Origin of the sequence: Leifsonia sp. LS1 (genome assembly GCF_020521355.1) — a bacterium.
GTDB lineage: Bacteria > Actinomycetota > Actinomycetes > Actinomycetales > Microbacteriaceae > Leifsonia.
Genome location: NZ_BPER01000009.1, coordinates 1 through 111770 on the forward strand (window position 1 = coordinate 1; position 111770 = coordinate 111770).

Here is a 111770-nt window from a genome sequence, read left to right on the forward strand (position 1 = left end):
GCGCCGCATCCCGCCCGAGGGATGCGGCGCCCCGCTGTCACACGGCCGCTGTCACACGGCCGTCGGCCTCACTCCGCGGTCCGGCGACGGCGCGAGACGAGCACCAGGCCGCCTCCCGCGAGCAGGACCGTCAGCCCGGCGAGCAGCCAGAGGCCGATCGCCGATCCCGTCTCGGCCAGCGCATCGGAGCCGGACGCCGCGGCGTCGGTCCCCGAGCCGGATCCGGAGCCCGAGCCGCCGGTCGAAGCCGCCGGGGCGACCGTCACCGTGATCGGATCGGACGTCGAGGCGCTCGCCGTGGCGGTGCGGGCGAAGGAGGCGGTGATCACGTGCTCGCCGGCGGTGAGGCCCGCGGGCAGGGTCAGCGTCGCGACGCCGTCCACGATCTCCACCTCGCCGAGCACGGTGGGGGTGTCGGCGGCCGCAGCCGACAGGGCCCTTCCGGCGGTCGCGGGCGCCACCGGCTCGCCGCCGTCGAGGAACGCGACCGTGCCCGCGGTGTCGCGGCCGGTGACCGTGGCGGTGAAGGTGGTCTTCTCGCCGGCCGTCGGCTTCTCGGGGAGGACGGTGAGGGCGGTCTCGGTCGGCGCGAGCACCGACACCGTCACCGTGGCCGTGCGCGCCGAGCCGGAGCCCGTCGCGGTCGCGTCGGCGGGGCCGAGATCGGCGTCCTCCGCGACAGGCACGACCATCGAGGCGGTGCCGTCGGCCGCGGCGACCTGCGTGCCGAGCACGCCGCCGCCGTAGCGGAACGTCACGGTCTCACCGGCGCGGAAACCCGTGGCGCTGAGGGTGAAGGAGCCGCCGGGCGCCACCTCCTCCGCCGAGGTCCCCAGCGGCACCGGGGTGGTCGCCGCCGCGAGCTCGGCGCACACGTCGCCCTGCGCGCCGACGGGTGCGAGCGCGGTGGCGGTGCCCGTCACCCCGTCGTCCTCGCGGACGGTGAGGCTGGCGAAGGCGCGGGCGCCCATCACGGCGTTCGTGCTGTTGGTCGCACTCACCTTGAAGGCGGAGCTCGCCGCCGTCGAGGTCGCGGTGTTGCCGAGGGTCGGCACGGTCACGGCCTTACAGGTCTCACCGGGGGCGAAGGAGACCTTCTCCATGCCGACCCCGACGATGCCCGTCGCCGAACCGAGGACGCTCACGTAGGCGGTGACCGTGGCCTTCTCGGCGCGGTTGAGGTAGACCGCGACGTCGGCGGTGCCGGGCCCGTTCCCCTCTTCCACGATGGTCGGGGCCACGTTCACCGAGGTGCGGGTCTGCACCACGGCGGTCCCGACCGACGGGGTGTCGAACGCGAGGTCGGAGAGGTAGACGCCGCCCGTGCCCGTGCCGTCGGCGCCGACCTTGGCCGCGAAGCGCACCTCGCGCACGTCGGTCAGGTCGATGCCGGTGATGGTGGAGGTCGGGATGGTCAGCTGCTGCAGCACGACCTTGTTGAGCGTCGTGTTGGTGCCGCCCGGCATCCGGTTGATCGCCAGCGGGTTGACGGCGGACGCGGCGACCGCGAACGTCTTGCCCGCGCCGTCCACGACGGTGATCGTGAAGTCGGTGCCGTTCTGCACAGCCTCGTCCGGCGCCGTCTTCAGCGTGAGCTGCGCCTGACGGGAGACGTCGCGGTACTTCGCGGGGACGGTGACGCGCAGCTCGCCCGTGCTGGGCACGGCCGGGTCGGTCGTCGAGGCGCCGGTCCAGAGGAAGCGCGTCACGGGGAACTCGGGGACGTTCGGTGCGAACGATCCGGGCGTCCAGTGCGGCACCTGGGCCGATGCCTTGGTCGTCGCGCAGAACGGGAGCGACTGCGGCACGGTACGGCCGGTCAGGTTGGTGCAGACCGCGGCGGTCGCGCCTCCCGAGACCCGCACGAGCGAGCTGGTCTCGGTGAAGTCGTTGACCAGGGCGGTCTTGGAGGCGGGCTGCGAGGCCATCGTGCGCACATCGGCATAGGAGGTCGCGGTGGTGGACGGCTTGACCGACCCGTCGAACAGCGACTGGAACTGCGTCTCCCCGCCCATGGTCAGACGGAAGAACCCGGTCATGTAGCTGACGCCGACCTGGTACTGCTGGGCGGCCGTCATGCGCGTCGGGTCGCTCGTCGCGCAGGTCGACGTGGTGTCGCTCGTGCGCCAGTCGTCGCCGGTCGCCGCCGGGTAGAGGCCGGGCGTCCACACCGTGTTGAAGAAGTTGTGGTTGGCGCCCATCACCCAGACGGCCGAGCGGAGCACGTTGTCGTCGAACGCGTGACGCGAGTCGTCGATGAAGTGCTGGCCCTGCTGGTTGGAGACGTCGCCGTCACAGTAGGGGAGGAACACTGCGGTCGGCACGTCGGGCAGCGTCATCCGGCCGAAGTCGACCGGGGCGAGCGGGAGGACCGACTCGATGCCGTAGGGCTTCGCGAGCGCCTGGTTGAGGGTCGCCGCCGAGACCACGCCCTCGCCGCCGCGCGAGTGTCCCATGATGCCGACGTGTCCGAGGTCGAAGCGGCCCTTCAATGCGGAGGCCGTGACGCCCGACGCCGCCGCCGGCTGGTCGGTGCGGGTGGTCGCGCGCACCAGCGCCTCGTCGAGGGTGCGGGTCGTCGTCGTGCTCGGGACGGTGTCCGTCGCCGTGGTGATGTCGTCGTAGGCGACCGTCTCTCCGGCGTTCGCCTTCGCGAGCATCCCGAGGGTGTCGAGGATGAGCTGACCGCGCGCCTGCGCGCCGTAGTCGAGGGCGAGCTGGTTGTCGTTCGAGTTGACCGAGTTGGCGGCGATCGACAGAACGTTGTAGCCGTGGGAGGCGAGCGCGCGCGCCGTGCCCTCGTAGCCGAGGTACGAGCGGATGTTCATCTGCGTCGGGCCGCACGGCCAGCGCAGCGGGTTGGCGCCGCTTCCGGAGCAGGAGGTGTGGCGACCGTGCAGCAGGACGATGGTCGGGCGGGCGCCGGTGGCGCTCGACAGGTACATCTTGCCGGTGAGCTCGCCGCGGATTCCGCCGATGGCCGCGAGCGGGACGGCCTGGTCGCCGAAGTCGTACTCGGCCTCCGTCACGCTGTACGAGCCGAGGTCGGACGGGTCCTCGACGGCGGCGGCGGCCGCGAGCGACTTCATCTGCTTGGTGAGGGTGGTGTTCTCGCGCACGGCCGGGGTCTGCGCGGCCTCCGGCGTCTCGGCGGCCTTGTCCTCCTCGCCGCTCGACCACCCCTTGGTGACCGAGGAGGCGTGGGCGACGGCCGGGTCCGTTGTGATGAGGCCGAGCGAGAGGCCGTCGGTGGCCTCGGTGGCGAGGCCCAGGGGCTCGCCGTCCACGATCAGCGTGGGGGCGTCGTCGACGATCGGCAACGGCTCGTCGAGCGTCAGCGTGACGAGGTATCCGCCGGGGGTGGTGGTGACGGCCCAGTCGGGGCCGGACGCGACGACGGGATCGGGTGCGGGGGCCGCGAGTGCGGCGGGCGCGGTCGTCAGGGCGACGACCGGGATGAGTGCTGCGGCGACGGTGAGGGCGATCCGCCGGCGCACGGACATGCGTGCAGGCAAGGTTCTCCTAGCTCGAGAGCGGGTGGGGGAGTCGCCCGCGCGGGGTGCAGGAATCGGCGCGGGCGGCGAGGGGGAGCGCGAGGGACAGAGCTGAACGGTCTCTCAGAAAGGAGGCTAGGGGTGCCGACCGGGGTCGCAGGGGCGCGGAAACGGACTGGTAACACAACGTTTACGGCGGGCAAATAAACCAGCCGGCAGTGATCAGAATCGACCTGTGCGTGTCAAGAGCGCCTCCTCCCCAGTCCGGGGGTGTGACGTGCGGAGGACTGGACACGACGTTCTACGCACCCGACGGTGAGCAGTACTGAATGTCGCCCCGTGCCATGCGTAAGTGTCGCCGACGGTCGACGGCGGGCGCGGACCTCCTCCTAGATTCGCGTGTGGGCGACTCCGCCCGATCCCACCTCACCAGTCAGGGAGTTCCATGCTTTCCACCACCAAGGTGCGCGCCGCGTCCGTTCTCGGTGCCGTCGCCGTCGCCGGTGCTCTGTCTCTCGCGGCCGTCCCCGCCAACGCGGCCGGCGCCGAGATCCAGGTCGCCTCGACCACGTTCACGTTCGAGGACTGGGGCTCCGGCCTCGCGGTCACGGGCTCCGGCTTCGATGCCGACGCCGACGTGACCGTCTCTCTCGTGGACGTCGAGCCGAGCGGCACCACCGCGCTCGACAGCACCATCGTCTCGAGCGACGACACCGGCGCCATCGCGACCGACTGGACGCCCGGTGTGCGCGCGTGGCTTCCGGACGGTGCGGATCTCGACAACGGCTACCTCGCCGTCGTCGCCACCGACGGCTCCGGCAACACGGCAGCCGAGGTGCCGCTGACGCTCCTCGCGCCGACCGGCATCTGGACCGACGCGCCCACCATCACGACCGCCGACTTCGCGGACGAGAACGCCGGTGTGGTGCTCTGGGCGGGGGGCTACACGCCGGGCGAGGTCGTCGACGTGACCGTCGTCTACAACGGCCACACGTTCACCGCCACCGACACGGCCGATCGGTTCGGGTCCGTGGCCGCGAGCTGGTACATGGTCGCGGGCACCGTCGACGCGGGCACCGTCGACTTCACGCTCGTCGGCGCGACGTCGGGACTCTCGCAGTCGATCAGCGTCACCGTGACCGGCGACACCATCGACCTGGGCGGGGACATCGAGGGCGAGACGGCTCCTGCCGTCGTCACGCCTGCCGGTGTCTCGGTCACCAGCCCGCGCGTCGCCGGCTGATCTGCCGCACCTCCGGCCGGCGGCGCCCTCGGGTGCCGCCGGCTGTTCTTCGTTCCGCCCACCGCCTCCCTGGAGCGCCCATGTCGACATTCCCCAGCACGGCCCGCGTCATCCGTCGCACCATCCGCGCCACCCTTGCCGTCGCTGCCGCCGCGACGGTGCTCTGCATGACGGCCTGCGCGCAGCCTGAGCCCGCAGCCTCCACGAGTCCGCCCGCGATGCCCACACCCGCCCCGTCGACCCCGGCGTCCGCGCCGCCCGTCCCCGCGCTGACCCGTTCCGACATCGCCGCGCTTCCCGCGGCGGTCTACGACGCCGTCATTCCCGGCCTGCAGCCCGCTCCCGCCGGCCCGCTCACCGCGTCGACAGCGCACTCGGTCATGTTCGACACCCCGCTGTTCGCCGCCGACCGGGTCACGCCCGTCGCCCGCATCCCCGCCACCGACTTCCGTGGACAGCGCACCGTCGTCGTTCCCATCCGGACGGACGGGCCGTGGGCGCTCGTCCTCACCCCGGCGCGCCAGGTGCTGCCGTCGCAGGTCGCCCCCGGAGACGCGGCGGCCCCGGCGCAGACAGTCGCGTGGATGCCCGCTGCGAACCTGGCCGGCTCGACCGCGCTCGGGAAGACCGTGCGCATCTCGGTCGTCGCCCAGAAGCTCAGCATCCTCGACACGTCGGGCGGCGTGACGGCCTCCTGGAGCGTGGGCGTCGGCACCGAGGAGACGCCGACCCCGACCGGGGTGACCGGCTATCTGCAGGCTCGCTACACCGACCCGGAGCAGGGTCAGAGCGTCCACCCCATCCAGCTCACCACGCTGCACGCGACCGCCGCCGACGAGCCCTTCGGAGGCGCCGACGGCGGCCTGATCGGCATCCACTTCTTCGAGCAGAACACCGGCGCCGTCTCCCACGGCTGCGTGCGCGTCTCGGCCGAGGCGATCGACGCGCTGAACGCGCTGCCCCTGGGCACACTGGTCACCGTCGAGAACTGAGAGCATCGAGACGGCGAATAGTTCGCCGTCTCGATGCTTTTCACGCGATTTCTAGCCGTTTCGATGACGCCTGCTCGGGCGTGGCGACCAGCGCCCGGCGGGAGGCGGCGAACAGGGTCGCTCCGAGCGCGAGCACCAGCAGCTCGGTGACGGTCATGGCCCAGATGACGCCGGTCATCCCGAACACGGCGTTGCCGACGAGGACCACCGGGATGAAGAGGATGCCCTGCGCGACCGACATGATCGTCGCGTTGCGCATCTGCTCGGTGGCCTGGAAGACGGCGATGATGAGGCCGGTGAAGCCGTTGAACAGGGTCGAGACGAGCATGGCGGTGAGGATGAGCATCCCGTCGTCGATCACCGACGGGTCGGCGCTGAAGAGCGTGAACACCTGGTCGCGGAACACGAACACGAGCGTCGAGAAGACCAGCACGATCCCGGCGATGGCGACCGCGCTGCCGATGATCGCCGCGCGGAGGCGGGCCGTGTTGCGGGCGCCGAACGCGTATGCGAAGAGCGGGATGGCGCCCATGAAGACGCCCATCCCGATCATCTCGGGCAGCTGCACGATGCGCAGGGCCACGCCCATCGCGGCGAGCAGGGAGGCGCCGTAGCCGATCGCGATCCAGTTCATCACGAGCGTGGTCACGATGAGGAACGACGACATCAGCAGCTCCGAGGCGCCGACGCCGAAGACGGTGGTGAGCATCTCGCGGTCGGCGCGGAAGAAGCGCGGTGCGAGCGAGAGGGATTCGCTGCGGCGCGCGATCCACCACACGTAGTAGCCGACGGTGACGATGTTCGACAGCCCCAGCGCGATGCCTGCACCGAGCACGCCCCAGCCGAAGCCGAGGATGAAGACGACGTCGAAGAGGAGGTTCGCGACGGTGGAGGCGATCAGCCCGGTCATCGACGCGACCGCGGCACCCTCGGCGCGTACCAACTGCTCGAGGGCGAATGCGGCGACGTAGATCGGCGTGAAGGCGAACATCGCGCCGATGTACAGTGCGGTGGGCTCGAGGGACGCGCCGGATGCGCCGACCGCTGCGGCGAGCGGCGTGGCGAACACGAGTCCGAGCGCGCCGATGACGACGCCCCCGGCGAGTGCGCCCCAGAAGGTGAAGGACGAGACCTGCCTGATGCGAGCTCCTGCGGCCTTCACGTCGGCGCCGGGCTCCTCCTGCGATCCGAGGAGGCGCGAGATGAAGGTGCCGCCGCCGACGCCGAACACCCCGCCCACCGCCATGATGACGGCGAACACCGGGAGGGAAAAGGTCAGGGCCGCGAGCAGCGGGGTGGAGTGGAGCGAGCCCACGAAGCCCGCGTTGATGATGTTGTAGACGGCGCCGATGGAGAAGCCGGCGATCATGGGCACGCAGAGGTGCACGAGCGCTCGCCAGATGGGCGCGGTCGAGAGGGTCGAGCGGTTGGATGAGGACATGACGATGTCTCCGTTCCGGTGAACGGCTGGGAAGCCTGGTGATCGGGGATGCGGCGCCGTGCGGAGAGACGGCGCGGGTGGTCGCGCTAGCGGCGGCGCCGGTTCAGCTCGCTGGCCGACGGCGGTGGCGCGTCGCCCGACGCGACGAGCGCGTCGGCCAGCGGCTGCAGCAGGGCGATGAGCGCGTCCTGGTCGTCGTCCGACAGCACCGAGAAGATGCGGGTCTGGGCGGCGGTCATGGCGTCGTCGAAGCCGGTGACGACCTGGGTGCCCTCCGGGGTGATGCGGATGAGCTTCACGCGCGAGTCCGTCGGCGACGACTCGCGGGTGATGTAGCCGCGCTCCTCCAGCCCCTGCAGGAGGCTGGTGACGCTGGCCGGCGTTGTTCCGGACATCTCGGCCAGTTCGCGGGCGATCACGCCGCGGTCCCGGTTCTCGTCGAGGTAGGCGAGGGTGAACGACTGGGAGCGGCTGAGCCCGCTCTCGCGGATCCACTCCTCTCCGGCGGCCCGCTGCGCGAACAGGATGGTGCGCAGCTGGTCGGCGAGTTGCTCGGTCCTCGATGTCATAGTTAGAACTCTAATCATTAGAACTCTAACTGTCAATGGGGGAAGGTTTCGTCGAGGCGGCCCATTCTTCGCCGCCTCGACGCATTCGGCGCGACTTTGAGCCGTCTCGGCGGGGCGGAGGGCGGGGTGGAGGGCGGGGCGGCTCAGGCGCGCAGGACGACCGCCATGCCCTGACCGACGCCGATGCAGATCGCAGCCAGCCCCACGCCGCCGCCCCGCGCGGCCAGCGCGTGCGCCAGGTGCCCCACGATGCGCGCACCCGATGCGCCCAGGGGATGCCCGATCGCGATGGCCCCGCCGTGCACGTTGACCTTCGCCGGGTCGAGCTCGGGCCACAGGCGCAGGCAGGCGAGAGACTGCGCCGCGAACGCCTCGTTGAGCTCGACGAGGTCGACGTCGTCCCAGCTCAGTCCGGCGCGCTCCAGCGCTCGCGTCGCCGCGGCGACCGGCGCGATCCCGAACGCGTCCGGCTCGTTGCCGACGACCGCACGGGAGACGATGCGGGCGAGCGGCGCGGAGTCGACCGCGCCCTCCGCTCCCAGCAGCAGCATCCCCGCGCCGTCGTTGAGCGGTGACGAGTTGCCGGCCGTCACCGTGCCGCCCGACGGGCGGAAAGCGGGCGCGAGCGCTGCCAGGACCTCCGGCGTCGTGTCGCTGCGGATGCTCTCGTCCCGCTCGAGCGCGACCCCCGGCACCGCCACGGTCTCCGCGGCATATGCTCCCGACTCCCACGCGGCGGCCGCCCGGCGGTGCGAGCCGAGGGCGAACGCGTCCTGCTCCTCGCGCGGGATGCCGAAGCGCTCGGCGAGCAGCTCGGCCGTCTCGCCGAGGGAGACGGTCCACGCCGGCGCCATCGCGGGGTTCACCAGCCGCCAGCCCAGCGTGGTCGACACGAGCGTGGCATCGGTGGCGGGATACGGCCGGTCGGCCTTCGGGAGCACCCAGGGCGCCCGCGACATCGATTCGACGCCGCCAGCGACGACGAGGGAGGCGTCTCCGGTCTCGACCGCGCGGCTCGCCTGCACCACGGCCTCCACCCCGGACCCGCAGAGCCGGTTCACGGTGGCGCCCGGCACGGTCACCGGCAGACCCGCGAGGAGCACGGCCATCCGCGCGACGTTGCGGTTGTCCTCGCCCGCCTGGTTGGCGTCGCCGAGCAGCACGTCGTCGATCGCTGCGGGGTCGAGCGCGGGATGCCGGTCCACCAGCGCCCGCAACGTCGAGGCCGCGAGGTCGTCGGGACGCACGGCGGCCAGCGCCTTGCCGTAGCGCCCGAACGGCGTGCGGACGGCGTCGTAGACGAACGCGGCGGTCATGCTGCCTCCTCCGGCCGCGCGCGTCGTCGCGCCCGACCCGACGCCAGCCTAGGCGCAGTTCGCGCCGCAGGGGACGGCGGAGCTGCGGCTACCCGCGCTCCATCGTGAGCACGCAGGCTCCCGCCTCGCCGGTCGGGGTGATCCCCGTCACGGCCAGCGGTCCCTCCACCCGGGCGAGGACGCTGCAGACGACACGGCGGTCGACCGTGCAGAGGGACTCGGAGAGTTCGGAGCGCATCCCCTCGAACGGGCAGGAGAGCCGGATCTCGAGGGCGTCGCGGTCGACCCGCGGGTCGAACCCGCAGCGGTCGAGGTAGTCCTCGAGCACGTCGAGCTGTGCGTCGGCGGCGCTCTCGGCGGCGGGGCCGACCTCGCCCGGTCCCGCGCTCTCGCGGGGTCCCTGTGGAAAGCTCCGCCGGTATGCGCGCCCCAGCTCGATCGCCCGGCCCGTCTGGGCGCGTGCGCTGGCGCTGGCGCCATCCAGGCCGCGCGCGGCCGAGTAGAGCACCTGGGGTCGGCCGCGCACCGTGCGGTGCTCGGTCGTGCGGACGACGAGCCCGTCGTCGACGAGCCGATCGAGGTGCTCGCGCACGGTGTTGTGGTGGAGGCCGACGCTCGCCGCGAGCCGCGGAGCCGTCTGCGGGCTCTCCGCCTGCAGCCGTTCCAGCAGGCGCAGACGCGGGGCCGACACCAGAGTGCGCCGCAGGTGCGACACCTCGTGACGACTCATGCGGACCTCCCGTCGCTCTGCCTCCGCGCGCAGCCGTCCGGATCGTCGACGCCTGTTCTACGCATTGTAGAAGCGATGGCGGCGGCTTCTCAACCACGGGATTATTTCCGGGATTCCGGCCGACACGGCCGAGCGCCGGCCCGCGAGGATCGAGCGGTGACCGCCACCCTCAGTCCCCAGCAGCAGCGCGCCGTCCCCCGGCAGACCCGCAAGGGCAACATCGTGGTCAGCTGGATCACCTCCACCGACCACAAGACCATCGGCTACATGTACATGGTCGCGTCGGGCGTCTTCTTCGCGATCGGCGGGATCATGGCGCTCCTGATCCGCGCGCAGTTGATGGAGCCGGGCCTACACATCCTGTCGGGCGAGCAGTACAACCAGATGTTCACGATGCACGGCACGATCATGCTGCTGCTGTACGCGATGCCGTTCTTCACCGGCGCGGCCAACGTCATCATCCCGTTGCAGCTCGGCGCCCCGGATGTGGCGTTCCCCCGGTTGAACGCGTTCTCGTTCTGGTGCTTCCTGTTCGGCGGCCTGATCGCCGCAGGCGGCCTCCTCACGCCGCAGGGCGCCGCGGACTTCGGCTGGTTCGCCTACCAGCCGCTCGCCGCGGAGACGTTCTCGCCGGGGCTCGGCAACACCCTGTGGTTCGCCGGGGCGATCCTCCTCGGCTTCGCCACGATCTTCTCGTCGGTCAACTTCGTCACCACGATCATGACCATGCGTGCACCCGGCATGACCATGTTCCGGATGTCGATCTTCTCCTGGAACACGCTCATCACGTCGATCCTCGCCCTGATGGCGTTCCCCGTCCTGGCTGCGGCGCTCGTCGCGGCGATGGCGGACCGCGTCTTCGGTGCGCACATCTTCGATGCCGCGAACGGGGGAGCGCTGCTCTGGCAGCACCTGTTCTGGTTCTGGGGCCATCCCGAGGTGTACGTGATCGTGCTGCCGTTCTTCGGCATCGTCTCGGAGGTCTTCCCGGTCTTCAGCCGCAAGCCCATCTTCGGCTACAAGACCCTCGTCTACGCCACGGTCGCGATCGCCGCCCTGTCGATCACGGTGTGGGCGCACCACATGTACGTCACGGGCAGCGTGCTGCTGCCCTGGTTCTCGCTCATGACGATGTTGATCGCGGTGCCGACCGGGGTGAAGATCTTCAACTGGGTCGGGACGATGTGGCGGGGGTCGCTGACCTTCGAGTCCCCGATGCTCTTCGCGATCGGCTTCCTGATCAACTTCACCTTCGGCGGCCTGACCGGCGTCATCCTCGCCTCTCCGCCGCTCGACTTCCACGTCTCCGACACCTACTTCGTCGTCGCCCACTTCCACTACGTGCTCATCGGGGCCGTGATCTTCGCGACCTTCTCCGGCATCTACTACTGGTGGCCCAAGTGGACCGGGCGGATGCTCAACGAGACGCTCGCGAAGTGGAACTTCTGGCTGCTGTTCATCGGGTTCCACATGACCTTCCTCATCCAGCACTGGCTCGGGGTGATCGGGATGCCGCGCCGCTACGCGACGTACCTGCCCGAAGACGGCTTCACCTGGATGAACCAGCTCTCGACGGTCGGCTCGGCCGTGATGGCGGCGTCGATGATCCCCTTCGTCATCAACGTCTATCTCACCTGGCGACGCGCGCCGAAGGTCACCTCGAACGACCCGTGGGGCACGGGACGCTCGCTGGAGTGGGCGACGAGCTGCCCGCCGCCGCGCCACAACTTCACGTCCATCCCGCGCATCAGGTCGGAGTCGCCCGCGTTCGACCTGCACCACGGTCCGGCGGCGACGCTGCCCCGGCTGTCGAGCGCGACCGCGTCCGTCGGCGCCGGCGCCGCTGCGGACGCGACCGCCGAGGTGACGCAATGAGTAGGGCGATCCCCATGACCGCCGAGGAGGCCGCCCTCATCCGCCAGCAGGCACGGCGCGGCGTGCTCGACCTCGACCTCCCGGGAACCGAGCGGATCCTGCGCGACGCCGAGCGCACCTGCGCCCGCGCCGACCTCTGGGGTCGCACGCCGGCCGCGCGCCGCCAGTCGGCCGGGGTCGCCCTGGCCATCACGGCGGCGTCGGTCTTCGTGGTCGGCATCTGCATGCTGCCGCTGCCGGTGTAGCGATGGCCGATTCCGTCCTCGCCGCGCGCAGCACCCGCCGCCCGCGCCTGCTCGCCGCCTGGCTCATCGTCGCGGGGGCGATCGGCCTCGCCGCCGCGTTCCTGCTCACGCTCGACAAGCTCCAGATGCTGCGCGACCCGAACGCGCATCTCACCTGCAGCTTCAACGTCCTGATCGGATGCGCGACGAACCTCGCGTCGTGGCAGGGCTCCCTGCTCGGGTTCCCGAACCCGCTGCTCGGGCTTGTCGGCTGGACGGCGACCATCGCGATGGGCGTGGCGATCCTCGCGAGCCGCGACGGGTTCGCCCGCTGGTTCTGGCTGGCGTTCAACGCGGGCGTGGTGCTCGCGATGGCGCTGGTCGTGTTCCTGATCACCGCATCGCTGACCGTCCTGAACGTGCTGTGCCCGTGGTGCATGGTCACCTGGTCCGTCACCATCCCGACCTTCTGGGCGGTGACGCTCTACAACCTGAAGACCGGGGTCATCCCGGTGCCGGAGCGGGTGCGGCGGGTGTGCTCGGTGCTCTACGGGTGGGTGCCGCTGATCACGGTGGGCTGCTACGCCGTCGTCGCGGTTCTGGCGCAGATCCAGCTGGACTGGATCCACCGCGCCTTCGTCTGAGACGCGGGCGACTACTCGAGCTCGAGCTCGCGCCGCCAGTGGGCGAGGAACTCCGCGCCCGCTTCGTCGTGGATCCGGTCGCCGATGGTGATGACGTCGTACGGCCGGTCCAGGATGCCGTCCGCCGGCCGCACATCCACGTGCGCCACCTCGAAGCCGGCGTCGTGCACGTAATCGGCCATCTTGTAGTCGCTGCGGGAGTCGCCCACCGAGCGCCAGCGCCGGGGGAGCGGCCCGCGCGCGGCGAAGTACTCGAACGCGCGCTGGGCGCCGCGGTCCTTGTCGAGGAGCACCGACTCGATGTCGGTCGAGATGATCGTCGGGTCGACGCGGAAGGGCACAGCGCCCGACGCGTCCGGCGTCGACCGCTCGCCGTACCGGAGGCCGACGCCGAGTCCGGTGAGGAGGTCGAAGGCGGCGCTCTCGAACCGCGGTTGTGCTTCCTTGTACGTCTCCGCGTCGACGTCGGTGCGCTGCTCGACGGAGATCATCGCGCGCTTTGTCTCGTCGAAGAACATCGTGTCCGCGAAGCGCTCGCGCACGAGCGCGCGAACGGCGTCCACGGCCTCCGGCGAGAATGCGACGGACTCGTCCACCGTGACCTCGCCCATCCCCGCGCCGGTGATCGCGGCCCACGCGCCGCCCTTCTCGAACACGCCGAACATCCGCGCGCCCTGCTTCTCCAGGGCCTCCCCGAGCCCGGCGTCGCAGAGCGGTTCCACCACCTGGTTGCGGATGAAGTCGCCCGAACGCCCCGTGATGAAGGCGATCGGGACGCCCGCCGCAGCCATCGCCACGAGGTCGGTGACGATGCTGCGCACGTTGATCGTGCGGGTCACGGGGCTGGCGATGGGGCCGTCGACGTCGAAGAGGAGTCCGAGATTGTGCACACCCCATTCTCGCGGATGGCGAGCGGGCACATTCGTCACGAATGTCGCGCAGGCGGCGCTCGCAGTCGACATTCGTGACGAATGTGCAGAGGGCTAGCGAGCCGGGGCCGCCTCGGCGGGGGTGCCGTCGAGGTGGTGCTTCCGCTCGAGGCGGGCGCCCTCCACATCGACGTTCGGGAGGATCCGGTCGAGCCAGCGCGGCAGCCACCAGGCCCCGCGGCCGACGAGGTGCATGAGCGCGGGCATGAGCAGCATGCGCACCACGAAGGCGTCGAGCAGCACGCCGAACGCGAGACCGAAGCCGAGCGAGCGGACGATCGTCGAGTCGGAGAAGATGAACCCGCCGAACACCGACACCATGATGATGCCCGCCGCGATCACCACAGAGCGGCCGGCGCGGAATCCCTGCATCACCGCGAGGCGGGCCGGGGAGCCGTGCACGTACGCCTCCCGCATCCCGGTCGAGAGGAACAGCTGGTAGTCCATCGCGAGCCCGAACAGGATCCCGACCAGGATCACGGGCAGGAAGCTCAGGATGGGCCCGGTCGTGTGGATGCCGAACAGCGCGCCGAACCAGCCCCACTGGAACACTGCGACGATCGCACCGTAGGTCGCGAACAGCGAGAGCACGAACCCTCCCGTCGCGATCAGCGGCACCACGAACGAGCGGAACACGACGATCATGATGAGCAGCGACAGTCCGACGACCACCACGAGGTAGAGCGGCAGGATGCCGACGATCTTCTCGGAGATGTCGATGTTGCTCGCGGCCTGGCCGGCGACGCCGAGAGTGATGCCGTCGCCGATGGCGGGGAGCGCGCGCAGGTCGCGCACCAGCTGCTCCGTCGAGGCGCTGCTGGGGCCGTCCTTCGGCACGACCTGGAAGGCGGTCAGGCGGTGGTCGTCCGACACCGCGATGGGTGCGACGGCGGCGACGTCGGCCTGGTCGGCGAGCTTCTTCGCGATGGTGAGCTGGGTCGCCGTGACCTGGTCGTCGTCGAGGCCCGCGGGCAGCGTGGCTGAGACGAGCAGGGTGCCGTTGGCGCCGGCGCCGAAGGAGTCCTCGACCACCTGGTAGGCGCGCTGGGTGGTCGACCCGGCAGGCTCCTGGGCGCCGTCGGGCAGCCCGACGCGCATCGTCAGCACGGGCGCGGCGATCACGAGCAGCGCGGCGATGGCGCCGACGGTGGTGATGACGGCCCGCCAGGTGCTCATGTTCTTCACCGGCTTCTGCGTCGTGTGCTCGCGCCTCTCGGCCCGAGCCCGGGCCCGGCGGGTCAGGATGCGCATCCCGACGAGCCCGAGCAGTGCGGGCGTCAGGGTGATGGAGATCAGCACGGCGATCGCCACCGCGATGGCGCCGGCGGTGCCCATGAGGCCGAGGAAGGGGATGCCCGTGACGTTGAGCGCGAGCAGAGCGATGACCACCGTCATGCCGGCGAACACGACCGCATTGCCCGCGGTGCCGTTCGCGAGCCCGATCGATTCCCGCACTTCGGCACCCTGGAGCAGCTGCTTGCGGTGACGGTTGATGATGAACAGCGCGTAGTCGATCCCGACCGCGAGCCCCAGCATCACGCCGAGCACCGGCGTCACCGACGCCATCTGCACGACACCGGAGAAGGCGAGGGTGCCGACGGCGGCGATCCCCACGCCGAGGATGGCGGTGACGAGCGGGAGTGCGGCGGCGATGACCGAGCCGAGCATCACGAGCAGCACGATCGCCGCGATGATGACGCCGACGAGTTCGCCGACGCCGAGCACCTCCGGGACGCCCTGGGCGAGCTCGGTCGAGAAGTCGGCCGTGACGCCGTCGACCGGGTCTTTCTCGAAGTGGTCGATCACGGCCTGCTTCGAGTCCTCCGGTAGCTCCAGGCGCGGCTTGTCGAAGGAGACGCTGACGAGGGCCGTGGAGCCGTCGGACGAGACGAGCCGGATGTCCTTCGCGAGGGAGAGCAGCTCGGCGCCCTGGTCGAGCTTCGCGGTCTGCGTCGCAAGCTCGGTGCGACCGTCGGCGATCTTCTTCCGCTGCTCGGCGAGCTGCGCTGTGCCGGCGTCGAGCTGCGCCTGCTGGGCGTCGAGCGCGGTGGTCGGCCGGCCGGCGGCGACCAGCTGCGCCTTCGCGGCGTCGAGCTGCTGCTGCGAGGCCTGCAGCTGGGTGGTCGCCGCATCCAGCTGGGCCTGCCCGGCGTCGAGCTGCTGCCGTGCCGTGGCGATCTGCGCGCGACCGTCGGTGATCTGCTGCTCCTGATCGGCGCGCTGCTTCTCGGTCGCGAACGGGTCGGTGACTCCCGAGACGTCCGGGAGGTCCTTCGCGCTCTCGACCCGGTCGGCGATCGCGGTCTTCTGCGCGTCGGTGAACGCCGAGCCGTCCGTCGTGGTGAGCACGACCATTCCCGAGGCGCCGCTGAACTTCGGCAGCTTCTTCGCGAGCTCGTCGGTGACCGCGCCGGAGGCCGTGCCCGGGATGTCGAAGCTCGAGCTGAGGCCCTTGTAGCCGATGAGGAATCCGGCGCCCGCGATCGCGAGCACCACGATCCACGCGCCGACGACGAGCCAGGCGCGCTTGGCGGACCCCTTACCCAGGCGGTACAGCAGCTCGGCCATCTCTTTCCTCTCCGTGGCGTCCACGCGCCGACCTGGTCGATGATACGCACCGTCTCGTATCGAAAGATGAACGTAGGATGTGAGGATGTCGGGTCGCAGCGGACGTTCTCGCAGCGAGGAGGCGCGCGTCGCCATCCTCGAGGCCACCGCGCGGCTCTTCGCGGCCCGCGGCTACGACCACCTCACCATCGAGGGAGTGGCCGCCGAGGCGGGAGTGGGCAAGCAGACCATCTACCGCTGGTGGGGCTCCAAGAGCGAGCTGGTCGTCGACTGCCTGGTCGAGGGGGTACTCATCCCCGAGCCGCTCATCCCGCCGGACACGGGCGACCTCCGGGCCGATCTCGAGTCGTGGCTGGGCGACGTGTTCGGCGTGCTGCTGCGCACCGAGGGGGAGAACCTCATCCGCTCGTTCGCGGCGGCCGCAGCGGAGAACGCCGAGGTCACGCGTCGCATCCGCGACAAGCTCGGTGCGGGTTCGGCGCTCTCTGCACGCTTGGAATCGGCGGTGGCGGCGGGCCAGCTCGCTCCCACCGTCCCGATGTCCGAGTTCGGGGAGGTTCTCGTCGGGGCGATCATCCTGCGCGCCCTCGCCCGGGTCGAGACGGACGACGCGTCGGCCAAGCGCCTGATCGCGGTCGTGCTCGACGGCCCCGCGCTGCGCTGACGGTGGTGCGCCGCGGCGGTACCGAGTAGGTAATCCATGTCTACCGTCCATCGAACGCTGGACCCGGAATTCCTCGCCGAAGGCACTGAGCTTCGATACGGCATGTAGGCCTGATGCATGAACTCCGGATAGCGTGCGGAGAGCCCGATCCGGGCGTCAGTGATGCGGTGAGTGGAGTTTCGATATGCGCGCACGTGCGCACCTTCTCGGTCGGTCGCGATGGTGGCGGGCGCTCGCGTTCGTCATGGTCGTCTTCGTCGGATCCGTCGGCCTTTCGGGGGCCTCGGCCGCCGCCGAGTCGGAGACGGAGCGCGTCGCGGGAGCCGGAGGCATCTCGTCCATCGAGATCAGCGTGCTCTACGACGGCCAGTCCTTCGGATCGCTCGATGACGGTCCATCCAACGGGCTGGTCGCGACGAACGATGTCGTGGCATTCTCCTGGACGGTGACGGCCACCGATCTCGCCGAAGGTGTCCTCGAGCAGACCCTCCCCGAAGGGTGGTCGTGGGACCGCGACAGCCTCGTCCCTGTGAACAGCTCCACGGAGCTCCTCCGCGCGACCGGCGCCATCAGCCCGGACGGAAGGACACTCACCGTCGTCGTGGACACGCTCCTCCCCGGCAATCCGGCCCGCTTCGAGCTCGGCGCCCTGCGAGCGGTCCCCTCCTCTGCCGTGCCGAGCGGATCCGTCTACACCGCGCAGCTCGCGGCCCAGAACGCCGGTGCGGGACTCACCGCGCAGGCGCGGCCCGTCACCGTGGTGAGCGAACCTCGGGCGGAACTGTGGAAGTCGTATGTCGCGACCGCAGCGACGTCGCGGCCGCACGATTTCGGCGATGGCGCGGGGCCCGTCGACTCCCGCTACATCGACTATCGCCTCAGCATCAAGGATCCGGAAGGAGCGTTCGCGATCGGGTCCTCCCTCGCCGTGCTCCCGCAGCCACTGGCGATGCGCGACACCTTCCGCGTCACGGGCGTCAGCGCCGCGACTGAATTCGACGCGGAGGTGACCGGCACCTCCGTCGACTCGGGATCCGCCTCCATCGACCAGGACGGCCGCGCGTTCACCGTCACACTCGACGGCTTCGGCGCGGTGTCGTCGGCCTGGGTCGAGGTGCGCCTGTGGGTGCGGTATGCGGATCTGCCGGCCAACGGGGGCGCCGTGACCGTGACGAACACCATCGCGCCTGAGGATACCTGGACGACGGCCGAGGGTGCGCCGATCGTGCTCGACACGACGAACACCACCGTGGCGCGGACCATCTCCCGTCCGGCGGAGACATCACCGGGTTCTGCCACCAAGGGGATCTACCTCTTCACGGATCAGGACGCCGCCGGCGCGGTCACCGGAGACCCGGCCCAGCTCTCCTCGGCCTTCACGGCGCTGACGAGCGGAACCGCGCTCGACCGCGAGGTCGCTCCCGGCTCGCTCGTCGCCGCCAGACTGCGGGTGAGGGCGGACACGGTGAACGAACTGTCGACCGGCCTCTCGAATCTCGTGGCGTACGACTTCTGGAACCCGGCAGAGCAACAGATCGTCGACGGCCAGCGCATCTTCGTCGGGCAGAACCTGGCCACGACGGGCATCTCCTCCAACCGGTATGTCGTGAAGTACACCGCGGGCGATGACGCCGCGGACCCGGAGTCGAACACCTGGTTCGACTCGATCGAGGCCGCCGGAGGAGTGCGCAACGTGTCCGGCATCCGCGTCGCCTACACCGCCGGGGTGTGGAAGCAGGGCGCCGATCCGCTGTACGCATGGTTCACGGTCGGCGTTCCGTTCCGCCTCGTGGGGCCGGTCGGAACCGTCGTCGCCGACACCTCGGTCTATCGGTTCGACGAGAAGCCCGAGGGCAGGACCGCCTCATCGGAGATCGTCGTCGGCAGCTATCGGCTCTCGACCGCGATCGTCTCGTCGGCGGGTTCGATCATGTCCGGCAGCCCGCTCGACTACTCCGTCACGCCGGTGGCGACCGCTCCGCCCGGAGCGGAGTACACCGCGACGCTGCAGGGTTTCGGCATGGACGTGACCCTGCCCGCGGGCCTTCGATCGGTGGAGGTCGGCGCCGTACCCGACGGCTGGACCGTCACCGTAGGCGGAGACGCCGAGACCGGCGCCACCCTGCACTACGCGTATGCGGGGGAGTGGGACACCTCCCGAGAGCTGCCGACCTTCACCTACAGCGTCGCCACGGACATGCTCGCGCCGCAGACGGGAGCGCTCGTCACCACCGCCGTCGTCCACGCCACCGGGAACACCCAGGCGAACGACACCCGCACGGCCGTCAACACCGTCTCGGTCCAGCAGCTCGCAGCGGTGAGCGAACAGAAGCTCGTGGTCGGCGACAGCACCGTGCAGCCGGGTGATACCGCTCGGTGGGAGGCACGCTGGTACAACACCACCAGCTCGAGCGCGGGAGCAGCGTCGTTCATCGATGTGCTGCCTTACGACGGCGACGCGCGCGGCAGCAGGTTCAGCGGCTCTCTCGTCGTGACCGCCGCGGAGCTCTCGGGCGCCGGCTCGGCCCCGATGCGTCTGCTGTACACGACCTCTGATCCATCCGTGATTCTCTCGGACGCGGATGCAGCCCAGTGGCTGGATGCGGATGGCATCGATCTCGCCGATGTCGCGGGAGTCACCGCCCTTCGCGTCGAGATCGACGATTTCGGTACGACCGGAGCGGGATTCATCGCGCTCCGCGTCGCGGCGCGCGTCGATGGAGCGAGGAATGGCGATCGTTTCGCGAACACGGTCGACACGTGGCTCCAGAAGGGAGGGCATCTCGGTGAGTCGAACCGTGCCGTCGTCGACGTGGTCGCGGGCTCGATCGACGGCACGGTCTGGGTGCAGGCGAACGATCCGCAACTCCTCAGGGACACGCGTCCCGTCGCCGGAGCGTCGGTGCGGCTGCTCGCCGAGTCGGGCGATCTCGTCGCCGTCGCCGTGACGGACGGTGACGGCGGGTATAAATTCGACGGCCTCCGCGCGGGTGGATATCGCACCGTCGTCGACGTGGATTCGCTGGGCGCGGCGCCGGACGAACACATCGTCAACGTGTACGACAGGGATGGAGACACCGATAGCGACTCCGGGTCGATCGTGCTCGACGTGGGCGACGCGGTGCACGATGTCGACTTCGGCTACCGTTTCGACTCCGTCGCGATCGGGCTGGTCAAGGAGGGCGCGATCCACGACGATCCAAAGCTGGGCGATCTCGTGCAGTGGACTTTCACGATCAGCAACACCGGGGCGTCGGATCTCGCCGCAGTCGACCTGACGGAGCACCTCGACGGAGTCCAGGATCTGTCGATCCAGTGGGGCGCGTACCCTGCTGGCGAGCTGCCCGCCGGTGCTACGGTGACCGCCACTGCGTCATCGTCTCTCTCGGCTGAGGATCTCGTGGCACGCGCGGTCACCAACACGGCCACCGTGGATGCGCTGGGCCCCGGCGGCCTCGTCGTCTCCGCCGACGCCGAGGCGACCGTCACCTGGGCGGTCACCGACCCCGAGGTCATTCCGGGCGGTGACGGGTCGACGGGGCCCGGAGGCACGGGAGCGCCGACCAGCCCGGAACCACCGCACACGGGGTCGACTTCGGGTGGCCTGGCGGCGACGGGAAGCCGCTTCGGCGTGAGTGCGCTCGCACTGGCCGTCAGCGCTCTCGGCGCCCTGATGGTCGGCGGCATCCTCGCCCGGCCGGCAGGTCGACGGCGGCGGGCGTGACGCTCCGCGCGGGTGGCGGCGTACGCTGGCGGCCATGACCCGCTACGCGATCGACGCCGTGGTCGCCCTTCAGCTCGTGGAAGCGGGAGCCCGGGCCCCCGGCGGCGGGGGACAACCTGGTCGGGCCGGCCGTGTTGCGCTCCGACGCCCTTCGGCTGTTCTACGCCGAGGTGGGCTCCGGCGCGCGGAGCGAGCGGGAGGGTCGCGCCCGTCTCGAGGGCGTCGCCTCCCTTCGCGTCCGGCTGCCGGGCGACCGCGTCTCGCGGGCGACGACGTGGCGGCTCACCGCCGAATGTGACTGGAGGGACCCGGACCGGCCGAGTATCTGGCGGTCGCGGTGCTGCAGGCGGACGCGCTTGTCACGCTGGACGCGCGGCTGGCGGCGGCCGCCGAGGGACGCATCCCGGTAGCGCCTCTCAGCGCCGTCCTGACGCGGCCCGAATAGATCCGGAGCGGAAGCGCGACACGCCGCGCGAGACGCCGTTCGCACGGTGGATGGGCGCCGGCACGGGGAGATCTCCGGAATTGATCGGCGGCGGTGGGGCACGGGTGTGGGATTACAGCAGGGTGGTCAGCGACCGGACCACGGTGACGGCGCGCGCCGCCACCTCCTCCGCGCTGCTGGTCGCCCCGGCGTCGGCCCACTCGCGCACCGCGATCCGCACCGCGCCGATGCAGGCGACGACCAGCAGTTCGGCACGGGAGTCGAGGCTCACGACATCGGCGGGGGCGTCGTCCCGCTCGTCGTCCGCGCAGGTGCGCGCCATGAGCCCGGCGACCGCCCCGACCAGCCCGTCGCGCAGGTCGCCGAGGCGCCGCATCCTGCCCTGCACGATGCCCGGATTGCGGGAGGCGAGGATCATGCGCGACTCGTGGAGCGCGGGGTCGCTGGTCTCGGCGGGGAGGCCGTGGAACAGCGTGTCCACCACGGCAGCGACGAGGTCGCCGTCGTACGCCTCGGCGAGCCGGGAGACGACGAGCTCGGGGTCGCCCCACGCGCGGCGGATGCCGAAGAGGGCGTCCTCCTTGCTGTCGAAGTAGTTGAAGAAGGTGCGGTGCGACACGGGCACGCGTGCGCAGATGTCGTCGACGGTGACCTCGTCGGGGCTGCGGTCCAGAGCGAGCTCGACGGCGGCCCGTTCGAGTTCGGCGCGGGTCTGGGCCTTCTTGCGCTCGCGGAGTCCGGCGGCCGGCGGCGCTGCCGGAGGAAGTTTCAGAAAATCATGCATGGATGGAAATTTTGCAGGAATGCAGTTTGTTAGTTGATTTAGGTCACCTAAGTATATATGGTTGCTCTCAGTCAACCAATTGTGTGAAGGAAACACATGTCAACAGCACTCTCCAGGGACGGATCACCGGTCGCCATGTCGCACCGACAGGTGCTCGAGTCCCTGTCCGGGCTCCTGCTCGGAATGTTCGTCTCGATCCTCGCGGGCACGGTCGTGTCGACCTCGATGCCGCGGATCATCTCCGAGCTCGGCGGCGACCAGACGGCCTACACGTGGGTCGTCACGAGCACCCTGCTCGCGACCACCGTCTCCACGCCCATCTGGGGCAAGCTGGCCGATCTCTTCAACCGCAAGCTGCTCATCCAGCTGGCGCTGGTGGTCTTCGTGCTCGGCTCGGCCCTCGCCGGGTTCTCGCAGGACACGAGCATGCTGATCGGCTTCCGCGTCGTCCAAGGGCTCGGCGCCGGTGGACTCACCGCGCTCAGCCAGATCATCCTGGCCGACATCATCAGCCCGCGTGAGCGTGGCCGCTACATGGGCCTCTTCGGCGGCGTCATGGCGGTCGGCACGGTCGGCGGCCCGCTGATCGGCGGCCTGCTCACCGACTCGATCGGCTGGCGCTGGAACTTCTTCGTGGGCGTCCCGGTCGCGATCGTGGCGATCATCCTGCTGCAGGTCACGCTGCGACTCCCGAAGCGCCCCGTGCGCACCGTGCGCATCGACTACCTCGGCGCGATCTTCCTCGCCGCCGGCATCTCGCTCCTCCTCATCTGGGTCTCGCTGGCCGGCAACGACTTCGAGTGGTGGAGCCCGGAGACCTTCTGGATGGTCGGCGGATCGATCGCGCTGCTCGTCGCGGCCGTCATCACCGAACTGGTCGTGAAGGAGCCGATCATCCCGCTGGCGATGTTCACGAATCGCACCTTCACCCTCGCGGTGATCGCGTCGATCTCGGTCGGCGTCGCGATGTTCGGCACCTCGGTGTTCCTCGGCCAGTACATGCAGGTCGCCCGCGGGGCCACACCGACCCAGTCGGGTCTGCTGACGCTGCCGATGATCCTGGGCCTGTTGCTGTCATCGACCATCGTCGGCAACCTGATCAGCCGGTTCGGCAAATGGAAGAGCTTCATGGTCGTCGGGTCGATCCTGCTGACCGTCGGGCTCTATCTGATGAGCACCATCGAATACGACACCGACTATGTGCTCGTCTCCCTCTACATGCTCATCCTCGGTGCGGGCGTCGGCATGGTCATGCAGAACCTCGTCCTGATCGTGCAGAACACGGTCCGGCCCGAGCAGCTGGGAGCGGCGAGCTCCAACGTCGCCTTCTTCCGCAGCCTCGGCGGCACCATCGGTGTCTCGGTGATGGGCAGCATCCTCGGCACCACGGTCGCCGACGGGATGGCCGCGCACGGCACGCAGTTGCAGGGCATCCTCGCCACGCTGGGCGCGCAGGGCCGGGAGATCGCGCAGCTGCTGCAGAGCGGCACGCTCCCCGAGGTCAACACCCTGCCGCCCGCCGTCCGCGCGATCGTCGAGTCGGTCTACGGTCAGGGCGTGGCGGACGTCTTCCTGGTCGCCGTCCCGCTCGCGATCGTGACCGTCGTCGCCATCGCCTTCCTGCCGAACGTGAAACTCGGCACCAAGACGGCGGTCGAGCTGATGGAGGAGAAGACCCCCGAGACGGCCGTCGAAGCAGCCGAGGAGAACCTCGTGGAGGTCGCCGAGGCGATGATCGCCGCACCCGTCACCGGCTCGGTGGGAGCGGTGCGGGGCGCCCCGTCGGACGGCGAGCGGAACGCTCAGGAAGACCGCTGACCGGACCCGTTATGATCGCGGCCATGGACAACACGGACCGGGCGGCTGCGCACGACGCCGCCGCCCGCCCCGCCGCCACCGGAGGAGATGTCGACCAGGCGATCGCCGCGGTCGAGGAGCAGTTCACCATCCTCTTCAGTCAGGTGAGCGCCGGGATGCGCGATCGCGCTGCGAAGGTCCACCCCGACCTGCAGCCGGTCGGGTTCCGTCTCCTCAGCACCCTGGTCCGCACGGGTCCGCTGCACGCGGGAGCGCTCGCCGGGATGCTCGCGACAGACAAGAGCGTGGTCAGCCGCCAGGTGCGCATCCTCGAAGACCTCGGACTGATCGAACGCGAGGTCGACCCCTCCGACCGCCGCGCCAGCTTCCTCGTCGCGACGCCTCCGGCGATCGAGAAAGTCAACGAGGCCCGCGCCGCCGACCAGGCCAAGCTCTACCTCGGCCTGCGGCAGTGGGGTGCAGAGGATGTCGGGCGGCTCGCCGACCTGCTGGCGCGGCTCAACGAGACGACCAGGCACTAGGCGCAGGCGCTCCACGTCGCCGCGCCCCTGCGCTCACGTGTTGTCGAGCACCCAACCGAGCACGTGGGGGAACGCGAGCATCGCCGCCACCGCGGCGGCGATGGCCACCGCGACCCAGACCCCGGAGCGCCGCCGGAGCCGTCGCCCGGCCGCTGCGACCTGCGTGCGCGGCTCGCGGGCCCGCGGGTCCGTGTACGTGGACGCCTGGTGGCCGAGCTCCGTGCCGATCAGCTCGGCGAACCGCAGGAGCGCCGGGATCTCGGTGCGGTCCGAGCAGCGGCGGGAGCGGGTGGAGGCGACGAAGACCCGATCATCCACCACCTCCACGTCCCACCGGCGACCGTGGTCGAGGAGGCAGACCAGCACGTCCGGCGTGAGCAGCTGGAGCGCGTCGCGCTCGTAACCGGCCGGGACGTAGACGGCGAAGTGACGGTCGACGTCCCCCTCCAGCGAGAGGCGCTGCGTTCCCGGCAGGACGGCCCGGAGGCGCCCGTTGCGCAGCGAGTCGATCATCAGGTGCGGCAGCGGGCGCGGCATCCGGGTCGCCAGATACCGGAACGCGCCCCGCGGCCCTTTCGGGTCGTTCTTGCCGCCCGTGTAGGTGGCCACCGCGAGCTGGAGGCCCGGGTCGCCGAACGTCCCGCCGTCCGTCAGGGCGAACTCGGCGCGGAACCGGGAGGTGACCGTGGGCTGCAGCCGGCCCGTCCGCGTCCCACCGCGTCTCGCGGATGGTGTGGCGACCGGGCCCTCGGCGAACAGGATGCCTGTCGGGGGCGGTGCGGCGCCGAGGCGTTGGAATGCGAGGCCGTGACGGTCCCCGAAGCGCCGGATCGCGATCGCCCGCCGTGTGTCGGCGGGGAGCGACAACAACGCCACTGCGAAGATCCACAGCAGGAGGGCGGTGAACAGCAGGGCGACGACGAGCAGGCCGCGCAGCCCGTCGATCCAGCCCGGCAGCGTCACGGCGAGGGGGATCTCGACGGTCAGGCTCGTCCAGGCGACGGTGGCGAGGATCGCGAGCGGAAGCAGCAGCGCGCCGCGGGCAGCGGAACGGAACGCCTCCGGGTCCTGATCCCGCACCTCGGTCCATCGGATCCGGGCCGGGAAGTCGGCGCGGAGCTGCGCGAGCCGGCCGTCGACAGTGCCCGTGTCCGCCCAGTGCTCCACGGGTTCACGATAGCGCGGGCTCAGCCGGCGGGAGCCTCCGCAGCGACCTCGTCCGTCGCACGTCCGCGCCGTCGGGCGATGCTCCTCCAGGTGTGCAGGATGTCGCCGGGAGCGCCCGGGCCGTACCGGAACAGCCGCACGGCGACGAAGAGCCCGACCGACGCGACCAGCCACACCGCCAGCACGATGTACGGCTCGAGATGGAGGTCGTCGGGGAAGTAGGTGAGGTCGCGCACCGCCCGCACGGTCGCGCCCGTCGGCAGCCAGCGGCCCATGAACTGGTAGAACGGCGGCAGCAGCTCGGGCGCGACCGCGCCGCCGGACGACGGGTTGCTGATGAGCACGAACACGATCCAGGTCGGCAGCATCGCCCACCGTCCGCCGATCAGGACGCGCCAGAAACTGTACGTCGCTCCCGCGATCAGCATCGTCAGCGCGAGCACACCCCAGACGGCGAAGAACGGGATGGGCAGCACGCCCAGCAGCGGACCGACCGTGAACGAGATGGCGAAGCCGCCCAGCACCGACCGCACCACATCCCAGAACAGCTCGCCCGCCAGGGTCAGCCGCGCGGCGTTGACACGGGTCTGGATCGCGCCGACGAAGCCGATGACGACGGCCGCGAGGGCGACGTAGAAGAGCACGAGCCCGTTGGGGTCCTTCTCGGCGAGGGGATGCGCGTCGACCACGGTGACGGGCTGGCCGATCGACTGCTCCAGGCGCGGCGCATCCCCCTCCAGCAGGCGGGCGACCGAGGCTCCGGAGGCGCTGGAGACGTAGAGCCGCACCGAGCCGTTCAGCTGTTCGACCAGGGCACCATAGACGACCTGCTCACGAATGGCCGCCTCGGCGTCGGTCTCGGTCGCGTACGGGCGGACGACGAAGGTGGTTCCGGTGCGCGCCTCCAGCTCGGTCGCCAGCTCGCCGGGTGAGTGTGTCGTCGAGACGAGACCGATCGGGACGTCGTGCGGCTGCGGGTCACCCATCGCCCACGCGTAGGTGCCGGCGAACAGTCCGGCGATCACCGTCACGATCAGGGTGACGACGAGCGCGGGCAGGTGCGGACCCTCCCGGAACCGCGTCGCCGTGGGCGTCTCACCGGGTTCCGCCGTGGTGTCGCTCGAAGTCATGGTGCACCCCTCTCCCGGTTCCATTCCAGCACGGCTTTGGTACTCTCGGTCGGGTATGCAGCCCGCGTCCGCAACCCCCCGCGCTCACGGCCGCCGCTCGGCGGGCCGTGCTGCCGACGCGCCCGCGCCCGCACTGCGGCCGGTGCGCCGGATGCCGCTGCACCACCGGCTGGGTGTCACACTCGCGCTCGTCGCCCTGGTGGCCGGGTTCTCGATCGTCCCTACCGATGCGGCCCTCGCGGCCACCGTGCTGGCCGCGCCGGTATCGACGGTCGCGCCGGGCCAGACGCCCGTGGACGGCGGCACAGCCGGTCCCGAGCAGCACCTCGCCGTCGACGCGACGATCGCCGCGCCGGTCATCGACCGCGACAGCCTGAGCGCCACCGACGGCCTCCAGACCCTCGCGCGCGTCGGCACCAACGAGGCCTGGGCGAAGCTGGTCCTGCTGTTCGGCGGCTGGCCGCAGACGGACGCCAACGTGACCGTCATGCTGCGCTGGATGCGCCAGGAGAACGGCCCGCCCGACTGGTGGAACCGGAACAATCCCCTCAACAACGGCTATGGCTCGGGAGGCGGCGCCGGCCTGGGCAGCTATCCCGACCTGGTGAGCGCCGCCGAGTACTGCGCCAAGAACCTCCAGCGCGGCTACCCCGGCATCGTCGCGGGCCTCCAGGCCGGCACGAGTGCGGACGCGACCGCCGCCGCGATCTGGGCGTCCCCGTGGGCGACCAGCCACTACGCCAACGGCGCCCACTGGAGCACCCGGCCGGTGGAGATCGTGCAGGCGCCGGCGTCGGCATGGGGGTTGTAGACCCCCTCCGTGCCCTCCCGAAGTTCAGGTCGTTGCGGTCATTTCGGAGGTGAAAGGGCAACGACGTGAACTTCGCGCACGCTATCCCTTCGCCAGCCACTCCCGCAGCCGGTCCAGCGGCCATGTGGTGACGATCCGCTCCGCCGGGACGCCGTTCGCGGCCGCCCGCGCCGCGCCGTAGGAGAGGAAGTCCAGCTGCCCCGGCGCGTGCGCATCGGTGTCGATCGAGAAGACGCAGCCGGCATCGAGGGCGAGGCGGATGAGGTCGTCCGGCGGGTCCTGACGTTCGGGGCGGGAGTTGATCTCGACCGCGACGTCGTTCTGCGCGCACGCCGCGAAGACCGCCTCCGCGTCGAACTCCGAGGGCGGTCGGGTGCCGCGCGAACCCTGGACCAGCCGGCCCGTGCAGTGGCCGAGCACGTTCGTGCGAGGGTCCCGGACGCCGCCGAGCATCCGCGCGGTCATCGTGCGACGGTCGGAGCGGAGCTTGGAGTGCACGCTCGCGACCACCACGTCCAGTCGGTCGAGCAGCGCCGGCTCCTGGTCGAGCGTGCCGTCCTCGAGGATGTCGACCTCGATCCCGGTGAGGAGGGTGACGGGTCCGGTGTCGAGACCGGCGATCGCCTCCAGCTGCTCGGCCAGTCGCTCGGGGCTGAGGCCGTTCGCGACGGTGAGGTTGGGCGAGTGATCGGTGATCGCCTGGTACTCGCGGCCGAGGGTCGCGGCGGCGGCGGCCATGACCGCGATGGGCGTCGTGCCGTCGGACCAGTCGGTGTGGGCGTGCAGATCGCCGCGCAGCTGCGCGAGGAGGTCGGCGCCGCCGGGGTCGAGCGGCTCGGAGTTCTTCGCGCGCAGATCGGCGAGGTAGTCCGGCACCGCGCCGACGACCGCCTGCGAGATCACCTGGAAGGTGCGGTCCCCGATCCCCTTCGTGCGCGTGAGTCGGCCGTCGGCGACCCGGTCGGCCAGCTCGTCGCGCGTCAGCGGGGCGATGATCGCCGCCGCCGTGCGGAAGGCCTTCACCTTGAACGTCGGCGCGAGCTCCCGCTCGAGCCAGAAGGCGATCTCGTCCAGCGCGTCGACGGCATCCATGCGCTCATGCTCCCACCCCGCGGTGTCGGACGTCACCGGTAGCGTGCGGCGCATGGGAAAGATCGTCTTCGACACGGCCACGACCCTCAACGGCTGGATCGCCGACGAGCAGAACTCGCTGGCCTGGCTGTTCGCGGTCCCGGGAGGCGACGAACCGGCGGAGGGCCTGCTCCCCGCGGAGGCGTCGGTCATGGTCGAAGGGTCGACGACGTACGAGTGGGTGCTCGCCGAGAGCGACATCCTCGCCCATCCCGAGCGGTGGCAGGAGTTCCACGGCGAGCGGCCGACCTTCGTGTTCACCCACCGCGCGCTGCCGGTTCCGGAGGGCGCCGACATCCGCTTCGTCTCCGGTGCGGTGGCGGATGCCCTGCCCGCGATCCGTGAGGCGGCGGGCGACGGCGACATCTGGGTGGTCGGCGGCGGCGAACTCGCCGGGCAGTTCCTCGACATCGGCGCTCTGGATGAGCTGGCGATCTCGATCGCGCCCGTCGCACTGACGGGAGGCGCCCCACTGCTGCCGCGCCGCGTGGAGTCCGACCGGCTGACGCTGGAGTCGGCGGAGGCCGTGGGGCAGTTCGCGCGGCTGCGGTACCGGGTGCGGAGCTCATAAGGCGCTCGTCACGGATTATGAGCTCCGGGTCGAGCTCATAATCCCGCCTCACTCCCGATTACGCCCCGTTTCGCCTCCGCCGACCCGTGCCCCGCCCCTCCGCTACCGTCGAATCGTGACCGCCCCCATCGAGAACCTCGGCCGTGAGAGTCGGCTCTACGAGCCGTCTCCGGAGTTCGCCGGGCAGGCGAACGTCGACGCGAGCGTCTTTCTCGACGCGGCGGATCCGGTGGCGTTCTGGGAGCGGCAGGCCGCGCGGCTGGACTGGGCGGAGCCGTGGCGCACGGCGCACACCTGGGAGCCCGCGACCCGGGGCGCGGACGGCGAGCTGAGCATCCCGCGCGCCGAGTGGTTCGCCGGCGGCCGGCTCAACGCCGCGGTGAACTGCGTCGACCGGCACGTGGAGGCGGGCAACGGCGATCGGGTCGCCCTGCATTTCGAGGGCGAGCCCGGCGACACCGAGACGATCACGTACGTCGAGCTGCAGCGCCGCGTGGCGCAGGCGGCGAACGCGCTCACCGCGCTCGGGATCGGGAAGGGCGACCGGGTGGTCGTCTACCTGCCGGTGATCCCGGAGACCGTGGTCATCACCCTCGCCATCGCGCGCGTGGGCGCCATCCACTCGCTCGTGTTCGGCGGGTTCTCGGCGGAGGCGCTGCGGTTCCGGGTGGAGGACACGGGCGCGAAGCTGCTGGTCACCTCGGACGGGCAGTTCCGCCGCGGGGCCGCGGTGCCGGTGAAGGCGAACGCCGACGCCGCCGTCGCGGGGGAGAACGCGATCGAGCACGTGCTCGTCGTGCGGCGAACCGGCGACCTGACGCCCGGCATCCCCTGGACCGACGGCCGCGACCTGTGGTGGCACGACGTGGTCGAGACCGCCGCAGACGTGCACGAGCCCGAGTTCTTCGACGCGGAGACACCCCTCTTCATCATCTACACGTCGGGCACGACCGGGCGGCCGAAGGGCGTCGTCCACTCCACGGGTGGCTACCTGACCCAGGCGTCCTGGAGCCACTGGGCGCTGTTCGACGCGAAGGAGTCGGACGTCTATTGGTGCACCGCCGACCTCGCCTGGGTCACGGCGCACACCTATGTGCTCTACGGCCCGCTCTCCAACGGCACGACCTCCGTCATCTACGAGGGCACGCCGAACACGCCGACCACAGCCCGCCACTTCGAGATCATCGAGCGCTACGGAGTCACCACCTACTACACGGCGCCCACCCTCATCCGCACCTTCATGACCTGGTTCCCGGACGGGCTCGGCGACCGCTGGGACCTCTCCAGCATCCGCCTGCTCGGAACCGTCGGCGAGGCGATCAACCCGGAGGCGTGGGTCTGGTTCCGCGAGCAGATCGGCGGCGGCCACGCGCCCATCGTCGACACGTGGTGGCAGTCGGAGTCGGGCGCGGCGATCGTCGCGCCGCTCCCGGGTGTCACGGCGCTCAAGCCCGGCTCGGCGACGGTCGCAGTGCCCGGCGTGACCGTGCGCGTCGTCGACGAGCGCGGCGACGACGTGCCGCGCGGCTCCGGGGGCTCGATCGTGATCGACGGCACCTGGCCCGCGATGTCGCGCACCGTCTGGGGAGACCCCGAACGGTACCGCGACTCGTACTGGGCGCCGTTCGCGGACCGCGGCTACTTCCTCGCCGGGGACGGGGCGGCCGTGGACGCGGACGGTTACGTGTGGCTGCTCGGCCGCCTCGATGACGTCATCAACGTGTCCGGGCACCGCCTGTCGACCATCGAGATCGAGTCGGCGCTCGTCGCGCATCCCGGAGTGTCGGAGGCCGCGGTCGTCGGCGTCGACGACGGCACGACCGGTCAGGCAGTCGCCGCGTTCGTGGTGCCGTCCGGTTCCGCGCCCGGCGACGGCGAGCTGCGTGACCAGGTGACGCGCGAGATCGGGGCGATCGCGAAGCCGCGGCACATCGTCATCGTCGACGACCTCCCCAAGACCCGCTCGGGGAAGATCATGCGCCGCCTGCTCGTCGACATCTTCGACGGGCGCCCGCTCGGCGACACGACCTCCCTCCAAGACGAGACGGTGCCCGCCCGCATCGTCGCCGCCGTGCGCCCCGCCGCTCTGCGTACGCAGCAGTAATTCCGGAGATCTCCGCTCCAACGCCCCGAATCACCGTCCGGACGGCGAGTTGAGCGGCGCGTCGCGGTGGAGTTCCGGAGTTCCGGATCCGGAGGCGCGGTGCCGGTCGGTGTCTCGCCGCTTGTGTGGGCGCAATTCCGGAGATCGTCCGCGCCAACGCCCCGAATCACCGTTCGGACGGCGAGTTGAGCGGCGCGTCGCGGTGGAGTTCCGGAGTTCCGGACCCCCGCGCTCCCCGACCCGGCGTCCCTCACACGCGGGAGCGGGAGGCTGCGATCACCGCCTCGCGCAGGGCGGGGGTCAGCTGCTCGGCGGTCGGACGAGCGGCGGGGTCACGGGCGGTCATGGCGCGCAGCAGCTCCGGCCAGCCGTCCGGGAGGCCGTCCGGGATCGGCGGGTCGTGCTCCAGGCGGCCGAGGGCGGAGGAGACCGGGTCGCCCGGGAAGGCCACGTTGCGCGTGAAGCACTCGAGCAGCACCAGCCCCAACGAGTAGATGTCGCTCGCCGGGGTCGCGGGCTCGCGCGACGCCTGCTCGGGGCTGAGGTAGGCGGCGGTGCCGGTGGTGCGGCCCTCCTCCTCGTGGGCGGGAGCCCCGGCGATGCCGCTCGCGATGCCGAAGTCGGTGAGGCGGGCACGGGCGCGGAACGTGGTGGTGCCGTAGGTGACGAGCATGACGTTCGACGGCTTGATGTCCCGGTGGACGACGCCGTTGGCATGCACGTACTCCAGGGCCTCCGAGATGTCGTAGCCGATCTCGGCGATCTCCTCCACGGTCAGCTCCCGCTTCGCCAGGGTGGAGGCGAGGTCACTGCCCGAGACGAGCTCCATCACCAGGAACGGGCGCGGGTCCTCGGGCGCCGAATAGTCGATGCCCGCGTCGATCAGGGACACGATGCCGTGGTGCGACAGCCGGGCCAGTGCGGACTGCTCGGTGCGGTACTGCGTCATCTCCTCCTCGCCGCCGGAGCGGTAGAGCTTGATCGCGACCTCCCGGCCGAGGATCTCGTCGGTCGCGCGGAAGACACTCGCCTCCCCGCCGCGGCCGATCACCGTCTGCGGGCGGTAGCGGCCGAGCAGGGCCGGGATCTCGGGGGCGCTCATGCGTGTTCCTCGGGGTGGCCCGCGGTGTCGCCGGTCGTGCGTCGTGAGCGCAGGAGGGCGAAGGAGCTCTCGCCGACGATCACGTTCGCCACGTCGGGGGCGACGACGAGCTCGGGGTCGCTGGAGAGCTCCAGTTCCCACGCGCCGCCCGCGGCCTCCGGAAGAGTGAAGTCGACACCGTTGCCGGCCGCGTTGAGCATCAGCAGGAAGGTGTCCGCCCCTTCGTGGCGCAGCTCGAACGCGATCGATCGCGCCTCCGGGTCCGCCCAGTCGTCGTCGGCGAACGGCCGGCCGTCGGCGCGGAGGATGCAGACGACGTCCGGTCCGCCGACCTCCGGCGCGTGCCGGTACCACTCGGGCCGCAGGGCCGGTTCTGTGCGGCGCAGGTGGATGAGCTTCGACGTGAAGGCGTGCAGGTCCCAGTCGGCGTTCGCCCAGTCGAACCACGAGATCTCGTTGTCCTGGCAGTAGGCGTTGTTGTTGCCCTGCTGCGTGCGGCCGATCTCGTCACCGCCGAGGATCATCGGGACGCCCGCGGAGAGCAGCACTGTGGCGAGGAAGTTCTTGCGCTGCCGCACGCGGAACGCGTTCACGCCCTCGTCGTCCGTCGGACCCTCCACACCGTAGTTGCTGGAGCGGTTGTCGGATTCCCCGTCGCGGTTGTCCTCGCCGTTGGCCTCGTTGTGCTTCTCGTTGTAGCTGGTGAGGTCGGCGAGCGTGAAGCCGTCGTGCGCGGTGACGAAATTGACGCTCGAGAGCGGCGCGCGGCGCGACTCCTCGTAGATGTCGGGGCTGCCCAGCACGCGCTGCGAGAGCGTGGCGAGAACGCCGGGTTCGCCGCGCCAGTAGTCGCGCACGTCGTCGCGGAACTTGCCGTTCCACTCAGACCAGTCGGCCGGGAACCCGCCCAGCTGGTAGCCGGCGACGTCCCACGGCTCCGCGATCAGCTTCACCTCGGCGAGCGTCGGGTCCTGCTGGATCAGGGTGAGGAATGCGCTGTGCAGGCTCGCGTCGCCGCCCTGCCGCGTGAGCGTCGTCGCGAGGTCGAAGCGGAACCCGTCGATGTGCATGTCCTCGACCCAGTAGCGGAGGGAGTCCATGATCAGCTGCAGGGCGGCCGGGTGGCTCACGTTGACGCTGTTGCCGGTGCCGGTCGTGTCGAAGTAGTGGGCGGCGTCCCCCTCGACCAGCCGGTAGTAGGACGGGTTGTCGATGCCCTTGAAGCTGTAGGTCGGCCCGAGGTCGTTGCCCTCCGCGGTGTGGTTGTAGACCACGTCGAGGATCACCTCGATGCCGGCCGCGTGGAGGGCCTTCACCATGCCCTTGAACTCGTCGACCTGGTGGCCGGTGTCGCCGGTGGCCGCGTACTCGTTGTGCGGGGCGAAGAAGCCGATGGAGTTGTAGCCCCAGTAGTTGCGCAAGCCCTTCTCGAGCAGGTGCGCATCCTGGACGAACTGGTGGACGGGCAGCAGCTCGACCGCGGTGACCCCGAGGTTCTTGAGGTACTCGACGGCGGCGGGATGCGCCAGGCCCGCGTAGGTGCCGCGGAACTCCTCGGGCACCCACTCCATCAGCTTCGTGAAGCCCTTCACGTGCAGCTCGTAGATGACCGTCTCGCTCAGCGGTGTGTGCGGCCGCTGGTGGTCGCCCCAGTCGAACTCGCGCTGGTCGACGGCGACCCCGAGCGCCACGTGCCGGGCGCCGTTGGTGTCGCTGCGCCGCTTGGGGCGTCCGAGCTGGTGACCGAACACGGCCTGCGTGTTGTCCCACGACCCGGTGACCGCGCGGGCGCGCGGCGGCAGCAGCACCTTGGCGGGGGAGAACCGGAGGCCGTTCGCCGGATCCCACGGGCCGTTGACCCGGAGTCCGTAGCGCGTCCCCGCGACGAGGCCGGGCACGAATCCGTGGAAGACGTGGCCGGTGCGCTCGGGCAGCGTCGTCCGGGTCTCGCGTCCCCGCGCGTCGAACAGGGACACGATCACCGAGTCGGCGTTCTCGCTGTAGACGGCGACATTCGCGCCGCCCTCCTCGAGCGTGATGCCGAGCGGGTAGGGGCGGGAGCGGTCGCCGCTCACGCGGTGGCCCCTGCGGAGTGCGTCGTCGCTCGGGCTACGGCTGGTGCGGATGGTGCTGCTGGTGCGTCGTCGCGGGGGTGGGACGGGCTGGGCTCGATCACGGCGCCTCCGATTCATGGAACCGCCACAGTACCGGCGCTCGGCCCCGCATCGCCAGCGGTTGACAGGGCGCTGCGCGGCCGTTAGCGCACGGCGTGCGTCGGCGAAGTTCACGTCGTTGTCGTCATTCCGCCGGAATGAGCGCAACGACGTGAACCTCGCGAGGGCGTTAGTCGCCCAGCCGGGTGACGCGCACCGCGTCCGTGAACGTGGCGACCACCCCGCCGGGCACCGCGCCGTGCGCCGCCATCCCGCTCCCGCTCAGCGCCGCCTCCACGCGGAGGCCGCCGCGGGTGAACGCGAACACCCCGTCGAGCACGCCCACGTCGGTCGCGCGCGCCGTCGCCGGAACGTCCCGGCGCAGCGCGGTCAGCGTGCGGTACCACTCCAGGAGGCGCGCGTTCTCGGGTCGCGCGGGCTCCGACCAGTCCAGCTTCGAGCGGAGGAAGGTCTGCGGGTCCTGCGGGTCGGGAACGGCGGCCGGGTCCCAGCCCATGCGGGCGAACTCGGCGATGCGGCCGCGGGCGGTGGCCTCGCCGAGCTCCTTCTCGGGGTGGGAGGTGAAGAACTGCCACGGGGTGGTGGCGCCCCACTCCTCGCCCATGAAGAGCATCGGCGTGAACGGGCCGAGGAGGGTGAGGGCGGCGGCGACGGCGAGCGACCCGGGCGAGAGCGTCGCCGTGAGACGGTCCCCGGCGGCACGGTTGCCGATCTGATCGTGATCCTGGCTGAAGGCGACGAGGCGCGTGAACGGGAGGTCGGCGTCGAGCGGGCGGCCGTGGTGGCGCTCGCGGAAGCTGGACCAGCTGCCGTCGTGGAAGAAGCCGCGTTCGAACACCTTCACCAGCGCGGCCGGGTCGCCGAAATCGGCGTAGTAGCCCGTGACCTCCCCGGTCAGGTTGGCGTGGAGGGCGTGATGCACATCGTCGTCCCACTGGGCGTCGAGGCCGTAGCCGTGGCGCGCACGGGAGCGGATCAGCTTCGGGTCGTTGAGGTCGCTCTCGGCGATGAGGGTCGCGGGGCGGCCGGTCTGCTCGGAGACCGCGGCGGCCTCCCGCGCCATCGCCTCCAGGATGTGCTCGGCGCGGGAGTCGTGCAGCGCGTGCACCGCGTCGAGCCGCAGCCCGTCGACGTGCATGTCGTCCAGCCAGTAGCGCACGTTGTCGAGGATGTAGCGGCGCACCTCGTCCGAGTCGGGCCCGTCGAGGTTGAGGGAGGCGCCCCACGTGCTCTGCGCGTCGCCGAGATACGGGCCGAACACGGGCAGGTAGTTGCCGCTCGGCCCGAGGTGGTTGTAGACGACGTCCTGGATGACGGCGACCCCGCGTGCGTGGCAGGCGTCGACGAACCGCTGGTACGCCTCCGGACCGCCGTACGGCTCGTGGACCGCGTACCAGAGCACGCCGTCGTACCCCCAGTTGTGCGTCCCGTTGAACGCGTTGACGGGCAGCAGCTCCACGGCCTCCACGCCGAGCCCGACGAGATGGTCGAGGCGCCCGGCCGCCGCGTCGAGCGTCCCCTCGGGGGTGAACGTCCCCAGGTGGAGCTCGTAGACGACGGCGCCGGTGAGGTCGCGCCCGCGCCATGCCGTGTCCGCCCAGTCGTGCAGCGACGGGTCGAACTCGCGGCCGGGCGCGTGCACGCCGGCGGGCTGGCGGCGGGAACGCGGGTCGGGATGCGGTTCGCCGCCGTCCACCGCGAACGCGTAATCGAGCGGGTCGGGGGAGGCGTCGAGCGGCTCAGGGAGGCTCCACCATCCGCGCTCGCCGCGGGTCAGCGCCAGGGGCGCCCGGCCGGTGACCACGAGGTCGACGGCGTCGGCGTGCGGCGCCCAGACGGGGAACGTGCGGTCGAGGCTCATCGGTCCTCCTCGGTCTCGGATGCGCGGGCGGTTCCGACCGGCACCAGCAGGGCCACCGGATACTGCGCGAACACGTCGGCGAGGCGTGCGTGCCCCTCGTGCTCGCGGCCGCTGAGCGCGTCGCGCAGCATGCCGCCGCTGCCGCCGAGGTCGACGGTCGTGTCACCCCAGCCTCCCGCCGCCGCGAGACCGTAGGGCAGGCGCGTCGCGAGGGTGACCGCTCCGCCGCGGTCGAAGGCGACGAGATGCCCGGCGGCGGGGCCGTCGGCGGTGAGCCCGCGATACGAGACGAAGAGGTCCGGCCGGTCGCGGCGCAGCCGCAGCGCGCGGGAGACGACCAGCACCTTGGCGGCCCCGGAGGAGTCGATCGGCGGCAGCCAGCCTTCGTCGACGTGGGCGAGGAGAGCCTCTGCCGCATCGAACTCGACGGGCCGGCGGTTGTCGGGATCGACCAGAGAACGGTCCCAGCGCTCCGTGCCCTGGTACACGTCCGGGACGCCCGGGACGGTGAGCTGGATCAGCTTGGCGGCGAGCCCGTTGCTCGCGCCGGGCCCCTCGACGATCGCGGCGATCGCCTCCACCTCGCTGCGGACGCGGTCGTCGTCGAAGGCGGCGTCGACCAGGGCGGCCATCCGTTCCTCGAACGCACTGTCGGGGTCGGTCCAGGAGGTGGAGTCGCCGGCTTCCCGCGCCGCCTTGAGCGCGTACGCCTGCAGGCGCTCGCGGGAGGCGGGCCACGCGCCGATGATGGACTGCCAGAGCAGGTCCTCGAGGGGGCCGTCGCCGAGCACCACGCTCTCGCGCACCGCGCCGAGGAACGCCGCCCAGCGCTCAGGCAGCTCGGCCAGCACGGCGACGCGCGCGCGTGTGTCCTCGCTGCGCTTCGTGTCGTGTGTGGTCAGTGCCGTCAGGGAGTGGGGCAGGGAGGCGAGCCGGGCCCCCTGCCGCCGGTGGAATGCGTCGACCGGCACGGCGAACACATCCGGCTCGCCGCCCACCTCGGTCAGCGAGACCAGGCGCGGGTACCGGTAGAAGGCGTTGTCCTCGACGCCCTTCGCCATGATCGCGCCGGTCGTCTGCTCGAAGCGGCGGGTGGGGGAGGAGGCGCCGGGCGCGCTCACCGACGCGGCGACCGTCGTGAGCGCGTCGGCCAGGTCGGGCCGGGAGGCGGTGGCCGCATCGAGCGCCTCACGGAGGTGTTCGGCGCCGAACGGGAGGTAGCTGCGGTAGACGGGGAAGGCGGCGGCGAGCTCGGCCACCGCGTCGGCGAGGCGTCCGGCATCGACGCTCTCGCCCGCCTCCGTCCCGGCGGTCAGCTCGCGCACGACACGCAGCACCTCCGACCGCAGGATGCCGTCGGCGACGGCCCGCTTGCGCTCCCGCACGAGCGCCGTCCACTCGGGGGCGTCCGCCAGCGCGGTCAGCTCACGCTCTCCGGCGGGGTCGGTGAGCACGCGGTCGACGAGGCCGAGGGCGTCGTATCCGGTCGTCCCGTCGATGGGCCAATCGGGTGTGCGCTCGTCGCCCTCCAGGATCTTCTCGACCCACACCGGGGCCCCGTCGGCGAGCCGGGCGAGGCGTTCGAGGTACTCGCCGGGTTCGCGCAGGCCGTCGGGGTGATCGACCCGCAGTCCGTCGACGAGACCCTCCCGCAGCCAGCGGCCGATCTCGGCGTGCGTCGCGTCGAACACCCGCTCGTCCTCGACGCGCAGGCCCGCGAGCGTGTTGACGGCGAAGAAGCGGCGGTAGTTCAGCTCGTCGTCGGCCCGTCGCCACGACATCAGCTCGTAGTGCTGGCGGTCGTGCACCTCGCGGGCGCTGCCGCCCGCCGTGCCGGGGGCGATCGGGAAGCGGTGGTCGTAGTAGCGCAGCTCGCCGTCCTCGACGCGCAGCGCGTCCAGCTCGGCCGGGTCGTCGCCGAGGATCGGGAGGCGGAGCCGGCCGCCGCCGAACGCCCAGTCGATGTCGAAGAACGGCGCGTGCTCGGCCTCCGCACCGTGGGTGAGCACGTCCCACCACCACGCGTTGTCCTGCGGGGTCGCGACGCCCATGTGGTTCGGGACGATGTCCACCAGCACCCGCAGCCCGCGTTCGTGCGCCGCCGCCGAGAAGTCGCGCAGCGCCTCCGGCCCGCCGCGCTCGGCGTCGACGCGGCTGTGGTCGATCACGTCGTACCCGTGCATCGACCCGTGCTCGGCCTGCAGCAGCGGGGAGAGGTACACCCAGTCCGCACCGAGACGGTGCACGTGGTCGAGCACCTGGGCGGCGTCGCGCAGGGTGAAGGCGGGCGAGATCTGGAGGCGGTAGGTGCTGGAGGGGGGCGGCGTGCTCACAGGCATTCATTCTGTCCGTCGCGGCGGGACAGGTGAAGAGGCGCGCGCCGAGCCCGGAGGGGGTTGATTTCCCAGGAGAGCCGTGCGGCTGGACGTGGCGGCGACCCGGTGGCAGAGTCCGTGCTGACCCGAACACCGACGAAAGGGGACGGCAATGGGACTCGACGACAAGATCGAGAACGCAGGGGAGAAGCTGGGCGGTCAGGCCAAGGAGGCCACCGGCAAGGCGACCGGCGACGAGCGCCTCGAAGCCGAAGGCAAGGGCGACCAGATCAAGGCCGACATCAAGCAGGCCGCCGAGAAGGTCAAGGACGCGTTCAAGCACTGACCCTCGCCCACGACGACGCCCCCGGGACCGCGCCAGCGACCGGGGGCGTTCTGCGCGCGGGGGCACCGCGGGTTCACTGCGCGTTCATCTGGTCTTCACCGGGTGCGAGGGGTAGCTTTCGGCGCATGGGAGACCGTGCGGAGCGCGCCAGGGCGTGGCGCAGGGTGAGCGTCGGAGCCGCGCTCGCCCTCGTGACGCTCGTCGCCACGGCGGCGCTCGCCGTGGCGATCCCGACGCAGGGAGAGAACCCGCGCGCCTGGGGCGTCATCGTGTGCGGAGTCGTGACCGCGGGGGTGTGCGCGTCGATCGCCCGGCGCAACTGGCTGCTGCTGCGGCACTTCCGCGGCGACGACCTGCCGAGGGCCGCCGCCGCGCGGGTGCGGCACCGCTGAGGGCCTGCGGCCGGATCAGTACCGGTAGAAGCCCTCGCCGGTCGCGATGCCCAGCTTGCCCTTGTCGATGTAGTTCTCCTTGAGGTACGCGGCGAACTCGCGCTGCTTCGGACCGGCGACGGACGAGATGTTGTACGCGGTCGTCAGCCCGACGATGTCGAAGATCTCGAACGGGCCCTTGGGTGCCCCGGTGCCGATGCGCCACGTCTTGTCGATCGTCTCGGGGTCGGCGATCCCGTCGACCAGCAGCTCGGCCGCCGCATCGAGCAGCGGCACGAGCAGGGAGTTGAGCACGTAGCCGGCCTTCTCCTTCTTCAGCTCGATCGGCACCATCCCGATCGCCGACGCGAAGTCGACGACCTGCTGGTACACCTCGGGATCGGTCTGCTTCGTGCCCATGACCTCGGCGGTGTTGTTGACCCACACGTGGTTCGCGAAGTGGAGGGCGAGGAAGCGCTTCGGGCGCCCGGTGTAGCCGACGAGGTCGCTCGGGAGCAGGGTGGAGGAGTTGGTGGCGAAAATCGTCTCCGCCGGCGCCAGTTCGCCCAGCTTGGTGTAGATGTCGCGCTTGAGTTCGAGGTTCTCGGGAACCGCCTCGATCACGAGGTCGGCCTCCTTGACGGCCTGCGCGAGGTCGTCGGCGTAGCGGATGCCCGCGAGAGCCTTCTGCGCTGCGCCGTCACCGGCTCCCGCGACCTCCTTCTCGTAGAGCGCGGCGAGGCCCTCGAAGCGCTTCTTCGCCGCGTCGAGTGCGTCGGTGCTGATGTCGTACGCGGTGACGGCGAAGCCGTGGAACGCCGTCTGGAACGCGATCTGCGATCCGAGTACGCCGGTTCCGAGAACCGTGACATTGGTGATGCCGGTCATTTCTCTCCCTGTTCTGTGTGGCCTGAATCTTCTGAGGTGGTCGGGTGGGTCTCGTAACCGCGGACGATCACCTCGAAGTCCGCGGCGAGGTCGGTGAGCAGCTCGGCGGTCGGGCGGCCGTGCGCTGCGGCGTCAGCGATGGTGAAGTGCAGCGCGGCCGAGAGGGCGCGGGAGGCTGCGGCCGGGTCGGACGCGGCAGCTTCGGGTGCGGCCGCGACGGCCCGGCGCTCCCAGGTGTCGACGAGCACGGCACCCATCCGTTCCCGCAGCTCGCCGAACAGCGCGAGTCCCTCCTCGCGGTAGCGCTCGCCCGCATCGCCGAAGAGGAGCTCGCGCTGATAGGCCAGCGTGTTCTCGTCGTTGTCGCGACCGGCGAGCACGAGCGGAGTGACCAGGGCGAGCAGCCGGGACGCCGCGGGCGACTCCGGGTCGTCCGCCGCGGCGCCGGCCCGGATGCGGTCTCGGCTGCGCTCATTGCTCACCATCAGCAGCAGCTCGGCCTTCGTGGCGGCGTAGCGGAACACGGTGCCGGCCGCGACGTCCGCCTCGTCGGCGATGCGCTGGGTCGTGACGCCCGCGAAGCCCAGTTCGTCGAAGAGGCGCTCGGCGGCATCGAAGATGCGCGCCTGCTTCTCCTCCTTGTTGCGCTCCCGCCGTCCTGTCGGCATCCTCATCGCCTCCTCGTGTGCGCGGGTCTCTTAGTGAGTTCGCTCATTTATGAGTGTACTCACTGTTTGATTCCAGCGCTAGGAGTGAACGACATCGGAGTGGCCAACCCGATGCGGTTGCGCACAGGTGTCCGACGGCCAATGCCCCCGTTCCGACAGCGTGGCGAGGAGCCTTCGGCCGTTCCACCCGTCGCCATTGTTGTGCTCGGCCGCGGGCGCCCTCCTCGACAAGGGAGGTGAACGTGGCGTGGAGAGGTATTCCTCGGTGAGGCTGATGGACGCGCCCTCGAGAAGGGGGCTGCCGATCTCGAGGGGTTCAGATGATCAGGTCGAAGCCGCGCTGAACGCGCTCGCGATCACCGTCGTCGGACGGTTCGAGGCGATCGTCCACACAGGAGAACCGCCGGACCCCGCACGCTATCCGCCGGGCAGACCTGGCCGGCCCCCGGTGGTCGGATCATCGACGTGCGTGGTCCGCGCGTCCTCCGGTCCCGTGTTGGTAGGAGTCAGTGCTCGTCGTAGTGGTCGTCGTGAGCTGCGTGCTTGTGGCCGTCATGTACGTAGTCCACGTGGTCGTCGTGCTCGATTGCCTGGTGTCCGCAGTCGGCGCCGTGCTCATGCACCTCGGGCGTGTGTTCGGCGACGCTCTCATGCTCGTCGTAGTGTCCTTCGTGCAGGGCATGGTGGTGGGTTCCGTGCACGTAGTCAGTGTGGCCGTCGTGCTGGATTGCCTGGTGTCCGCAGTCGGCGCCGTGCTCGTGCTCGGCCACGGAGTGCTCGGCGTGGGTCTCGGTGCTGCTCATGATGATGTGTCGTCCTTCGTGGTCTGGGCTGTTGGGTTGCTTAGGCGTGCTAAGACCATCACATTCATAAGCGTATTGCAATACGTGCAGCTAGTTGGAAACGCTTCTCAGTGGGGCTCGAGCGCGTGCTTGATGGCGTCGTCGACGATATGTGTCACGTGCGGGTCGGCTACGCCGTAGTGCGCCTCTCGTCCCGCGCGGGAGACTGTGACGAGGCCTGCTGAGCGCAGAGTGCGCAGATGCTGCGATACGAGAGGCTGAGACAGTCCGGTCCGCCGAGCGAGCTCATTCACGGTGGAAGTCGCCGCTCCCAGGGCGCGGAGCAAGCTCAGTCGCGAACTCGAGGACAGTGCCTTGAATAGCTCGGCTGCGGCTTCGAGATCTTCATCCATCTAGACATATAAGCACGTGCGAATGCTTTGGGTCAGGCCGACCGGATCGGTGGATTCCAAATTCGGCTTGCCGTTCCGGCATGAAGATTTTCGCTGCGAGCCCTGTGCGCGTAGGGTCTCTTCCCTATTGAGAATCGTTTTCACATTGGAGGAGTGCACCCGTTGATTACCGTGCCAGCCCGGTCCACGCTCGGCTCGCCACGTGATCCTGGGCGTCGACCCTGGTTGTGGGGCTGCGCGGCGCTCGCTCTCGTCGTCGTCGCCCTGGTCGGTGTGCTCGTGGGCCCGGTGTTCATCGCCCCTGGTGCCGTCGGTCGGATCGTCGCCTCGCACCTGTTCGGTGTCCCCGCAGCGGCGACCGGAGTTCCGGAGCGGATCGTGTGGGATGTGCGCGTTCCGCGGGTACTGGCAGGGATCGTCGTCGGCTCGGCGCTCGCGGTCACGGGCGTCGTGATCCAGGCGGTGGTGCGCAACGCGCTCGGCGATCCTTACGTGATCGGCGTGACGCCGGGCGCGAGCCTAGGCGCGGTCATGGCGATCGTGCTGGGCACCGGGATCGGCTCCCTCGGCATCGCCGCCGCCGCGTTCGCCGGCGCGCTGCTCGCCTTCGCGGGGATCGTCGCGCTCGCCCGCCGGGGCCGCGGGTGGGCACCGGGCCGGGTGATCCTCTCCGGCGTCGCGATCGGCTACCTGCTGTCGGCGGCGACGTACTTCTTCCAGATCGTGGCGACCCCCGCTCAACTGCAGCGTGCGCTGTTCTGGACTCTCGGGTCGATCGCCGGGGTGGGCTGGACGGCGCTGCCGATGCTCACGATCGTCGTGACACTCGGCTGCGGGTGGCTGCTGCTGCGCGCCCGGTGGCTCGACGCTCTCGCCGCCGGTCCCGAGCTCGCCCGTTCCCAGGGCGTCCCGGTAGGTCGGTTCCAGGCCGAGCTCATGGTGATCGCCGCGCTCGTCACGGCGTGCGTGGTCGCGGTCGTGGGCGGGATCGGGTTCGTGGGGCTGGTCATCCCGCACGTCGCCCGCATCCTTGTCGGTGCGGCGCACCGCCGCGTGCTGCTGGCGAGTCTGTTGCTCGGGGCGACGTTCCTGCCCGCCGCCGACATCCTCGCCCGTACGGTCCTGGCCCCGGCGGAGCTGCCGATCGGGATCATCACAGCCGCTGTCGGTGCGCCGTTGTTCATCGCCCAGCTCGCCCGCACCGACCGGAGGGCGCCGGCATGAGCCTCGAGGTGAACCGCCTCACGGTGCGCCTGGGCGGGCAGGCCGTCCTCGACGAGGTCGTGCTGACAGTCCGGGACGGGGCGATGGTGGGGCTGCTCGGCCCGAACGGGTCCGGCAAGTCGACGCTGCTGCGTGCCCTCTGGCGCGCCCTGGTCCCTGAGTGCGGTGCGGTGCTGGTCGACGGCGCCGACGTCGCCGGCCTGCCGACGCGGGAGGTCGCGCGGCGGATCGGTGTGCTGATGCAGGACGACGGCACCGACCCCCGGTACACGGTCCGGGAGGTCGTGGAGACCGGCCGGCTCCCGCACCGGCGAATGCTGGGCGCCGACGACACCCCCGGCGACCCGATCGGCGACGCGCTGCACAAGGCCGGGGTGGAGGAATTCGCGGATCGGCGCATCGACACGCTCTCGGGTGGGCAGCGGCAGCGCGTCCTGGCCGCCCGCACGCTGGCCCAAGCGACGCCGGTCGTGCTGCTGGACGAGCCGACCAACCACCTCGACCTCGCCGCGCAGCATGAGCTGCTGGCTCTGTTCCGCCGCCTCGGCGTCACCGTCGTGACGGCGCTGCACGATTTGAACCTCGCCGCGGCGTACTGCGACGAGCTGCACCTGCTGGATGCAGGCCGGCTCGTCGCGTCCGGGACGCCCGACGAGGTGCTGACGCCCGAGCGGATCGGCGCCGTGTTCGGCGTGGCCGCCGCGATTACCACCAACCCCCTCACCGGAACCCGTGCGGTCCACCTCGGGCCGCGCCCTGTCACAGAAAGCACACCATGACCGCACTCCGAAACCGCCTCGCAGCCTCCGCCGCGCTCGTGGCCGCCGGCCTCGCGCTGGCCGGCTGCTCCACGACCGCCCCCGCCGAGAGCTCTTCGACCTCCGGGGAGGCCGCGACCGCTGGCTACCCGGTGACCGTCGCTTCCTGCGGGCGCGACTTCACGTACGAGAACGAGCCCTCACGGGTCGTGCTCGGCAACTACCGCACCCTGGAGACCCTTGACGCGCTCGGCGTGGGTAAAACGGTCACTGGGGTCGTCCTCGGCCCCGACGACAAGGGCCGGACGCCGGCCGATCTTCCGGCCGGCGTCGACGTCGTCTCCCCGGACACCATCCCCGCCCGTGAGCCGGTGATCGCAGCCACGCCTGACCTGTTCCTCTCTTTCAACGAGGCGCAGCTGGTCGGGCAAGGCACGCTCTCCTACGACGACCTCGCGGGGATCGGCGCCAACGCCTACGTCATGGGCGGCTACTGCGCCCAGCCTTCCGGCAATCAGGGCATCGAGACCGTCTACACCGATGTCACCAACCTCGGCGCGATCTTCGACGTGCCCGAGAAGGCCGCACGGCTGAACGACAAGCTGCGGGGCCGCGTCGCTGCCGCCAAGGATTCGCTGAATGGCAGCACCGCGACTGTCGCGTTCCTGAAGGTCGTCGGCGGGAAGGTCTACGCGATCGGCGGCTACCCCGCTTCCGCGTTCATCGAGGCCCTCGGGCTCACCAACGAGTTCGCCGACCTGCCCACCCCGTTCGCCGAGCTCAACACCGAGCAGGCGCTCGCGATGTCGCCGGACGTCGTGTTCGTGAACTACGTCGGCGACGAGCAGGCAGCCATCGGCGACCTCGCCGCCGCACTACCCGACCTGACCGCCGTCAAGGAGGACCGCGTCTACGGCGCGAACGAGGATCTCGCCCAGGGCGGCGGTGTCGGCATCATCGACGCCCTCGAGCAGATCTCCGCGTCCGTGAAGACCGCGACCGGGAACTGAACCATGAACGACGAGGCGACCGAGGAGAACAGCGGCAGACAGTCCGTGCAGGGCTTTTGGGACGAAGTGCGAGCGAACCCGAACCGGACCGCGCAGCAGTTCTGGGACGACTTCTACGTCGAACACACCCGAGGCGAGCACGGACCCGTGAGCCGCTGGCTCAGCGCCGAGACCGAGGACCTGGAACCCGGTACGGCCCTCGACCTCGGCTGCGGCGAAGGCGCGGACGCCCTCTGGCTCGCCGGCCGTGGATGGGCGGTGCTGGGCGTGGACGTGTCGGCCACGGCCCTGGAGCGGGCGCGCGAGCACGCCCTCCGCCTCGCGCTCGCCGACCGCGCCCGCTTCGAGCAGTACGACCTCGCGAGCAGCTTCCCCGAGGGTACCTTCGACCTGGTGTCGGCGCAGTTCCTGCACTCCCCTGTCGCGGCCGCCGGAGAGCGTGAGCGTGTCCTGACCCGCGCGGCGCAGGCCGTTGCTCCCGGCGGACGTGTGCTCGTCGTCTCGCATCAGGGGATGCCGTCGTGGATGGGTGAGCAGCCGGCCGAGCTCACCCTGCCGACCCCGGACGACACCCTCGCCGCGCTGCAGCTGGCTCCAGGGGAGTGGGCGACGGTGAGATCGGAGACCATGCTGACGGATGTCCCTGGACCTGCCGGGCAGCCCGGCACCCGCGCGGATCACGTCCTGCACCTGCGCCGAATCCCCGCCGCATGACCGGCGCCGACGACGCGAGGTGGTAGCAAAGCAAGATGCCGGATCAGCAACAAGCCCCGCCCGATCTCACGCGGGCCGTCCTGCGTGAGATCGGGCCGCGCCTGCGCGCGGCACGGCTCAAGCGGAGCCTGACGCTTGAGGCACTGGCGGAGATCACAGGGATCTCGGCCTCCACGCTCTCCCGGATGGAAGCAGGAAGGCGGGCGCCGAACCTCGAACTGCTCATCCCCGTCACGAGAGGGTTGCGGATCAGCCTGGACGATCTGCTCCTGTGGAAAGCGCCCGACCCACGCGTGCAAGCACCAACCCGCCGATTCGCGAACCTCACGGTCGACTACCTCTCGCCCGAGACCGCACCGGTGCAGACCTTCAAGATGACGTTCACTCCATCGCCCGGTCCGATCCAAACCCGCAGCCACGACGGTTACGAATGGATCTACGTTCTGCGCGGCAGAGCGCGCGTCATCCTCGGCGACCGCGACCTCGTCGTCGAGATCGGGGAGGCGGCGGAGTTCGACACCCGCATCCCGCACGGCGTCGCCGCACTCGGCAACGAGCCGCTGGAAGTCCTGTCGATCTTCAACCGCAGCGGCGAACGCATCCACCTGCCAGGCATCAGCGACCGATACGAGCTGCCCGACTAGGTCCGGTCATGCCTCACGCGCGCTGGTGGCGGGCCGGGGTGACGATGCCGAGCGCCGTCAGGCCGGCGAGGCGGACTCGCACGGGCTTTCCCGCACCAGGATGCAGCCGCGGGCGCCGCTCCCGCATTCCCGTGTGACGGCTGGAGGCGACGCGGGATCGTCGTCGCGAGTCAGCCCGCCGCGACCGGCTGGGCCTCCCGCTGCGCGAATGCCGCCCGGTAGCGGGTCGGCGGCACTCCGACCTCCTGGTCGAAGTGGTGCCGCAGGAGCGTCGCGCTGCCGAAGCCGCACTGTCGGGCGACCTCGTCGATCGGGAGCGCGGTGGTCTCGAGCAGGAGGCGCGCGTGCAGGACGCGCTGGGTCGTGAGCCACTGCATCGGCGAGACCCCCGTCTCGGCGACGAACTTGCGCGAGAAGCTGCGGGTGGACATGTGGGTGCGGGCGGCGAGGGCGCCGACCGTGTGGTTCTCGTCGAGGCGGTCCGTGAGGTAGTCGATCAGCTCGCTGAAGGTGTCGTCCGCGCAGTCGGAGACCGGCTTGTCGATGTACTGGCGCTGTCCGCCGTCGCGCTGCGGCGGGACGACCATGTTGCGCGCGATCGTGTTGGCGGTGGCGCTGCCGAGCTCGCGGCGCACGAGGTGCAGGCAGGCATCGATGCCGGCGGAGGTGCCGGCGCTCGTGATCACGTCGCCGTCGTCGATGAAGAGCACGTCCGGGTCGACCTCGGCGAGCGGGAAGCGGCTCTGCAGCGCGTCGGCGTAGCGCCAGTGGGTCGTGCACTCGCGCCCGTCGAGCAGGCCGGCCTCGCCGAGCACGAACGCGCCGGAGCAGACGCTGAGCAGTGTGGCGCCGCGCGCGGAAGCGCGACGCAGCGCCTCCAGGAGCTCCTCCGGGTAGCTGTCGCGGATGGTGGCGGCGGGCACGGCGATGAGGTCCGCGTCCTCCATCGCGCTCAGGTCGTACGGGGCGAGCAGGCGGACCCCGGTCGGGCCGTCGAGGGGATTCTGCGGCTCGATGGCGCAGACGCGGAAGTCGAACGGCTCCAGCCCGGCGTAACTGCGGTCGAGGCCGAAAACCTCGCACACGACCCCGAACTCGAACATCGCGAAGTCGTCGAGCAGCGGAACCGCGACGGATCTCAACATTCCCCCATGATACTGGCCGAATCTTTGCGAAGATAGACCCGAGGCCATCTCGTGGCCGATTCTTTACGCTCGTAACGTCTGTGACATGGCAAACACGACATGGACCCAGGGAATGGAACACGGCTGGATCGCGCATCCGACCCGCACCGTGGATGGAGGACAGCCTCCGCGCCGCCGCCGCTTCGTGCTGAGCGACTGGCTCCCCTCCGCCATCGCCGCCCGCGGCGGCACCCCGTCCCGCGAGACCGACAGGGCGCTCTCGGACCTCCGCGCCGCCCAGGACGCGCAGCGGCGGTGAACGTCGCCCTAGGGTGAGGGGGTGGATGTGACGGCGCGCGGATTCCTGTTCGACATGGATGGCACCCTCGTGGACTCGACCCCGGTGGTCGAGCACGTGTGGGGCGAGCTCAGCGCCCGCCACGGGCTGGACCCGGCGGAGGTGCTGGAGTTCGCGCACGGGCGCCCCGCTCCGGACACGGTGGGCCACTTCCTCCCCGGCCTGACGGACGCGGAACGCCAGAGCATCCTGGAGCACCTCGTGCGCGAGGAGGTCACGCGGACTGACGGCATCGTCGAGATCCCGGGAGCCCTCGCGCTGGTCGAGGGCCTGGTCGGTGCTGGCGCACGGGTCGCGCTGGTGACGAGCGCGCCGCGCGAGCTCGCGGAGGCGCGCATGGCGGCGGCGGGCATCCCCCTGCCCGACGTCGTGGTGACCCCCGCCGACGTCGACAACGGCAAGCCCGCCCCCGACCCGTACCTGCTGGGTGCCCGACTGCTGGGCGTGCCCATCGCGGACTGCGTCGTTTTCGAGGACGTCGAGGCGGGCCTGCGCGCCGGCATTGCCGCGGGCGCGGAGACGATCGTGGTCGGGCCCTACGCGTCGGCGACGACGGAGGGGCTGACCCGGGTGCCCGACCATCGCGACGTGAGCATCACCGCCGTCGGCGATGGCGCCTTCCGCCTCCGCAGCGCGTAACCCCCGCCTCCACCCCCACCCCTCCTGCCTCGCGATTTGGACCGAATGTCGCGTTTCGCCGCCGCATTCCCGCGATTTGGTCCAAATGTCGCGGGCACGGGGACGCGGTGGGGCCGGTCCCGTGGCGTTGGTAGGTTGAGGGCGTGACTCATCTCGCCGACCCGAACCGCTACGACCGCATCCCGTACCGCCGAGCCGGCCGCAGCGGCCTCGTGCTGCCCGAGCTCTCCCTCGGCCTCTGGCAGAACTTCGGCCACGCCCGCGCCTACGAGGTGCAGCGCGCCATCGTGCTGCGCGCCTTCGACCTCGGCATCACGCACTTCGATCTCGCCAACAATTACGGACCGCCGCCCGGAGCGGCGGAGGAGGTCTTCGGCCGCATCCTCGCCACCGACCTCAAGGCCTACCGGGACGAGATCGTCGTCTCCACCAAAGCCGGTTACGAGATGTGGCCCGGGCCGTACGGCGACGGAGGCTCGCGCAAGTACCTCCTGTCGTCGCTCGACCAGTCGCTGAAGCGTCTCGGCCTCGACTACGTCGACGTCTTCTACCACCACCGCCCCGACCAGGAGACGCCGCTCGAGGAGAGCATGGGCGCCCTCGTCACGGCGGTCACGTCAGGCAAGGCGCTGTACCCCGCGATCTCGAACTACGACGCCGTGCGCACGGAGGAGGCGGCGACGCTCCTCGCCGCCGCCGGAGCCCCACTGCTGCTGCACCAGCCGCGCTACTCCCTGTTCGACCGCACCGTCGAGGGCGGTATCCTCGACGCCGTCGACCGGGTCGGCGCGGCAGCGATCGTCTTCTCACCGCTCGCCCAGGGGATGCTGACCGACCGCTACCTGAACGGCGTGCCCGAAGGCTCCCGCGCCGTGACCAGCGTCTTCCTCCACGCATCCGACATCACGGACACGTATCTCGAGCGCGCCCGCGCGCTCAACGAGATCGCCGCCGGCCGCGGGCAGAGCCTCGCGCAGCTCGCGCTGCAGTGGGTGCTCCGCCGCCGCACGGTCGCCTCGGCGATCATCGGCGCGAGCAGCGTCGCTCAACTGGAGCAGAACATCGGCGCCCTCGCCGGTGCCCCGCTCACCGACGCCGAGCTCGCCGCGATCGACGAGTACGCCGTGCACGGCACACTCGGATAGCCCGCCCGCACTGCACCGAGACGGCGAAAAATCGCACGAATCGCGCCGAGGCGGCCGATAATCCGCCGCCTCGGCGCGCTCGTTGTGCTCGGCCTGCTCGGGATGGTCAGAAGGCGAAGAGCTGCCCCAGCACCACGAGCAGGATCAGCAGGATCACCACCACCGCGCCGATCACGGTGATCGTGCGGGCCGAGAGCTTCGCGATCCCGTACCCGACGATGAACGGCAGGGCGAGGCAGGCGAGGGCCATCACCCACCAGAACGCCTGGAAGCCGAATTGCGACGCCGACTCCAGCCGCCCGCCGAACAGGCGCTGCGTCGCGGGATGCGTCGCGAAGGCGATGCTCGCCGACAGCGGGTAGGCGATCAGCACCCCCGTGATCAGCCCGGCCAGCGCTCCCCACAGTCGGCGGTGGTCGCGGACGTCGAGCGTGGTCTCCGGATGCGGCCCCTGGCGGCTCTTGGTGCTCATGCGGCACAGCATATCCAGGAGGGCCGCGCGGACGGGAGGGGGACATCCGGAGTTGACTGCACCGTCTACTCCACCGTTACGCTGGAGGGGTCAGCCGTTCCGTGCAGTGCGCGCTAGGGGGCGTCTCGAACGGACCGGTGGCTTACCCGAATGCCCGTATGGGAGTGGAGTCCCGCTCCCATACGGTCGAGGGTGGCCCAGCGCTCAGATCGCGAGCACGACCTTCCGCCCCGGCGCCACGTGCTCGGCCGCGCGGTTCGCCTCCCACACGTCGTCGAAGGCGTGCACCTCGGGCGTCGGCGGCTGCAGCCGCCCGGAGTCGACTGCGGAGAGAAGGCCGCGCAGCAGTGCGCGATAGTGCGGGCGGCGGGTGAGCACGAAGTACGGGATGCTGCAGACGCGTTCGCGCGGGTGGCCGTGGCGCCGCAGGGTAGCCTCCGCAGCGCCCTGCAGGGAGTCCGAGCGTTCGTGGCCCTCCCGGCCGGCGAAGGCGGTGCGGACGAGGGTCCCTCCCGGCGCGAGCGCGTCGCGCACCCGCGGGCCGCCGGTGTGGTCGATGGCGCCGTCGAAGGGGCCGCCGGCCGCGCGGCGGGCGGCGCCTGTCCAGTCGGCGGTGTGGTAGTCCACGACGGGGATGCCGAGAGACTCCGCGAAGGCGCGCGTGCGGGCGGAGGCGGTGCCCACGACGGTACGGCCCTCGTGGGTTGCGAGCTGCACGGCGAACGCGCCGACCGCTCCGGAGGCGCCCTGGACCAGGAGCCGGCGGTCCGGGCCGGTGCCGGGCCCGGTCAGACGCAGGGCGACGGCGGCGGTCACCGCGTCCAGGGGGAGCGTCGCCGCGACAGCGGAGTCGAGCGCGTCGGGGACCGCGACCAGGAACGTCGGCGACAGGGTCACCCGGGTGGCGTGCGCGCCCATCCGGGGCAGCACGCCCGCGACGCGCGCGCCGGTGCGCAGGCCGAGCGCCACGGAGACCGCCGACTCGGTCTCCAGCACGCCCACGAAATCGTAGCCGGGCGTGAAACCGGGGAGCGGCTGGAACACGTAGCCGCCGCGCCGCGCCAGCAGGTCGGTCGCTCCGACCGACGCGTGGGTGACCCGCACGACGACATCGTTGCCGAGCGGGCGGCGCAGCGCTTCGTCCGCGATCCCGAGCGCCGACGCGTCGCCGAACCGCGAGACGCGTACCGCCCGTCTGTCCGCCATCGCGCTCAGCCCGCGTCGCGCTGCTGCAGCAGACCGGCGCGCTCGGGGTGGGCGTCGAACCATTCGGCGACATACCAGCACATCGGGACGATCCGCAGGTCGCCTGCGCGCTCGATCTCGTCGACGGCGTACTCCACCAACTGGGCCGCGTAGCCCTTGCCGCGCTGCGCCGGCACCGTGAACGCCCGGGTGAGGGAGATCGAGCTGCCCAGGATGCGGTAGTCGAGCACGCCGACCAGCTCCCCGTCCCGGTGCATCGCGTACCGGCTCGCGTCCGTCTCGTTGCTGAACTCGGTGGCCATGCGCCCATGGTACGACCGTCCGCCGCGCGCAGGAGGGGCGTCGCGTCGCCGAGGCCGGCGAGGTAGGGTGTCGCTGTGGGACCCGACCCGCACCGGGGTCCTCGCGCAATCCGCGACCAGTCACAGCAGGCCAGGCCGCCGGCGACGTCCGTCGCCCGCGACGATGCGACCTCAGGAGAACACCCCGTGACGCTCGCCCGCCCGTCGACCGCCCATCCCACCCTGCTCTCGCCCGCGCACGAGGCGCTGTTGGCGCACGTGCCGGTCGGCGAGCACTCCGTCATCGAGACGGAGACGGTGGCGTACGACCACGAGGGTCTGCCGCTGGAGGGGTACCTCGCCTGGGATGCGCAGGCCGACGAGCGCAGGCCCGCCGTGCTGGTCCTGCACGACTGGCACGGCGTCGGCGACACGGTCCGGATGCGCGCCCAGATGCTCGCCCGTCGCGGCTACGTCGCATTCGCGGCCGACCTCTACGGCGCGGATGTGCGGCCGGAGGGCGACGAGGCGCAGAAGGTCGCCGGAGCCTTCTACCGCGACCTCGGCCTGATGCGCGCCCGCGTCGCCGCCGGGTTCAGCTGGCTGCGGCAGCATCCCGCGGTCGATCCCGCCCGGCTCGCCGTCATCGGCTACTGCTTCGGCGGGACCGCGGCGCTCGAGTTCGCCCGCACCGGCGCGCCCGCCCGCGGGGTCGTCTCGTTCCACGGCGGGCTCATCGCGCACGACCCGCCGGACGCCGCCGCGATCGCCGCCTCCCTCCTCGTGCTCACGGGCGGGGACGACCCGGTCGTGCCCGACTCCGCCATCGCCGCCTTCCAGGACGAGCTGCGCGGCGCTCCGCACGTCGACTGGCAGGTGACCACCTACTCCGGCGCACCGCACGCCTTCACCATCCCCGGCCGCGACAGCTACCGGCCGGTCGCCGACGCCCGTAGCTGGCGCGCACTGGTCTGCTTCCTCGACGAGATCTTCGCCTGATGGAGCACCCCCGCCTGTTCGACGCCGACGACGAGCTCGTCGCCCGCGTGCGCGCCCGCAGCCTGCGCCTCCCGGAGGCCGTGGAGATCCTGACCCATGGCCGCCCGGCGTTCAAGACCGGCGAGAAGGGCAAGATCTTCGCCCTCGTCGGCGCCATGATGGACCGCACCGACTCCGTCGTCTTCAAACCCGACCCCGCAGAGGACCCGGCCCTCCGGCAGGACCCGCGCATCTTCGTCCCGAAGTACTGGGGTGCGAGCGGCTGGCTCGGCATCGACGTCGACCGCGCCTGGCCGGACGACGCGGACGCCTGGACGGAGATCGGCGAACTCATCGAGACGTCTTACCGCCAGGTCGCCCTCCGCCGCCAATTGGCGGTCTTGGATGCGGTCATGTAAGCTCTAATCCGGCCCGCGCGAGAGCGGATGGGTCATGCGCCACTAGCTCAACGGATAGAGCATCTGACTACGGATCAGAAGGTTGGGGGTTCGAATCCCTCGTGGCGCACGGTGTTTGCACGAAGGTGCTCGCACAACGAACTGGTTGAGACAGTAGACGAAGGCCCCGGAGCGATCCGGGGCCTTCGTCGTCTCCGGGGCCGTGTCCCCTCGCTAGGCTCGTCCCCATGAGCGATCTCGACCATCTCCGCCGCGCCATCGCCCTCGCCGATGCGGCGCGTGCCCACGGCAATCACCCGTTCGGTGCGGTGCTCGTCGGGCCGGAGGGGTCCATCGTGCTGGAGGCCGAGAACACGGTGAACACGGAGCGGGACATCACCGGCCACGCGGAGACGAACCTCGTGCGTCTTGCCGGCCGCGATCTCCCCACCGGGGAGCTGCCCGCGTACACGCTGTACACCTCGTGCGAGCCGTGCGCGATGTGCTCGGGCGCGATCTACTGGGCCGGGATCGGGCGTGTCGTCTACGCGCTGCCCGAGGACGCGCTGTACGCGATGACCGGCGACCACGCGGACAACCCGACGCTGGCGCTGCCCGCACGCACGGTGCTCGCCGCGGGCAGCCGCTCGATCGAGGTCTCGGGACCGCACCTGGAGGAGGAGGCCGCGGCCTCCCACCTCGGCTTCTGGGCCTGACCGCCCGGCACTCAGGCGAGTGGAGCGGCGGGCGGCTTCAGGCCGTAGGCCGCCTCGCGGTCGACGCGGCCGCGCACGAAGACCAACGGCACCAGAGCGAAGATCATGATCACGACGTTCGCCAGCCCCGCGACGCCGGCGAGCGGTCCCGGGTGCATCGCGCTGCTCGTGGCGTCCACCCCGCCCGTCAGCAGGAAGAGGCTCGGGTCGGTCGAGGCGTGCAGCAGGATGGGCCAGATCAGGTTGCCTGTCACCCGCAGGGCCGCGTACATCACCAGGCCGAAGGCGAACGTGTAGACGACGGTGAACCCGACCGCGATCAGGTTCTGGCCGGACAGCGCATTGCCCGCGTGCAGGGCGGCGAAGAGGAGCGACGACAGCAGCATCACGCTGCGCTCGCCGTAGCCGGCGCGGCGCAGCAGGTTCACCGCGAATCCGCGCGTCAGCACCTCTTCCGCGAAGCCGATCACGAGCCCCGTCACCAGCACGGCGACCACCGCGCCGGCATCCCAGGCGGCGTAGTCGGCGCTCGCGAACCGCAGGATGTTGAACACGACGACGATCCCGACACCGATCCACATCCACCACGATCCGCCGATCGGCTGGCGCCCGAAGAGCTGCTTCAGCCACCCCAGCGACAGGGCGAAGATCACGAGCAGGATGCCGCCGACGACGATGGCGGCGCCGATCCCGAAGAAGACGCTCGCCGCGTTCGCGAACACGTCGTGCTTATCGATCAGGCCGCCGAACGCGAGGAAGACGAGCACTCCGGCGAGCTGGTAGAGACCCCAGTAGACCGCAGCCACCAGCAGGGCCTTCCACCATCCGCCGCGGTTCCAGAACCGCCGCCAGGCCGATTCCGCCGCGGCTCCGTGCTCTCGCTGCTCCGAATTCACGGGGCTCCCTTCCGCCTCGTCTTCCGAGCCGGGCGGCTCCGCACGCACTGTACACGGCCGCCCGCCCGTGCAATATCTCGACTTCTCTTCGGACGAACCCGGGCGTAATCCGGCGGATTCGCGTATCGTTGTTCACGCGCTTTCCGTAAGCAGCTCCGGAACGGTTCCGGCGGCGTCGGTCATCGCAGATTGAAAGAAGAAAAAACGATGGCAACTGGCACCGTCAAGTGGTTCAACTCCGAGAAGGGCTTCGGCTTCATCGCTCCGGACGACGGTTCGGCCGACGTGTTCGCTCACTACAGCGAGATCACGGGTAACGGCTACCGCAACCTGGAAGAGAACCAGAAGGTCGAGTTCGAGGTGACGCAGGGCAACAAGGGCCCGCAGGCCTCCAACATCCGCGCTCTCTGAGACGCTCTCGAAGCGCCCCGTCCGACGTCGGACGGGGCGCTTCGTGCGTTCGGCGGTGGTGTCGCCGGCACGGTGGATACTGATCCCATGTCCGACACCACTTGTCACATGTCGATCTCGCTCGACGGCTTCGTCGCCGGGCCCAACCAGAGTCTCCAGAACGGGCTGGGGGAGCGCGGCCAGGAGCTGCACCGCTGGCACATGGGCGACCCGCGCGCGAACGCCGCCGACGCGACGGCCGCCGGGTGGCTGATGCGGCCGCGCGGCGCCTACGTGATGGGCCGCAACATGTTCGGCCCCATCCGCGGCGAGTGGGATGGCGCCTGGGAGGGCTGGTGGGGTGCGGAACCGCCGTACCACGCGCCGGTCTTCGTGCTCACCCACTACGCGCACGACCCGATCGAGATGGAGGGCGGAACCACCTTCCACTTCGTCACCGACGGCTTCGACGCCGCCTACGCGCGCGCCGTCGAGGCGGCCGCCGGCGCCGGCGTCGACATCGCCGGCGGTGCGTCGACGGTCCGCCAGGCGCTCAACGCCGGGGTGATCGACGAGCTCACCCTCGACATCGCGCCCGTCCTGCTCGGCAGCGGCGAGCGGATCTTCGACGATGTCACCGCCTTCGACTTCGAGCCCGTCGAGGTGCTCCACTCTCCGCTGTCGACGCACATCCGCTACCGTCGCGTCAGCGCGGGCTGACCGCCGACACACAGAGGTCGCGCAACGCCGCTCCGGAGGTTCCGGAGCGGCGTTTCTCGACCCCGGTGTCGCGGGGTGGTCGGGAGGTCAGGCTCGGGGATCGCCCGGTCCGGCGTCCTCCGCGCCCACGGTCGCAGGCGCGCGTCCCGCGCGTTGCTCGGCTTCCAGACGCTCCGCCTCCTCGCCGCTGATGGCCTCGCCACGGGCGACGAGCCCGGCCTGATCCGAGAGCGGGATCTGCTTGAGGAACAGGGCCAGGATGAGCGCGATCGCGATGAACGGGATGAGGTACCAGAACACCGGGGCGAGCGCGTCGGCGTAGGCGTTCACGACGCCGGTGTGCACGGCCTCCGGGAGCGCGTTGAGCGCCTCCGGGCTGAGCGTCGCCGTCGCCCCGGCCGCGTCAGACGCGGAGGCGCCCGCCTTGGTGAAGACGTCGGTGAGGTTCTCGGTCAGGCGCGTCGTGAACAGCGTGCCGAAGACGGCCGTGCCGAGCGCGGCTCCGACCTCGCGGAAGTAGTTGTTCGTGGAGGTCGCGGTGCCGATCTGCGCGGCCGGGACCGCGTTCTGCACGACGAGCACGACCACCTGCATGATCAGGCCGAGGCCGGCGCCGAATACGAACAGGTACACGCAGATCAGCCAGATCGGGGTCGACGCGGCCAGCGTGGTCATGCAGACCATGGCGATGCCGGTGATGATCGCGCCGAGGATCGGATAGAGCTTGTATTTACCCGTCTTGGTGATCGCCATGCCCGACGCGATCGACGTGCCGATCAGGCCGACCATCATGGGGATCATGAGCAGCCCGGAGGCCGCGGCCGAGGTGCCGGACGACATCTGCAGGAAGGTGGGCACGAAGCCGATCGCGGCGAACATCCCGATGCCGAGCGCCAGGCCGATCGCGGTGGCGTTGACGAAGATCGGGTTCCTGAACAGCGCCAGCGGGATGATCGGGTCCGAGGCCCGCGCCTCGGCGATCACGAAGGCGATCGCCGCGGCGAGCATCCCGATGCCCCACGCCCAGGTCGCGAAGGAGCTCCAGCCGTAGTCCTTGTCGCCGCCGAAGTCGGTGAAGAAGATCAGGCAGGTCGTCGCGATCGAGAGGAAGAGGATGCCCAGGATGTCGATCGGGCGGGTGGCGCGCTTGCTCGGCAGGGTGAGCGCGACGATCGCGATGACGAGGGCGGCGATGCCGACCGGGATGTTGATGTAGAACGCCCACTGCCAGGTCAGGTGGTCGACGAAGAAGCCGCCGAGGAGCGGGCCGGCGACGGCCGAGAGGCCGAAGATGGCCCCGAGCGGGCCGAGGTACTTGCCGCGCTCGTTGGCGGGGACGATGTCGGCGATGATCGCCTGCGAGAGGATCATGAGCCCGCCGCCGCCGAGGCCCTGGATGGCGCGGAACACGACGAACGTCCAGAAGTCGCCCGCGAACGCGCAGCCGATGGACGCCGCGGTGAAGACCGCGATGGCGATGATGAAAAGCCACCGCCGGCCCAGCACGTCGCCGAGCTTGCCGTAGACGGGCATCACGATGGTGGTGGCGAGGATGTAGGCGGTGGTGATCCACACCTGGTGCTCGACGCCGCCGAGGTCGCCGACGATCGTCGGCATGGCGGTGGAGACGATCGTCTGGTCGAGGCTGCTCAGCAGCATCCCGGCGATCAGGGCGCTGAAGATGATCCAGATGCGCCGCTTGGTCAGCAGCAGCGGCGCAGGCGCGGTGGCGGTCATGGGGTCCGTTCGTTCTCGGGTGGTGCGTTCGTTCTCGGGTGGTGCGGTGGGATGCGGGGGCGCCGGGTCGGCCGGCCTCAGGCGAAGAGTTCGCGGACCGCGGCGATGCGTCGCCGGATGATGTCCGGGAGGTCGTCGGAGGTCTCGGGGCGGAAGAACTCCTCGGCGCTCGCGCGCAGCAGTCCGCCGGCGAGCTGCACGGCCGCAGCGGCTCGCAGGTCGCCGCGGGGCAGCCCTTCGCGGCGTTCGACGAGCAGGATGTCCTCCCGCTCGCCTTCGCCCGCCATCTTCAGCATGTGGGCGGCGAGCCGCGGCTCGCGGTCGACGGCGCGGAGCAGTTCGTGGATGTCGGTGGCGGTGAGTCCGCCGTAGTCCCAGCGCGCGAGGTGCAGCGCGATGAGGTCGTCCAGCAGGTGCACGATCCCACGCGGCCCCTCGGCCAGGAACCGTTCGGCGGCGCCGGATTCGTCGAGGTCGACCGGGATGCCGATGACCGCGTTCTCCTTGGAGGCGTAATAGTTGAAGAGGGTGCGGCGGGAGACGCCGACCTCCTCGCACAGCTCCTCGACGGTGAAGCCGGAGAGCCCGCGTTCGATGGTCAGCCTTCGCGCGGCCTCGCGGAGTCCGCGGGCCGTCTCGGCCTTGCGCCGCTCTCGCGCAGAGATTGCACTCTCGTTCACGAAGTGAAAGTTTGCACCTTCAAGCTGAAAGTGCAATGTGAGTCATCGGCGGCCCGAGACCGGCCACGACCGGCACGTTCAGTGCGCGAAAGCGGTCTTCGGGATGCGGGTCGGGTCGCCCGTCCGCAGCTCGGCGCACACCGCGCGCACATCGGCCACCAGGGCGTCGGCGAGCTCGGCGCTGAAGCCGTCGCGCACGACGATCCGGAGCACGGCGACATCCTCCGCGTTCGCCGGCATCGTGTACGCGGGCACCTGCCAGCCGCGGGCGCGCAGCTCGTGCGAGACCTGGAACACCGTGAAGCCCGATCCCGGAGCGACGTCGAAAGCGATGACGGGGATCGCCGTGCCGTCGGTCAGCACCCGCAGGTCGGGCTCGGCGGCGAGGCCGGCGGAGATGGTGACGGCGGTGTCCCGCAGCGCCGTCATGATCTCCGTGTACCCGGCCCGCCCGAGTCGGACGAAGTTGTAGTACTGCCCGATGACCTGGTTGCCGGGGCGGGAGAAGTTGAGCGTGAAGGTCGGCATCTCGCCACCGAGGTAGTTCACCTCGAACACGAGCTCGGACGGCAGATGGTCGGGCGACCGCCAGACGACGAAGCCGATGCCCGGGTAGGTGAGGCCGTACTTGTGGCCGCTGACGTTGATGGAGACGACGCGCGGCAGTCGGAAGTCCCACTCGAGGTCAGGGTCGAGGAAGGGGACGACGAACCCTCCGCTCGCCGCGTCCACGTGCACCGGCACATCCGGTCCGCCGCTGTCCGCGAGGGCGTCGAGCACCTGACAGATCTCGGCGATCGGCTCCAACTCGCCGGTGAAGGTGGTGCCCAGGATGCCGACGACGCCGATCGTGTCGTCGTCGACCGCGTCCCGCACCTGCTCGGGAGTGATGACGTACCGGCCGCGTTCGACGGGCAGATACCGCGGCTCCACCTCGAAGTAGCGGCAGAACTTCTCCCACACCACCTGCACGTTCGATCCCAGTACGAGGTTGGGTGCGCCGCCGCCGCTCAGCCCGCGCCGGGCCCGCCAGCGCCATTTGAGTGCGAGCCCGGCGAGCATCACGGCCTCGCTCGACCCGATGGTGGAGGTGCCGGTCGGCTGTCCGGGCTCGGCGTGGAACAGGTCGGCGACGATCGACACGCAGCGGCGCTCGATCGCGGCGGTCGACGGATACTCGTCCTTGTCGATCATGTTCTTGTCGAACGACTCGGCCATCAGCACCTCGGCCTGCGGCTCCATCCACGTCGTCACGAACGTGGCGAGGTTGAGCCGGGAGCTGCCGTCGAGCAGCAGCTCGTCGTGGATGAGCCGGTACACGCTGTCGGGGTCCGTCGCCTCGTCGGGCAACCGGTCGGGGGGAGCCTGCCGGGAGAGCCTCCCGGTGTAGGCGGGGGTCGTGGTCCCTTCGTGGACGAAGCGTTCGGACGTCATGGCGTGCCTCCCTCGCGGCCGATGCTAACCGCGGCATCCCGGTGCAGCAAGGACGCCGGTTCCGGGCGCTGCCCGCACGTCCTGCCCTAAGCTGGTCGGCAGCGGCCGGCCGGCGTCGGTCGCAGGCGGAAGGGGAGGCCATGGGCGCCATCGCAGTGCACGAGTTCGTCTCGCTCGACGGGGTGTTCCAGGATCCGAGCTGGACGTTCGACTACGGCTTCGACCCGGCCATGGGCGACGATCTCGCGCGCATCACGAGCGCCTCGGAGGCCATCCTGCTCGGCCGCACCACGTTCGAGATGTTCGCGCCGGCGTGGTCGACGCGCACCGCCGCCGAAGACCCGGGCGCTCCGTTCTTCAACGACTCGACGAAGGCCGTCGTCAGCGGCACTCTCGACGACGCCGGCGCGGAGGCCACCTGGCGCAACTCCCGCTCGCTCGGGGCGTACGACGCCGACCGCATCCGGGAGTTCAAGGAGTCGACCTCCGGCATCTACATCAGCGGCAGCGGCACGCTCGTGCGCTCCCTGCTCGCCGACGGGCTGGTCGACGCACTGCACCTCTTCGTGTATCCGGTCGTGCTCGGGACCGGCGCGCGGCTGTTCCCGGAGGGCACGGCGCGGGCCGCGCTCGAGCTGCGGCACTCCGAGGCCTACGACAACGGTGTGCTGCACCTCCTGTACACGCCGGCCTGACCTCCGCCTCCACCGATCGATCACCATTGCGGTCATAAGGTGACCGCACGTCGGCATAGCGTCGGCTCGTACACCCCTTCCGGGTTCGGAAGTCGGCGGCTCGCGCTACCGTAGTCGCTGTTCGAGACCACTCAACAGCGGCGTTGTGGCGACGAGCCCGTCGGCGCTGTGCTTCACTGGGGACTCCGCGCCCCGCCGTCCCGGCACCTCACCAGCATCGCGACACTCAGGAACTCTCGTGACCCTTCTCCGAATGGCTTTCCGCTTCGGCCGACCGTACTGGCGCTCAGCGCTCGCGGTCGTGCTCCTCCAACTGGTGGCGACCCTCGCCGCCCTCTACCTGCCGACCCTCAACAAGGACATCATCGACAAGGGCATCGTCACCGGCGACACGGATTTCATCTGGTCGACCGGCGGGATGATGCTCCTGGTCTGCTTCGTGCAGGTCGTCGCGGCGATCGCCGCGACCTACTTCGGCGCCCGCGCGTCCATGGCGGTCGGCCGCGACATCCGCCGCTCCTTCTACCGCACGGTGGACTCCCTCCCGTCGCTCGATCTCGCCCGGTGGGGCATGCCGACGCTCATCACCCGCAACACGAACGACGTGCAGCAGGTGCAGATGCTCGTGCTGCTGACACTGAACTTCATGGTGTCGACGCCGATCATGTGCATCGCGGGCATCATCCTCGCCGTGAACGTGGATGCGGGCCTCTCCTGGCTCATCTGGGTGTCGGTGGCCGTGCTGTTCGTGGTCGTCGGCGTGCTGGTCTGGCTGCTGCTCCCGCTGTTCCGCGAGATGCAGGAGCGCATCGACGGCGTCAACGGCGTGATCCGCGAGCAGATCGTCGGCATCCGCGTGATCCGAGCGTTCGTGCGCGAGCGCTTCGAGAGCGTGCGCTACGACGACGCGAACCTCGCGCTGACCCGGGTCTCGGTGCGCGTCGGCAACATCTTCGTGCTGATGTTCCCGGTCATCATGCTGATCCTCAACGCCGCCACGGCCGCCGTGCTGTGGTTCGGCGGCCACCGGGTGGATGCGGGCGACATCCAGATCGGTGCGCTCACCGCGTTCCTCCAGTATCTGCTGCAGATCCTCACCGCGGTCATGATGGGCGTGTTCATGGCCATGATGATCCCGCGCGCGATGGTGTGCGCCGAGCGCATCGACGAGGTGCTGAGTGCGACACCGTCGCAGCAGAGCGGTGCGGGGGGCGCTCAGCTCCCCACCGATGGCCGCGTGGAGGTCGAGGGCGTGACCTTCGGCTATCCGGGAGCCGAGAAGCCGGTGCTCAGTGACGTGTCGTTCACGGCAGAGCCCGGCCAGGTGACCGCGATCGTCGGCTCCACCGGGTCCGGCAAGTCGACGCTCGTCTCGGTGATCGCCAACCTCTTCACGCCGCAGAGCGGTCACGTGCGCATCGGCGGCGTCTCCGTCGACACCCTCAGCCGGCAGCAGCTCTCGGGTCAGCTCGGTCTCGTCCCGCAGCGCCCGTACCTGTTCTCCGGCACGGTGGCGTCCAACCTCCGGTTCGGAAGGCCCGACGCCACGGACGAGGAGCTGTGGGAGGCGCTGCGCGTCGCCCAGGCCGAGGACTTCGTCCGGGCGAAGGAACACGGCCTCGACGAGCGGATCTCCCAGGGCGGCACGAACGTCTCCGGCGGTCAGCGTCAGCGCCTCTGCATCGCGCGGGCGCTCGTCGCCCAGCCGAAGGTGTTCCTCTTCGACGACTCGTTCTCGGCGCTCGACGTCGCGACCGACGCGCGGCTGCGCGCCGCGCTCGCGGAGTCCACGGGCGACGCGACCGTGATCGTCGTCGCGCAGCGGGTGTCGACCATCCGCGAGGCCGACACGATCGTCGTGCTCGACGACGGCACGGTCGTCGCACGCGGCACCCACGACGAACTGCTGGAGACGAGCGACACGTACCGCGAGATCGTCGAGTCCCAGCTGAGCCTGGAGGTGGCCTGAGATGGCGCGCGACAAGCTGGCCAAGCGGCCGAAGAAGCAGAGCGAGGCCGACCGCGCCGCGCACGAGTCCGCCGTCGAGGCGACGCTCGAGGAGGTCGACTACGAGTACGAGCCGTCCGCCTCCGACGGCGATATGTTCGGCGACGCCCCGGCCCGCAAGGCCGAGAACTTCTGGCCGTCGTTCAAGCGCCTGCTCGGCCTCCTGAAGTCCGAGTGGGTCGGGATGACCTGGGTCACCGTGCTCGTGGTCGTCTCGGTCGCCCTCGTGGTGATCGCGCCCCGCATCCTGGGCAACGCGACCGACGTCATCTTCCAGGGCTCGGTGGGCACCATCGACGCGAAGGGCACCCTGATCCCGGGCACCGGCATCGACTTCGTCGAGCTGGGCCGCCTGCTGATGATCGTCCTCGCCATGTATATCGTCGCCTCGCTGCTGCAGTGGTGGCAGGGCTACATCCTCAACGCCCTCGTGATGCGGGTGGTCTACGGGCTGCGCCGCGACATCGAGGACAAGCTCAACCGCATCCCGCTGCGCTACTTCGATGCCCGCCAGCGCGGCGACCTGATGTCGCGCGTGACGAACGACGTCGACAACATCCAGACCGCGCTGCAGCAGGCGTTCTCTCAGCTGATCCAGTCCGTCCTGATGGTCGTCGGCATCGGGATCATGATGTTCATCGTGTCGTGGCAGCTCGCGCTGATCGCGCTCATCGCCATCCCGCTCTCGGGTGTGATCGCGGGTGTGATCGGCAGCCGCTCGCAGAAGCTCTTCAAACAGCAGTGGGCGTCGACGGGCAACCTGAACGGCCACATCGAGGAGTCGTACTCGGGTCTCGACCTCGTGCGCTCGTTCGGCCGCGACGGCGTGATGCTGGAGGAGTTCGACTCCCGCAACCAGAAGCTGTACCGCTCGATGGTCGGTGCGCAATTCGTGTCGGGCATGATCATGCCGGCGATGAACTTCGTCTCCTACCTGTCGTACGTGCTGATCGCGGTCGTCGGGGCGCTGCGCGTGGTCTCCGGTCAGATGACCATCGGCGACGCGACGGCTTTCATCCAGTACTCGCGGGAGTTCTCGCAGCCGATCGGTCAGATCGCGGGCATGGCGAACATGCTGCAGTCCGGTGTCGCGTCGGCCGAGCGCACCTTCGAGTTCCTGGATGCGGAGGAGCAGTCACCCGACCACGAGACGCGGCATCTGCCCGCCCGTGCCGACGGCCGGGTGGAGCTGGAGGAGGTCGAGTTCTCGTACGACCCCGCCATGCCGCTCATTCGCGACCTCAGCCTCGCCGTGAAGCCGGGGCAGACCGTCGCGATCGTGGGGCCGACCGGTGCGGGCAAGACCACGCTGGTCAACCTCATCATGCGGTTCTACGAGCTGAACGGCGGCGCCATCCGCCTCGACGGCATCGACACGACCGAGCTGTCGCGCGCCGAGCTGCGCGGCCAAGTGGGCATGGTGCTGCAGGACGCATGGCTGTTCTCCGGGACGATCCGTGAGAACATCCGCTACGGCCGGCTCGACGCGACGGACGAGGAGGTCGTGGAGGCCGCGAAGGCCACCATGGTCGACCGCTTCGTGCGTCAGCTGCCCGACGGCTACGACACGGTCATCGACGCCGACGGCGGCAACGTCTCGGCGGGTGAGCGGCAGCTGCTCACGATCGCGCGGGCGTTCATCGCGAACCCGTCGCTGCTCATCCTCGACGAGGCCACCTCGTCGGTGGACACGCGCACCGAGCTGCTCGTGCAGCACGCGATGGCCGCACTCCGCACGGACCGCACGTCGTTCGTGATCGCGCACCGCCTGTCGACCATCCGGGACGCGCACACCATCCTGGTCATGGAGAACGGCAGCATCGTCGAGCAGGGAGACCACGCGACGCTCCTCGAGCGCCGCGGAGCCTACTACGACCTCTACATGACGCAGTTCCAGGGCGCCGCCGCCGAGGCCGACCCCGAGCCCGAACCGCAGCCCGCCGCCTAGCAGCGCCGAACACACGGAAAGTGCGCCGTCTCGTGATGAGACGGCGCACTTTCTGCGTACTCGGGCGGTCAGGCCACCGCGCCGATGGCGAAGCTGACGGACCCCTGCTCGTCGACCTGCGCGTCGAGCACCTTGTCGTCGAGGGCGTCGGCCGCCTGCGGCTCCAGGAAGATGCGGGCGCCTCCGGCGTCGACGACCTGGTCGGTGGGCTCGGGGGCCTCCGAGACGGCCGCAGCGAAGGCGGTGTTGTCCGGGTTGCTGCTGCTGATGCGCAGCCCCGCCTCGTCGGCGGGCGCCTGGTCGGTGAGGGTCTTGACGATCGTGCTGGCGTTCTCAGTGAGGGTGAGCATGCGCTCTCCTTCCGTTCGATGGCTCCAGGAGCCAGCCACGTTCCCGCGCTCCGCGGGACCACGCAACCCCGGTCGCCGCCATTGCCAGGAAACACTCACGAACCGTCGACGGCGTCCTCGGCGGGGCGGTTGGGCGCCCGCCGTAGTGGGTGTCGATGTCCACCAGAGCCTCGAGCAGGGCAGAGAGCACGTAGAGGCGGATGCGTATCTGGACGGCGACAGCATCGGCCGTCATCACCTCGATCGCGCTGCCGGTGACCGTGTTCCACTCTCTTAGCGCGGCTTCCCGGGCCCGGTGCCTCCTGTCCGAAGCGCACACGCCCGACCGTGGCTGACCCGCATTGCGTATCCAGCGTGATCCGCTGTGGGCGATCAGGGGTGGACGCCAGCTGGGGCAGTGGGTGACGATCGAGGGACACGGGAGATGAGGAGGCCGGAGTGAAGTTCGCTGGCTACAACGAATCGATGGGGTGGCCCGCCGATATGCAGATTCGGGTCGCTGCTAGCCCGGATGCTCTGCTCGAACTGCTCTGGCTGCGTCACTACGGGGTGGGCCAGGCTGAACCCGGGCTGCCCGCTGCAGATCTGCCCGACGATCCCGTGCGCACGGAAGACGAGTTTCTCGTCACGGCGTGGGAGGCGTTCTGGGATCGTGCGCTCGAGCACCTGCGGATGGTTCACGAGCTGGATCCGGGCGCCGTCTCATCGCGCCCGGACTTGTGGGAGGTACCGCGGGCAACGGAATTGGCAGAGCGGTTGCGGTTGGAGCCGGGCGAACCGGTGCGGAGCTGGGCGAAGCGGCTGCACGCGAATCCGTCCGCGGAATTCGCAGCCGGGGAAGCGTTGCGCTCTGCTTGGGAATCAGGTCTGCGCGTGGTGATCGACGTTCCCATGCGTGGAGAGTTCGCCGCGAAGGTCGGCGAGTCCACGATGCTCGTGTCCGCGGCGTCACGGGCGAACCCGTTCTCCTACGGTCGCGCTCTGATCGGTTACGTCCGGGGCATGTGAAAGGGCGGGAGCGGCCGCCCCCGCCCTTTCAACTGGCTCCACTCAGGAGTGGAAGTTCTCGCCCGGGCTGCCGGAGACGCAGACGGCGCCGTTGCTCATCACGACGTTGGAGCCAGGGAGCACGTTGGCGAAATCACCGCCGCCGTTGAACGCCCAGCTGCTGAACCAGGTTGCCCCCGAAGGGCCGCTCCAGGTGAAGCTCGGAAGACCGGACCACCCCCAGACCTGAACGGTCCACGTCTTGGCGATCACCGGGTGGGTGACCACATAGCCGGTGGTGATCGTCTTCCTTTGGCCAGACGACTTCGCGTTTATCCACGATGACCCGCACGGGCCGTCGACGTACGCCGTCCTCGATGACGCCTGACGCGCAAGCTGCTGCTCGAACGCGATCGCGTCGGCCGAGACAGGAACGCTGGACCGCGCACCAGTCGCGTCGGTGACGATCGCGTACCCGTTCTGCTCCGCCGCCGTCGCGTCGTATCCGCTGAACGCCATCGGCAGAGACACCGTCGAGGTGCCCTCAGTCTCGGCTCCCGTCGCCGCAGACGCCGGCGCCGTAGCGCACAGCGACGCAGCCAGAGCGCTTGCGGCCACCCCCGAGGCCAGAATCCTCTTCCAGTTCTTCATCTGAAGGTTCCTTTCTGGAGAACTACACTGTTCTCGCATACAGGAAGCTAATCTATTGACCATGACAAGCGATAGACCTGAAATCTAGGCTCTTCCGTATTGATATTGATAGCTGCATTTCCTCCACGCAGCACTCACGGTCGGCCACGGATCACAGCTCGAACACCGGGGGCCCTCATGACCGCACTCACGACGTCCCACATCCTGAGTTCGAATGCCGACTTCTGTAGCGCCCGCTCCACGTCGCGCTCTCGTCCGCGACATCGCCCTCAGCAAGCTTCTTGCGGCGATCGCCGAGGGCGACCTCCTATCCGGCGAGCGGCTTGTCGATGCTGGCATCGAAGCATGGCTGGGCATGTCGTACACACCGGTGCGCGAGGCCATCGCGCAGCTCTCGCTGGGTCTGGTCGAGACCCGCTCGCGGAGCGCCACGCGTGTGACGCCGGTCGACACCACCCGTCTGCGCACGTTGACGTGGCCCGCGTGGCGGGCGGAGATCGTTTCGCGGCGGCTGCGGCGAGTTGCCACGTCGATTCCCGCCGCGCACACTGCGTTCCTGGCCAGCGGCTACGGCTTCCCCAACGCCCTCGGCGTCTCCGTCCTGGCGTCGAGCCTGCGTGGACCGCTCCTCCTCACTACGGGCAGGTGCATCCCCGTGAGCGAACTCCAATTCATGTTCGATCGCGGTGTCGACGACTTTCAGATCGTCGGCGGCGAGAACGTCCAGACGACGGAGGTGCGCTGGGCTCGTCCGTGCTGAGCCGGTGAGTCCGGCGGATCACCCGCCCAACGCCGCCACCAGCTCCCGGTTGAACGCAGGCAAATCGTCGGGCTTGCGCGACGACACCAGGGTGAACGGACCGTCGTCGACGACGACCTCCTCGTCCACCCATGTCGCTCCGGCATTGCGGTAGTCCGTCTGGAGGCTCGGCCAACTGGTGATGCGCCGCCCGTCGACGACGCCCGCCTCCACCAGCACCCAGCCGCCGTGGCAGATGACGGCGATCGGCTTGCCCGCTGCCGCGAACTGCTTCACCAGCTCGACGGCGCCAGGGAACGTCCGCACCTGGTCGCCATTCGCCACGCCTCCCGGGAGCACGAGCCCCGCGAAATCGTCCGCCGACACGGCGTCGAGCGTCGCATCCACGCGGAACTTCTGCGCCGGGGTCAGGTGCTCGAAGGCCTGCACCTCGCCGGCATCCTTCGAGACCAGCCGCGGCACTCCGCCCGCCTCCGTCACCGCCTTCCACGGCTCCGTCAGCTCCGCCTGCTCGATGCCCTCCGGCCCTACCAGGAAGGCCACTGCACGTCCGTCCATCGTCATGATGTCTCCTTTCGTCGCCCCACACGTACGCCGGGAGCGCGGCAGAATGAACCCATGACGAGCATCCCCCAGGTCTCTCTCAACGACGGCGGCAGCATCCCGCAGCTCGGATTCGGCGTCTACAAGATCCCGGAGGCCGAGACGGCCGACGCGGTGGTCGCGGCGCTCGAGGCCGGCTACCGGCACATCGACACCGCCGCCTTCTACGAGAACGAGCGGGGCGTCGGCGAGGGGGTCCGCCGTTCGGGACTCGATCGCACCGACGTCTACGTGACGACGAAGGTGTGGTGGACGGAGAACGGCTACGATTCGACGCTACGGTCCTTCGACGCGAGCCTGGACCGTCTGGGCTTCGACACGGTCGACCTCTTCCTCATCCACTGGCCGGCGCCGAAGCACGACAAGTACGTCGACTCCTGGCGCGCCCTCGAGCGCATCCACCACGAGGGCCGTGCCCGTTCGATCGGCGTCGCCAACTTCCACACCCACCACCTGGAGCGCCTCGCCACCGAGACCGAGGTCGTCCCCGCGGTCAACCAGGTCGAGCTCCACCCGTGGCTGCCGCAGCGGGAGGTGCGCCGCTACGACGCCGAGCACGGCATCGCGACGGAGGCGTGGTCGCCGCTCGCGCGCGGACGCGTGCTCGGCGACCCGACGCTCGACGCGCTGGCCGCGAAGCACGGCGTCACCCCCGCCCAGGTGGTCATCCGCTGGCAGCTCCAGCTCGGCAACATCGTCATCCCGAAGTCGTCCACCCCCGCCCGCATCCGCGAGAACCTCGACGTCTTCGGCTTCGTGCTCGACGCCGACGACCTCGCGGCGATCGCTGGGCTCGAGACCGGGGAGCGAACGGGCAAGGACCCGGACGACCTGGGGTGAGTGTCGCTCGTCGACTCGTGGCGAGCGCGGTGCCACGGGACGAGCGCCGCTGCGCGCCGCGCAGCGGTGGTCCCGTACGCCGGCGTTCGCACCGGGGACGGCGCGGCTCGGCCCGCTCACTCGCCCGTCGGGTGGGCTCCGATCACGTCCAGCATCCAGGCGAGCGAGAACGCCCGTTCCCGCCAGGCCGAGTACCGGCCCGACACCCCGCCGTGGCCGGCGGCCATCTCGATCTTCAGGAGGGCGTCGGCGCCCGCGACGTCGCGCAGCTTCGCGACCCACTTCGCCGGCTCCACGTAGAGCACGCGGGTGTCGTTCAGGCTGGTCACGGCGAGGATGCGCGGGTACTGCGTCGCGCGCACGTTCTCGAGCGGCGAGTACGACTTCATGTAGGCGTAGACGTCCGCATCGTGCAGCGGGTCGCCCCACTCGTCCCACTCGATCACGGTGAGCGGGAGCGACGGGTCGAGGATGCTCGTCAGCGGGTCGACGAACGGCACCTCCGCCAGCACGCCGGCGAAGTACTTCGGCGCGAGGTTGGCGATCGCGCCCATGAGCAGGCCACCCGCGCTTCCGCCCTGGGCGACGAGGCGGGCGGGGGAGGTCCAGCCCTCGTCGATGAGGTGGCGCGCGCTCTCGACGAAGTCGGTGAAGGTGTTCTTCTTGTGGAGCTTCTTGCCGTTCTCGTACCAGAGCCGGCCGAGCTCGCCTCCGCCTCGCACGTGCGCGATCGCGAACACCACGCCGCGGTCGAGCAGGCTGAGGCGGGGGATGCCGAACGATGGGTCCATGCTCGCCTCGTACGACCCGTACCCGTAGAGAACGAGGGGAGCGGGCTCGCCGGGGGTGACCAGGTCTTTCCGGTAGACCAGGGAGATCGGGATGCGCGTTCCGTCGGCGGCCGTCGCCCACTCGCGCTTCTGCTCGAACAGCTCCGGGTCGAACTCGCCGAGCACGGGCTGGCGCTTGCGCAGGGCGAGCTCGCGCGTGCGCACGTCGTAGTCGTAGACGCTCGACGGGGTGACGAAGCTGCCGTAGCCGAGCCGGAGCGACGGCTGCGTCCACTCCGGGTTGCCGCCGACTCCGACCGTGAACAGCTCCTCGTCGAAGTGCAGCTCGTGGAGGGTGTCGTCGTCGGACCGCCCCTCCTCGGGGATGCAGGCGACGGCAACGCGGGTGAGCCCCTCGCGACGGTACTCGACGGCCACGAAGTCGCGGAACGCGTCGACCCCCTCGATGCGGATGCCGGGGTCGTGGGCCAGGATCGTCTTCCGCGGTCCCCGCGGATCCTCGGCGGAGACGCTCACCAGCTCGAAGTCGACCGCGTGGTCGTTGTGCACGATGAGGAGGCGGTCGCGACCGTTCACGACCGCGTGCTCCACGTCGTATTCGACGCCGTCCTTGCGCGGCCACACGACGGTGAACTCCCCGGCCGGGTCGTCGGTGCGCAGCAGCCAGGTCTCGCTCGTGATGTTGGAGCCCGCCTCGATGACGAGGAACCGGCGGCTGCGGGTCATGCCGACGCCGATCCAGAACCGCTCGTCCGGCTCGTGGAAGACCTGCGCGTCCTCCTCGCCGTCCGGGCCCTGGCCGACCCGGTGCCGCCAGACCGTGTCCGGTCGCCAGGCGTCGTCGACGGTCGTGTAGAAGACGTACTCGCCGGTCTGGTCGAAGAGCGCTCCCGCACCGGTTCCCTCGATCTCGTCGGGGAAGACGGTGCCCTCGTCGACGAGGGAGCGCACCCGCAGCGTGTAGCGCTCGTCGCCCTCCGTGTCGACGCCGTAGAGCAGGCGCGTGCCATCGGCGCTCACGTCGAAGCTGCCGAGCGCATAGAAGTCGTGGCCCTCCGCCTCCACGTTGTCGTCGAGGAGGATCTGCTCGCCCGGGAGGCCGGAGGCCTGCGCCGCGTCATCGAGCGCGGGCGGCTCCCAGTCGTCGGGGGAGGCGATCGGAGCGCGGCAATGGATGCCGTACTGCTGCCCCTCCACCGTGCGGGTGTAGTACCACCAATCGCCCTCACGCACGGGAACGCTCAAGTCGGTCTCGCGCGTGCGCCGTTTGATCTCCTCGAAGATCTGCTCCCGGAGCAGGGCGAGATGATCGGTGCGCGCGTTCGTGTACGCGTTCTCCTCGTGGAGGTGCGCGAGGACGGCCGGATCGTCCTTGTCGCGCAACCACTCGTACTCGTCGACGTAGACGTCTCCGTGGTGGACGCGTTCGGTCGGCTTCTTCGCGGTGGTCGGCGGGGTGAGCATGGATTCAGGCTACTGTGCCGCCGCGGAGCGCGGCAGCGAGCCCGACGAGTCGACGGTGCACCTCGTCGGGATCGAAGGGAGGGCGCAGGCTCGCGCGCGCGCGTCGGATGGCGAGGTCCACGCGTTTGTCGTCGTCCGTCTCCTCGACCCATTCCGCGACTGCCGGTCCGAGTCCGCACGCCGCTTCGACACAATCGATCGGCTGGATGCCCTTCGCGCCCAGCCGCCGTCGCGCCCGGTGTGCGGGTGCGAGCTCCTCCACCCGCCGGAGGGCCCAGCGGAAGGCCGCCTCGTCCTCCTCCGCGTCGTGGGCGGATCGGTCGGCGCCGGCCAGGGCGGCCAGCGCGGCCAGCAGGTCCGACAGACGGCGCCGCAGCACGTCGGACGAGCGCACGGGGAGGACGAACCAGGCTGCGCCGATGCCGAGCAGGGCGCCGACGACGATCGCGGCGACGCGCTCGGCGAGCAGGCCGGCCTCTCCGGCGGCCGGGCCGGTGCCGGCGACGTGCTGCAGCAGGGTGAGAACGATGGTGACCGCGAGCGCCCAGTACGCGTAGCTATATGCGCGCAGCCAGGTTCCGGCGAAGAGCGTGACGAAGACGAGGAGGGTCGTGGTCCTCACGTCCAGGGTCGGCAGCGACAGCAGGAGCAGGGCGATCACTGTCCCTCCCACGGCGCCCGTCACCCGCAGGCCGCTCTTGTGCAGCACATCCCCGCGCCCGCGGTTGCCGGCGTTCACGATGTACGCGGTGAGCACGATCCACATCGCGTGCGACGGGAAGAGCAGCCAGCCCGTCACGAAGGCCGCCGCCAGCGCCGTCGCCATCTGCACCGCCATCCGGGTGCTCGCGGGCAGGCGCCGCGACGGAGAACCGGATCGCGCCTCCGAGGGGCGGGATGCCGGACGCGTGGCGCGAGGCGGGTGAGCCGTCCCGTGCTGCGAGTGCCCCAGCCACGGCCGCATCAGGAGCTCCCGCGCCGCGGTCACCCAGAGCGTCGCAACGGCTCCCGCGCCCGCTGCCAGCAGGGCGGCCGGCCACCACGGCGTCCCGGGCGCCTCCGGAGCAGCGGGGACCACGAGCATGGCCGTCAACGGCAGGGCGATCAGCGCGCCCACACGTGCGCCGAGCGGTCCGAACCGGCGCAGCCAGATGGGGACGCTCATCCCGGCGATGAAGAGCACGGCGCCCAGCGGAGGAACATCGACGAGCAGCCGGCCGACACCGGCGGCGGCCATCCCGACGAGCGGCAGCGCCGCCGCGGAGCGGACGAACTCGCGCCGCCCCGCGAGATCGCGCCGGGCGAGACTGAGGGCGACAACGGTGGCGAGCACGGCCGGCTGGGTCGCCGCGGCCGGTCCCGCAATCGCGTTCACGGCCAGCCACACCGTGGCGCAGGCTCCCGCCGCCGCGGCCACGGTGACGAGGGCCGCGAGGCCGATACGCACGTGCTTCACGGGCATCATCGTCTCACTGCCCGGCGCCGCCCGGGACGCTTCGCCGCCACCGCAACGCCGGGCCGATGCCGAGTAGGGTGGGCGCGTGAACGACACGTGGTGGCAGTCAGCGGTGGTGTACCAGGTCTATCCGCGGAGCTTCGCGGACAGCGACGGCGACGGCATCGGCGACCTGCGCGGCGTCATCCAGCACCTCGACCACCTCCAAGCGCTCGGGGTCGACGTGGTCTGGCTGTCGCCGATCTACGCCTCCCCGCACGATGACAACGGCTACGACATCAGCGACTATCAGCGCATCGATCCGCTCTTCGGCACCCTCGACGACTTCGACGAGCTGCTCGCCGGGATGCACGAGCGCGGGATCAAGCTCGTGATGGATCTCGTCGTCAACCACACGTCGGACGAGCACCCCTGGTTCGTGGAGTCGGCGTCGAGCCGCGACAACCCCAAGCGCGACTGGTACTGGTGGAGGCCGCCGCGGGACGGCGCGCAGCCGGGGGAGCACGGCGCGGAGCCGACCAACTGGGGCTCGTTCTTCTCCGGCTCGGCCTGGCAGCTCGACGAGCAGACCGGCGAGTACTACCTCCACCTGTTCTCCCGCAAGCAGCCGGACCTCAACTGGGAGAACCCGGAGGTGCGCGACGCGGTCTACGCGATGATGAACTGGTGGCTGGATCGCGGCGTCGACGGGTTCCGGATGGACGTGGTCAACTTCCTCTCCAAGGACACCGCGCTCCCCGACGGCGTCGTCCCCACCGGCGGTCTCTACGGAGACGCGTATCCGTTCTTCGCCCAGGGGCCGCGCATCCATGAGTTCCTGCACGAGATGCACGAGCGGGTGTTCGCGGGGCGCGACGACCGCTACCTCACCGTGGGTGAGATGCCAGGGGTCGATATCGCCGAGGCGCGCCGCTTCACCGACCCCGCCCGAGGCGAGCTCGACATGGTGTTCCAGTTCGAGCACGTCGACCTCGACCATGGTCCCGGCGGCAAGTGGGACCACCGCGGCGCCTCCGTCCTCGAGCTGAAGCGCAACCTCGCGCAGTGGCAGGAGGGTCTGGCGGAAGTCGGCTGGAACAGCCTCTACTGGAACAACCACGACCAGCCGCGCGTTGTCAGCCGGTTCGGAGACGACGGCGAGCACCGCGTCGCGTCGGCCAAGGCTCTCGGGACGGTGCTGCACCTGCTCCGCGGCACGCCCTACGTCTATCAGGGCGAGGAACTCGGGATGACGAACGTGCCGTTCGACACCATCGACGACTTCCGCGACATCGAGACGCTCAACCACTACGCCGAGGCCGTCGACCTGCTCGGCGAGCCCGCCGACGAGGTGCTCGCCGCCCTGCGGCGCACGAGCAGGGACAACGCGCGCACGCCCATGCAGTGGACCGCGGGCCCGAACGCGGGGTTCACGACCGGCGAGCCGTGGATCGCCCCCAACCCGAACTTCACCGAGATCAACGCGGAGGCCGCGCGTTCCGACGACGACTCCGTCTTCGCGCACTACCGGGCGCTCATCGACCTCCGTCACCGCTCCCGTGCGGTCGCCGTCGGCGGGTTCGAGCTGGTGCTGCCGGACCACGAGCAGATCTTCGCGTACGAGCGGTCGACGGCGGACGAGTCGCTGCTCGTGCTGGTGAACCTGACCGGTGACGTGGCGCAGTACGACGACGCCGCGCTTCCCGGGTGGGGCGACGCCCGGGTGGTGCTGTCGTCCGGCGGCGCCGCGGCCCCGGCAGGGCTGACGGGGTCGCTGCGGGCGTGGGAGGCCGTCGTCCTGCAGCGCTGACCCCGGCCGGAGCCCGCCCACCCTTGCGCGCCGCCCCGCCGGGGTGTGGGATGGTCGGCGAGACGCGAGACGCGAGACGCGGGAGGCGGTCATGGGCGACTTCGTGGCGCGGGCAGAGGTGACGATCGCGGCGCCGAGGGGTGCCGTCTGGCAGGTGCTGACGTCGAACGGCGCGCATCCCGAGATCCTGTTCGGTGCCGAGGTGCGCTCGGACTGGAGGCTCGGTTCGCCGATCACCTGGACCGGCGAGTGGCAGGGCCGGTCGTTCGCGGACCACGGCCGGGTGATCGAGCTGGAGGACCGCGACGAGCCCTGGCGCATCGTGCTGACTCACTTCAGCCCGCTGTCGGGCCTTCCCGACGTGCCCGAGAACTACCACACCCTCCGCTTCGAGCTGGAGGAGACGCCCTCCGGCACGCGGGTCACGCTCGATCAGGACAACAACCCGACCAGGGAGGCCGCCGAGCACTCGCAGCGGAACTGGTCGCAGATGCTGGCGGGAGTGAAGGCGGTGGCGGAGGGCTGAAGGCCTAGGGCGCGTCTGAGAATGTCTTGGCCCAGGCGATGACGGCGTTGAGGACGACCGCGGCGCGGTAGATGACGGCGTGCTTGATCGGCGCGTTCTCCCAGATTGAGACCGACTCCGGTCGGGCTGGACCCGGTGAGGTGCCTGCATCCCGGCTGACTTCATGGCGGCTGCGGGATTTCGAGGGCACCGGGTCACTGCCGTTCGTCGATCTCGAGGCGACTGCCACGCACGCCTACCTCCCCCGTGAGGCGGCGTCGGTGCTGCGTCACCAGGAGCGTGAGAACCTCGACGTCGCTGACGTCCGCGGCCCCAACCGGCTCCTGGCGCGCGCAATTGCGAGCCGGCTCTACCCGCGAACCGACGTGCACGGCCATCCGCTCCATGCCGGCATCCGCCACATGTCCCGGCGCGGAGACTTCGAGTGCTGCGCCATCTTCGACGGCACGGCCGTCGAGCTGTGCGCCACTCACGACCTGAAGCGAACGGACCCAGCACTTCGCGCGGTGCTCGAACGATTCGGTATGGCGACCCACTCATGACGGCGCTCCCCGCCACCGTGGCGGGGACCAGGCCACGACGAGAAATCTCCTGGTGTGAGCATCAGCAGGCTCAGGCAGCTCCTTCAGCTCCTGGAGCTCTGCCCAGTGCTGTTCGAGTCCGACTCGTGTTGGGCTGACGCCCTGAGTGACGAGCGCCGGCGAGTGGTCATGACCCGGTTTCCCGGAACTGCAGCTGAGGAGTCGTGGCTCATTGAAGGTGTCTGTTCTCGACCCCTAGCGGGGTGTCCCAGCCGAGCGATCCGTGCCGGCGTCGGCGGTTAGAGAAGCCCTCGATGTACTCGAAGATCGCCTCCGCACGTCGCTCAGCCTGCGTGGTCCCGCCAGCTGGCGAGCACTTCGGCAGCCGGGCGGCTCGCGATGTCTGCGCGCACCGCGGCGAGAAGGCTGTTCGCCTCCTCCGCCCCGCCGGCGTCCATCCTGTGCAGCTCATGCGAGCCGTCCCGCAGCACGAGGTCGAAGTCGCCCGTGTGCTCCGCCGTCCCGTCGAAGAGGGCGGAGACGATGCCGCCGAGCGCGCCGAGCAGGCGGCCCGTTCGTCCCTGACGGCGTGGCTCGAGCGTCGCGGTGAGCATCGGGGGAGCGCCGAGCGGATCAGCCGTTGTTGACCTGGATCTGCCCGTTCGCCGCCGCATTCGCGAAGAGGACGAGGACGAGGATCAGCCAGAGCACGGTGACGACGACGGCGACGAACCCGATGACGATGCCTGCGATCGCGAGTCCGCGCCCGCGCTCACCCGTCCGCCGGATCTGCGACAGGGCGATGAAGCCCAGGATGATGCCCAGCAGAGAGACGAAGAAGGAGCCGACGAAGCCCACGATCGCGAGGACATTCCAGCGCTCGGAGCCAGGTGCGGTCGCAGGCTGGACAGGTTGGTACGGTGCGGACATGGGGTACCTCTCCTCGAGTGTGTAGGGCTCACTTTGTCAGATGGCCGGCGCCCCCGGAAACCCGAATCCGGGGGCGCCGTTGAGCCGCTACGGGGGAGGCGGCTGCTGCAAGTCTTCGGGTGTCCCACAGACGCCGCCCCGGCTCGCCACCAGCGTGGCGCCCCCGAGTGGGGCCGTCGCGGCGATCGGGGTGGACCAGGGGGTGAATCCGGGGGTGAATTCTTCACCGATCGGGGGCACCGGTGGCGAGAAGGTGCAGTGGCGGCGTGCTTACAATCGGGCGTGGGAGGCGAGAGTTCCGGAACGGGTGTGCGCCCCCAGCTGCCAGGAGCCGTGCGCGCAGCCGACGAGCTCATCGAGCTGGTGCAACGGGGCGCGACCCGCATACCGCCGCTCCTGCTCCAGCACGTCGCACTTTTCGATCCCGCTTCGATCCCACGCTCGCGCGGCTCTGTCAGCCGGCGCATGACGGCTGCCGTCATCATCGCGTCGACGCGGCTCGGGCGCCTGGACGACGCGGTCGAGCAGGCGCGACGCGAACTGCGCTCGGTGGGTGCCGTGCTGGAGGAACGCGATGTCGAGAGCGCCGAGGCCGTGCTGTGGTCGGCCATCGCCGAAGCATTCGCCTCGGCCGGCTGGTCACGCGAGGGGGCATCGTCCGCGTTGCGAGCCCTGGATGTCGCGGATCGAGAAGCCGATGCGTGGATCGTCCACCGTGGCCGTGCCCTCCTGGCCGTCTGCCGTGCGATGAACGGCGAATACGACGGCGCCGAGCGGGCGATCCGCGAGGGCGGGATGGTGGCGGATCTGACCGGCGCAGGCGCAGAGTCGACGTTCAACGACTACCCGTTCTTCCTTGCCGCGATCCTGGTCGCGTCAGCCGCGTTCGACAGCGCCCGGCTGCGGACGCTCTCGGAGCGGGTGCGCTCGATCGACCCGGAGGACGAGACGATGGAGGTCACCGCTCGTGCGGCGGAGGCGATGGCCCTCCTGGTCGACGGTCGCCTCGACCAGGCCGCCGCGGCCGTGGCGACGATCACCCACGGCACGGCCGGCGACCAGAGGCAGCACATGGTCCGGGGGTTCGCCCTCGGGATGCAGGCCGACATCCTCCTCGCCCGTGGCGATCCGCGTCGAGCGCTGCGACTGCTGGAGGGCGTCCCGTCCACCGGAAGCCACTCCCTGTGTTTCGACATGCAGCGCGCCTCGGCGCACCTCCAGCTCGGTCAGGAGCGGGAGGCGCTTGCGGCGACGGCGGGCTGCATCCGGCTGGGTGCCGAGCACTGCCTGCGCACCCTGCCGCCCCTCCTTCTCCGCCGGGCCATCGCGCTGGAGCGGCTCGGACACGAAGCGCGCGCGGATGCGTCGTTCGCGGAGGCGTTCCACCACATCCTGTCGTCCGGCTCGGCGACGCCCCTCCTGACGCTGCCGCACGCCGAGACGCTGAGGCTGCTGCACCGGCTGAGGGAGGCGAACCCCGACCTGGCTCCGCAGGCCGCTGAGATCGCGTCGCGGGTCGAGGCCGTGCCGCGCGATCCGGCGGAGCCGCCGTCGATGCCGAGGCTGTCGCCGCGAGAACAGGTTCTCGCTGATCGGCTGCGCTCCGGCGCCACGCTCACGCAGATCGCCCAGGACGGCCATGTGTCGATCAACACGATCAAGTCACAGGCGCGCAGTCTGTATGCCAAGCTCGACGTCTCGGGCCGCGACGAGGCGGTGTCGCTTCTGGAGCGGCGAGGCTACTTCTGAGGCCGCATCCGGAGGGAGTCTCCGACGGAGGGCATGGGCCGCGAGGGCCAGGTTCCGGTTCATGATGGACTCGAACTCGATCGGCGTCAAACGGCGGAGGCGGGCTTGCCTGCGACGCCGGTGGTAGGTGCGTTCGATCCAGGGATGATCGCGATGCGCAGTTCTTGCCGGGTGCGCCACGAGCGCCGGTTCAGAACGTTCTTCTGAAGCAGGAGCCCGACGACCAGAAGGGCCACCGCAAGCGTCGCGGATCGCGGGGCGGCCGCCCGGTCGGGCTCGACGTCGCCGACTACAAGAACCGTAACGTGATCGAGCACCGCTACTGCCACCTCGCACAATGGCGGGGCCTTGCCACCCGGTACGACAGGCACGCCGTCATCTACCGCGCCGCGGTCGTCCTCAACGCCGTCATCGCCTGGACCAAGACAGTGTCAGACACGCCCTAGTCGCCCAGTGCCTCGCGCAGGAACAGGTCGAGGAACAGGTCGAAAGCGGCGACCGTCGCGGTGCGGTCGTCACTGAGCAGGAAGCCAAACTGGAGTCCCGCGGCCGTGTCCACGAGCCCGTGCGCCAGGACGCCGGACCGGCGCGTGTCGACGCCCTGCTTTCGCAGCCACGCGCGGACGGTGTCGCGCCACTCGCTGAAGGCGGTCCCGATCCGGGTGCCGAGGTCGGGGTCGATCGGCTCGAGCACCCCGGCCTCGAACTGCAGGCGCAGTCCGGTGCGGTTGCTCTCGCGGAGCGAGTGACGGAACGCCTGGCGGTACCAATCGCGCAACTGCGTCCGATCGAATGACACGATGTCGAAGCCGACCTGCGACTCGTTCTGCTGTCGCACACCCTCCTCGAGGATGGCGTCGATCATCTCCTGCCGGGAGCCGAAGTGGTAGACGAACGAATAGGTGCTGACGCCCAACGCGGTGGCCAGGCTGCGGAAGGTCATGCGGGACAGCGGCTCGGTGGCCACATGCTCCATGATGCGGCTCAGCAGCTCCGGCTTGCGTGTCGGATCAGGTGTGCGTCCCACGCGCTAACGATAACGGAGGTTTCTTCACTTGTGGGAGGGGCAAAACCCGCCGTGGATCAGCCGCGTCCACCGCCCGGGCCACCTCCGCCGCCCGGGCCACCGCCCGGGCCGCCGCCCTGGCCGCCACCGCCTTGGCCGCCGCCTTGCCCTCCGCCGCCTTGCCCCGTGCCCGGCTGGGTGGGGTTCGTCGGCGTGCTCGGCTTCGGCGCGGGTGCCGAGTACAGGTACTTCGACGGCGGGGTCGGGAAGGCTCCGCCGCCGTAGGCCGCGTTGAGGGCGGCCACGATCGGCTTGACGATCGAGAACTTGACGTTGCCGCCGCCCACGCCCTGGAACCGCTGGCTGCGGAGCGCGACGGCGCCCTCCACGTTGCCCACCCAGGTCGCCTGCGCCGTCTTCGTGGTGGAGGTGACCAGCCAGTTCTCGAGCGAGTCGTCCGTGGTGCCGGTCTTGCCGAAGATCGGCACTCCGTCGCCGGGATTGGCGGAGGACGCGGTGCCGCCGCCGCGCAGCACGCCCTGCAGGGCGTAGATGGCCGCCGCCGCCACGCCCGGGTCGATCGGCGTGGTGGAGCACTGGGTCTTGGGCACGGCGTGCTCGCCGCCGTCGGCGTCGACGATCTTGTCGATCGCGACCGGGCTGCAGGCGACGCCGTTGTTGGCGATGCCGGCGTACGCGGTGGCCATGGTCAAGGGGGCGATGTAGTTCGTGCCGAGCACCGACGAGGGGTTCGACATGAAGGGGTTGATCGACTCATCGGCGCCGTGGACCAGGAGGTCCTGTGCGCGTTGCTTGATGCCGCACAGATCGAGCTGCGTCGCCATCTTGGCGAAGATCGTGTTGATCGACTGCGCCGTCGCGTTCATCACCGTCGTGCTGCCGACCGACTCGCCCTCGTCGTTCGCGACGTTCCACGGGGCACCGCCGATGTCGTTGCACGGGTCGCTCGCGTGGAAGGCGCTCTGCGGGAACGTGTGCTGCGTTCCGCTGACCGTCTGGTAGAGCGAGTGGCCCTCCTGCAGCCACTCGAGCAGGTCGAACGCCTTATACGAGGATCCGGTCTGGAAGCCCTGTGAGCCTCCGTAGTCGCTGTCCGTGTTGTAGTTGACGGCCGTGGTCCCGGGCGCCGGCTGCGCGGTGTTGTCGTACGGTCTGTTCTGCACCATCGTGATGACACGGCCGGTGCCGACTTCGACAGAGACATTGGACGCGCCGAGGTCGAGGTTGGGGCTCGTCGGCGGGATGTACGCGCTGAGCGCCGACTGCGCCGAGTTCTGCAGGTCCAGGTTGAGCGTCGTGTAAATCTTCAGGCCACCGCGGGTCAGGAAGCTGGTGCGGTCGTCGTCCGTCTTGCCGAAGGTCGGGTTCTGCTCGATGGTGCGCTCGACGTAGTCGCAGAAGAATGCGGCGTTGTACTGCTGCGCCGTCATGCAGCCGTTCTGCACCGGGGTGATCTTGGGCTCCACCGGCGTCGCGCGAGCCGCGTCGTGCTCCGCCTGGGTGATCTTGCCATTGACGAGCATCCTGTCGAGTACGTAGTTGCGGCGGTCGAGGGTCTCTTTGTACCCGTTGGCCGCGCCGTTCTCTTTGCTGTCCGGCTGGTCGATGCGCAGGTTGTCCGGGTTGTTCAGGATGGCGATGAGTGTCGCCGCCTGCTGCAGGTTGACGTCTTTCGCAGAGACCCCGAAGTAGTAGGAGGCCGCCGACTGCACCCCGTAGACCCGACCGCCGAAGAGCGCGATGTTCAGGTAGCTCTGCAGGATGTCGTTCTTCGAGTACTCCTTCTCGAGGCCGATCGAGTACCGCATCTCTTTGAGCTTGCGCGCCGGGTCGACTTCGGTGGCGTCGTTGTAGCACGACCGGTACGCGGCCAGCTGCTTCTTCTGCACTTCGGCGCTCGCGGTCAGGTCGGGCTGCTTGCTCTCGCAGCGCTGCACCAGGATGTTCTTCACGTACTGCTGCGTGATGGACGACCCGCCCTGCACCGACTTGTGCAGTGCCGTGAGCACCGCACCGCGCAGGGTGCCGGTCACGTCGATGCCGCCGTGCTCGTAGAAGCGGGGGTCCTCCGTGGCGATCGCGGCGTCCTTCAGGTTCTGCGAGATCGCATCCCAGCCCACCTCGACGCGGTTCTGGGAGTAGAAGGTCGCGATCGGGACCTCCTGGCCGTTGGAGCTCGCGTACATCGTCGAGGCCTGCGCGAGCGGCTCGACCTTGATGTACTCGGGGAGGCCGTCGAAGACGCCGATGGTCGAGTCGGCGGCCGAGCCGGTCAGGGCGACGGCAGGGGTCACCGCGGCCGCGGCGAGGACCCCGGCGATGCCGCTCAGCGCGACGAATCCGACGAGCGCAGGCGCCCACTTCCATCTTCTGCGAGTCGTCGAGGCCATGCGCGTCATGATACGCGTGGGATATGCCCGGCTCCCCGGGGCGACGCTCAGTTTGGGGAGAGTCGCGACCGAAACGTCAGGTGTGGAGGGATCCGTGCCGGGCTGATCAGGCTGCGCCGCGCAGCTTGTCGCAAAGCGCGGCGAGCGTCTCCAGCTCGTCGGGGTCGAGGCGGCCGCCGACGCGGCTGGTGATGGTCTGCATGTGCTCGACGGCCACGCTCCGGAACATCTCGAACCCGGTGTCGGTGAGCTTGATCAGGGTGCCGCGCGCATCCACGGGATCCGGGCATTTGGCGACGAGGCCGCGCGCCACGAGCCGGTCGACGAGCCGGCTGACGCTCGGCTGCGTGAGCAGCACGTGCTTGTTGAGGTCGCGCAGCCGCAGCCGGCGGTCGGGCTGGCGCGACAGATTGAAGAGCACGTCGTACTCGTTGAACGAGATGTCCTTCGTCGGGAACTCGGCCGCGAGGGATCGCATCACCGCGACCTGGGCCCGGAACAGGGATTCCCACGCCGCGACGGCGGTGACGCGATGACGGGCGGGAGAGGTCCCCGTGGCGCTGCTGCTCATGACGCCTGCCTCCTGGTTCGAACGCGTCTCAATGCATTCGCATCTTCTCATCATCCGCCGACAGAGCCATCCGTGCCAGCACGGGAGGGAGGGGGAGGGGCCGGGAGACAGATTGAGGGCCGGCCGCAGAGGCTAGCGGCCGGCCCTCTCCCTTGCACCAAGAGTGTCCTGCAATCACATTCCGCGATGGCTGCCACAGCAAACAACCATTGCTCTTGAACCATATAACGAAGAGGTAACGGAATCTAGTTATCAAGTCGTTATTTTTGCTGCGAGTTTTCTATGAGCGCCCGACGCGTCGTTTCTCATTCGATCTGGCCGTTTCTCGTTTGATTTGGCCGATGTATCACGCATTTGGCCGTTTTCTCATCGATTTGGCCGCTACGGCGCCCGGGATATGACGTGAGATGGAGCAGCGGGGCTTGGCGCACCCGTCATGCAAGGAGGCTCATCGTGGTGGTCGGAATGGCGGCGGTGACTCGATCGTCGCGCACTCATCTAGAAGTCGCGGAGTCCGGTGCGGCGTTTGTTGCGGTCGTATAGCGGGCGAGTGAGAGCGCCGGGTGGTTCGATTGCGTGACCGCGGATCGGTGGTTTTCTGTCGCCGTGGGGCGCATCGATACGCGGGTCGTAGGGCACCGGGGTTCGGGGTGGTTGATCGACGTGCGCTGTCCGCGTGTCGGGGAGGGTCAGCGTCCAGGTCGGATTTGTTTCAGTGTCTCGGTGAACTGGGTCAGCTTGGTGTCGAAGTCTTTGCCCAGCAGGCGTTCCCAGGGGCCGTTGGGGTCGGCCTTCGCGATGTCGTCGCGGAGGTCCTGTTCGAACCAGGGTGGGGTTTGGTACGAACAATCGATCGCGGGAGTCTCCAGCGATCCCATCTCCGCTAAGAAGTTCCGGGAACAGATCAAAGCGTGGGCGGAGCGCGAGGGCGTTGAGATGTACGCGCCGCCGAAGTTCGCCGAGATGACGTCGGCTTTGATCAATGACGTGATCCCGTCCAAGATTCACGGCCCGCACGGGGACGCGCCCTACGGGGATCTCTATTACTCACAGTTGTCGGCTGTCGCGCATGGTCAGAGCTTCGCGATCGCGATGTTCGCACAAGTTGACGTGCGCGAGGACCCCGCGGATGTGTCCCCGGCCGACATCAGCCTCCAAGCACCTCGGGGCCTGGCGCTCGATGACGCACAGACGATGCTCCGCTGCACCATTCATGCTGCAGCTCAGCTAGCTCATATCGCTTGGCCGCCCACGGCTGTGAACGATCGGTGGCGCGCCGCCTGCGACCGGGCATTGGCACGGTTCGCTGCTCTCGAAGGGTCTCCCCAGTGGGAGTATCCGACGTTCGACTGAGAAGCGAACCCGTAGCGGCAGTCAGGAGGACGTGTCCCCGTCCGTTGGGGGATCGTTTACCGCGCGACGAAGCGTGTCGGCTGCTTACCTACGTCAGACCCAGGCCATCTCGAACCACGCGGTGGCGGCTACGTAACCGACGAGAGTGACGAGGGCGAAGCGCGTCGGAGTGTCCAATGGGTTGCGTTTCGTGAACGCGAATGCAGAGTTCGCATTGAACAGGTGCAGCAGCAGGCCGCCGCCGAGCACCCCCACGAGCATCGACGGGCGCGCGGTGGTGACCACGACTGCGGCGAAGAACATGTACTCCGCGACGAACGTGAAACGCGGGTTACGCCATAGGCCGGCTCCGAGCCGATGGTCACCGATGCCGAATCCGATCACGGGCAGGTCCGGTTGATGTACGACAAGGTCCAATACCCAGTGAGACAGCGCCGCGAGCCAGAACACCAGCCCGGCCACGACGTTCTGATACGCCGACCCGATAACGACCGCAGGCAAGATAGCGATGAGGTTGCCGAGTACGAGCGAGTGCGAGAACGGGTACGCGTCGAAGCGAACCGCTCGCTGCAATGGGTCAGTGGGACTCACCGTGACACGCTCGACACCAACGATGACGAGCGCGGGCCACAGCAGGTCTGGCCACGCGACACCGACGGCGGCGGGCAGCACGGGGGACTCCGGAACGAGTGTGACGAGCGCGGCGGCGGCCGCATAGTGACCGATGTACATCAGCGTTGCTCGACGCCGGACCAGGTGGTCAGGTTGAGTGACGTCGCAGATAGCGGGAATCGGCTGTCCAGGTGCGGATCTATAAGGAACCGGAACGTGGCCTGCAAGATGAGCGAGCCGCCTGCCCAGTAAGCGGGGAGGACGAACCAGCCCCACCACGGCAGTACCCCGGTCATCGTCGTCGCGATCGTCGCCAACGTCACCACGAGTCCGACACCCCGGAAGACCAGTACTGCGCCCTGCGTCAGGGCATCGCGATGCTGTTGTTGTGCACGCTTGCGCGCATCCAACTCGTCGATCGCCGCCTGGAACTGCGTCGTCTCGACGTGAGCGAACAGATCGGACACTGGAACCTGGAGTGCACCCGCGATCAGGGCAAGCGTCTCCGGGCTCGCATCGCTCCCCGACTCAAGCCGCTGGATCGTACGCACAGCGACACCGGCCGCATCTGCAAGGCGCTCCTGCGTCCACCCTCGTGCCCGCCGCAGTTCGCTAATGCGCGCTTTATTCACGCCTCTCACAGTAGGAAACAAAAGTACGACAGAGCCACGACACGAACACGCCAATCACCCGCCACAGCGTCAAGTCGAGCCGTAAGTGACTCTCAGGACGGGGCGGACCCTCATGCAGTAGCCGGTGGATCAACGGGACACCGGCGCGACCCATCCCAATCTTGATGTTTCGCGGATTTCCACATGTTCGCGATTCCCGTAAGACCCGCCCGCGAAAATGCCCGGTGACGGTGCCCTAAACGCTTCACTCCGGATCATGCTCATCGGCTCTGCCCGCGTCTTCACCAACGCGCAGGCTCACCGCGCAAAAGTGGCTACCCTATTTGAGAAAAGTGGACTCGTCGGCGAATCGCACAATGGACAAATACCTGATCAGTTGAGAGTATTTGGTCAGATCAACTGGGAATTAACCTCCGAGCTGTCGTTTCTCAGCGCACGTGGCCGTTTCGCGTTTGATTGGACCACCGTCTCAAGCATTTGGCCGGTTTCTCATCGTTCTGGCCGCTTCCGGTGACTGTATTTTCTGTCTGACGTCGGACCGAATGCCGTTGGTCTCCCAATGCTACCTTGGCCGACTCGGCGGTCACGCGATGAAACTAGTCCCCGGGGCGCCTAGTAGGTTAGGCCTTCGGGAGTGGTCCTTCGGCGGAATGGACGCGCGGAAACACATCGCAGTCGAGCGGTCCATCGCTGTTGGAGCCCACGAGCCCGGACCGGGAGAGCCGATGGCGTTCTCGACTTTCGCACGAGCCGGGTCTCGGTCGCCGAGCCTTTGAGTCGGAGGTACTCGCTGCCACACTGAGTCCGTGGCCGTAGGGGCTGGATCGGTGGAGGGGTAGAGCTCTCCCCTGAAGACGAGCTGTCGCTCTGGACGGGGCGCGTCGTACGCACAGAGCTGCAGATCGAAGCTTCGGTGCGCGGAGCGCTCGACACGCTGGCCTCTCCAGGCGTGGGCGGAGCAACAATTCCATGGAGCTTCGGCCGGGTCCTCGAGAAAATGCCAGAGCTCCTTAACGCAGCCGAGCTGAATAGGCCGGTGCGGGAATGGAGTCTGGCTACGGTCGCTGAAATCCGCGCGCAACATGACATACGTAATCGAATCGTTCACGACATGTGGCTTCTCAGTCCCGGAGGTACCCGTGAGGTATCGCCCCGTGGCATTGCGCTCGCGCCCACTTCGCCTCGGCAATCCCATCTCGAAGCAGCTGGACGAGGCCATGCTCGCGGCGCAGAAGGCACAGCCGGCATGGGCTCGCGATGAGGCCGCTCGCCGGACAGCGCTTCTCGCGGCCGCGGATCGGGTCGAGGCACACGAGCCCGAGCTCGCGGATGAGTCGGGCCGCCTGACGCGTCCTCGCTCACGCGGCCTGGGACCGCAACCGGGGTGCGACCTGCGACGCGAACCGCTCCAGCGAGTCGCGCGCCGTCCTCCGTGGCATCCCGCCCCAGTCCGGTAGGAGCTGGAGGCGGTCGTAGTGCACGAGTTCGTGCAGCCTGGTCAGCTTGTCCGAGACCTCCTCGACGGTGCCGATGGCGCGCGCGACGTCGGGTGAGAATCCCGCCTCGAACTCCGCGGGAGTGACGTGGATGCCCGGCACGCCCGGCCGCTTGGGGGCGAGGAAGTCCCTGTAGTAGGGGTAGATCGCATGCGCCTCCTCCGAGTTCGCAGCGGTGAACGAGTGGAGACCGATCCCGAGGCGGAGGGAATCGAAGTGGCCGGCCCGGGCGCCCGCGGCGCGATAGACCTCGGCGAGGTGGGCGATGGTGTCGAACGAGGAGGCGATCGATCCGATCATCAGCGGGAGTCCGAGAGCCCCCGCCCGTTCAGCACTCGCCGGAGTGCCGCCGACTCCGATCCACACGGGCAGCCGCTCCTGCAAGGGAGTCGGAGCGATGAGGGCGCTGTGCAGGGGAGGGCGGAATCGTCCGCTCCACGTGATCGACCGCTGCTCGCGCAGCCGGAGCAGGAGGTCAAGACGTTCGGCGAAGACCTCGTCGTAGCTTTCCACCGGCACGCCAAAGAGCGCGAACGGTTCGATGAACGCACCGCGGCCGACCGTCAGCTCCGCTCGGCCTGTGCTGAGAAGGTCCAGCGTCGCGAAGTCCTCGAAAAGCCGCACCGGGTCGTTCGCGGCGAGGACGGTGACCGCGGTGCCCAGGCCGATGCGGCGTGTGCGCGCCGCGACGGCGGCGAGGACCACGGCGGGAGACGAGACCGCGAACTCGGGGCTGTGATGCTCGCCGACGGCGAACCCGTCGAGGCCGAGCTCCTCGGTGAGCAGCCCGAGTTCGACGATCTCGTTGGTCCGCTCCCTCAGGGAGACGGTTCGACCGTCGTGGGCGGTGCGCACGAAATCGGTGAGCGTGCCCGTGGTGATCTCCAGGGCGGGGCGTGCGGGGGACATGAAGTGCTCCGATCCATAAACGAACAGTTGTGTCCGTTTTAACGGGGTGCCGATCCGCGTATTCCCTAAGGTGGGGTCATGAGCACCGACTCGGCACCCGCACCTCGACGCGACGCCGCCCGCAACCGCGGCCTCCTCATCGCGGCCGCTCGGGAGATCTTCGCCAGGGACGGTCTGAATGCGCCGCTGGACCGCGTCGCGGAGCGGGCGGGCCTCTCGCGGGCCACGCTGTACCGGCACTTCCCCGATCGGGACGCCCTGTGGGAGGCCGTCGTCACGGCGCCGCTCTCCGACATCTGGCATCTGGCCCGACGCGCCGCCGCAGCATCCGACCCGCGGGAAGGGCTGATCGAATACCTCGTCGGCGTCGGGCAGCTGGAGTCCGGTCCGACGGGGTTCGCCGGGATCATGACGACACGATTCACCCGGGGGTCCCGTCTTGCGGCACTCCGCGAAAGCGTCCAGGAGGAGGTCGACGGAGTGGTCGGCCGTGCGGCGCGAGTAGCCGGCGTGCGTTCCGACCTCGCCGAGACGGATCTCGCGCTCGTGTCGATCGCGCTGGCCGCGGTCGTCGAACGGACGCGTGCCGTGGCTCCGGACGCCTGGAGGCGCCTGCTGCGACTCCTCCTGGAGGGGGTGCTGGAGCCGACAGAGGACCAGAACACCGACAAGCAACCCGTCCTCGACGTTCCGCCGCTGCGGAGGAACGAGGTGTGGCGCGCCTTCAGCGGCTAGGTCGCCACGCGTCCGCGGCGCGGACTACAGGTTGATGGCATGCCCCAGCAGTCCGTGGAACGCCTCCTGCAACGCCTCGCCGAGTGTCGGGTGGGTGTGGACGTTGCGCGCCAGCTCGAGCGCTCCGAGGTCCCATTTCTGGGCCAGCGTCAGCTCCGGGAGGAGCTCCGACACGTCGGCGCCGATCAGGTGTCCACCGAGCAGCTCGCCATAGCGTGCGTCGGCGACGAGCTTGACGAAGCCCGCCGGTTCACCGAGGCCCTGGGCCTTGCCATTGGCCTGGAAGGGGAAGCGGGACACGACCACCTCGTGTCCTTCGGCGCGGGCCTGCTCCTCGGTCAGCCCGAACGAGGCGACCTGCGGCTGGCAGAAGGTGGCGCGGGGCATCATCCGGTAGTCGCCGAGGGTCATCGTCTCCGCGCCGGCGATGGTCTCGGCGGCGACGACGCCCTGCGCCTCCGCCACGTGGGCGAGCTGAAGCTTGGCCGTCACGTCGCCGATCGCGTAGAGGTGCGGCACGGACGTGCGCATGTGGTCGTCGATCGCGATCGCCCCGCGCTCGGTGAGATCGACGCCGGTGTTCTCAAGCCCGTAGCCGGTGGTGCGCGGAGCGAAGCCGATCGATATGAGCGCCTTGTCCGCGATGAGGACGGACTCGGCTCCGGAAGCGTCGGTGATCGAGACGGATACGCCGGTCTCGGTGTCGGTGACGGAGTCGACGCGGGTTGACGAGCGGATCGTGACGCCGAGCTTTGCGAATTGTCGGGTGATCTCTTTGGAGATATCGGTGTCCTCGTTGGCGAGGGCGCGGTCGAGGAACTCGACGATGGTGACCTGGACGCCGAAGTTCGCGAAGATGTAGGCGAATTCCATGCCTATCGCTCCGGCGCCGACGATGACGATCGAGGACGGCAACTCGCGGTCGAGGATCTGCGTCTCGTACGTGACGACGTTCTCGCTCAGCTGCACGCCCGCGGGAACCCGGACGGTGGAGCCGGTGGCGATGATCGCGTCGTCGAACGTGACGGTCTCGGTGCCGCCGGCGGTGAGGGCGACCTCCAGCCGGCCGGCGTCGATGAAGGTGCCGAAGCCATCGATCTCGGTGATCGCGTTCTTCTTCATGAGGAAGTGGACGCCCTTCGCCCGACCGTCGGCGACCGTGCGGCTGCGGTCGACGGCGACGCCGTAGTCGAAGTTGACCTCCCCGCCGATCCCGAACGTCTCGGCTTCCCGTGTGAAGACGTGCGCGAGCTCGGCGTTGCGCAGCAGGGCCTTCGACGGGATGCACCCGATGTTGAGGCACACGCCTCCCCAGTATTGCTTCTCGATCACGGCGACCGTCTTGCCCAGCTGCGCTGCTCGGATGGCGGCGACATACCCGCCCGGTCCGGCTCCCAGAACGACGACATCGAAATGCATGGCCATGAAAGACTCTCCTCAGGTGGGTGCGGGTTCAGGCGAACTGCGGTCGTGTGGGCGACGGGCGGGTCGACGCGGTGCGGAACGTGCGGCGGTAGGCCATCGGCGACACCCCGAGTGCCGCGGCGAGGTGGTTCCGCAGCGAGGTCGCCGTCGCATAGCCGACGGTCGCGGCGATCGCGTCGATGCCGACATCCGTGGTCTCCAGGAGCTCCCGGGCGAGGGCGAGCCGTTGCCGGGTGAGCCACTGACGCGGCGCGAGCCCCGTCTCCGCCCGGAACCGTCGGGTGAAGGTGCGTTCGCTCATGTTGGCGTGCCTCGACAGCTGGGACACGGTCAGCGGCTCGCCGAGTCGTTCGAGCGCCCACGCGCGGGTGGCGGAGGTCGACACGTTGTGGGCGTCGGGCACGGGACGTTCGATGAACTGCGCCTGGCCGCCATCCCGGTGCGGGGCGACGACGCAGCGCCGGGCCGCGCGGGTCGCGAGTTCGGAGCCGTGGTCGAGGCGGATCAGGTGCAGGCAGAGGTCGATGCCGGCGGCTGCTCCGGCCGAGGTGAGGATGTCGCCGGCGTCGACGAAGAGCACGTTCTCGTCGAGTTCGACGTCGGGGTACCACTTCCGGAACAGGGGTTCGCACTGCCAGTGGGTCGTGGCGGTGCGCCCCGCGAGGATGCCGGCGGCGGCCAGCGTGAATCCTCCCGTGCAGATCGAGACGACCCGTGCCCCCGGCCGGATCTGCGACAGCGCGTAGCGCATGTCGTCGTCGAGCTCCGGTTTCAGGAAGGACGGGTCGACAGGGGCGACGATCACCGTGTCCGCCGTCCGCAGCGCCTCCGGGCCGGCGGCGGGGAGGACGTCGAACCCGGCGTTCGTGGTGATCGCCCGGCCGGTCGCGGTGCAGAGGACGACCTCGTAGGCGCCGTCGGTCGCACCGAAGATGCGCGACGGGATGCCGAGCTCGAAGGGGTAGGCGCCCTCCTGGGCGATCACGACGACGCGGTGCGGTGTCTCGACGGTCATGACTTGATCGTAACCCCACGACAGATTCCCGCCACACCGAGGCGGGTCCGGAGACGTGCCGGACGCGATGCGGGACGCGTCAGAAGGATCCGTTCCCGTGCGGGAGGCTCGGGGGCACCGGTACGACCAGCCCCCAGTGCTCGACTATCCTGCCGTCGGCGACGCGCCAGACGTCGTTGACGATCACCGGCGTCTCCGCGACGCCCTCCGACCGGGTGTACACGAGGTCGCCCTCGGCGATGACCGTGTGGAGGGCGGAGTAGACGACTCCCTCGGTCAGGCGGAGGTCGGAGGCGACGGAGTCGGACCGCGCTTCTGCGGCACCGCCGATCAGAGCCTCGCGCACCCACGTCGAGACCAGCGAGCGGTTCGCGTCGGTGTCGGCCGCGGCGTCCGGAGCGGCGTTCGTGGAGACGGAGGCGCCGGCGAGCGGGCCGAGAGCGTCCCAGTGCTCGACGATGCGGCCGTCCTCGACCCGCCAGACGTCGTAGCCGGCGAGAGGGACCGGCGCGAACCCCGTGAAGACGCCCTCGGTGATCGCCAGATCGCCGTCGGCGAGGACGCGCACCAGCTCGTAGCCGTTCGCCTCGGTCAGCCGGCTCACGAGTCCCCGCAGCCCGTCGACGCCATCCGGCGCGAGCGCTGAATGCTGCACGTAAACCGGACCGAACAGGTCGTCGACGGCCGACAGGTCTTTCTGGTTGAACAGCCGCTCGGTGGCGGCGACGACGATATCTTCTGTCGACATGGGTCTCCTCCGTTGCGGCGCCGACCGGCGCCGTCCGACGGACGTTACCGAACCCGCCGGCGCCCCCGGAAGCGATCAAACGGTCAGCTTTCGCCACTTTCGTGCCGAACAGCCCGGAGCGCATCGACTCCGACGCGGGCGGCATAGAACCCTGGAGCCATGACCGAGGCCACGAACACCCAGATCGGATACTCCGCGAACCTGCCCGCCTCCGACCCTGGTGCATTCGAGGTGCGCTCGTCGCCCCTCCCCGCGCCCCGCCCGGGCGAGGTGGTCGTGCGGGTCGAGGCGGTGTCCGTCAATCCCGTCGACGTGAAGCTGCGGGCCGGATCGCCCGCGCGCGGCTTCCGTGTGCTGGGCTTCGATGCTGCCGGCGTGGTGACCGGGGTCGGCGACGGCGTAGCGGGTTTCGCCGCCGGCGACGAGGTCTTCTACGCGGGCAGCATCGCGCGCCCGGGATCCAACCAGCGGTACCAGGCGGTGGAGGCCCGCCTGGTCGGACGCAAGCCGGCGAACGTCTCGTTCGGAGAGGCGGCATCGCTGCCGCTCACCTCCTTGACGGCCTGGGAGGCCGCCTTCGACCGGCTCGGGATCACCGACAGCTCAGAGGGCTACCTCCTCGTCGTCGGTGCGAGCGGGGGCGTCGGCTCGGTGCTGCTGCAGCTGGTCCGCGCGCGAGCGCCGAGGGTGCGGACGATCGGAACCGCGGGCGCGGCGAACGCCGACTGGGTTCGGTCCATGGGAGCGCACGAGGTGGTCGATCACCGTGGCGATCTGGTGGAGCAGGTGCGCGCGCTGGCGCCGGAGGGAGTCAGCTGGCTGTTCACCTCGCATTCCCGGCATCAGGAGGCGGTCTATGCGCGTGTGGTCCAGCCGTTCGGCCGGATCGTGGCGATCGACGACGGCGCGCGGGATGTCGCCCCGCTCAAGGACAAGAGCATCGGCTGGCTGTGGGAGCTGATGTTCACCGATCCTCTGCACCTACCCGACTCGCATCACCAGGCGTGGATCCTCGATCAGGTCGCGGCGCTCGTGGAGGCGGGCGCGGTCCGACCGACCGTCACCTCGGACCTCGGGACGATCTCCGCCGAGTCGCTCGGCCGTGCCCACGCGGCCGTGGAGAGCGGCCGAACCGTGGGGAAGATCGTCCTCGAAGGCTGGGCGATTTGACGGGTTGGCGCGAACGTATCCAAACCTGACGTTCCAGTCATTGGTCCGCGCCACCGGTCTTCCTAGCGTGGAAGGCATGGCAGAGACGATGCGTGCGATCATCCAGGACGAGCTCGGTGGGCCCGATGTCCTCCACGAGGCGACGGTCGATCGCCACGAGCCGGGGATCGGTCAGGTGCTGCTGCGGGTGTCGGCGGCCGGCGTGAACCCGGCGGACGGGATGAACCGGCAGACCGGTCTCTTCAGCGGGCCGCCGCCCTTCGTCCTCGGGTGGGACGTGTCCGGCGTGGTCGAGAAGGTCGGCCCCGGGGTGACGGTGCTCTCCGCCGGCGACGAGGTCTTCGGTCTCCTCCCGTTCCCGCGAGGGGGCGGCGCATACGCCGAGTTCGCCATCGCCCCCGCCCGGGCCCTCGTGCCGAAGCCGGCCCGCCTGTCGCACGTGGAGGCGGCAGCTCTCCCGCTCGCCGGCCTGACCGCATGGCAGGCGCTGGTCGAGACGGCAGGCGTCGGAGCGGGCACCCGGGTGTTGATCACCGGCGCCGCGGGCGGGGTGGGGCATCTGGCTGTGCAGCTCGCCGCGGCCCGTGGTGCGCACGTCATCGCGCTGACCTCGGAGGCGAACGCGGACTACGTGCGCTCCCTGGGCGCTGCGGAGGTGCTGGATTACCGCGCCGTCGACTTCGGCGAGGTTCTCGACGACCTCGATGTCGTCCTCGACGTGGTGGGCGGTGACTACCCGCTGAAGGCACTCCGCACTCTCCGGCCCGGCGGCTTCCTCGTCTCCACGCTGCCGCAGAGCCTCGCGGCCGCGGTCCCGGCCGCAGCGGAGCAGGGCATCCGGGTGGCCGGTCTCTTCGTCGAGTCTGACCGGCTCGGGCTCTCCGCCCTCGCCGAGCTGGCAGCGGAGGGGCGGCTCGTCCCGAGGATCGCCGCGACCTACCCGCTGGACGAGGCGGCGGCCGCGCACGCCGCGAAGCACGGCGCCGGCAAGGTCGTCCTCGTCGGCTTCTGACTATCCCCGCCCACCATCCGTTCGAAAGGCCCCCGCACATGACCGACTCCCCGATAAAGCTGACCCGGACGAGCGCCCGGCTCGCCCGTATCACGTTCGCCAGCGCCCCCGTCAACCTCGTCACCGGCGCGATCGCGCAGCGGCTCCACGAGATCGTGGACGAACTCGCCGCCGATGCGGACCTGCAGGTGCTGGTCTTCGACAGTGCGGTGCCGGACTTCTTCCTGAACCACTTCGATCTTGCGCACCTCGCCGACTTCCCGGAACCGGACGTCGCGACGGGCAGGCAGGCGTGGACCGACATCGCGGTGAAGCTCTCGACCGCGCCGTACATCACCGTCGGGGTCATCCGGGGGCGGACGCGCGGTGGTGGCAACGAGCTCGCACTGGCTCTCGACCTGCGCTACGCCAGCCTGGAGAAGGCGTTCTTCGGGCAGCCCGAGGTCGGTACCGCCGTGGTCCCCGGCGGTGGGGGCACCGAGCGCCTTCCGCGCCTGGTGGGTCGCGACCGCGCCCTCGAGGCCGTGCTGACCTCCTTCGACTACGACGCGGTCACCGCCGAGAGGTGGGGCTGGGTCACCCGTGCCCTGCCCGACGCCGAACTGGACGCCTTCGTGGACGGGCTCGTCGCCCGCCTGGCCGCCTTCGACCGGACCGCGCTCGCGACCGCCAAGCGCATGATCAACCGGGCCGCGCTCCCGCCGGAGTCGGACCTGGACGCCGCCTACGCCGAATTCCTCGAGACGACGACGCTGCCCGGCTACCTCGCGCGGGCGGCGGCCCCGGCTCCGGCGGGCCAGCAGGCGGTGGAGATCGAATACCGCCTCGGTGAGGTTCTGGGCCTGGCCGCACTGCGTCGACAGGCGGCCGAGGATGAGTGAGTGAGGTCGCCGTTCGGCATCGACCTTCGCGACGAAGTGCGTGCGCGACCCTCCGGGCGCGCCCGCATCTGCCCACCTCAGTTGAGGACGAACTGCTGGCGGGTGCAACCCGGTTAGGAAACGGGAATCGGGATCCCACAGGGCTGTCCACCTAGGGCGGATGTGCGAGGGTGCACTCGCCCCGACTTCGGGAACATGGAATCGGCGTCAGGCGCCCCTGATCTCGAAGCGGCCAAGTGATGTGACGACTATCGGGCTTGGACAGTCGATCGACACGGACAAATCCCTGATCAGCGATGCGACGCTGGCCAGCGGTAGCGATAAACAACACGACGGAACTCTCACGGTCGGTCTGACCCCGGTCAGGGGACGCTCGCCGAAGGTGCAGCAGCGGGTGCGCGCGGCCCTCTCCGTCGAGCTCCGAGCGGCCCGTCTGGACGAACCCCTTGGCGGCGTAGAAGGTGCGTCCGCTCTGATTGTCCTCGTTCACGTCGACGCGGAGGATCGGGTGCTCGGCGGCGATCGTCTCGAGGAGGGCTGTGCCGATGCCTGAACCGTGCGCGACGGGGTCGACGAAGAGCATGTGGATCTCGCCGTCGTCCTGAGCGATGAAGCCGAGCGGTTCCGCGCTGGGCGCCGAGACCGCCACTCGGAGGTCGGTCATCTGCGGGAGATAGCCCGCGACCATTCCCTCGTACCAGTCCACCTCCACGGCTGTGAGGAAATCGTGGGTCGCCTCCACCGCCCGTCGCCAGATGGCCAGCAGGTCGGCATGGTCGTCGGAGGAAGCGGGGCGGATCTCGACAGTCACGCGCTCCACGATAGCGGCCTGTCGCGCCACCCTGTCCCGCGTTCGCGGTACCCGCCGTACGTGGGAACGATGGCCGGGGAGCGGCGACTCCCCGGCCATCGAGAAACCTTCAGCCGTTCCATGCGGAACCTGTGTCAACAGTCACCGAGGGTCGAATCAGATGATATCGCGTGCCCGGCGTGCGGCCGCCGGGCGGCGGTGGCTCAGAACAGGTCGGGGGAGGGAGCGCTCGCGTGGCGGATGGAGACATCCGCGTGGCGGTCGAAGCGGTAGCCGACGCCACGGACGGTGCGCACGATGTCCTCGTAGCGGGCCAGCTTGGCGCGCAGACGGCGCACGTGCACGTCGATGGTGCGCTCGTTCGGCACGTCCTCCTCGTCCGCACCGCTCCACAGCGACGAGATGAGCTCGGCGCGCTCGATGGTGCGGCCCTCACGCAGCACGAGGTACTGCAGCAGCTCGAACTCCTTGTAGGTGAGTGCGACGGTCTGGTTGTCCAGGATGAGGCGCTTGCGGGAGATGTCGACGACGACGCCGGAGGCGGCGCGGTCCTCGTCCTCGTCGATCGCGGCGGTGTGGCGGTGCTTCGCGATCGCGGACGGGTCCTGCAGGGCGAGGCGCACGACGTCCACATCACGGCCGCCGGCGCCGGCCGGGGCGATGGCGACGGCGGCATAGGTCTCCGCGGCCGGGGCGAGCTCGGCGGTGAGGGCCTTCAGCGCCTCCACGATACGACCGAGGTCGGTTCCGGCAGCGGCGGCCTTGGCCTCGTCGATGCCGACGTAGAGCACGAAGCCGCGGGCCTCGGTGCCGTCCGGTACCGCACGGATCTTCGGGGCCGGGGCGGGGGTGGGCGCGGCAGCGGTGGGGCGGAGGGCGGTGGGGGGGAAGGTGTCGACGGTGGCGAGAGACATGGGAGTCAAGTCCTTAGATGATGTCGCGTTCCCTGTTGTCCACCGTCGCCGCGGGACGGTCGTCCCGAATGGATGAGTGCGGAGAGCGGTGCGGGGAATCGCACAAGAAAATGTGTTGGCCGTATCGGTGACGGCTGGTGCGCGGGAGCGTGCGTGTGGCGCTCCCGGGGAGCTTCCGCCCGATCACGAGGGGGTGGTCGGAGGGCGGTCGGCTCGGCGAAGGGTCGTCAGATCAGCGACACATTCGGCAACACATGACCGAGTCGCGGCCGGCCATCATCATGCCGGCATCCCCAAGGGCCTCGAAGGAGGTCAGGGTACGCGAGTTGTCAGTCATGGTGGTAGTAAAGCGAACCATGACTCGCGGTGTCAAATCATTACGGAATATTGCAGGCGTTCACACAGTGCCGTAGAGGCGGTCTCCGGCGTCGCCGAGACCGGGGACGATGTAGCCGTTCTCGTTGAGGCGCTCGTCCAGCGCACCCAGCACGATCGTCACGTTGCGTCCGGCGGTCGCCTTCTCCAGTGCCTCCAGGCCCTCGGGGGCGGCGAGGATGCAGATGGCGGTGACGTCGACGGCGTTGCGCTTGAAGAGGAAGTCGATGGCCGCGCCGAGCGAGCCTCCGGTCGCCAGCATCGGGTCGAGCACGAAGCACTGCCGGTCGGAGAGGTCGTGAGGAAGACGCTCCGCGTACGTGGTCGGCTGGAACGTCTCCTCGTCGCGGGCCATGCCGAGGAACCCGACCTCTGCGGTCGGCATGAGCCGGACCATGCCCTCCAGCATCCCGAGTCCGGCGCGCAGGATGGGGACGACGAGCGGGCGCGGCTCGCTGATCGCGACACCGGTCGTCGTGGTGACCGGGGTCTCGATCCCGATCGGCTCGACGCGCACCGCGCGGGTCGCCTCGTAGGCGAGCAGGGTGACGAGCTCCTCGGTGAGCGCGCGGAACACGGGCGACGGCGTCGTCTTGTCGCGGAGCACGGTGAGCTTGTGGGTGATGAGGGGGTGGTCAGCTACGTGCACTCGCATAGGCTCAAGGCTAGCCGACATCCCGCCTGGAGGAGCCTGTGTCCCTGTCCGTCCCCGCCGACTACGAGCAGTGGATGCGGCGCGCCGTCGCCGACGCCCGCCTCGCCTTCGGTACCGGGGACGTCCCGGTCGCGGCGCTGGTGCTCGACGAACGCGGCGAGGTGATCGGCACCGGCCGCAACGAGCGCGAGCTGCACCACGATCCGACCGCGCACGCGGAGGTGCTCGCCCTGCGTGCCGCGGCGGCCTCCCGCGACGATTGGCACCTCGACGGCTGCACGCTCGTCGTCACGCTGGAGCCGTGCGTGATGTGCGCGGGCGCTGTCCTCGCGGCGCGCGTCCCGACCGTCGTGTTCGGCGCGTGGGACGAGAAGGCCGGGGCCGTGGGATCGGTCTACGACGTGCTGCGCGACCGTCGGCTCAACCATCGCGTCGAGGTGTTCGCCGGGGTGCTGGCGGAGGAGTGCGCCGAGCTGTTGCTCGACTTCTTCCGCGCGAAGCGCTGAGGCCGCTCCCGGCCGTGGCCGCTCAGCGGGGCAGCTGCTCCAGCCACTCCGAGAACGCCGCGCGGGAGGCCTCCTGCATCCGCGCCGAGTACAGCTCGCGGTCGCGCCGGAGCGCTTCGGGGTCGATCGCCTGCTCGTCCAACTCGTTGTATCCGTCCGACACCCAGGTCTCGTGCATCTCGTCCGTGACCTCGGGATGGAACTGCACGGCCAGCGCGAAGTCGCCGATCGCGAACGCCTCGTTGGAGTAGTCGCTCGACGAGGCCAGCCGGGTCGCCCGCTCGGGCAGTTCGAACGTGTCGCCGTGCCACTCGACGACCGGCACACCCTCGAAGTGGCGGAGGGGAGAGGCGGCACCGGCCTCCGTCGTCTCGACGCGGCGGTAACCGATCTGCGTGGTGTCGCCCTTGTAGACCCGCTCCCCGAGCGCGCCCGCCATGAGCTGGGCACCCAGGCAGACCCCGAGGGTCGGCCGCTCCGCCTCGATCCGGTCGCGCAGTAGGGACTTCTCCGCCTCCAGGAACGGGAACTCGTCGGTCTGGTAGGCGCCCATCTCGCCGCCGAGCACGACGACCAGATCGGCCTCCGCCGGGTCGATCGCGGCGACGTCGTCCGGGCTGGTCACCTCGACGATGCGCAGCGCATAGCCGTGCTCCTCAAGGGTCGGGCCGATGTTGCCGAGATGGATGGTGGGGTCGTGCTGCAGGACGAGCGCGGTGCGGGTGGGGGTGCCGGTCACTCCAGGCCCTTCAGGATGATGGTGTCGGTGGCGGGGTGCTTCTCGTTCGGGTCGATCCAGACGTCCGGCTCGATGTAGATGACGCGGGCCGCGGGCACGGCGGCACGGATGCGGCGCTCGACGGTGTCGATCGCCGCAGAGACGTCGGCGAGTCGCTGCTCGCCCGGGAGCGCGAGCTTGGCGGCGACCATCAGCTCGTCCGGGCCCAGGTACAGCGTCTTCATGTGGATGATCCGCTCGACCTCGCCGCCGCCGAGGATCGCGCCCTCGATCGCAGCGACGTCCGCGTCGCTCGCACCCTCGCCCACAAGGAGGCTCTTGGTCTCGATGCCGAGGATGATCGCCACGACGATGAGCAGCAGGCCGATGAAGAGGGTGCCGATCGCATCCCACACGCCGTTGCCCGTGATGACCGTGAGGCCGACACCGAGGAGGGCGAACACCAGACCCGTGAGCGCCGCCACATCCTCCAGCAGCACCACGGGAAGCTCGGGGGCCTTCGCGCGGCGCACGAACTGCGGCCACGACATCCCCTTCTTGTGCGGGCGGGACTCGTGGACGGCCGTGCGGAGGGAGAAGGACTCCAGACCGATCGCGATGGCCAACACGAGCACCGGAAGCCACCAGTTGTCGAGCGGGTGCGGGTGGGCCAGCTTCTCGAAGCCCTCGTAGAGCGAGAACACGCCGCCGACCGAGAACAGGATGATCGACACGACGAAGGCGTACACGTAGCGTTCGCGGCCGTAGCCGAACGGGTGCTCCTTGTCCGCCTGACGCTTCGCCTGGCGGCCGCCGAGCAGGAGCAGCAGCTGGTTGCCGGAGTCGGCGAGCGAGTGGACGCCCTCGGCGAGCATCGAGGAGGAGCCGGAGAAGAACCAGGCGATGAATTTCGTCAGCGCGATCCCGAGGTTCGCCGAGAACGCGGCGATGATCGCCCTGGTGCCTCCTGATGCGCTCATGCCCTCATCCTAGGATGGCCGCATGACCGACACGCAGAACGTGACGCTGCCCACCATCGCGATGCTCGGAGCCGGCTCCATGGGCCGCGCCATCCTCTCCGGGCTCCTCGCTCCCGGCGTGTCCGTGGCCGGCGGGGTGCGCGTGACCAACCGCTCCGCCGCCCGCGCCGCGGAGCTCGCCGACACCCCTGGCGTCACCGCGTCCGCGACCGATGACGACCCCGAGGCGAACCGCCGCGCCGTCGAGGGCGCCGAGATCGTCATCGTCGCCGTGAAGCCCGCGATGGTCCCCGACCTGCTCCGCGAGATCTCGTCGTCGCTCACGCCGGGCGCCGTCGTCGTCAGCGTCGCCGCCGGAGTGACCGTCGCGACGTTCGAGTCCCTGCTGCCCGAGTCGGTCTCCGTCGTCCGCGCGATGCCGAACACGCCTGCCGTGGTCGGCAAGGCGGTCACCGGCATCAGCGCGGGCACCCGCACGGAACCGGAGGACCTCACGCTGGTGCGCGTGCTCTTCGAGACCGTCGGCCAGGTCGTCGAGGTCCCCGAGTCGCAGCTCGATGCCCTCAGCACCATCTCCGGGTCCGGACCGGCGTACGTGTTCCTCCTGATCGAGGCACTGACCGACGCCGCCGTCGCCAAGGGCTTCACGCCCGAGCAGGCGGCCGTGCTCGTGAACGGCACGTTCCTCGGCGCCTCGGAGCTCCTCGCGGCCTCTCACGACGACTCCGCCGAGCTGCGTCGGCGCGTCACCAGCCCCAAGGGCACCACTGAGCGCGCCATCGCGGTCCTCCAGGAGGCCGACCTCCCGGACCTCTTCGCCCGCGCCACCGACGCCGCCCTCGCCCGCGCCCGCGAGCTCGCCGCCGGCTGACCCCCGCGCCGGCGCCCAAGCGGCCCAAAATCGGGTCCAGAGTGCCGAGCGGCCCGACAATCAGCCGCCTCGCGACGCTCTGAGCGCAGTTCGGACCCGTTCGGCCACAGCGCCGAACTCGTCGGCGGCTGTGACGAACACGACGTTCCAGCCGCGCTGCACGAGCCACTCCCGCCGGGCGATGTCTTTGCGGTACGCCTCTGCCGTGAGTCTGTGGTGGTCACCCAGATACTCGATCGCCACCCCGGCGGCCGGATACGCGAGATCGATCATCGCCGCGGTGCGCCCGTCATCCCCGCCCACCCGGTAGTTGGGTTCGGGCGTCGGGAGTCCGGCATCCTCGAGGGCCAAGCGCAGTCGTGTCTCCTGCGGAGACAGCGAACCGTAGCGGATGCGCGCGAACGCGCTTCGCAGGGTGCGGGCTCCTCGGCGTGCACCGTACCGCTCGAGCGCCGATTCGAGCTGACCCGTCGTCGCGGGAGGCGCGGACCCGTTGTACGGCTGGTCGCCGGTGACGACGTAGTCGCCGGCGACGATGAGCTCCTCCGTCGTGAGGATGCTGCCGAGCTGCACCCACGCCTCTTCGGGTGCGAACACCCGCACGCCGTGCATCCACAGTTGCCGCTGCCCGTTCGGTGTGATGCGGTGCCCGATGACCCCTCTCGCTTTGACGCGATGTGCGGGCTCGAACACGCAGACGTCCACGTCGCGCGGCTCCGCGCTGCGAGGCAACGGGATCCCGTGGAGCAGCGCGGCGGAGCGATGGGAGATGACGGCGTCCGGTGGAAGGATCAGCGTGGCCGCAGTGCAGAGTTCGACGTGGTTGCGAGGTGCCGTCTCCGTCCGTGCGCCGTGGAACGGCCGGTGGTATCGCTTGCTGTAGAGGCTGCTCCGTGGCATTCCCACGGCCAGCCCGTCCTCGACCCTGAATCCATCCATCCCGCGACCCAAGCACACTCCGCATCACCGCGCGGTTGTCTCTCCACAGGCGTGCGATCGAGAGGGCGCAAAGTGGGGTCTAAGCACGCGAAGCGGCTGAGAATGGGCCGTCTCGACGGGCGGCTAGGAGTCGAGGGCGGCGAAGCGCTCGATGTCGGCGGAGGTGCCCGAGATGATGATGAGGTCGTGGTTGGAGACGACGGTGTCGGCGGTGGCGTAGGTGAAGGGCTTGCCGGGGCTCTTCACGCCGACGACGGTGATGTTGTACTTGCTGCGCACGCCCGACTCGGTGAGGTTGAGGCCGCGGATGGGCTTCGGCGGATACATCTTGACGAGGGCGAAGTCGTCGTCGAACTCGATGAAGTCGAGCATTCGGCCCGAGACGAGGTGAGCGACGCGCTCGCCCGCTTCGGCCTCCGGGTAGATGACGTGGTTGGCGCCGATGCGCTCCAGGATCTTGCCGTGGGACTGCGAGATGGCTTTGGCCCAGATCTGGGGCACCTTGAGGTCGACGAGGTTGGCCGTGATGAGCACGCTGGCCTCGATGGAAGAGCCGACGGCGACGACGCCGATCGAGAAGTCCTCCGCACCGATCTGCCGGAGGGTCTCGATCGAACGGGCGTCCGCCTGCACGGTGTGCGTGACGCGGTCGGCCCATTTCTGCACCAGGCCCGCGTCGGTGTCGATGGCCAGCACCTCCCGGCCGAGCCGGTCGAGCTGGCCCGCCGTCGCGGCCCCGAAGCGGCCGAGGCCGATCACGAGGACGGGGGCGTTGTGCTTGATCCGGTCAACCAACGAGCGGCCTCTCCTCGGGGTTCTGGTACAGCTGCTTGCGCTGGCTCTGCGCCAGCGCTGCGGCGAGAGTCACTGTACCAACGCGCCCGCAGAACATGGTGACGGCCATCACGTAGACGCCGGGATCGGGGAGGGAGGCCGTCAGGCCGGTCGAGAGGCCGCAGGTCGCGAAGGCGGAGATCACGTCGAACAGCACGTGGTCGAGCGGCGCCTTGGTCATCTGCAGGATCACGATCGTCGAGACCGCGACGATCGTGGCGCCCCAGAGTGCCACCGCGACCGACAGTCGCAGCACGTCGACGGGGATGCGCCGCCGGAACGCGTCCATGGACTCCACACCCCGCGCCTCCGCGAACGCCGCCAGGAACAGCACGGCCAGCGTGGTGACCTTGATGCCGCCCGCGGTGGAGGCTGACCCGCCTCCGATGAACATCAGCATGTCCGTCACGAGCAGGCTCGACCCGTGGAGGTCGCTGATCTGGATGGTCGAGAAGCCTCCCGACCGCGCCATCGTCGACAGGAAGAACGACTGGAAGACCGTGTGCCCCGCGTCGAGGTTCCCGAACGTCTTGGGGTTGTCGTACTCGAGCACGATGTAGAGCACGGCGCCCGCGACGAGCAGGATGACCGATGTCAGCAGGGTCAGCTTGACGTGGATGGACCAGCGCCGCCGCTTCTTGCGGAGATTGGAGGCGATGGCGAGGATGACCGGGAAGCCGATCGCGCCCAGGAACACGCCGATCATCAGCGCGCCGAGGAACCAGAAGTCCTCGGCGAACGGCGTCAGCCCCTCCGCGTTGGGCGCGAATCCCGTGTTCGTGAACGCCATGGCGGAGTAGTACAGGCTCTCCCAGAGGGCCGAGCCGAACGACATCCCGGCCAGGAGCATGCGGGGGAGCAGGAGCACGGCGACGAGGCCCTCGATGACGACCATGCTGAGCGCGACGGTCGTGAGCAGCTTGCCGACCTCGCCGAGCCGAACCGCCTGGCCTTCCGCCACGGGGCCGGCGTGGATGCGCAGCGGGTTGCTGTCGCTCGCCGCCATGAGCTTGGCGCGCAGCCCGAGCCGGCGCGAGATGACCAGGCCCAGGATGCTCGCCATGGTGAGCACGCCGACGGCGCCGATCTGGACGCCGAGGTAGACCAGCAGGTGGCCGAAGACCGACCAGTGGGTGGCCATGTCCACCGTCGAGAGCCCGGTGACGCAGATGACGGAGACGGCGGTGAAGAGGGCGTCCGCCAGCGGGGTCACCGAGCCCTTCACCGTCGCGATGGGCAGCGAGAACAGCAAGGTGAAGATCAGGATGAGGAGGGTGAAGACGAGGATCGCGAATCGCGACGGGCTCCGGGAGGCGAAGGCGTTGAGCGCGCCGCGCACCCGGACCACGGGGGTGGCGGCGCCGCGCCGGGCCGCCGGGGTCGTAGCCATCGTCCGTTCCCTCCCACCGAAGCTTCGGACATGGTACTCCGCCAGTGGAGTGACTAGCCTGGGGGGATGGCCGACATCTTCGACGTGATCGCCGACCCCACGCGGCGCGACATCCTTCGCGTGCTGCTCGACCGTCACTCGGAGGCTCCCGACGGCGTCGGCGAGATCTCGGTCTCGGAGATCGTGGCGACCCTCGAGCTGAGCCAGCCGACCGTCTCGAAGCACCTCAAGGTGCTGCGGGAGGCCGGCCTCGTGTCGGTGCGCGAGGAGGGTCAGCACCGCTACTACCGGCTCGACGCGACGCCGCTGGAGCTCGTCGAGGACTGGGTCATCCCGTTCACCGCGGCCGATGTCGACGCCGCCGCGATCTCGGCGCAGCTCGCGGAGGAGACTCGCGAGTTCGCGAGCACCGTCGGAAAGGTGCTGGCCGACACCCGGCACGCGGTGTCGAACGCGACCGAGCGCGTCACCAAGTGGCGGCGCGACTGAGCGGCGCCTCCTGGCGCTCGCGCTTGCCGCGAGAGGCAGCGGCCCAATAGAGTCCTGTCACCCGCCGGACACCCGAGTACCATGGCGGGCGGAGAGAGGACGTCGATGGCACACGATCTGAAGGACGTGCGCTTCCTGACGGTCGCGGAGGTGGCCGACATGATGCGCGTCTCCCGTATGACCGTGTACCGGATGGTGCACTCCGGGGAGCTCCCGGCCATCCGTTTCGGCCGCTCGTTCCGGGTGCCGGAGTCGGCCGTCGATCAGGCTCTGGAGAACCACGTCGCCGACACGGCCTGACGTCGGGTAAACTGGGTGTTCGTGTCGCCGCGCACCCCGCGGCAAACCCCCCTAACTTTGTGAGGTCTACGTGGGTTCCGTTATCAAGAAGCGTCGCAAGCGTATGGCGAAGAAGAAGCACCGCAAGCTTCTCCGCAAGACGCGCCACCAGCGTCGCAACAAGAAGTAGACCTCAGCGTCTGCGGCTCAAGCGTCGGTCCGTTCTGGCCCGGCGCTTTTTGCTGTTCCCGGAAGAGCGCAGTGCTGTGCCCGGAAGAGCACAGCGCTGTTCCCGGAGACATACAGTGCTGTGCCCTCACGGGCTAGGCTGATCCCTGTGTCCGCCGTCACTCTGACCCTCATCGGCAAGCCGGGCTGTCATCTCTGCGACGACGCCCGCGATGTGATCCGCACGGTCGTCGACGAGCTCCCGGACGGCGCTCCGGTCGTGGACGTCGAGGAGCTGAGCATCCTCGACGATGCGGTCCTGCACGAGAAGTACGTGGAGGAGATTCCGGTCGTCCTGGTGGCCGGGCGCATGCACACCTACTGGCGGGTCGATCCGGCCCGGTTGCGCACCGCGATCCTGGAGGACCGATGACCATTCGCCACGTCGTCACGTGGAAGCTCGCCTCGTCCGACGAGGCCGAGCGTGCCGAGCACGCCGCCGCCGTGAAGGCGAAACTGGAGTCGCTCGTCGGCGTCGTGCCGGAGATCGAGCGCCTCGAGGTCGGCGTCAACGTGCTGCCCGGTAACTTCGATCTGGTCCTGATCAGCGATTTCGCCGATCTGGATGCCGTGGCGCGGTACCAGGTGCATCCCGCGCATGAAGCGGTCGCGTCCTACATCCGCTCCGTGGTCGACGGGCGCAGCGCGGTCGACTTCGAGGTCTGATCCCGGAACGTGGAAGCGCCCGGCCCCTGTGCGGGGCCGGGCGCTTCTCTCGTGGTGGCGATGGTCAGACGGTGGCGTTCTCGTCGATCTCGCGGTCGCTGCGGCGGTGCTCGGCGAGGAACTCGGTGAGCGTCGGTGCGAAGAGCGCGCCGACGAGGTCGCCCGCCTTCTGGCCGTCGCGCGCCTTGGCCGCCTCGAAGATCGCCGTGACGTTCGCCGCGAGCTCGTCCGTGTCGAACGGGCGCTGCCAGGCCGCGATGTAGCGCAGCAGCTGCGGGCCGAGGCCTTCGCTCACGGAGAGCAGCACCGCGTTGTCGGAGTTGCGCGCGAACTCCAGGAAGAAGTCGTTGAGCGCCCGGCCGAGCGCGGGCTTGTCGCCGGCCTTGGCGGTCTTCTTGACCTCCTTCTGCGCCTTGTCGAGGCGGGTGACCGCGGCGTTGTCGAGGCCCGGGACGGCCGTGCGGGCGGCGTGCTCGTGCAGCAGCCCGGTCGTGTAGATGGCCTCGTCGATCGCGCGGCGGTCGATGGGCGCGACGCGCGTGTACCGGTTCGGCGCCATCTCGACCAGTCCGATGTCGGCGAGCTTCATGAGCGCTTCGCGGATGGGGGTGCGGGAGACGCCGAGCCACGAGGTGAGCTTGTCGTCGAGCAGGGTCTCGCCGGGCTCGAGCGTGCCGTCGAGGATGCCGTCGTAGAGGCGGGTGTAGACGACGTCGCGCAGCAGCTGCCGCTCGACGGGGGCGGAGTCCTTCACGGGCAGCGGCATCAGGCGGTCTTCCCTTCGAGTGCGGCGAACTCGTCGACGGCGGTCTGGAGGCCCTTGTCCCAGTATGCGGCGAACGCGGCGGCGGCCTTCTCGGCATCGCCGGCGGTGGCTGCCGTGACGACCGGCTTGAGGAGCGGAAGGCTGCCCACGAACGCGGCGTCGGACGGCGTCGCGATCAGGGCGCGGCGCACTTCGGGGAGGTGTCGCTTGACGAGGCGGGCGATGGTGCGGTTGTCGAGGCGGCGCACGAAAACGTCGATGAGGCCCGCGGTGAGGAGGCCGTCGCGCTCGAGTTTGGTGGCCGTCTTGTCGGCCGCGCTCGTGAGCGTGGCGCGGAGGATCTCCTTGTCGGCGTCGGTGAGGAGCGGGGTCGCATCCCGTACCACGCCGCGCAGCAGGGTGCCGACGGTGTCGACGAGCCCACGGAGTCGGGTCGTGTCGATCGGCGTGACGCGCGTGCGCTTCTGCGGCATGATCTCGACCAGCCCCATGGTGGCCAGCTGGTTCAGCGCTTCGCGGACCGGCGTGCGCGACACACCCACCCACTTCTCGATCTCGGCGTCGTAGAGCTGCTCGCCGGGTGTCAGGTCGCCCTCGACGATCGCGTCGAGGAGACGGAGGAAGACTTCGTCTCGGATGAGCCGTCGCGGGCTGACGGCCTCGGTTACGGGTACAGGCATACTTGAATATTACATCCGCCCCGCCAAGATTCAATCGCCCGATTCCGGACCGGCTCAGAAGCGCCGGCCAAGCGCTTTCCCTCCTGGACCTCGGGTTTCGCGACGAGGCGATCTGGAACGCCGACATCCTGGCCACGGCGCTCGCACCGTGGCTCTCGCGCCGTGGGCGTGGCGTCGCCGCGCTGACATCCCTACGATGGACCCACCCCGACCGAGGAGGAACCGTGGGACGAGAGAGCTATTGGAGCGCGGACCCGGACGGACTGCTTCGCGTCGACGCCGGCGTCCGGCTCGCCGATCGTGACCCCGGTGCGAAGCCCGCCTTCGACGGCGGCAAGCAGGAGGGTGTGTCGGCGCTCGCCGAGGGAGCGGGCATCCTCGCCGACCTGCAGGAGCGTCTCTATGCGGCGGCCACACAGGGCGATCAGCGCCGGGTGCTGCTGGTGCTGCAGGCGATGGACACGGCAGGCAAGGGCGGCATCGTCTCGCATGTCGTCGGCGCGATGAACCCGGGCGGCGTGCGGTACGCCGGGTTCAAGAAGCCGACCGCGGAGGAGCTCGCCCACGACTTCCTCTGGCGCATCGAGAAGGCTCTCCCGGGTGCCGGGCAGGTCGGCGTGTTCGACCGGTCGCACTACGAGGACGTGCTGATCGGACGCGTGCGCAGGCTCGCCCCCGCCGAGGAGATCGAGCGCCGGTACCGCGCCATCAACGACTTCGAGCGGGAGATCGTCGAGACCGGGACGACCCTGGTGAAGGTCATGCTGCACCTCGGCAAGGATGAGCAGCGGAAACGCCTGCAGGACCGCCTGGACCGGCCGGAGAAGCGCTGGAAGTTCAACCCCGGCGACGTGGACGAGCGCCTGCTGTGGGACGACTACCAGGAGGCGTACCAGGTCGTCTTCGATCGCACCTCCACCGCGTACGCTCCCTGGTTCGTCGTGCCCGCGAACCGCAAGTGGTACGCGCGCATCGCGGTGCAGCACCTGCTGATCGACGCCCTCGAGCGCCTGGACCTCGGCTGGCCAGAGCCGGACTACGACGTCGACGAGCAGCGCGCCAGACTCGCGGCGAGCTGACGCCGACCCGGCGGAACGCGGGTCAGCCGAACGCCTCCACGATCGGCCGGAACTTCATCGTGGTCTCGGCGAGTTCGCGTTCCGGATCCGAATCGGCCACGATGCCCGCGCCGGCGTACGCCGTGAGGTCCCCACCGGAGTCGAGCTGCGCGCAACGGAGGGCGATCGCCCACTCGCCGTCGCCGTCGCCACCGACCCAGCCGACCGGTCCGGCGTAGCGGCCGCGGTCGAACGGCTCGAGCTCGCGGATGAGGGCGAGCGCGTCGGGAGTCGGAGTGCCGGCGACGGCGGCCGTCGGGTGGAGGGCGTCGGCGAGGTCGAGCGAACTCGCCCCGTCGCTGAGGGTGCCGGCCACATCGGTGGCGAGGTGCCACAGGTTCGGAAGCTTGAGGGTGAAGGGGAGGTCGCTCGCGTCGAGGTCTGCGCTGTGCGGGCGCAGGGCGTCGAGCACGCTCGCGACGGCGAAGCGGTGCTCCTGCTGGTCCTTCGTGCTGCTCGCCAGCGTGACGGCGGCGTCATGGTCGGAGGCGGCGTCGGTCCCGCGCGAGATCGTGCCGGCGAGGACGCGAGCGGTCACCGTGCCGTGGTGCACGCGCACCAACGTCTCGGGTGAGGAGCCGACGAGACCGTCGACGGCGAACGTCCAGCACTCCGGATAGCCCAGGGCGAGCTCGACGAGGGCGCGGCGGATGTCGGACTCCAGCGGCAGGTGCCCGCGCAGGTCGCGGGCGAGGACGGCCTTGGAGAGGTCGTGCTCGCGGATACGGGCGACGGCGGCCGTCACGGCCTGCCGGTAGCCGTCCTTGCCGAGGCGGCCGGGGAGGAGCGTGAGCCGGTACTCGTCGCCGAACGCGGTCGGGCGGGGAAGCGCGGGCGCCGCCGAGGAGGCGGACCCCTCGGCGGAGTCGGGCTGCGTCAGCGGGCGGATGCGGGTGATCCAGCTCGTGCTCCCGCGGCGCCCGATCACGATCTCGGGGACGATCAGGGTGCTCGTCGCGGCGCTCTCGTCGGCGAACGCGAAGGTGCCGAAAGCGACGAGCCCGGAGCCGGGCGTCGCCACGGCGTCGGTCACCCTCGCGGCCTCGACCGTCGCCCGCCAGGCTGCGGACGCGTCGCTGATGCGGTCGGGGCCGGAGAATTCGAGCCGGAGCGCCTCGCCGATGCCGGCGATCCCCTCGCCCTTCCTGATCCAGAGGAGCGGATGGTGGGCGTCGATGAAGGGGATGAGCTGGCGGACGTCGTCGAGGGGAGTGGTCTCGACCGAGAGCGCCGTCACGTCCGTCGCCTGTCGCGTGGTCGCTGGTGCTGTCACCGCTACAGCCTACGCCCGGGACGCTGGGCGCCGGATGCGCGCCCGCTGCACGTTCGCCCCGCAGATCCCGTCCATCCCGCCCGCGGAATGCACGGGATCACAGGGCAGCCTAAGCTGGTGTGGTGAGTAAGGCCGACCTCGACAAAAAGCCCGCCCAGGTCGCCGCCATGTTCGACGAGGTGTCCACCCACTACGACCGGACGAACACCGTCCTGTCCGTGGGCAACGCATCCCTCTGGCGAGTGGCGACGACGCGTGCCGTGAGCCCGCGCGCCGGCGAGAGGATCCTCGACGTCGCCGCCGGGACGGGCACATCGAGCGCCTCTCTCGCCCGCGACGGCGCGAGCGTGGTCGCCGCCGACTTCTCCGAGGGGATGATCGAGGTCGGTCGCCGCCGCCAGGCGGGCAACCCCTATGTCACCTTCGTGCAGGCCGACGCGACGCAGCTCCCGTTCGACGACGACGAGTTCGACGCCGTGACGATCTCGTTCGGCCTCCGCAACATCGTCGACCCGCAGAAGGCGCTCGCCGAGTTCTACCGGGTCACCAAGCCGGGCGGCCGCGTCGTCATCTGCGAGTTCTCCCACCCCCCTGTCGGTCTGATCCGCGCGGGATACGGCGCCTACCTCAAGTACGGCATGCCTCTGCTCGCCAAGGTCGCCAGCTCCAACCCTGCCGCCTATGAGTACCTGATGGACTCCATCCAGGCATGGCCGGCTCAGCCCGAGCTCGCCGCGTGGCTGCGCGACGCCGGGTACGAGGCGGTCGCCTGGCGCAACCTGACCGCCGGCATCGTCGCTCTGCACCGCGGCCGCAAGCCCCTCACCGCGAAGACTGCCGCGGCCCCGGCGACGAAGCCTGCTGCTGCAGCGAAGACCACGGCTGCGAAGAAGCCCGCTCCGACCGCGAAGAGCACTGCGAAGCCTGCTGCCGCCGCGAAGCCTGCTGCCGCCGCGAAGCCTGCTTCTGCTGCGAAGCCTGCTGCTGCGCCGAAGCCTGCTGCTGCCGCGAACAAGCCTGCTGCTGCCGAGAAGGCCGCCGACGGCGCCACGTCCGCTGCCGCGAAGAAGCCTGCTGCCGCGAAGAAGCCTGCTGCCGCGAAGAAGCCTGCTGCCGCGAAGAAGCCTGCGACCACGAAGAAGCCGACCACCGCGAAGAAGCCCGCCGCCGGCGGCACGTCCGCGACACCGTCCGTCCCATCCGAGGGGGAGTAGTGCCACGAAGTGTTCCTGCGGTGCGCCGGCCCGCGTCGGTGTCCAGCCAGCTGGGCCTGACCGAGCGGATCTTCGCCCGCGGTGAGGATCGTGCCCTCGCGGCGGCCATCGATGACGGCCTGGTCGCGATCGAGGACGGTCTGCGCGCGCAGATGCGATTCGCCGACGACCTGGCGGACGTGACGACCCGATATCTGCTCGAGGCCGGCGGCAAGCGGGTGCGCCCGATGCTGACGCTCCTCGCGGCGCAGCTCGGCGGGGGGACCACGGACAAGGTGCTGCAGGCTGCTCAGGCGGTCGAGATCACGCACCTGGCGTCGCTGTACCACGACGACGTGATGGACGATTCGCACATGCGGCGCGGGGTGCCCAGCGCCCAGTTCGTGTGGGGCAACTCCGTCGCGGTGCTCACCGGCGACCTGCTCTTCGCCCGCGCGAGCAAGCTGGTCTCCGCGTTGGGCACCCGCGCGATCGAGCTGCAGGCGGACACCTTCGAACGGCTCTGTCTCGGGCAGCTGCACGAGACCATCGGCCCGCAGGAGGGCGAGGACCCGATCGCCCACTACATCAAGGTGCTCGAGGACAAGACGGGTTCGCTGATCGCCGTCGCCGCGCAGATGGGCGTGGTCTTCTCGGGTGCGGACGAACGCTACGAACAGCCGGTCGTGACCTTCGGTGAGAAGATCGGCGTCGCGTTCCAGATCATCGACGACGTGATCGACCTCTCCGCCAAGGGCGTCGAGGAGACCGGCAAGACCCCGGGCAATGACCTCCGCGCCGGCGTCGCGACCCTTCCCGTGCTGCGCCTGCGCGAGCGTGCCGCCGCGGATCCTGCTGCCGCCGAGCTGCTCGAGCGGCTCGAACGCGACGTGATCGGGACGGCCGAGGAGGGCGAGGTCACTCCGGAGGCCGTGGCCGCCATCGCCGCGCTGCGCGAGCACGAGGTCACCCACCAGACCCTGGAAGAGGCCCACCGGTGGGCGCGCGAGGCCGTCGAGGCGCTCGCCCCGCTGCCGGACGGACCTGTCAAGAAGGCGCTCGTCCGTTTCGCGGACTCGATCGTCGAACGTTCCAGCTGAGCACGAAGGACACAACGCATGACCAAACTCCGACTGGCCATCGTCGGCGCCGGGCCTGCCGGCATCTACGCCGCGGACATCCTGCTCAAGGCGGAACGCGGATTCGACGTGTCGATCGACCTGTTCGAGCAGCTGCCCGCGCCCTATGGTCTCGTGCGCTACGGCGTCGCGCCGGACCACCCGCGCATCAAGGGGATCATCACGGCGCTGCGCGACGTGCTCGACCGCGGCGATATCCGCATCTTCGGCAACGTCACCTTCGGGACGGACATCACGCTCGACGACCTCAAGCGGCACTACAACGCCGTGATCTTCGCGACGGGAGCCGTGCGCGACGCCGGTCTGGACATCCCCGGCATCGATCTGACGGGCTCCTACGGCGCCGCCGACTTCGTCAGCTGGTTCGACGGGCACCCCGACGTGCCCCGCACCTGGCCGCTGGAGGCCGAGTCGGTCGCGGTGATCGGCAACGGGAACGTCGCCCTCGACGTCTCGCGGATCCTGGCCAAGCACGCCGAGGACCTCCTGCCGACCGAGATCCCCGACAACGTCTTCGAGATCCTCAAGGACTCGCCCGTGACCGACGTGCACGTCTTCGGGCGCCGCGGCCCGGCTCAGGTGAAGTTCACGCCGCTGGAACTGCGCGAGCTGGGCGAGCTGCGCGACGTCGACATGATCGTCTACGACGAGGACTTCGACTACGACGAGCAGTCGAAGGACGCGATCGCCAGCAACAAGCAGGTCATGGTGATCGACCGCGTGCTGCAGCAGTGGCGTCAGCGCGAGGTCGGTTCGGCTTCCCGTCGCCTGCACCTGCACTTCTACGCCAAGCCGTTGGAGGTGCTGTCGGACGACGACGGTCGCGTGCGCGCGATCCGCTACGAGCGCACCGAGCCGGACGGCGAAGGCGGCGTGCGTGGCACCGGCGAGGTGCGCGAGATCGAGATCCAGGCGCTGTACCGCGCCGTCGGCTACTTCGGATCCCCGCTGCCCGACATCCCCTTCGACAAGAAGCACGGCGTCATCCCGAACCACGAGGGTCAGGTGCTCCGCACGGAGGACAACGAGCGCATGTACGGCGTCTACGCCACAGGGTGGATCAAGCGCGGCCCCGTGGGGCTCATCGGACACACCAAGTCCGATGCGATGGAGACGATCAAGCATGTGATCAACGATCAGGGAAACTGGTGGTCCCCCACCGACCCTGATGAGGAATCGGTGGAGAACCTGCTCCGCGAACGAGGTGTGGAGTACACCGATCTCGACGGCTGGCACAACCTCGACGAGCACGAGCAGGCGCTCGGTGCCGAGCGCGGTCGCGCCCGCATCAAGGTCGTCCCGCGCGACGAGATGGTGCGCGTGTCGAACCGCACGGCCGTCTCCGCCTCGACCGAGGACTAGGCGGCCGACCGGCGGACGCGGAGCGCGCCGGGAGTGGCTGGCCCGGCGCCGGCATGCCAGTCTGAGGGGATGACGCGCGCGCAGGAGTGGCGGCCGGATGTGCTCGGCGAGCCGTTCGAGCAGCTCACCTTGCCCTTGACGCCCGACGCCGAGGGCGAGGTCGTGGCCACGCTGGTGCGCTACGCGCCGCCTCCCCGGCTC

The 111770-nt window shown here is 69.9% G+C and carries 109 protein-coding genes, 1 tRNA gene and 2 pseudogenes (1 of these 112 running past the window's edge); 57 read left to right on the forward strand and 55 right to left on the reverse strand.

Annotation, left to right across the window (positions count from 1 at the left end):
• Nucleotides 1–68: 68 nt before the first annotated feature.
• Complete coding sequence (locus LLS1_RS15440; RefSeq protein WP_226656906.1) at nt 69–3515, reverse strand: Ig-like domain-containing protein; 3447 nt, start codon at nt 3513–3515, stop codon at nt 69–71.
• A gap of 424 nt (nt 3516–3939) precedes the next feature.
• Here LLS1_RS15440 and LLS1_RS15445 point away from each other — a divergent pair, with 424 nt between their 5' ends.
• On the forward strand, nt 3940–4737 hold the full coding sequence (locus LLS1_RS15445; RefSeq protein WP_226656908.1) for a hypothetical protein: 798 nt from the start codon (nt 3940–3942) through the stop codon (nt 4735–4737).
• 80 nt (nt 4738–4817) lie between these two features.
• On the forward strand, nt 4818–5729 hold the full coding sequence (locus LLS1_RS15450; RefSeq protein ID WP_226656910.1) for a L,D-transpeptidase: 912 nt from the start codon (nt 4818–4820) through the stop codon (nt 5727–5729).
• A gap of 40 nt (nt 5730–5769) precedes the next feature.
• Here the strand turns inward: LLS1_RS15450 and LLS1_RS15455 are convergent, their stop codons facing one another.
• The 4 genes from LLS1_RS15455 to LLS1_RS15470 form a co-directional block, all read right to left on the reverse strand.
• Nucleotides 5770–7170 carry an MATE family efflux transporter gene (locus LLS1_RS15455; RefSeq protein ID WP_226656912.1) on the reverse strand — a complete coding sequence of 467 codons (1401 nt, stop codon included), beginning with the start codon at nt 7168–7170 and terminating at the stop codon, nt 5770–5772.
• An 86-nt stretch (nt 7171–7256) separates the two neighbouring features.
• Nucleotides 7257–7739, reverse strand: coding sequence for a MarR family winged helix-turn-helix transcriptional regulator (locus LLS1_RS15460; protein ID WP_226656914.1), 483 nt, complete (start codon nt 7737–7739; stop codon nt 7257–7259).
• Between the two features lie 143 nt (nt 7740–7882).
• On the reverse strand, nt 7883–9055 hold the full coding sequence (locus LLS1_RS15465) for a thiolase family protein (protein WP_226656916.1): 1173 nt from the start codon (nt 9053–9055) through the stop codon (nt 7883–7885).
• Nucleotides 9056–9143: 88 nt separating this feature from the next.
• On the reverse strand, nt 9144–9785 hold the full coding sequence (locus LLS1_RS15470) for a helix-turn-helix domain-containing protein (protein ID WP_226656918.1): 642 nt from the start codon (nt 9783–9785) through the stop codon (nt 9144–9146).
• A 75-nt stretch (nt 9786–9860) separates the two neighbouring features.
• On the opposite strand from LLS1_RS15470, the gene ctaD reads away from it, so the two are divergent.
• The 3 genes from ctaD to LLS1_RS15485 are packed head-to-tail and all read left to right on the forward strand — an operon-like array spanning nt 9861 to nt 12528.
• The gene (gene ctaD / locus LLS1_RS15475) at nt 9861–11660 is read left to right on the forward strand and encodes a cytochrome c oxidase subunit I (protein WP_374758280.1); all 1800 of its coding nucleotides are present in this window, start codon (nt 9861–9863) and stop codon (nt 11658–11660) included.
• Nucleotides 11657–11905, forward strand: a complete 249-nt coding sequence (locus LLS1_RS15480) for a hypothetical protein (RefSeq protein ID WP_226656922.1) — start codon at nt 11657–11659, stop codon at nt 11903–11905. Before ctaD ends, LLS1_RS15480 begins: the two co-directional genes overlap by 4 nt.
• 2 nt (nt 11906–11907) lie before the next feature.
• Complete coding sequence (locus tag LLS1_RS15485) at nt 11908–12528, forward strand: vitamin K epoxide reductase family protein (RefSeq protein WP_226656924.1); 621 nt, start codon at nt 11908–11910, stop codon at nt 12526–12528.
• 11 nt (nt 12529–12539) lie between these two features.
• Here LLS1_RS15485 and LLS1_RS15490 read toward each other — a convergent pair whose 3' ends face one another.
• Together LLS1_RS15490 and LLS1_RS15495 are read right to left on the reverse strand one after the other, a co-directional pair.
• A complete protein-coding gene (locus tag LLS1_RS15490; RefSeq protein ID WP_226656933.1) occupies nt 12540–13418 on the reverse strand; it encodes a hypothetical protein in 879 nt (292 codons plus the stop codon).
• 93 nt (nt 13419–13511) lie between these two features.
• Entirely contained in the window at nt 13512–16025 is a 2514-nt protein-coding gene (locus LLS1_RS15495; protein WP_226656935.1) for an MMPL family transporter, read from the reverse strand.
• Between the two features lie 85 nt (nt 16026–16110).
• On the opposite strand from LLS1_RS15495, the gene LLS1_RS15500 reads away from it, so the two are divergent.
• Entirely contained in the window at nt 16111–16689 is a 579-nt protein-coding gene (locus LLS1_RS15500; RefSeq protein ID WP_226656937.1) for a TetR/AcrR family transcriptional regulator, read from the forward strand.
• A 184-nt stretch (nt 16690–16873) separates the two neighbouring features.
• On the forward strand, nt 16874–20413 hold the full coding sequence (locus tag LLS1_RS15505; RefSeq protein WP_226656939.1) for an SdrD B-like domain-containing protein: 3540 nt from the start codon (nt 16874–16876) through the stop codon (nt 20411–20413).
• Between the two features lie 557 nt (nt 20414–20970).
• Here LLS1_RS15505 and LLS1_RS15510 read toward each other — a convergent pair.
• Nucleotides 20971–21642 carry a TetR/AcrR family transcriptional regulator gene (locus LLS1_RS15510; RefSeq protein ID WP_226656941.1) on the reverse strand — a complete coding sequence of 224 codons (672 nt, stop codon included), beginning with the start codon at nt 21640–21642 and terminating at the stop codon, nt 20971–20973.
• Nucleotides 21643–21777: 135 nt separating this feature from the next.
• Here LLS1_RS15510 and LLS1_RS15515 point away from each other — a divergent pair, with 135 nt between their 5' ends.
• Nucleotides 21778–23460, forward strand: a complete 1683-nt coding sequence (locus LLS1_RS15515; protein ID WP_226657203.1) for an MDR family MFS transporter — start codon at nt 21778–21780, stop codon at nt 23458–23460.
• Nucleotides 23461–23483: 23 nt separating this feature from the next.
• Complete coding sequence (locus LLS1_RS15520; protein WP_226656943.1) at nt 23484–23981, forward strand: MarR family winged helix-turn-helix transcriptional regulator; 498 nt, start codon at nt 23484–23486, stop codon at nt 23979–23981.
• Between the two features lie 33 nt (nt 23982–24014).
• Here LLS1_RS15520 and LLS1_RS15525 read toward each other — a convergent pair whose 3' ends face one another.
• Complete coding sequence (locus LLS1_RS15525; RefSeq protein ID WP_226656945.1) at nt 24015–25148, reverse strand: hypothetical protein; 1134 nt, start codon at nt 25146–25148, stop codon at nt 24015–24017.
• 20 nt (nt 25149–25168) lie between these two features.
• The gene (locus LLS1_RS15530; RefSeq protein WP_226656947.1) at nt 25169–26278 is read right to left on the reverse strand and encodes an ABC transporter permease; all 1110 of its coding nucleotides are present in this window, start codon (nt 26276–26278) and stop codon (nt 25169–25171) included.
• Nucleotides 26279–26333: 55 nt separating this feature from the next.
• Between LLS1_RS15530 and LLS1_RS15535 the strand changes: the two genes are divergently transcribed.
• A complete protein-coding gene (locus LLS1_RS15535) occupies nt 26334–27089 on the forward strand; it encodes a hypothetical protein (RefSeq protein WP_223359158.1) in 756 nt (251 codons plus the stop codon).
• An 81-nt stretch (nt 27090–27170) separates the two neighbouring features.
• Here LLS1_RS15535 and LLS1_RS15540 read toward each other — a convergent pair whose 3' ends face one another.
• Nucleotides 27171–28181 carry a PHP domain-containing protein gene (locus tag LLS1_RS15540; RefSeq protein WP_226657205.1) on the reverse strand — a complete coding sequence of 337 codons (1011 nt, stop codon included), beginning with the start codon at nt 28179–28181 and terminating at the stop codon, nt 27171–27173.
• A 52-nt stretch (nt 28182–28233) separates the two neighbouring features.
• On the opposite strand from LLS1_RS15540, the gene LLS1_RS15545 reads away from it, so the two are divergent.
• Both LLS1_RS15545 and acs read left to right on the forward strand, forming a co-directional pair.
• The gene (locus LLS1_RS15545; RefSeq protein WP_226656949.1) at nt 28234–28791 is read left to right on the forward strand and encodes a dihydrofolate reductase family protein; all 558 of its coding nucleotides are present in this window, start codon (nt 28234–28236) and stop codon (nt 28789–28791) included.
• Nucleotides 28792–28906: 115 nt separating this feature from the next.
• The gene (gene acs, locus LLS1_RS15550; RefSeq protein WP_226656951.1) at nt 28907–30895 is read left to right on the forward strand and encodes an acetate--CoA ligase; all 1989 of its coding nucleotides are present in this window, start codon (nt 28907–28909) and stop codon (nt 30893–30895) included.
• Nucleotides 30896–31145: 250 nt separating this feature from the next.
• On the opposite strand, the gene LLS1_RS15555 is transcribed toward acs, so the two are convergent.
• The 4 genes from LLS1_RS15555 to treY all read right to left on the reverse strand — a co-directional run bounded on the left by LLS1_RS15555 (nt 31146) and on the right by treY (nt 38371).
• Nucleotides 31146–31997, reverse strand: a complete 852-nt coding sequence (locus LLS1_RS15555) for a serine/threonine-protein kinase (RefSeq protein ID WP_226656953.1) — start codon at nt 31995–31997, stop codon at nt 31146–31148.
• A complete protein-coding gene (gene glgX, locus LLS1_RS15560; protein WP_226656955.1) occupies nt 31994–34072 on the reverse strand; it encodes a glycogen debranching protein GlgX in 2079 nt (692 codons plus the stop codon). The genes LLS1_RS15555 and glgX overlap by 4 nt, the downstream gene beginning before the upstream one ends.
• Before the next feature lie 268 nt (nt 34073–34340).
• A complete protein-coding gene (gene treZ, locus LLS1_RS15565; RefSeq protein ID WP_226656957.1) occupies nt 34341–36032 on the reverse strand; it encodes a malto-oligosyltrehalose trehalohydrolase in 1692 nt (563 codons plus the stop codon).
• On the reverse strand, nt 36029–38371 hold the full coding sequence (treY, locus tag LLS1_RS15570) for a malto-oligosyltrehalose synthase (RefSeq protein ID WP_374758281.1): 2343 nt from the start codon (nt 38369–38371) through the stop codon (nt 36029–36031). The genes treZ and treY overlap by 4 nt, the downstream gene beginning before the upstream one ends.
• 148 nt (nt 38372–38519) lie before the next feature.
• Here treY and LLS1_RS15575 point away from each other — a divergent pair, with 148 nt between their 5' ends.
• Both LLS1_RS15575 and LLS1_RS15580 read left to right on the forward strand, forming a co-directional pair.
• On the forward strand, nt 38520–38693 hold the full coding sequence (locus LLS1_RS15575) for a CsbD family protein (RefSeq protein WP_043709241.1): 174 nt from the start codon (nt 38520–38522) through the stop codon (nt 38691–38693).
• A gap of 125 nt (nt 38694–38818) precedes the next feature.
• A complete protein-coding gene (locus tag LLS1_RS15580; protein WP_226656961.1) occupies nt 38819–39085 on the forward strand; it encodes a hypothetical protein in 267 nt (88 codons plus the stop codon).
• Nucleotides 39086–39100: 15 nt separating this feature from the next.
• Here the strand turns inward: LLS1_RS15580 and LLS1_RS15585 are convergent, their stop codons facing one another.
• From LLS1_RS15585 to LLS1_RS15600, 4 genes are all read right to left on the reverse strand, one after another.
• Nucleotides 39101–39952: a 3-hydroxyacyl-CoA dehydrogenase gene (locus tag LLS1_RS15585; RefSeq protein WP_223359167.1), complete on the reverse strand. Its 852-nt coding sequence runs from the start codon at nt 39950–39952 to the stop codon at nt 39101–39103.
• The gene (locus LLS1_RS15590) at nt 39949–40620 is read right to left on the reverse strand and encodes a TetR/AcrR family transcriptional regulator (RefSeq protein WP_226656963.1); all 672 of its coding nucleotides are present in this window, start codon (nt 40618–40620) and stop codon (nt 39949–39951) included. The genes LLS1_RS15585 and LLS1_RS15590 overlap by 4 nt, the downstream gene beginning before the upstream one ends.
• Before the next feature lie 506 nt (nt 40621–41126).
• A complete protein-coding gene (locus LLS1_RS15595) occupies nt 41127–41423 on the reverse strand; it encodes a hypothetical protein (protein WP_226656965.1) in 297 nt (98 codons plus the stop codon).
• A 107-nt stretch (nt 41424–41530) separates the two neighbouring features.
• Complete coding sequence (locus LLS1_RS15600; protein WP_226656966.1) at nt 41531–41815, reverse strand: helix-turn-helix transcriptional regulator; 285 nt, start codon at nt 41813–41815, stop codon at nt 41531–41533.
• A 171-nt stretch (nt 41816–41986) separates the two neighbouring features.
• On the opposite strand from LLS1_RS15600, the gene LLS1_RS15605 reads away from it, so the two are divergent.
• From LLS1_RS15605 to LLS1_RS15625, 5 genes are read left to right on the forward strand one after another with little or no spacing between them, the layout of a single operon-like run.
• Nucleotides 41987–43039 carry an iron ABC transporter permease gene (locus tag LLS1_RS15605; RefSeq protein ID WP_226657207.1) on the forward strand — a complete coding sequence of 351 codons (1053 nt, stop codon included), beginning with the start codon at nt 41987–41989 and terminating at the stop codon, nt 43037–43039.
• Nucleotides 43036–43818 (forward strand): ABC transporter ATP-binding protein, encoded by a 783-nt coding sequence (locus LLS1_RS15610; protein ID WP_226656968.1) that lies wholly within the window; start codon nt 43036–43038, stop codon nt 43816–43818. Before LLS1_RS15605 ends, LLS1_RS15610 begins: the two co-directional genes overlap by 4 nt.
• Entirely contained in the window at nt 43815–44807 is a 993-nt protein-coding gene (locus tag LLS1_RS15615) for an ABC transporter substrate-binding protein (protein ID WP_226656970.1), read from the forward strand. Before LLS1_RS15610 ends, LLS1_RS15615 begins: the two co-directional genes overlap by 4 nt.
• Nucleotides 44808–44810: 3 nt before the next feature.
• Nucleotides 44811–45521: a bifunctional 2-polyprenyl-6-hydroxyphenol methylase/3-demethylubiquinol 3-O-methyltransferase UbiG gene (locus LLS1_RS15620; RefSeq protein WP_226656972.1), complete on the forward strand. Its 711-nt coding sequence runs from the start codon at nt 44811–44813 to the stop codon at nt 45519–45521.
• Nucleotides 45522–45556: 35 nt separating this feature from the next.
• Nucleotides 45557–46165, forward strand: a complete 609-nt coding sequence (locus LLS1_RS15625; RefSeq protein ID WP_226656974.1) for a helix-turn-helix domain-containing protein — start codon at nt 45557–45559, stop codon at nt 46163–46165.
• Nucleotides 46166–46335: 170 nt separating this feature from the next.
• Here the strand turns inward: LLS1_RS15625 and LLS1_RS15630 are convergent, their stop codons facing one another.
• Complete coding sequence (locus LLS1_RS15630; RefSeq protein WP_226656976.1) at nt 46336–47310, reverse strand: helix-turn-helix domain-containing protein; 975 nt, start codon at nt 47308–47310, stop codon at nt 46336–46338.
• Between the two features lie 85 nt (nt 47311–47395).
• Between LLS1_RS15630 and LLS1_RS15635 the strand changes: the two genes are divergently transcribed.
• The 3 genes from LLS1_RS15635 (at nt 47396) to LLS1_RS15645 (ending at nt 49431) form a co-directional block, all read left to right on the forward strand.
• Nucleotides 47396–47608 (forward strand): hypothetical protein, encoded by a 213-nt coding sequence (locus LLS1_RS15635; RefSeq protein ID WP_226656978.1) that lies wholly within the window; start codon nt 47396–47398, stop codon nt 47606–47608.
• 21 nt (nt 47609–47629) lie between these two features.
• On the forward strand, nt 47630–48286 hold the full coding sequence (locus tag LLS1_RS15640; protein ID WP_308443821.1) for an HAD-IA family hydrolase: 657 nt from the start codon (nt 47630–47632) through the stop codon (nt 48284–48286).
• A gap of 143 nt (nt 48287–48429) precedes the next feature.
• On the forward strand, nt 48430–49431 hold the full coding sequence (locus tag LLS1_RS15645) for an aldo/keto reductase (RefSeq protein ID WP_226656981.1): 1002 nt from the start codon (nt 48430–48432) through the stop codon (nt 49429–49431).
• Nucleotides 49432–49537: 106 nt separating this feature from the next.
• Here the strand turns inward: LLS1_RS15645 and LLS1_RS15650 are convergent, their stop codons facing one another.
• From LLS1_RS15650 to LLS1_RS15660, 3 genes are all read right to left on the reverse strand, one after another.
• On the reverse strand, nt 49538–49903 hold the full coding sequence (locus LLS1_RS15650) for a hypothetical protein (protein WP_226656983.1): 366 nt from the start codon (nt 49901–49903) through the stop codon (nt 49538–49540).
• A gap of 204 nt (nt 49904–50107) precedes the next feature.
• Nucleotides 50108–51109 carry a zinc-binding dehydrogenase gene (locus LLS1_RS15655; RefSeq protein WP_226656985.1) on the reverse strand — a complete coding sequence of 334 codons (1002 nt, stop codon included), beginning with the start codon at nt 51107–51109 and terminating at the stop codon, nt 50108–50110.
• 5 nt (nt 51110–51114) lie between these two features.
• Entirely contained in the window at nt 51115–51411 is a 297-nt protein-coding gene (locus LLS1_RS15660) for a GNAT family N-acetyltransferase (RefSeq protein ID WP_223359176.1), read from the reverse strand.
• A gap of 186 nt (nt 51412–51597) precedes the next feature.
• Between LLS1_RS15660 and LLS1_RS15665 the strand changes: the two genes are divergently transcribed.
• From LLS1_RS15665 to LLS1_RS15680, 4 genes are all read left to right on the forward strand, one after another.
• On the forward strand, nt 51598–52389 hold the full coding sequence (locus tag LLS1_RS15665; protein WP_226656986.1) for a dienelactone hydrolase family protein: 792 nt from the start codon (nt 51598–51600) through the stop codon (nt 52387–52389).
• Nucleotides 52389–52787: an MmcQ/YjbR family DNA-binding protein gene (locus LLS1_RS15670; protein WP_226656988.1), complete on the forward strand. Its 399-nt coding sequence runs from the start codon at nt 52389–52391 to the stop codon at nt 52785–52787. The genes LLS1_RS15665 and LLS1_RS15670 overlap by 1 nt, the downstream gene beginning before the upstream one ends.
• 36 nt (nt 52788–52823) lie before the next feature.
• Nucleotides 52824–52896: transfer RNA gene (locus tag LLS1_RS15675), tRNA-Arg, on the forward strand.
• A 118-nt stretch (nt 52897–53014) separates the two neighbouring features.
• Entirely contained in the window at nt 53015–53482 is a 468-nt protein-coding gene (locus LLS1_RS15680; RefSeq protein ID WP_226656990.1) for a nucleoside deaminase, read from the forward strand.
• A gap of 11 nt (nt 53483–53493) precedes the next feature.
• Here the strand turns inward: LLS1_RS15680 and LLS1_RS15685 are convergent, their stop codons facing one another.
• Nucleotides 53494–54378, reverse strand: a complete 885-nt coding sequence (locus LLS1_RS15685) for a CPBP family intramembrane glutamic endopeptidase (protein WP_226656992.1) — start codon at nt 54376–54378, stop codon at nt 53494–53496.
• 207 nt (nt 54379–54585) lie between these two features.
• Here LLS1_RS15685 and LLS1_RS15690 point away from each other — a divergent pair, with 207 nt between their 5' ends.
• Together LLS1_RS15690 and LLS1_RS15695 are read left to right on the forward strand one after the other, a co-directional pair.
• Nucleotides 54586–54789: a cold-shock protein gene (locus LLS1_RS15690; protein WP_223359244.1), complete on the forward strand. Its 204-nt coding sequence runs from the start codon at nt 54586–54588 to the stop codon at nt 54787–54789.
• Nucleotides 54790–54876: 87 nt separating this feature from the next.
• Nucleotides 54877–55488 carry a dihydrofolate reductase family protein gene (locus tag LLS1_RS15695; RefSeq protein WP_226656994.1) on the forward strand — a complete coding sequence of 204 codons (612 nt, stop codon included), beginning with the start codon at nt 54877–54879 and terminating at the stop codon, nt 55486–55488.
• Between the two features lie 87 nt (nt 55489–55575).
• On the opposite strand, the gene LLS1_RS15700 is transcribed toward LLS1_RS15695, so the two are convergent.
• From LLS1_RS15700 to LLS1_RS15710, 3 genes are all read right to left on the reverse strand, one after another.
• Nucleotides 55576–57225: an MDR family MFS transporter gene (locus tag LLS1_RS15700; protein ID WP_226656996.1), complete on the reverse strand. Its 1650-nt coding sequence runs from the start codon at nt 57223–57225 to the stop codon at nt 55576–55578.
• A gap of 77 nt (nt 57226–57302) precedes the next feature.
• Complete coding sequence (locus tag LLS1_RS15705; protein WP_226656998.1) at nt 57303–57905, reverse strand: TetR/AcrR family transcriptional regulator; 603 nt, start codon at nt 57903–57905, stop codon at nt 57303–57305.
• Between the two features lie 78 nt (nt 57906–57983).
• A complete protein-coding gene (locus LLS1_RS15710; RefSeq protein WP_226657000.1) occupies nt 57984–59339 on the reverse strand; it encodes a glutamate decarboxylase in 1356 nt (451 codons plus the stop codon).
• 140 nt (nt 59340–59479) lie between these two features.
• On the opposite strand from LLS1_RS15710, the gene LLS1_RS15715 reads away from it, so the two are divergent.
• The 3 genes from LLS1_RS15715 to LLS1_RS15725 all read left to right on the forward strand — a co-directional run bounded on the left by LLS1_RS15715 (nt 59480) and on the right by LLS1_RS15725 (nt 63990).
• Nucleotides 59480–60034, forward strand: coding sequence for a dihydrofolate reductase family protein (locus LLS1_RS15715; protein WP_223359265.1), 555 nt, complete (start codon nt 59480–59482; stop codon nt 60032–60034).
• A gap of 238 nt (nt 60035–60272) precedes the next feature.
• Nucleotides 60273–62003 carry an ABC transporter ATP-binding protein gene (locus LLS1_RS15720; protein ID WP_374758282.1) on the forward strand — a complete coding sequence of 577 codons (1731 nt, stop codon included), beginning with the start codon at nt 60273–60275 and terminating at the stop codon, nt 62001–62003.
• Between the two features lies 1 nt (nt 62004).
• Entirely contained in the window at nt 62005–63990 is a 1986-nt protein-coding gene (locus LLS1_RS15725) for an ABC transporter ATP-binding protein (protein WP_374758283.1), read from the forward strand.
• A 68-nt stretch (nt 63991–64058) separates the two neighbouring features.
• On the opposite strand, the gene LLS1_RS15730 is transcribed toward LLS1_RS15725, so the two are convergent.
• Complete coding sequence (locus tag LLS1_RS15730; protein WP_223359271.1) at nt 64059–64340, reverse strand: Fe-S cluster assembly protein HesB; 282 nt, start codon at nt 64338–64340, stop codon at nt 64059–64061.
• 438 nt (nt 64341–64778) lie between these two features.
• Between LLS1_RS15730 and LLS1_RS15735 the strand changes: the two genes are divergently transcribed.
• Nucleotides 64779–65348 (forward strand): hypothetical protein, encoded by a 570-nt coding sequence (locus LLS1_RS15735; RefSeq protein ID WP_226657003.1) that lies wholly within the window; start codon nt 64779–64781, stop codon nt 65346–65348.
• A gap of 42 nt (nt 65349–65390) precedes the next feature.
• Here the strand turns inward: LLS1_RS15735 and LLS1_RS15740 are convergent, their stop codons facing one another.
• Nucleotides 65391–65978 carry a hypothetical protein gene (locus LLS1_RS15740; RefSeq protein ID WP_226657005.1) on the reverse strand — a complete coding sequence of 196 codons (588 nt, stop codon included), beginning with the start codon at nt 65976–65978 and terminating at the stop codon, nt 65391–65393.
• A 214-nt stretch (nt 65979–66192) separates the two neighbouring features.
• Between LLS1_RS15740 and LLS1_RS15745 the strand changes: the two genes are divergently transcribed.
• Entirely contained in the window at nt 66193–66738 is a 546-nt protein-coding gene (locus LLS1_RS15745; RefSeq protein WP_226657013.1) for a GntR family transcriptional regulator, read from the forward strand.
• 18 nt (nt 66739–66756) lie between these two features.
• On the opposite strand, the gene LLS1_RS15750 is transcribed toward LLS1_RS15745, so the two are convergent.
• Nucleotides 66757–67302 carry a type 1 glutamine amidotransferase domain-containing protein gene (locus LLS1_RS15750; protein WP_226657015.1) on the reverse strand — a complete coding sequence of 182 codons (546 nt, stop codon included), beginning with the start codon at nt 67300–67302 and terminating at the stop codon, nt 66757–66759.
• Nucleotides 67303–67356: 54 nt separating this feature from the next.
• Here LLS1_RS15750 and LLS1_RS15755 point away from each other — a divergent pair, with 54 nt between their 5' ends.
• A complete protein-coding gene (locus LLS1_RS15755) occupies nt 67357–68181 on the forward strand; it encodes an aldo/keto reductase (RefSeq protein WP_226657016.1) in 825 nt (274 codons plus the stop codon).
• Between the two features lie 116 nt (nt 68182–68297).
• Here LLS1_RS15755 and LLS1_RS15760 read toward each other — a convergent pair whose 3' ends face one another.
• Entirely contained in the window at nt 68298–70436 is a 2139-nt protein-coding gene (locus tag LLS1_RS15760) for a S9 family peptidase (RefSeq protein WP_226657017.1), read from the reverse strand.
• A 4-nt stretch (nt 70437–70440) separates the two neighbouring features.
• Nucleotides 70441–71892, reverse strand: coding sequence for an FUSC family protein (locus LLS1_RS15765; RefSeq protein WP_226657018.1), 1452 nt, complete (start codon nt 71890–71892; stop codon nt 70441–70443).
• 85 nt (nt 71893–71977) lie between these two features.
• On the opposite strand from LLS1_RS15765, the gene LLS1_RS15770 reads away from it, so the two are divergent.
• The 3 genes from LLS1_RS15770 (at nt 71978) to LLS1_RS15780 (ending at nt 74749) form a co-directional block, all read left to right on the forward strand.
• A complete protein-coding gene (locus LLS1_RS15770; protein ID WP_226657020.1) occupies nt 71978–73681 on the forward strand; it encodes an alpha-glucosidase in 1704 nt (567 codons plus the stop codon).
• Nucleotides 73682–73772: 91 nt separating this feature from the next.
• Nucleotides 73773–74207 carry an SRPBCC family protein gene (locus LLS1_RS15775; protein WP_226657022.1) on the forward strand — a complete coding sequence of 145 codons (435 nt, stop codon included), beginning with the start codon at nt 73773–73775 and terminating at the stop codon, nt 74205–74207.
• An 83-nt stretch (nt 74208–74290) separates the two neighbouring features.
• Nucleotides 74291–74749, forward strand: coding sequence for a hypothetical protein (locus tag LLS1_RS15780; RefSeq protein WP_226657222.1), 459 nt, complete (start codon nt 74291–74293; stop codon nt 74747–74749).
• A gap of 323 nt (nt 74750–75072) precedes the next feature.
• Here LLS1_RS15780 and LLS1_RS15785 read toward each other — a convergent pair whose 3' ends face one another.
• Nucleotides 75073–75342 (reverse strand): hypothetical protein, encoded by a 270-nt coding sequence (locus LLS1_RS15785; RefSeq protein ID WP_226657224.1) that lies wholly within the window; start codon nt 75340–75342, stop codon nt 75073–75075.
• A gap of 19 nt (nt 75343–75361) precedes the next feature.
• Complete coding sequence (locus tag LLS1_RS15790; protein ID WP_223359284.1) at nt 75362–75658, reverse strand: DUF4190 domain-containing protein; 297 nt, start codon at nt 75656–75658, stop codon at nt 75362–75364.
• A gap of 282 nt (nt 75659–75940) precedes the next feature.
• On the opposite strand from LLS1_RS15790, the gene LLS1_RS15795 reads away from it, so the two are divergent.
• On the forward strand, nt 75941–77407 hold the full coding sequence (locus LLS1_RS15795; RefSeq protein WP_226657024.1) for a LuxR C-terminal-related transcriptional regulator: 1467 nt from the start codon (nt 75941–75943) through the stop codon (nt 77405–77407).
• 36 nt (nt 77408–77443) lie between these two features.
• On the opposite strand, the pseudogene LLS1_RS15800 reads toward LLS1_RS15795, so the two are convergent.
• Nucleotides 77444–77619: pseudogene (locus tag LLS1_RS15800) on the reverse strand (IS3 family transposase); the annotation flags it as partial.
• On the opposite strand from LLS1_RS15800, the pseudogene LLS1_RS15805 reads away from it, so the two are divergent.
• Nucleotides 77620–77853 (forward strand): annotated as a pseudogene (locus tag LLS1_RS15805) (IS5/IS1182 family transposase); the annotation flags it as partial.
• On the opposite strand, the gene LLS1_RS15810 reads toward LLS1_RS15805, so the two are convergent.
• From LLS1_RS15810 to LLS1_RS15820, 3 genes are all read right to left on the reverse strand, one after another.
• Nucleotides 77850–78434 carry a TetR/AcrR family transcriptional regulator gene (locus LLS1_RS15810; RefSeq protein WP_223359288.1) on the reverse strand — a complete coding sequence of 195 codons (585 nt, stop codon included), beginning with the start codon at nt 78432–78434 and terminating at the stop codon, nt 77850–77852. The pseudogene LLS1_RS15805 and the gene LLS1_RS15810 overlap by 4 nt on opposite strands.
• A gap of 56 nt (nt 78435–78490) precedes the next feature.
• Nucleotides 78491–80824, reverse strand: coding sequence for a transglycosylase domain-containing protein (locus tag LLS1_RS15815; protein WP_226657026.1), 2334 nt, complete (start codon nt 80822–80824; stop codon nt 78491–78493).
• Nucleotides 80825–80930: 106 nt separating this feature from the next.
• Nucleotides 80931–81395, reverse strand: coding sequence for a MarR family winged helix-turn-helix transcriptional regulator (locus LLS1_RS15820; RefSeq protein ID WP_223359292.1), 465 nt, complete (start codon nt 81393–81395; stop codon nt 80931–80933).
• A gap of 723 nt (nt 81396–82118) precedes the next feature.
• On the opposite strand from LLS1_RS15820, the gene LLS1_RS15825 reads away from it, so the two are divergent.
• Nucleotides 82119–82748 carry a hypothetical protein gene (locus LLS1_RS15825; RefSeq protein WP_226657027.1) on the forward strand — a complete coding sequence of 210 codons (630 nt, stop codon included), beginning with the start codon at nt 82119–82121 and terminating at the stop codon, nt 82746–82748.
• Nucleotides 82749–82841: 93 nt separating this feature from the next.
• Here the strand turns inward: LLS1_RS15825 and LLS1_RS15830 are convergent, their stop codons facing one another.
• Together LLS1_RS15830 and LLS1_RS15835 are read right to left on the reverse strand one after the other, a co-directional pair.
• Nucleotides 82842–83480, reverse strand: a complete 639-nt coding sequence (locus tag LLS1_RS15830) for a hypothetical protein (protein WP_226657029.1) — start codon at nt 83478–83480, stop codon at nt 82842–82844.
• Nucleotides 83480–83992 carry a helix-turn-helix domain-containing protein gene (locus LLS1_RS15835; protein WP_226657031.1) on the reverse strand — a complete coding sequence of 171 codons (513 nt, stop codon included), beginning with the start codon at nt 83990–83992 and terminating at the stop codon, nt 83480–83482. Before LLS1_RS15835 ends, LLS1_RS15830 begins: the two co-directional genes overlap by 1 nt.
• Nucleotides 83993–84248: 256 nt before the next feature.
• Between LLS1_RS15835 and LLS1_RS15840 the strand changes: the two genes are divergently transcribed.
• On the forward strand, nt 84249–84506 hold the full coding sequence (locus tag LLS1_RS15840; RefSeq protein ID WP_226657033.1) for a hypothetical protein: 258 nt from the start codon (nt 84249–84251) through the stop codon (nt 84504–84506).
• A gap of 844 nt (nt 84507–85350) precedes the next feature.
• On the opposite strand, the gene LLS1_RS15845 is transcribed toward LLS1_RS15840, so the two are convergent.
• The gene (locus tag LLS1_RS15845; RefSeq protein WP_226657035.1) at nt 85351–86397 is read right to left on the reverse strand and encodes an LLM class flavin-dependent oxidoreductase; all 1047 of its coding nucleotides are present in this window, start codon (nt 86395–86397) and stop codon (nt 85351–85353) included.
• A gap of 78 nt (nt 86398–86475) precedes the next feature.
• Between LLS1_RS15845 and LLS1_RS15850 the strand changes: the two genes are divergently transcribed.
• Entirely contained in the window at nt 86476–87132 is a 657-nt protein-coding gene (locus LLS1_RS15850) for a TetR/AcrR family transcriptional regulator (protein ID WP_226657037.1), read from the forward strand.
• 24 nt (nt 87133–87156) lie between these two features.
• Here the strand turns inward: LLS1_RS15850 and lpdA are convergent, their stop codons facing one another.
• The 3 genes from lpdA to LLS1_RS15865 all read right to left on the reverse strand — a co-directional run bounded on the left by lpdA (nt 87157) and on the right by LLS1_RS15865 (nt 90320).
• Nucleotides 87157–88557 carry a dihydrolipoyl dehydrogenase gene (gene lpdA / locus LLS1_RS15855; RefSeq protein ID WP_226657039.1) on the reverse strand — a complete coding sequence of 467 codons (1401 nt, stop codon included), beginning with the start codon at nt 88555–88557 and terminating at the stop codon, nt 87157–87159.
• Between the two features lie 28 nt (nt 88558–88585).
• Nucleotides 88586–89572: a GlxA family transcriptional regulator gene (locus LLS1_RS15860; RefSeq protein ID WP_226657041.1), complete on the reverse strand. Its 987-nt coding sequence runs from the start codon at nt 89570–89572 to the stop codon at nt 88586–88588.
• A 79-nt stretch (nt 89573–89651) separates the two neighbouring features.
• Entirely contained in the window at nt 89652–90320 is a 669-nt protein-coding gene (locus LLS1_RS15865) for a nuclear transport factor 2 family protein (protein ID WP_226657043.1), read from the reverse strand.
• Between the two features lie 159 nt (nt 90321–90479).
• Between LLS1_RS15865 and LLS1_RS15870 the strand changes: the two genes are divergently transcribed.
• The 3 genes from LLS1_RS15870 to LLS1_RS15880 all read left to right on the forward strand — a co-directional run bounded on the left by LLS1_RS15870 (nt 90480) and on the right by LLS1_RS15880 (nt 93383).
• Nucleotides 90480–91490, forward strand: coding sequence for a zinc-binding alcohol dehydrogenase family protein (locus LLS1_RS15870; RefSeq protein ID WP_226657045.1), 1011 nt, complete (start codon nt 90480–90482; stop codon nt 91488–91490).
• A 76-nt stretch (nt 91491–91566) separates the two neighbouring features.
• Nucleotides 91567–92502 (forward strand): NADP-dependent oxidoreductase, encoded by a 936-nt coding sequence (locus LLS1_RS15875; protein WP_226657047.1) that lies wholly within the window; start codon nt 91567–91569, stop codon nt 92500–92502.
• Between the two features lie 38 nt (nt 92503–92540).
• A complete protein-coding gene (locus tag LLS1_RS15880) occupies nt 92541–93383 on the forward strand; it encodes an enoyl-CoA hydratase/isomerase family protein (RefSeq protein WP_226657049.1) in 843 nt (280 codons plus the stop codon).
• A 151-nt stretch (nt 93384–93534) separates the two neighbouring features.
• Here the strand turns inward: LLS1_RS15880 and LLS1_RS15885 are convergent, their stop codons facing one another.
• The 3 genes from LLS1_RS15885 to upp all read right to left on the reverse strand — a co-directional run bounded on the left by LLS1_RS15885 (nt 93535) and on the right by upp (nt 96138).
• Nucleotides 93535–94194 (reverse strand): GNAT family N-acetyltransferase, encoded by a 660-nt coding sequence (locus tag LLS1_RS15885; RefSeq protein WP_226657051.1) that lies wholly within the window; start codon nt 94192–94194, stop codon nt 93535–93537.
• A gap of 203 nt (nt 94195–94397) precedes the next feature.
• On the reverse strand, nt 94398–95108 hold the full coding sequence (locus tag LLS1_RS15890) for a winged helix-turn-helix domain-containing protein (RefSeq protein ID WP_226657053.1): 711 nt from the start codon (nt 95106–95108) through the stop codon (nt 94398–94400).
• A gap of 397 nt (nt 95109–95505) precedes the next feature.
• A complete protein-coding gene (gene upp / locus LLS1_RS15895) occupies nt 95506–96138 on the reverse strand; it encodes a uracil phosphoribosyltransferase (RefSeq protein ID WP_223359295.1) in 633 nt (210 codons plus the stop codon).
• Nucleotides 96139–96176: 38 nt separating this feature from the next.
• Here upp and tadA point away from each other — a divergent pair, with 38 nt between their 5' ends.
• Nucleotides 96177–96644, forward strand: a complete 468-nt coding sequence (gene tadA / locus LLS1_RS15900) for a tRNA adenosine(34) deaminase TadA (RefSeq protein WP_223359296.1) — start codon at nt 96177–96179, stop codon at nt 96642–96644.
• A 22-nt stretch (nt 96645–96666) separates the two neighbouring features.
• Here the strand turns inward: tadA and LLS1_RS15905 are convergent, their stop codons facing one another.
• Complete coding sequence (locus LLS1_RS15905; RefSeq protein WP_223359298.1) at nt 96667–97383, reverse strand: gamma-glutamyl-gamma-aminobutyrate hydrolase family protein; 717 nt, start codon at nt 97381–97383, stop codon at nt 96667–96669.
• Nucleotides 97380–98342, reverse strand: a complete 963-nt coding sequence (locus LLS1_RS15910; protein ID WP_223359300.1) for a cation diffusion facilitator family transporter — start codon at nt 98340–98342, stop codon at nt 97380–97382. Before LLS1_RS15910 ends, LLS1_RS15905 begins: the two co-directional genes overlap by 4 nt.
• A 22-nt stretch (nt 98343–98364) precedes the next feature.
• On the opposite strand from LLS1_RS15910, the gene proC reads away from it, so the two are divergent.
• Complete coding sequence (gene proC / locus LLS1_RS15915; RefSeq protein WP_226657055.1) at nt 98365–99213, forward strand: pyrroline-5-carboxylate reductase; 849 nt, start codon at nt 98365–98367, stop codon at nt 99211–99213.
• Nucleotides 99214–99273: 60 nt separating this feature from the next.
• On the opposite strand, the gene LLS1_RS15920 is transcribed toward proC, so the two are convergent.
• The 3 genes from LLS1_RS15920 to LLS1_RS15930 form a co-directional block, all read right to left on the reverse strand.
• Complete coding sequence (locus tag LLS1_RS15920; protein WP_226657057.1) at nt 99274–100152, reverse strand: endonuclease domain-containing protein; 879 nt, start codon at nt 100150–100152, stop codon at nt 99274–99276.
• Nucleotides 100153–100275: 123 nt separating this feature from the next.
• The gene (locus LLS1_RS15925) at nt 100276–100947 is read right to left on the reverse strand and encodes a TrkA family potassium uptake protein (protein WP_223359305.1); all 672 of its coding nucleotides are present in this window, start codon (nt 100945–100947) and stop codon (nt 100276–100278) included.
• Complete coding sequence (locus LLS1_RS15930) at nt 100940–102376, reverse strand: TrkH family potassium uptake protein (protein ID WP_226657059.1); 1437 nt, start codon at nt 102374–102376, stop codon at nt 100940–100942. Before LLS1_RS15930 ends, LLS1_RS15925 begins: the two co-directional genes overlap by 8 nt.
• A gap of 66 nt (nt 102377–102442) precedes the next feature.
• Between LLS1_RS15930 and LLS1_RS15935 the strand changes: the two genes are divergently transcribed.
• The 5 genes from LLS1_RS15935 to LLS1_RS15955 all read left to right on the forward strand — a co-directional run bounded on the left by LLS1_RS15935 (nt 102443) and on the right by LLS1_RS15955 (nt 104038).
• Entirely contained in the window at nt 102443–102865 is a 423-nt protein-coding gene (locus tag LLS1_RS15935; RefSeq protein ID WP_223359307.1) for a helix-turn-helix transcriptional regulator, read from the forward strand.
• Nucleotides 102866–102970: 105 nt separating this feature from the next.
• Nucleotides 102971–103165 carry a helix-turn-helix domain-containing protein gene (locus tag LLS1_RS15940; protein WP_223359308.1) on the forward strand — a complete coding sequence of 65 codons (195 nt, stop codon included), beginning with the start codon at nt 102971–102973 and terminating at the stop codon, nt 103163–103165.
• 70 nt (nt 103166–103235) lie between these two features.
• The gene (locus tag LLS1_RS15945; RefSeq protein ID WP_003792170.1) at nt 103236–103334 is read left to right on the forward strand and encodes a 30S ribosomal protein bS22; all 99 of its coding nucleotides are present in this window, start codon (nt 103236–103238) and stop codon (nt 103332–103334) included.
• Nucleotides 103335–103481: 147 nt separating this feature from the next.
• The gene (locus LLS1_RS15950; protein WP_226657066.1) at nt 103482–103745 is read left to right on the forward strand and encodes a glutaredoxin family protein; all 264 of its coding nucleotides are present in this window, start codon (nt 103482–103484) and stop codon (nt 103743–103745) included.
• The gene (locus LLS1_RS15955) at nt 103742–104038 is read left to right on the forward strand and encodes a Dabb family protein (protein WP_226657068.1); all 297 of its coding nucleotides are present in this window, start codon (nt 103742–103744) and stop codon (nt 104036–104038) included. The genes LLS1_RS15950 and LLS1_RS15955 overlap by 4 nt, the downstream gene beginning before the upstream one ends.
• Before the next feature lie 64 nt (nt 104039–104102).
• Here LLS1_RS15955 and LLS1_RS15960 read toward each other — a convergent pair whose 3' ends face one another.
• Nucleotides 104103–104804 carry a GntR family transcriptional regulator gene (locus LLS1_RS15960; RefSeq protein WP_226657070.1) on the reverse strand — a complete coding sequence of 234 codons (702 nt, stop codon included), beginning with the start codon at nt 104802–104804 and terminating at the stop codon, nt 104103–104105.
• A complete protein-coding gene (locus tag LLS1_RS15965) occupies nt 104804–105484 on the reverse strand; it encodes a GntR family transcriptional regulator (RefSeq protein ID WP_226657072.1) in 681 nt (226 codons plus the stop codon). The genes LLS1_RS15960 and LLS1_RS15965 overlap by 1 nt, the downstream gene beginning before the upstream one ends.
• 224 nt (nt 105485–105708) lie before the next feature.
• Between LLS1_RS15965 and LLS1_RS15970 the strand changes: the two genes are divergently transcribed.
• Complete coding sequence (locus LLS1_RS15970) at nt 105709–106563, forward strand: polyphosphate kinase 2 family protein (protein ID WP_226657074.1); 855 nt, start codon at nt 105709–105711, stop codon at nt 106561–106563.
• 22 nt (nt 106564–106585) lie between these two features.
• On the opposite strand, the gene LLS1_RS15975 is transcribed toward LLS1_RS15970, so the two are convergent.
• On the reverse strand, nt 106586–107875 hold the full coding sequence (locus LLS1_RS15975) for an isochorismate synthase MenF (protein WP_226657076.1): 1290 nt from the start codon (nt 107873–107875) through the stop codon (nt 106586–106588).
• Nucleotides 107876–107997: 122 nt separating this feature from the next.
• Between LLS1_RS15975 and LLS1_RS15980 the strand changes: the two genes are divergently transcribed.
• From LLS1_RS15980 to LLS1_RS15995, 4 genes are all read left to right on the forward strand, one after another.
• Complete coding sequence (locus LLS1_RS15980) at nt 107998–109089, forward strand: demethylmenaquinone methyltransferase (protein WP_226657078.1); 1092 nt, start codon at nt 107998–108000, stop codon at nt 109087–109089.
• A gap of 20 nt (nt 109090–109109) precedes the next feature.
• The gene (locus LLS1_RS15985) at nt 109110–110168 is read left to right on the forward strand and encodes a polyprenyl synthetase family protein (RefSeq protein ID WP_374758284.1); all 1059 of its coding nucleotides are present in this window, start codon (nt 109110–109112) and stop codon (nt 110166–110168) included.
• Nucleotides 110169–110186: 18 nt separating this feature from the next.
• On the forward strand, nt 110187–111569 hold the full coding sequence (locus tag LLS1_RS15990; protein WP_223359324.1) for an FAD-dependent oxidoreductase: 1383 nt from the start codon (nt 110187–110189) through the stop codon (nt 111567–111569).
• 69 nt (nt 111570–111638) lie between these two features.
• A protein-coding gene (locus tag LLS1_RS15995) for an alpha/beta hydrolase (protein WP_226657082.1) crosses the window boundary here: on the forward strand, nt 111639–111770 show its start. The gene runs 864 nt beyond the window's last position; only the first 132 of its 996 coding nucleotides appear in the window; its start codon is at nt 111639–111641; its stop codon lies beyond the right edge, outside the window.

Coding starts and splice junctions, on each gene's coding strand:
- LLS1_RS15870 (WP_226657045.1), top strand. CDS start 90,480: ATGACCGAGGCCACGAACACCCAGATCGGATACTCCGCGAACCTGCCC.
- LLS1_RS15535 (WP_223359158.1), top strand. CDS start 26,334: ATGCAGCCCGCGTCCGCAACCCCCCGCGCTCACGGCCGCCGCTCGGCG.
- LLS1_RS15530 (WP_226656947.1), bottom strand. CDS start 26,278: ATGACTTCGAGCGACACCACGGCGGAACCCGGTGAGACGCCCACGGCG.
- LLS1_RS15625 (WP_226656974.1), top strand. CDS start 45,557: ATGCCGGATCAGCAACAAGCCCCGCCCGATCTCACGCGGGCCGTCCTG.
- LLS1_RS15990 (WP_223359324.1), top strand. CDS start 110,187: ATGACCAAACTCCGACTGGCCATCGTCGGCGCCGGGCCTGCCGGCATC.
- LLS1_RS15500 (WP_226656937.1), top strand. CDS start 16,111: ATGTCGGGTCGCAGCGGACGTTCTCGCAGCGAGGAGGCGCGCGTCGCC.
- LLS1_RS15935 (WP_223359307.1), top strand. CDS start 102,443: ATGGCCGACATCTTCGACGTGATCGCCGACCCCACGCGGCGCGACATC.
- LLS1_RS15865 (WP_226657043.1), bottom strand. CDS start 90,320: ATGTCGACAGAAGATATCGTCGTCGCCGCCACCGAGCGGCTGTTCAAC.
- LLS1_RS15555 (WP_226656953.1), bottom strand. CDS start 31,997: ATGAGCGCCCCCGAGATCCCGGCCCTGCTCGGCCGCTACCGCCCGCAG.
- LLS1_RS15820 (WP_223359292.1), bottom strand. CDS start 81,395: ATGAGCAGCAGCGCCACGGGGACCTCTCCCGCCCGTCATCGCGTCACC.
- lpdA (WP_226657039.1), bottom strand. CDS start 88,557: ATGGCCATGCATTTCGATGTCGTCGTTCTGGGAGCCGGACCGGGCGGG.
- LLS1_RS15725 (WP_374758283.1), top strand. CDS start 62,005: ATGGCGCGCGACAAGCTGGCCAAGCGGCCGAAGAAGCAGAGCGAGGCC.
- LLS1_RS15585 (WP_223359167.1), bottom strand. CDS start 39,952: ATGACCGGCATCACCAATGTCACGGTTCTCGGAACCGGCGTACTCGGA.
- LLS1_RS15700 (WP_226656996.1), bottom strand. CDS start 57,225: ATGACCGCCACCGCGCCTGCGCCGCTGCTGCTGACCAAGCGGCGCATC.
- LLS1_RS15830 (WP_226657029.1), bottom strand. CDS start 83,480: ATGTACATCGGTCACTATGCGGCCGCCGCCGCGCTCGTCACACTCGTT.
- LLS1_RS15480 (WP_226656922.1), top strand. CDS start 11,657: ATGAGTAGGGCGATCCCCATGACCGCCGAGGAGGCCGCCCTCATCCGC.
- LLS1_RS15850 (WP_226657037.1), top strand. CDS start 86,476: ATGAGCACCGACTCGGCACCCGCACCTCGACGCGACGCCGCCCGCAAC.
- LLS1_RS15470 (WP_226656918.1), bottom strand. CDS start 9,785: ATGAGTCGTCACGAGGTGTCGCACCTGCGGCGCACTCTGGTGTCGGCC.
- LLS1_RS15755 (WP_226657016.1), top strand. CDS start 67,357: ATGACGAGCATCCCCCAGGTCTCTCTCAACGACGGCGGCAGCATCCCG.
- LLS1_RS15460 (WP_226656914.1), bottom strand. CDS start 7,739: ATGACATCGAGGACCGAGCAACTCGCCGACCAGCTGCGCACCATCCTG.
- LLS1_RS15840 (WP_226657033.1), top strand. CDS start 84,249: ATGCTCATCGGCTCTGCCCGCGTCTTCACCAACGCGCAGGCTCACCGC.
- LLS1_RS15450 (WP_226656910.1), top strand. CDS start 4,818: ATGTCGACATTCCCCAGCACGGCCCGCGTCATCCGTCGCACCATCCGC.
- LLS1_RS15660 (WP_223359176.1), bottom strand. CDS start 51,411: ATGGCCACCGAGTTCAGCAACGAGACGGACGCGAGCCGGTACGCGATG.
- LLS1_RS15875 (WP_226657047.1), top strand. CDS start 91,567: ATGGCAGAGACGATGCGTGCGATCATCCAGGACGAGCTCGGTGGGCCC.
- LLS1_RS15670 (WP_226656988.1), top strand. CDS start 52,389: ATGGAGCACCCCCGCCTGTTCGACGCCGACGACGAGCTCGTCGCCCGC.
- LLS1_RS15655 (WP_226656985.1), bottom strand. CDS start 51,109: ATGGCGGACAGACGGGCGGTACGCGTCTCGCGGTTCGGCGACGCGTCG.
- LLS1_RS15940 (WP_223359308.1), top strand. CDS start 102,971: ATGGCACACGATCTGAAGGACGTGCGCTTCCTGACGGTCGCGGAGGTG.
- LLS1_RS15930 (WP_226657059.1), bottom strand. CDS start 102,376: ATGGCTACGACCCCGGCGGCCCGGCGCGGCGCCGCCACCCCCGTGGTC.
- LLS1_RS15445 (WP_226656908.1), top strand. CDS start 3,940: ATGCTTTCCACCACCAAGGTGCGCGCCGCGTCCGTTCTCGGTGCCGTC.
- LLS1_RS15880 (WP_226657049.1), top strand. CDS start 92,541: ATGACCGACTCCCCGATAAAGCTGACCCGGACGAGCGCCCGGCTCGCC.
- LLS1_RS15785 (WP_226657224.1), bottom strand. CDS start 75,342: ATGCTCACCGCGACGCTCGAGCCACGCCGTCAGGGACGAACGGGCCGC.
- LLS1_RS15740 (WP_226657005.1), bottom strand. CDS start 65,978: ATGAAGAACTGGAAGAGGATTCTGGCCTCGGGGGTGGCCGCAAGCGCT.
- LLS1_RS15715 (WP_223359265.1), top strand. CDS start 59,480: ATGGGCGCCATCGCAGTGCACGAGTTCGTCTCGCTCGACGGGGTGTTC.
- LLS1_RS15955 (WP_226657068.1), top strand. CDS start 103,742: ATGACCATTCGCCACGTCGTCACGTGGAAGCTCGCCTCGTCCGACGAG.
- LLS1_RS15650 (WP_226656983.1), bottom strand. CDS start 49,903: ATGAGCACCAAGAGCCGCCAGGGGCCGCATCCGGAGACCACGCTCGAC.
- LLS1_RS15515 (WP_226657203.1), top strand. CDS start 21,778: ATGTCGCACCGACAGGTGCTCGAGTCCCTGTCCGGGCTCCTGCTCGGA.
- LLS1_RS15860 (WP_226657041.1), bottom strand. CDS start 89,572: ATGACCGTCGAGACACCGCACCGCGTCGTCGTGATCGCCCAGGAGGGC.
- LLS1_RS15815 (WP_226657026.1), bottom strand. CDS start 80,824: ATGGCCTCGACGACTCGCAGAAGATGGAAGTGGGCGCCTGCGCTCGTC.
- LLS1_RS15965 (WP_226657072.1), bottom strand. CDS start 105,484: ATGCCTGTACCCGTAACCGAGGCCGTCAGCCCGCGACGGCTCATCCGA.
- LLS1_RS15710 (WP_226657000.1), bottom strand. CDS start 59,339: ATGACGTCCGAACGCTTCGTCCACGAAGGGACCACGACCCCCGCCTAC.
- ctaD (WP_374758280.1), top strand. CDS start 9,861: ATGGCGGCGGCTTCTCAACCACGGGATTATTTCCGGGATTCCGGCCGA.
- LLS1_RS15485 (WP_226656924.1), top strand. CDS start 11,908: ATGGCCGATTCCGTCCTCGCCGCGCGCAGCACCCGCCGCCCGCGCCTG.
- treY (WP_374758281.1), bottom strand. CDS start 38,371: ATGCCTGTGAGCACGCCGCCCCCCTCCAGCACCTACCGCCTCCAGATC.
- LLS1_RS15465 (WP_226656916.1), bottom strand. CDS start 9,055: ATGACCGCCGCGTTCGTCTACGACGCCGTCCGCACGCCGTTCGGGCGC.
- LLS1_RS15845 (WP_226657035.1), bottom strand. CDS start 86,397: ATGTCCCCCGCACGCCCCGCCCTGGAGATCACCACGGGCACGCTCACC.
- LLS1_RS15750 (WP_226657015.1), bottom strand. CDS start 67,302: ATGACGATGGACGGACGTGCAGTGGCCTTCCTGGTAGGGCCGGAGGGC.
- LLS1_RS15590 (WP_226656963.1), bottom strand. CDS start 40,620: ATGCCGACAGGACGGCGGGAGCGCAACAAGGAGGAGAAGCAGGCGCGC.
- LLS1_RS15455 (WP_226656912.1), bottom strand. CDS start 7,170: ATGTCCTCATCCAACCGCTCGACCCTCTCGACCGCGCCCATCTGGCGA.
- LLS1_RS15910 (WP_223359300.1), bottom strand. CDS start 98,342: ATGAGCGCATCAGGAGGCACCAGGGCGATCATCGCCGCGTTCTCGGCG.
- LLS1_RS15600 (WP_226656966.1), bottom strand. CDS start 41,815: ATGGATGAAGATCTCGAAGCCGCAGCCGAGCTATTCAAGGCACTGTCC.
- LLS1_RS15505 (WP_226656939.1), top strand. CDS start 16,874: ATGCGCGCACGTGCGCACCTTCTCGGTCGGTCGCGATGGTGGCGGGCG.
- LLS1_RS15760 (WP_226657017.1), bottom strand. CDS start 70,436: ATGCTCACCCCGCCGACCACCGCGAAGAAGCCGACCGAACGCGTCCAC.
- LLS1_RS15775 (WP_226657022.1), top strand. CDS start 73,773: ATGGGCGACTTCGTGGCGCGGGCAGAGGTGACGATCGCGGCGCCGAGG.
- LLS1_RS15680 (WP_226656990.1), top strand. CDS start 53,015: ATGAGCGATCTCGACCATCTCCGCCGCGCCATCGCCCTCGCCGATGCG.
- LLS1_RS15920 (WP_226657057.1), bottom strand. CDS start 100,152: ATGGATGGATTCAGGGTCGAGGACGGGCTGGCCGTGGGAATGCCACGG.
- LLS1_RS15730 (WP_223359271.1), bottom strand. CDS start 64,340: ATGCTCACCCTCACTGAGAACGCCAGCACGATCGTCAAGACCCTCACC.
- LLS1_RS15495 (WP_226656935.1), bottom strand. CDS start 16,025: ATGGCCGAGCTGCTGTACCGCCTGGGTAAGGGGTCCGCCAAGCGCGCC.
- LLS1_RS15595 (WP_226656965.1), bottom strand. CDS start 41,423: ATGAGCAGCACCGAGACCCACGCCGAGCACTCCGTGGCCGAGCACGAG.
- LLS1_RS15630 (WP_226656976.1), bottom strand. CDS start 47,310: ATGTTGAGATCCGTCGCGGTTCCGCTGCTCGACGACTTCGCGATGTTC.
- LLS1_RS15890 (WP_226657053.1), bottom strand. CDS start 95,108: ATGTCTCTCGCCACCGTCGACACCTTCCCCCCCACCGCCCTCCGCCCC.
- LLS1_RS15575 (WP_043709241.1), top strand. CDS start 38,520: ATGGGACTCGACGACAAGATCGAGAACGCAGGGGAGAAGCTGGGCGGT.
- LLS1_RS15540 (WP_226657205.1), bottom strand. CDS start 28,181: ATGGATGCCGTCGACGCGCTGGACGAGATCGCCTTCTGGCTCGAGCGG.
- LLS1_RS15695 (WP_226656994.1), top strand. CDS start 54,877: ATGTCCGACACCACTTGTCACATGTCGATCTCGCTCGACGGCTTCGTC.
- LLS1_RS15620 (WP_226656972.1), top strand. CDS start 44,811: ATGAACGACGAGGCGACCGAGGAGAACAGCGGCAGACAGTCCGTGCAG.
- proC (WP_226657055.1), top strand. CDS start 98,365: ATGACCGACACGCAGAACGTGACGCTGCCCACCATCGCGATGCTCGGA.
- LLS1_RS15615 (WP_226656970.1), top strand. CDS start 43,815: ATGACCGCACTCCGAAACCGCCTCGCAGCCTCCGCCGCGCTCGTGGCC.
- LLS1_RS15545 (WP_226656949.1), top strand. CDS start 28,234: ATGGGAAAGATCGTCTTCGACACGGCCACGACCCTCAACGGCTGGATC.
- LLS1_RS15580 (WP_226656961.1), top strand. CDS start 38,819: ATGGGAGACCGTGCGGAGCGCGCCAGGGCGTGGCGCAGGGTGAGCGTC.
- LLS1_RS15745 (WP_226657013.1), top strand. CDS start 66,193: ATGCCGACTTCTGTAGCGCCCGCTCCACGTCGCGCTCTCGTCCGCGAC.
- treZ (WP_226656957.1), bottom strand. CDS start 36,032: ATGAGCCTCGACCGCACGTTCCCCGTCTGGGCGCCGCACGCCGACGCC.
- LLS1_RS15790 (WP_223359284.1), bottom strand. CDS start 75,658: ATGTCCGCACCGTACCAACCTGTCCAGCCTGCGACCGCACCTGGCTCC.
- LLS1_RS15635 (WP_226656978.1), top strand. CDS start 47,396: ATGGCAAACACGACATGGACCCAGGGAATGGAACACGGCTGGATCGCG.
- LLS1_RS15960 (WP_226657070.1), bottom strand. CDS start 104,804: ATGCCGCTGCCCGTGAAGGACTCCGCCCCCGTCGAGCGGCAGCTGCTG.
- LLS1_RS15520 (WP_226656943.1), top strand. CDS start 23,484: ATGGACAACACGGACCGGGCGGCTGCGCACGACGCCGCCGCCCGCCCC.
- LLS1_RS15510 (WP_226656941.1), bottom strand. CDS start 21,642: ATGCATGATTTTCTGAAACTTCCTCCGGCAGCGCCGCCGGCCGCCGGA.
- LLS1_RS15610 (WP_226656968.1), top strand. CDS start 43,036: ATGAGCCTCGAGGTGAACCGCCTCACGGTGCGCCTGGGCGGGCAGGCC.
- LLS1_RS15690 (WP_223359244.1), top strand. CDS start 54,586: ATGGCAACTGGCACCGTCAAGTGGTTCAACTCCGAGAAGGGCTTCGGC.
- upp (WP_223359295.1), bottom strand. CDS start 96,138: ATGCGAGTGCACGTAGCTGACCACCCCCTCATCACCCACAAGCTCACC.